The organism is Micromonospora sp. NPDC050417 (assembly GCF_044458865.1).
Taxonomy (GTDB): Bacteria; Actinomycetota; Actinomycetes; order Mycobacteriales; family Micromonosporaceae; genus Micromonospora_G.
Genome location: NZ_JBITIH010000004.1, coordinates 164564 through 279906, shown reverse-complemented (window position 1 = coordinate 279906; position 115343 = coordinate 164564). Strand labels below are relative to the sequence as shown.

Below are 115343 nucleotides of genomic sequence, written 5' to 3'. Positions count from 1 at the left end.
GGGGTGACGATCCGGGGCTGGGGCAGAGTTTCGGGTCGGTGTTCGCCGAGCCCCGCCAGGCCCTGATAAAGGCCATGGAGGAGCTGCCCGAGGTGCTGCGCGACATGGCCGACAAGCTGCGACAGACCAGCCGTACCTTCGTCGACGTCGAGGACGACGCGACCGAGCGGGCGCGGTCCCTGGTGGAACCGTCACCATCGAGCAAGCTGTGATCGACGCGCATCATGTGCCACCGGAACTACAGAACCTGTTGATGATCCTGGTCGGCAACAAGTGGCCGACCGGTGACGAGACCGCTCTGCGTGCCGAGGCGGCGGCCTGGCGCGAGGCAGCCCGAACGGCCCGTTCCTGCGCCGAGAAGGTGGCCACCGTCAAGCATCTGGTGGACGAGGGCCTGGAGGGCGAGACCCGGCAGGCGTTCGACGATTACGTGGTGGGGCTGATCGGTACGGGGCCGGGTGACGAGTCGGCGATCCTGCCGCTCCTCGCCGCCTGCTGCGACTCGGCGGCCGACTCGCTGGAGGAACTCGCCAACGAGATCGAGACACTGCGGATCACGATCATCGGCTGCCTGGTGGTGCTCTTCATACAGCTCGCGCTCGACGCGCTGATGTGGGCGTTCGGCGGCGCGGCGAAAGCCGCGGCGGACATAGCCGCAGGCCGGACCTTCCTCTGGGGCGTACTGCGCCGCGTGATCATCACCGCCGTGACCCGGGTCGCCGAATCGATACTCGCGCAGGTCGGCTTTACCCTGCTGGCTCAGCTGATCGAGCGGGCACAGGGCCACCGCCGCTCGTTGAACGGCAAACAGTTGGCTACGGCCGCGGTCAACGGGGCGGTGGGCGGCACGGTCGGTGTCGGCGCGGGCTTCCTGGGCGGGATACTCCGGTCCGGTGCCGGCAAGATCCTCAAATCGGGTTTCGAGCGCTTGCCCGGCGCTGGGAGGTTGCCCGGCACCGGGAGCGTCCTGCCGGTCGTGGGCAAGGCGGCCGGGAACCTGACCTGGGGTGCCGGGTACGGGGCACTCGCCGGTATGGCCGAAGGAGCCGCTCAGGACGCCGTCTTCGGACTCTCCGGCGACTGGGTCTCCGGAGCCGCCAACGGTGCCTTCAACGGTGCCTGGGGCGTACGCCACACAGCAATGAACCCGGGTAACAAGCTCTCCATCGCCCCGGCCGACCACATCGAAAAGGGCCTCAACCGTTACCTCGACGGGCGGGCCCGCCCGCAATCACCGGCCGCCTCCAACAGCGGCGACGGCGACAACCCGCCGATGAATGATGTCCCGGACCTGTACCGGTCGCCGACGCCGGTCAGCGGCGATGGCGACAACTCGTCGACGAACGACGTGCCGGACCCGTATCAGTGGCCCGCGTCGACCAGCGGCGACGGTCACGAAATGTGGCAGGACGTGCCCTCATCGAACAACCCGACACTCATCCGACCGCCGGCCAACATGCCGCCCCCGCCCGCTGAGCCGAACCCGTGGGCGAGTACGAGCGCGAACACGAACACCGCCGTACCGCACACGCCACCGCACAGTGGTGACCTACCGCCCGAACCCGTGAACGGCCCGTCGACTGACGGAAACACCACCACCCCGGTCAGCCACACGGCAGGCGCACCCTCGGACTGATCGATTCCAGGACGGCAGAAGCAGGTATCGGGACGCCGACACCATGCTTTCCAGCCAGCGATTCGGTCCCGTACCCCGGGCCCCCTCCGGTCGGGCGGGGGCCCGGGTCACCGCATGCCACGCAGCGCGCCGCGTAGGCGTTCCTGAGCCTTGGTACGCCGTTCGTTGCTGGCGCCGAGGACCAGCAGCACGATGCCGACCGGGATCAGCACCAGCCACGGCCCGAAGACGGTCAGCAGGTGCAGGGTGGCGATCACGGTGACGATCGCCCCGATGATCACCGGTGCCTGCTGGCGCCGCCAGGAACCGAAGATCAGCACGGCGACGCCGCCGAGCAGCAGCAGGATCTGGCGCAGGTCGCCGCCGGAGGTGCCGAGCACGATCACCAGGGTGGGCAGGAACGCGGCGACCAACGCGGGGCCGTACGCGACCCAACTGCTCACGTCCGACCGGTGCCGCAGTTCCAGGATGCCGACCAGCAGGGCGAGCGCCGCGAACGGCAGCGTGTACGCCTCAGGGAGGGCCACGTCGGCGACCCCCATCAGCAGCCACCAGGCACTGATTTCGCAGACCACGGCGGCCCAGAAGAGGATTCGCCGGGCCACCACCCGACGTCCCGGCCGGGTCGCCGCCACACCGAGAACGGCGCCCCAGGCGGCGAGCAGGGCGGCAATGTGCCGGGGCGAGTCGAAGGCGAGCGCCCCGGCGATGAGCGCGGCGCCGTACCCGGTCCATTCGACCGTCGCCGCCTCGCGCAGCGACTCGGGTCGGCGCAGCCGGGGCAGGGTCGCGGCGATCAGCAGCAGTGCCGCGCCGACCGCGAGTACGCCGAACGCGGACCAGACCGGGTCGAGGCCGGCGACCAGCCCGGCGGTGAAGACGAAGAGCTGGGCCATGACCGAGGCGAAGAGCCAGCCGAGGATCCGGGCGGGTTGGGTCTGTCCGGCAAACGCGGCGATGCCGCCGACCGCCACCGCGGCGCCGAGCGTGAACAGGGTCAGTTCGCGGGTGGCGAGCGCACCGGCGAGGCCGGCACCGCCGGCGGCCAGGCCGATGGCGAAGACCAGGATCCGGGTCAGCCGCAGTGACCTGGCCCGTTCCGCGTCCGGTGGCGGCGGAGTCAGGGCGAGCCCGAGCATGGCGATGGTGAACACGGCCAGGGCGGCCATCGTGCTGTTCGGCCAGCCGAGCCCGAGCGAGATCGGGGCGATCAGGACCGTGATCGCCGCCCCGGGCAGGATGACCGGGATCGCCCGCGCCGGTCGGCCGCCGACAAAGCCGGTCGCGGCGAGCGCCGCCGCCACGGTCAGCAGCAGCGCCGCGAGCACATGGGTGCCGTCGACCGCGTTGCCGCTCGGGTTCGCGATCGTCTCGGGCGCGCCGTCCCAGATTCCGTAGAGCACCTGGTACGGCTCGACCAGCGCGGCGACCAGGACGGGCGCCAGGGTGGCGACGGCGACCAGGGTCGGCAGCACCGCGGCGGTCATCGCGCCCACGGTCGGGCTGATCGCCCAGCGGCCCCGGGGCTGGTCGGGCAACTGGCGGACGGCGCCGCCGAGCATCACCGACCAGCGGCGGATCGGCTGGGCGCCGCTACCCGGCGGTGGCGTGGCGGCCCGGGCCAGTTCGGCGAGAACACCGAGCAGTGCCGCCGCCGCGGCGTAGACACCGGCGGGCAGACCGGTGGGGATGGACGCGACGGCGGTGATGGTCGCTCCGCCGACCACACCGACGGTCGCGTACGGCAGGTAGCGCGGGACCCGCCGCCGCGCCAGGGCGAGCAGGGCGACACCCAGGCTCGACGCGGCGAGCGCACTGGTCAGCACGATGTCGGCGGTGAAACCGAGGGCGGCGGCCAGGGCGGCGAACGCACCGGGCAGGGCGAGCAGTGCGCCGCCGGCCGCCGCGCCACCGATCTGCCCGAGGTGCGGGGGTAGGTCGTCGATGGGTTCGACCCGGGAGGCCGGCTCGCCGTCCAGGTCGTCCTCCAGGTCGTCGTCGAATGGTTCGTCGTACCCGGGGTCGCCGCTGGTTGTCCGTCCACCGGTGTCGGGGGTGGGGGTGAGGTTGCCGATCGTCCGGGCGAGCACCGCGACGACCAGGCCGACCAGGGCGATGACCCCGAGGGCGGCGGCGGTCGTCCAGGGCCGGACCAGGCTCGCACCGACCGCGTGTAGCGCCACGACGGCCGCGACGGTGGCGCGGGCCAGACCGGCCCGGGGGTCGGCGGCTGCGGCGGAAGCCATTCCGTAGGCGGTCGCGACCGCGCCGCCGACCACGATCGGTGACCACCAGGGCAGGCCGAGGGCGGCCGGGGTGCCGATGGTGGCGAGTCCGACGCAGACCCCGGCGATGTCGTACTTCCACGGACGGGGGAGGGCGGCGGCTGCCGCCGCGGCGAGCAGGATCAGGGCGATCGGGGCCTGCCAGGCGCTGCCGCCGGTGCTCCCCATGGGCCAGGCGTCGAGGTCGGCGGCCCAGATCCGGCCCGGAGTGGCGAGGACCCGCAGGCCGCCGCTGAGCGCCGTGTAGCCGGCGATCAGGGCGATCACCCCGCCACTGAGCGCGATGCCGAGGATCGGGCCCCGCCGCCAGTGCTCCGGCAACGCGCGTACCCCGACCGCCACGACCAGGACCAGCCCGGCACCGACCGCCAGTTCTGCGCCGGGGGCGAGGATCCCGGCGATCCGGGCCAACGCTCCGACGAGTCCGGCGGTCGCGGCGGCGGCGGCGAAGTCCGAGCCGTCGAGCAGCCGGTCCGCCCGCCGTCCGGCGTCTATCGACGGGGCCAGGAAGAGCAGCACCGCGGCGACCATGAGCAGCGCGCCGACCCAGGCGTCGGCGACGGTGGCGCCGGGTGCCCCGAACGCGGCGGCGGTGACGGCGAGCGCGCCGAAGCCGGTACCCAGGGTCAGCGGCAGGCTGATGTGTCGTTGCGAGACCTGGGCCAGGGCCGCGTACAGCAGGGTCGCGCAGACGGCCAGGTAGCTGGCCGCGAGGACCGGTTCGGTCGCGTCCCGCACCGACGTGGCGGTTGGGGTCGGGTCGACGGGTACGGTCGCGGCGACGAACGCGGCGACCGCTCCGGGTAGGGCGAACGCGGCGCCACCGGCGGCCCAGTTGGCCACCAGGTGCGCCGACTCGCCGAGGGTGATGCCGCCGACCTTCGGCGCGAGACTGATCAGCAGGCCGGCCACCGCGAGGGTGAGCAGAACCGCCGCGGTGAGACTGGGGCGGGCGGCGGCGGCCCCGGCTCCGGCGAGTCCGACCAGTGCCGCCGCGACCGCGTGGGTGAGCGCGCCCCGCCGGGTGTCGGCGGTGAGGCCGACGACGCCGATGCCGATCGCCACCAGGACCGGTGGCCAGGGAGCGGCGGCCCACGGGAGCCCGAGCGAGGCGGGGGCGGCGAGCGCGGTCAGCGCGGCCCCGGTGACGGCGAACTCCCGGCGCATCTCCGGTGGCAGGGCAACCACGGCGGCGACGGTGAGCAGGAAGGCGGTCGCCACGAGTTGCCAGGCGGCGGGGCCGACCGTGTTGGCGAGGGCGTCCGGGTAGTCGCCGAGGTCGGCCCGCCAGACCGGCAGGGCGGCCTGGATCGGGGCGAGCGCCGCGCGCAGCGCGCTGCCGGCGACGACCACCCCGATGACCACCAGTGCGACCGCCGAGGCGAGTTGCGGCCCCCGACGCCAGGCTTCCGGCACCACCCGTACGCCGAGACCGGTCAGGGCGACGACGAGCGCGATGAGCAGTAGTGCCCGGCCGGGTAGCGCCACGGCGGCGATCCGTCCGGCGGCACCGATCACCGCGAGCGTGAGTACGCCGGCGGCGAGTGCGGGCAGTGGCGCCCGGCCGGCCGAGAGTGCTCCGGCCAACCCGATCGCGGCGGCGAGGATCAGCACCGCACCGGCCCGGAACGCGCCCGGTACGGTCTCGGTGCCGACCAGAGCGATCACCGCGTAGAGCAGGGCGGCGCCGACGGCGAGCCCGTGCAGCGTCCAGCTCAGCTCGCGCAGCCACGGGGTGGTGGTGGGGGCGGCCATGGTCGACCAGGCGGCTGCCCGGGCGGGTCGGGGCGGTGGGGGGCGTTCCGCTTCCACAGTGGCGCGCCCCGGCCGTTCCTCCCGCCGTCCGGTCGGCACGGTGAGTACGGCGTCCGCCTCCTCCGGGGCGGATTCTGGCCGGTCCAGCCCGGGGTCGCCGTCGTCGGCGGGGCGTCGGCGTGCCCCGTCGGCGAGCGGTTCGTCGTCTGCCGTGGCGCCCCGGGGCGGGCGCGGTTGCCAGCCGGTGGCGGGCGGGGGCGCCTGCAGGCTGTCCTGGGTGAAGGCCCGTGCCAGGGCGAGGTCGATCGCGGCGACCATGGCCAGGACGAGTGCCCAGCCGGTCGCCCCACTGACCCATTCGTACGCGAGCAGGGGCAGCACCGGTTGGCCGGCGACGAGGGTGGCGTACCGCCCGACGTGCAGGCCGGTGGCGCTGCCGTACACCCAGCCGATGGCGGCGGTGAGCAGGCAGGTCAGGCCGGCGAAGACGGGCCCCGGTAGTCCGCTGGTCCAGATGACGTCGATGGCGAAGATCGCGTACCCGTTGAGCGGCACCAGGAGCAGGCCGACGGCGGCGATCGTCTCGGCGGTGGCGGTGAGTCCGCGCCGGGCCACGATCGGCGGCGCGACCAGCATCAGCCCGGTTGCGGTGAGCAGGATCGCGACCCGGCTGAAGTCGTTCTGGGAGCTGATCGCGACGGCGGCGAAGGCGACTGCGGCGACGCCGAGCAGCAGCGCGCCGAGGCCGAGCAGGATGTTCTGCACCTCGCGGTTCGAGGCTTCCGGCTGGTTGCCGGGCGGGGTGTTGCCGGGGCGCCCCCCCGGCCCGCGCCCGCCGGCCATCCCGGTACGCCGGGGCTGCGGCGGTGGGGGTGGTACCGGGGTGGACAGTCGCTCCTGACCGCGGCTGGTGCCGGCGGTGCTGACGTTCTGCCGGGGCACCCGGGGTGGCGGCTGGCCGGTGTCGACGGTCGGTGGCCGCCGGTTGCCGCGTCGGCGTAACACCCGCCGTGGCTTGGTCGTCTGTTTCAGGCGCTCGTCGTTGGCGTGGGTGAGGATGTCCCGTTGGAAGAGCGCGGCCTGCATCTTCGCGGCGAGTTGTTTCTGCTCGCTGGCGATGGCGGCGTCGCGTTGCTTGATCTCGGCGATGGAGCGTTCGATCCGGGCCAGGTCGTCGGCCCACTGCCCCTGCTCGGCCTCGCAGTGCGGGCAGCGGGGCGCGGCTTCGATCTCCCGGCCGCACGAAGAGCACCGGTACGTACTCATGGCACCTCCCGAGCGGCCTGCAAAGTGGACTCACCTGGAAGCATGCCCAAAGCAGGCGAGGGTTGAACAGTCCCTCGCCGGTGGGAGATCGGAAAAGCCGGTCACGGATCCGAGTGGATCCGTGACCGGCCGAGGTGATTCACGTTGATTCATGCCTCCGGAGGGAGGCGTGGGGTCAGGGGCGACCCATGCCCCGGTATTCCCAGCCGGCCTGGGTCCAGAGTGCGGAGTCGAGGCAGTTGCGGCCGTCGACGACCCGGCGGCCGGCGGCGAGTTCGCCCAGGGCGACCGGGTCGGCGTTGCGGAATTCGGCCCACTCGGTGAGGACGCAGACCAGGTCGGCGTCGCGTACGGCGTCGTTCATGCTGGCCTCGTAGGTGAGGTCCGGCTGCGCCCGGCGGGCGTTCTCCGTCCCCTCGGGGTCGAAGATCCGTACGTCCGCGCCGGCCTTCGCGAGCAGCGCGGCGACGGCCAGGGAGGGGGCGTCGCGGACGTCGTCGGAGTTGGGCTTGAAGGTGGCGCCGAGCACGGCGACCCGGGTGCCGGAGAGGTCCGGACCGGCCGGGCCGTAGCGGCGGCCGAGCAGTTCGGCGGCGAGCTGCAGGACCCGGGTACGGCGACGCAGGTTGATCAGGTCGACCTCGTGCAGGAACCGGAGCGCCTCACCGGCGCCGAGTTCCTGGGCCCGGGCCTGGAACGCGCGGATGTCCTTCGGTAGGCAGCCGCCGCCGAAGCCGACGCCGGCCTGGAGGAAGCGGTTGCCGATGCGCGGGTCGTAGCCGATCGCCCGCGCGAGTTGGGTGACGTCGCCGCCGGCGACCTCGCACACCTCGGCCATCGCGTTGATGAACGAGATCTTGGTGGCGAGGAAGGCGTTGGCCGCGACCTTGACCAGTTCGGCGGTGGCGAAGTCGGTGACCACCAGGGGAACCTCGCGGTCCTCGGTGGCGGCGAGGTCGAAGACGCCCTTGTGGGCGGCGTAGAGCATGCCGTTGGCCCACTCGCTCTTGACCCCGACGACGATCCGGTTGGGGCGGAGCACGTCCTCGACGGCGAATCCCTCCTGGAGGAACTCGGGGCTCCAGGCGACCTCGACACCGAGGTCGGCCGGGGCGTGCTTGCCGACCAGCTGTTCGATCCACTCGGCGGTGCCGACCGGGACGGTCGACTTGCCGACGATCAGGGCCTTGCGGGTCAGGTGCTGGGCCAGCCCTGTGACGGACGTCTCGACGTACGACAGGTCGGCGCCCATGCCGTCGGCCCGTTGCGGGGTGCCGACGCAGATGAAGTGGACGTCGCCGAAGTCCGCGACCTCCTGGTAGGAGGTGCTGAAGCGGAGTCGGCCGGCGGCCAGGTTGCGTCGCAGCAGCTCGTCGAGGCCGGGCTCGTGGAAGGGAACCTCGCCGCCCGAGAGCTTGGCGATCTTGTTCGCGTCGACATCGAACCCGATCACGTCGTAGCCGAGTTCAGCGAAACAGATGGCGTACGTCGCACCCAGGTAGCCGGTGCCGAGGAAGGTCAGCCGCGGCCGAGCGGCGCCGGAGGGAGGGCTAACCGCGACGATGGCCGGCTTGGGTTGTGTGCTCGGGTAAGGGATTGTCACGCCTGTTCTCTCCGCTCGCACTGGGCGGCGCTTCCTTGCGTCGCGGTGGGCAGGGCGGCGTCACCACGACGCCAATTGGGACAAATTTATTTGAACTACACATTCCGTGCGCTACTGCGAGGCTGTGGCCGGAGGGCCGACTGCGCAGGCAACGACAGAGGCAGAGCTTACGCGGCGCGGTCAGGGTGCCGTCCGTTCGGTCGGCTTCTTCACAATCGCACCCCGTTCGGAGCCCGGCACGGAACGGGTGCCGACTGCGACCGTTCGCCCGATCCCGGTTCGCCCAAATTGATCTTGCCCTGTCTTTGCAGGACACCTAGGCTCCGAGCACCTGACGCCCGCTTCGCAGAAGGGGACAAAAGTACTACATGAGAAAATCCCTAGCCAGTCGCTTGCCGGCCCGCCGCCGGCTCGCCGCCGGGGCAGTGGTCACCCTGGCCGCATCGCTCCTGCCTCTGCTCAACGTTACCGCTGCTCAGGCGGTTGCCCCCGGGTGCCTCCCCGACCCGACCGCCCACCTGGACTCGGTGCCCAGCCCGGAAGCGTCCCTCGGCTTCCCGCTCGGCACCGGTCAGCAGCGGGTGGTCACCAGTGACGAGATCCGCTCCTATCTGACGGTGGTCGACGCCGCCTCCGACCGGGTGGTCACCGGCACCATGGCGACCAGCGTGCTCGGCCAGGAGTTGCCGTACGCGATCGTCTCCAACCCCAAGCACGTCAAGCCGGCCGAACTGGACGCGATCACCGAGTCGATCAAGGACCTCCGGGACCCGCGGATCACCAGCCCGGCGAAGGCGGCCGGGATCGCCCAGCGCGGCCCGGCGATCGTCTGGGTCACCGGCAACGTGCACGGTGGCGAGAAGAGCGGCGCCGACGCGGCGCTGAAGACCCTCTACGAGTTGGCCGCCGGCCTCTCCTGCGAGGTCGAGAAGCGCAACGACGAACTTGTCACGATCATCGTGCCGACCCAGAACCCGGACGGCCGCGACGCCAGCCGGCGGCAGAACGAGTTCGGTTTCGACCTGAACCGGGACTGGTTCTCCCGGACCCAGCCGGAAACCGACGCGAAGCTGGAGATGCTGCGGGAGTACCCGCCGCAGGTCTACATCGACGCTCACGAGATGGGCGGCCGGGAGTACTTCTTCCCGCCGAACGCCGACCCGATCCACCACGAGATCTCCAACGAGGTCGTCGACTGGATCAACCGGATCGGGGACGCCAACAAGGCCGGCTTCGGCTACAACGGCGCCTGCACCGACACCGTCACCACCGAGTGCTACTTCAACTACGACACCTATGACCTGTTCTTCATGGGGTACGGCGACACCGTCCCGGCGACCGGGTTCGGCGCGGCCGGGATGACGTACGAGAAGGGCAGCTCCTCGGCTGTCCAGGACCGGGTGCAGCAGCAGTTCAACACCCAGTGGGCGACGCTCGGATGGGCCGCGGCGAACAAGCGCGAGGTCCTGAACGGCTACTACAAGATCTGGCAGGACGCCCTCGCCGAAGGGGCCGCCGGCACGCTCCAGCCGAACGAGGTGGTCCAGCCCACCAACGAGGTGCAGTTCCCGGTTCCGGACACCACCATCAAGTCGTACTTCCTCCTGCCCGACCGGCAGCTCGCCGACGTACGGGCCCTGGTCGAGCGGCTGCGCAAGATGGATGTCGAGGTCTACGAACTCAAGGAGCCGGTCACCGTACCGACGGCGAAGATCTTCGGTGGCCGTACCGCGAGCAACGTCGTGGTGCCCGAGGGCGCGTACTGGATCAAGATGAACCAGCCGCAGAAGCACTGGATCCAGGCCACCCTCGGCGAGGACCCGTACACCCCGTTCCCGTACTTCTACGACGTATCGTCGTGGAGCAACCCGCTGCTGATGGGGATCAACACGATCTACACCGGCGACGAGGTGAACCCCCGGGCCAACCGGGTCAAGGAGAACAAGGGCGGCACCAGCTCGATCGTGCCGGACGGCGGTTCGTACAACTGGAAGCTCGACTCGGCCGCGGCGGCGAAGTTCACCTTCGAGCTGCTCGCCAAGGGCATCCCGCTGTTGCGGGACCTGAACACCGGCGTGGTCGGCATGCGGTCCGCCCGGCTCACCCCCAAGCTGGACAAGCTCGCCGCGTCCTACGGGGTGTCCCTGCACCCGAGCAAGCAGCCGCCGGCCGGCACCAAGCTGACCCGGCCCGACGTCGGGCTCTTCGCCGGCACCGGGATCAGCACCACCTCCGGCTCGTACGGCGAGGCCCGGTTCGTCCTCGGTGACCAGTGGGATCTCGACGTCACCACGGTGACCACCGCCGACATCAACGACAACACCTCCCGGTTCCGCGACCGGAGCACCCTGCTGGTGCCGGACGGCAGCAACGCCACCGGTGGGCTGACCGCTGCCGGGCAGGCGAACCTGCGGGCCTGGATCGCGGCCGGCAACACCTACATCGGGCTGCGCAACCAGGGCACCCGGATGGCGCGGGCGGCTGGCCTGACCTCGACCACCGAGGTCACCAAGCCGGCCGGCTACACCATGGTCGGTTCCCACCTGCGGGTGGACGTGGACCACACCAGCCCGGTGGCGCTGGGTCGGCCGGCGGAGGACTTCGAGTTCAACAACGGCGACTCGGTGCTGCGGCCGAGTACGACCGGTGTGAACGTCCTCACCTATCCGTCGGACGACCGGTTCTGGCACAACGGCTACACCGTTGGCGAGGATCTGCTCAAGGGCACGGTGGCGCTGGTCGACGAGCCGACCGGGGCCGGACACGCGGTGCTCTTCGCGTTCAACCCACTGTTCCGGGCGTACAACGAGAGCGGCCTGCACCTGGTCGCGAACGCGCTGCTCGCCCCGGCCGGGACGGCAACCGCCGGTCTGCGCCGGACCGACGCGGTCGAGCCGGCCCGCGCGGCGGCAGCCGCCGCGCCGGCACCGGAGAACCTGGGCGGACAGTGGCGGCCGATCACCATCGAGGTGGCCGTCGCCGACCAGGCCCGGGCCGAGGCCGTGATCGGGAAGTACACCGGTGACGCCCGGGCGTCGGTCGCCAACGGTTCGACCTTCCTGGTCATCCCGAACCCGGACGGACTCCAGTCCGACGAGCACCCGTACCTCGGTGACCTGGTCCGGGAGCTCCGTACCAGTGGTATCCCGGTGCGTTCGCTGATCGGCTGAGAAACGGGTGCATCCCGGTGGGTCGGGGTGCACCCGGGGGTGGGGCTAGTGAACTTTATTACCGTTCAGTAGCCCCACCCCGCCCGCGCGCGGTACAACTGGGTCCACGATGTGTTCCCCAGGGGAGGGCCGCGATGAGCAACGAAGCGTTCGACGTCTACCAGTTGCCCGAGGAGCACGGGGCGATCCGGGAGGCGGTTCGGGCCGTCTGCGACGCCAGGGTCGCGCCGCACGCCGCGGAGGCCGACGAGACCGGCGACTTCCCCAAGGCGTCGTACGAGGCGCTCCGTGCCTCCGACTTCCACGCCCCGCACATCCCCGAGGAGTACGGCGGTGCCGGCGCGGACGCCCTCGCCACCGCGATCGTGATCGAAGAGGTGGCCCGGGCCTGTGCCTCGTCCTCGCTGATCCCAGCGGTGAACAAGCTTGGCACCATGCCGCTGCTGCTCGCAGGGGCCGAGGAACTGAAGCGGCGCTACCTGCCCCCGGTCGCCCGGGGAGAGGCGATGTTCTCGTACTGCCTCTCCGAGCCGGAGGCGGGCAGCGACGCCGCCTCGATGACCACCCGCGCGACGCTCGACGGCGACCACTACGTGCTCGACGGGGTCAAGCGCTGGATCACCAACGCCGGCGTCTCCGAGTACTACACGGTCTTCGCGGTGACCGACCCGACCGCCCGCTCCCGGGGCATTTCGGCCTTCGTCGTGGAGCGGTCCGACCGGGGGGTCAGCTTCGGTGCTCCGGAGAAGAAGCTCGGCATCAAGGGGTCGCCGACCCGCGAGGTCTACTTCGACAGCGTACGGATTCCCGCCGACCGCATGATCGGCGCGCCCGGCACCGGTTTCGCCACCGCGATGCGCACCCTGGACCACACCCGTGTCACCATCGCCGCCCAGGCGCTCGGTATCGCCCAGGGGGCGCTCGACTACGCCCTCGGGTACGTCAAGGAGCGCAAGCAGTTCGGCAAGCCGGTGGCAGACTTCCAGGGCGTCCAGTTCATGCTCGCCGACATGGGCATGAAGCTGGCGGCGGCCCGTGAGCTGACGTACGCGGCGGCGGGCAAGTCGGAGCGGGGCGACGCTGACCTGACCTACTTCGGTGCTGCGGCGAAGTGTTTCGCCTCGGACGCCGCGATGGAGATCACCACCGACGCGGTCCAGTTGCTCGGCGGCTACGGCTACACCCGGGACTACCCGCTGGAGCGGATGATGCGGGACGCCAAGATCACTCAGATCTACGAGGGCACAAATCAAGTGCAGCGGATCGTCATGGCCAGGCAGCTGCTCAACGGCGTCTCTTAGGCTATTTTCCCAGCTCAAGGCCATGTTGATGGACGAGTTGATCTTTCGGTTGACTTCGACTGATCTTGGTGCGTCCCGGATGTCATGCTGGGCGAATGCTGGCCCGTGAGCTGAGACATTCCGAGTGATCGATCCGGGTCGACCTTTGTGGACTTGCCCAAGTGCAGATCCAGAGCCCGTCCCCAATTCTCCGGGGGCGTGCTCTGGATCCTTATTCCGGGGACGGTCCGGGAACAGTGGCTCGGGTGCCGTCGCTCACCCCGTCGCGCCAGGTGGTGATAGGTCGCGGGCTTCGCCCACTGCCGCGTCAGGCGCGCTGCCACTTCTGACGTATCGCGCCGTTGTCGCAGGTTCCGAGCTGGAGTCGGCTTCCGTTCGCGGTTCCCATGATGTTGAGGCACTTGCCGTTGGTCCGGTTCACCAACTGCTGTTCACCGTTGATGACGAACTGTTGTGCCGGGCCGCTGGTGCAGGCGGCAAGCCTGATCGCCGCCCCGTTGGCGGACGAGTTGTCGGCCACCTCCATGCACTTGCCGGCCAACCGCACGGTCCCGTCGGAGGGAAGGGTCCAGCGCTGACTCTTCCTGCGGCTCTCGCTACAGTCCCAGACCTGTAGCCGGACCGGGGTGCTCGAATTCACGTTGCCCGCTTCCAGACAGCGACCGCTCTCCACCGCGATGATCTGGTAGCTCTCCAGGGTCGGCGCGGTGTTGGTCGGCGGCGGCGTGTTCGGCTTATCGGTGGACGTGGTGTCGCCTTCCGTGCTCGGCGCCGGTGCGGGCTGGAATCCCGCGGTGATGCGTCGGAACGCGTCCTCCTCGTTCCCCCAGGCCGCTGCGGGGGCGGCCCAGAGAATCGTGTACCCCTGCTCCGTCGCCGTGGCGAAGCTGCGCTGACGTGCATGCATCAACTGGTCACCGTCGCCGCTGTAGGTCCAGTCCCAGTCGGCCGCGCGCAGGAAGTAGTTCGCCGGGGTGAACCCGATTCGTTGATAGCTCCGGTACTGCCCGTCGGCCGGTCGGGCCTTTTCCTGGGCGGTTAAGTCGGTCAGCAGGTCGGGCTTGGGAGCGTTGGTCGAGGTGACCACGAGTAGTCGACTGCCACCCGGTTCGCGGAACTCGATCCGGCCCTCGTGGCGGGTGAGCGGCCAGCCGTTCGGCACCGGCAGGGAGAACCCGTCGCTGTCGCCGTAGGAGGTCCAGGTGAGCGGTTGCAGCGGCAGGCCGCTTGCTGATCCTTCTCCGGTGGTGGTGCTGGTTGGTGCGGCGGAAACATCGTCGCCGCCGGCCTGCCCCTTGGCCAGTGGTACGACGATCGAGACACCGAGCAGGATGAGCCCGGCGAGGGCGCCGATCAGCGGTGCCTTCCGCCGAGCGTCGATGCTTACAGCCCATTTCAGTACGTCGCCCCGCCGGCTGACCCTCACCCGGTTGGCGGCCGGGACAGCCATTGGCGTGGCGTCGGTGGCAGCGTGTGGGGCCTGCGCGGCCGTTTCGACACGGGCGGGTTGGGAGGCAGGAACGGCCTGCGTGGTTGTTTCGGCACGGGAGGCTTCGGCACGCGCGGTTTGGGGGGCGGCGTGTTCGGTCCAGGCGGCTTCGCCGTGACTGGCGTAGTCGGCGAAGCGACCGGTGGTCGAGGTGTGGACGGACGGCTCGCCCTTCCACCAACGGGTGTCCGAGGAGATCGCCGACTCGCTGGCAGGGGTGACGAGCGACGGCACCGGCATCGGCCGGGATGCGGCTGGCTCATCGTCCGGTCGACCTGCTGCCGGCCGCTCTCCGTCCGTCGAGCCAGGAGCCTGTGGTTGGAGGGCCTGCCGAAGCAGTCGCTCGGCGGTGCCGATGTCGACCCGTTCGGCCGGGTTCTTGCGGAGCAGTCCTTCCAGCGCCGGTGCCAGCGGTCCGGCGTGCTCCGCCACCGGCGGTGGCTCGGTGGCGAGCGCGGCGAGGGTCATCAGGCTGGACCGGCGGGCGTACGGCGCGTGCCCTTCCACCGCGGCGAAGAGGGTGGCGCCGAGCGACCACAGATCTCCCTCCGGGCCGACGGTGTCGGAGATCGCCCGTTCCGGGGAGATGTACGCGGGCGAGTCGATGGTCATGTTGGTGGAGGTCGCTTCGACTTCGTCGACCTGGGTAGCCAGCCCGAAGCCGACGAGCACGATCTGCTCGTCCTCGCTTACCAGCACGTTCGAGGGTTTGACGTCGCGGTGCATGATCCCGGCGAGGTGGGCCGCCCGTAAAGCGTCGAGCACGCTCAGTCCGATCTTGGCGGCGAGCAGCGGAGGCACCGGCCCGTCCGTGGTGATCACCTGTTGCAGGGAGCGCGAGGCGACGTACTCCATCACCATCCACGTGTTGCCGTCGGTGCTCAGCACGTCGTACACCCGGACCGCGTTGGCGTGGCTGAGCCGGGCAATCGCCCGTGCCTCCCGGAGCGAATGATTACCCAACGCCTGTCGTGCCTCATCGGTGAGGCCGGGCGGCGGCACGATCTCCTTGATTGCCACGACCCGCTCGAGGAGCTTGTCCTGGGCCTTCCACACCCGGCCCATTTCGCCCTGGCCGATAAGTTCGACCAGGAGGTACCGGTCAGTAATGAGGCGGGGCGGGGTCTCGGCCATTCTGCAGACGTTACATGCCTTGATGTGACGGTCCGCTGGGCAGGGAATGGCATTCTGCTTGTGCTGCCCTCGTCACGCTTTGCGAAAACGTCCGCATAGGTGCGTATTTTCGACACCAGAAGTGCCTGGGCCACGGGCCACCTTGAAAGATCAGCCGTGAACCTGTCACTCCCGGCTACGCGGCCGGAAGCAACCAGGGACACCTCCTGGTCGCTCAGGGTGAGAACGTGCCCTTCCTTCGAGCGGAAGGTCTCAGCCGGCGACCAGTGTGAGCAACAGCTTGATCTGCTCGGTGCGTGACTGGGCGATTCGGTTCGCCAACTCCTTGGTTTGCGGGTTCGCGCCGCCGCTCATTTCTACCTGAGCCATTTCCACCGCGTTGTGCTGGTGGCCGATCAGCAAGTTGAGAAAAGTCGTCTGGAGTTGGTTCTCGTCCGCCGCACGCAGCGAGGCCATCTCGGCTTCGCGGGTGATCGGCGTACCGTCGTGAGAGGCGTGTGTGCCCAGGTCGTGGTTACCGGTGGTCGGCTTCTCCCAGCCGGTCAGCCAGCTCTGCATCACCTGCAGTTCCGTGGTCTGGGTGGCCTCGATCGCGCCGGCCAGCAGCGCCACATCCTCCCGGAGGTTGCGGGTGCGAGCGAGCTTGATCAGCTCCAGCCCTTGCCCGTGGTGAGCCACCATCGCCTGCAGGAACACCACGTCTGTGTCGTTGTGTCTCGCATCGGCGATCGGCACGGTCGGGTTCAAGCCCACCGGTTCGGGCGAGTCGGAGCCGCAGCCAGCCAGCAGGGTGAGCGCGGCGGTGGCCAGCGCGATCCAGGTCTTTCGCATCGTCGGAGTCCTGTTCGAGGGGAGGGCAGGCAGCGAAACGGACCCGGCGGGCCGTGCCGCAGCACGGCCCGCCGGTGCGGGGATCAGATCGGCAGCCAGAGTGCCAGCGTGTAGTACGACGGCTCCCAGGTCACAATCGACGTGTGCGACTGCCGGCAGCGGTAGCGCACACCCTGGTACGTCACCTCGTCACCGATGGAGTAGGTGGTGCCGGGTGCCCATTCGCGACCGCGTGGCGTGCTCGTCCGAGGGGCGGCCTGGCGGGTGGTCGGGGCTGCCGGAGGGTGCACTACCGGCTGTTCGGACGTCTTGCTGGGGCGGGGCTTCGGCCCGGTCGGGCTCGGCCGAGGAGCGGTCGTGGGGACATGCGCCGGGGGCGCCACGTGACTCGGCTCCGGGTGGGGGCCTACCTCCGGCGCTGTGGTGGGGATCGGCTGCGGTTGCATGGTGGAGCCCGGCTGCGGTGCTGCGGTGGAGCCCGGCTGCGGTTGCATGGTGGAGCCCGGCTGCGGTGCTGCGGTGGGGCTCGGCAGCCCGCTGTTCCCGCCGCCGATCTGCAGGTCGACGCAACTGTAGAAGGCTCTCGGGGTGTCGCCGATGTTCCAGATCGCCAGCAGCGTCTGCCGTCCGGTGAAACTGCCGAGGTTCACCTGATGCGAAACGGTAGCGTCGGGCATCCGGCCGCCATCCTCGAAGAAAGCGAGGCGCTGGTCGCCGATGTAGTACTCCCAACTGCTGGTCGAGTGCCGGGCGGTGAGCACCCAGTTGAAGGTCACCGTGTTGCCGACCGAGGTCGCGGGCCAGTTGCGACTACCGTCGTTCAGCACGGCGAAAAGGTCCAGGCCAGCATTGCAGCTGCGTTGCCCCTTCAGACCCTCGACGCTCTGCGGCTCGTACTGGATCTGACCACAATCCGTGACCCGACCCGACGCGCAGAGCGCCTGACGACTCGGCGGGGAGGAAATGTACCCGTGGGCCTGCGCCGGGGCGGCGATCGCCAGAGACGCGGTCACGAGACCTAGGGCCACCAGTGGATAGGCGACCAGTCTGCGCATGGGGACTCCGTTCGTGCCAGGGTAGGTATAACACGGAAATCATACGAGTTCGTGCACGGTTGGCCCAGGTCGGGAGCAGTTCTTCAACCGATCCTGGAAGCGGTTGGTAGTGCCCCGCGCCGCCGCGGAACGTGTCAAGGATTTGTGGCCAGCGGAAGTTAAGCAACTTGTGGTACGGGCTCTGCTTCCTGGCCCCCGCTTGTTGATCCAGACCTGTCGTCAGGTCGCGGATTTTGGGTAGGACGCGGGTGGTCCTGAACCGTTCGGGATGGTGGCTCGTGCGGCGGTGGGGGTCTGTTCCCGGCCTGCTCGCGTGGTGTGGTGGCGGCAGTAATGGACCTCTTACGCGGTGTGCAGGTCGATTCCGGAATGGCGGTGGGCTTCGTCGTACCGGGTCACGAAGTCGGTCACGAACCTTCGTGCGTCGGGAAGGGACACGAACCGGTCCGGAAAGACCGGGGCGGACTGCAACGTCCTGAATCGCGCGTCGGTGTACGGATTGTCATTGAACACTTTCGGCCGCGGGCCGCGTACCTGTCGCGTCTTCAGGGAACACCCCTCGACGACCTCGGGTTCGTGGCCCTCGACTTCGAGACCACTGGCCTGGAGGCTGCACAGGACCGGATCGTGGAGATCGCGGCCTGTCGGTTCAGGGCTGACGGAACCATCGTTGACGAGTACGCCAGCCGGATAGACCCGGTGACCGCCCACGCCTCGGCGACCAGCCGATTTCACGGCCTGACCGACGAGGATGTCCAGGGCGCGCCGCGGTTTGCGCTGGCCTGGCCGGAACAGCGGCGCTTGTTGTCCGGAGCCGTCGTCGTGGCCCACAACCTGCGCTTCGAAGACGAATTCCTTCGGCGAGAGCTGCAAAGGCTCGACGTCGACCACTCCGGCCAGTTGCCCGGAGTGTGCATGATGGTCACTTCGTGGTCACGCTTCCGCGCGTTCAGTTACAAACAGAAGCTGGTCTTCCGTACCCTCGTCGGCACCTGGCCCCAGGATGCCCACACCGCGTTGGGCGACGTACGGAACCTCTGCGCGATCTTTGCCGCGCTGTACCGCCGGATGCCCGACCTGCGTTATGTAGGTCCGGCACCCGTGTCGCTCGGTCATCGCCAGGAACGAGGGCTGATGCTCGCCCGCCCGATCGTCGAGGCGGCAATCCAGTGGAACGGCCTGCCGATGGCGGTGACAGCCGGCCGTCCTCCTCTGGATTCTTGCGATCGTCCTGACATCGGTCCACGGCAGGGCGCCGGAAAGGGATCTGTAACCGTCACTGCGCCTTGGTCGGTCCGTTCCGGTACTCCACGGCGGGTTGAAATGCGCGCACCCGCCGTATTACGGAACGAAGCGGGCAGGCGACACCCATCCTCGCGGCTGGACAAAAGCCGATGCGAACAACCTCTGAACTGGGCAGACCCTCACGTGACCTTGATCTCCGCAGGTCCCGCCACCCTGACGGTTCTCTCGAACGGGTGTCAGCCTTCGGTTATGCAAATCGAACACCCGCTGGAACCAAACCGCGGGGAAATGCTCCACCAGGGCCAGTTGGTTCTGGAGCGGCTGGCCGACTTCATCGACCGATTGCCGCAACGGCCCGCCGCCGACCTGACAGGCATTTTTGGCTCGACGGAGCTGAAGGAACTGGTGAACGAGTTCCTGGGCCCGCCACCGCAACACGCCGGTGACCTTGCCCAGCTACTCGGACGGCTGGACCGGGCGGTCGACGTCGCACTGGAGACCGCCGGGCCGGGCTACTTCGCCTACATCCCCGGCGGGGGGCTGTACAGTTCCGCGCTCGCCGCGTTCTACACGCAGGTGGTCAATCGGTACGGCAGTATCGCCGCGACCGCGCCGGTGTTCACCGCCCTTGAGGAAAGCGTGCTGGGCTGGATCGCCCGAGACGTGTGCGGGCTTCCCGCTGGCAGCGGCGGATTGCTGACCACTGGCGGGTCCATGGCCAATCTCTCCGCCATCGTGGCCGCCCGACACGACCGCCTCGGCGAGAACATCGCGGACGGCACCCTGTACGTCACGGCGTACGCCCATCACTCCGTGGCCAAGGCGGCCAGGATCGCCGGCATCGCGAGCGAGCGGATCCGGGTTGTTCCCAGCACGCCGGACCTGCGCATGGACGTCGCGTCCGCGGCTGCCATGATCGCGGCCGACCGCAGCGCGGGGCTGCGGCCCTTCCTGGTCGTCGCATCGGCCGGTACCACCGACACCGGGACGATCGATCCACTCCCGCAGATTGCGACTCTGGCGGCTGACGAGAACCTGTGGTTCCACGTCGACGCGGCGTACGGCGGCTTCTTCCGGCTGACCGAGCGGGGCCGTAGCCGGCTCGCCGGCATGGAACTGGCCGACTCGGTGACCCTGGACCCCCACAAGACCCTGTTCCTGCCATTCGGCACGGGCGCCCTGGTGGTGCGGGAACCGGCGCGGCTGGCCGCAGCTCACCAGGGCACCGCGGGCTACCTGCAGGACCAGGACATGGTCTCACTCGAACTGCCCGACTACGCGCACCTTGGGCTTGAACTGAGCCATGAGGTACGTGGCCTGCGCGTCTGGCTGCCGCTGCACCTGCACGGCGTAGACGCGTTCCGTGCGGCGCTCGACGAGAAGCTGGACCTCACCGAGCGGGTCTACGAGGCTCTTCGCCAGGTGCCGAACCTGGAGGTGCTCTGGCGACCCGACCTGAGTACGGTCGCCTTCCGGGTCCGGGCTGCGGATGCTGGTGCGGCCGCAGCCGACGCGGCAGACGCGGCGACCCGAGAATTGCTGACGCGCGTGAACGCGAGCCAGCGGGCGTATCTGTCCAGCACCGTTGTTGATGGACGGCAGACGGTGCGGGTGACGATCGTCGCGCATCGCAGCCATGCTCCCCACGTGGACGAGGTCATCGCCCTGATCACCGAGGCCGCTTCGGCGGTGCACCCGTTGTAGACGGGGTCGCTCGTGGCCGGGCGGCGTTCACGCCACCCGGCCACAGAGTTCAACCGACGGTCGGCCCCCGGTGCCACGGCGGAGCCGGCCGCTACGGCCGTCTTTCGCCCGTTCGATCGTGCGGATGATTCAGCCTGAGCTCGTCACGACGGTTCAGCGGGGTGGGCCGACGGCCGTTCGCTTGGCGCCGGCGCGGCGTTTCGAGGGCAGCAGCAGTGCCGTCGTGGCGGCTAGCAGGGAGGCGGCGAACGCACTGACGAACACGATCTGGAACGCGCGTTCGGTGGGAACGACGGCACCGTGGAAGACGGTCACCCCGGTGGTGAGGATCATCCCGAGTACAGCACCGGACGACGAGGTGCCCAGCGACCTCATCAGGGTGTTGAGGCCGTTGGCGGATGCCGTCTGGGAGGCCGGTACGGCGGTCATGACCAACAGGGCATCGCCGCGTAGGCCAGCCCGACGCCGGTGCCGATGACGCAGCTGGTGACCACCAGCCCCCAGGTCGCGTGCATGAGTAGCAGGCTCAGCGCCCAGCCGAGCGCAACCACCGCGCATCCCGCCGTCAGGGTGATGCGGGCGCCGAGCCTCGCGCAGAGCCGTGCCGACAGCGGGGCGGACAGCAGCATCACGACCCCGGAGGGCGCCAGGCACAGGCAGGCGGCGAGCGTCGACAGGCCCAGTCCATAGTGGGTGCCGGTGGGCAGTTGCAGCAGCTGGCTCATTGAGTACGCCAGCGCGTAGGTGGCGAAACCCACCAGGACCGCGGTCACGTTGGTGACGAGGATTGCCGACGATCTTGTGGCCGGCCTGGACTCTCGAACTGGCTTCTGGGCGACGATCGGCGCGGGTATGCCCGGTCGGGCGATCGGGGCCGATCCTGCCGTGGATGGCGGGTGGGCGTCACGGCCCGAGGTGGGCCCACCCCGATGCTGGCAAGGGCTGGCGCGATCAACAGCCGTCGACGGGGCGGGTCACATGAAGCAGGGCATAGCGCTGTCCTCCCGAGTCCGCCGGGTGGTGTCGATCGTGTGGTGGGTGATGTTGGGCGAGTGGACCTCGACGGCGTTGAGGCGAGTGGCCAACAGCGCGGCACCGACGGGACCCAGCGTCGGTACGCAGGAGGCGTCGTGGGTCAGGTGCTGACCCAGGATCAGGTTGTTCTTGCGGACCTCGAAGCCGTAGCTCGGGAACAGATCGGTGGTGTAGGTGACGTTCAGGTCGGTGCCACCAAACCGCGCGGTGAGGATCGCGTCGATCGGTGGGGTGAGAATCTGGGGGGTCAGCGGATTCTTCGTGGCCAGCGATATCCGCAGTGCGTCGTTGGCGGTGAGCGTGGCGCCGACCGTGGGGACTGCCGTACCGGTCTGGGTACAGGTGATCGCCTTTTCGTCCAGGTCGGTGTACCGGGCGATCCGGTGCGTCGGTGGCGCCTTGACCGCCGGGTCGCCGACGCGGGTCAGCGTCCTGCCGTCCCAGTCGACCACCATGGCGATCTGGCCTCGGACGCTGCCGGCGTAGGACTGGTGATTGTCGCCAGCGAAGCGCGAGGTGAGATAGGCCTGCCGGAACGGCCGATTGGGGCAGTACTGGCGCAGGTTGACCGCCTCCCCGTCGAACTGGTGTTCCGGGTCGACGATCTCGTCCTGAGGAATCCAAGCGCGGACCGTGACCGTGTATCGGTCGACGATGTTGATCGTCGGTCCGCTCCACAGCGTGATGTTGCCGTGGTCATCACGGACCTGCAACGACGGGGCGTAGTGGCCGGGTTTGCGGTAGGTGTGGCCGATCGTGGCGCGGTTGGTGTAGGGCTGCTCGCCGCTCCCCTCCTCGTCGCCGAAGAGCCAACGGAACCACAGCCGGCCGCCCTCGGGGTCGTACGATCCGCTCGCGTCAAAGCCGACCCGCAGGGGTGAGCCACCCTGGAGGGCACCGCTGACAGTGACCGCGGCCACCGGAGGTTCGTTTGGCGCCTGCTCGTGCCCGGGCAGCGGGATGGGCCCGGAAAGGAATCGCGGCCCGGAGTCGTCGGAGCCGTGGACGAACAGCATGACCACCAGACTCTCGGTGCCCTGATCGTCGCCCAGCGTCGTTGTTTCCCCGTCAGGAAGCCCGGTCACGAACGGCAGTTCCATGGGAACGGTGACCTCCCCCTGGCCATCGGTGCCCTCGTTCCACGTGGCGATGGTGGTGTCGCCGCACTCCGGCGATACGCGCGCCGGTGCCGCCTCCCAAACCCGGATCGAATACACCGCACCGGTACTCACGCCGCCGTTGGTCATCAGCACCGTGACGTCGATGCCGCTCGCCGTCTCGGTCACCGTCACCGTGCCGGCGGACACGTCGCTCTGGGGCGTGCCGTCGCAGGACGGAAACGGCTGGTTCCAATCGACCGCGTTCAGGGCGGCGCTGGCCGAGGCCGCCGACGCGGGACTCGGTACGACCACAACAGACGCGACAGCCGTCACGACGGCGAGAACAACGGCCCCGACTCTCATCCCCACGCTCCCCAGCGACAGGCACTCCACACGGCCCGGTAGCCGAAGGATAGGAAGGCCGTGCCACACACGGGTTCGGGCCGTCCAGCTACATCGATGGATCAGTCGTGACGGGCTCGGGCCCTGTGGTCTGCTGTTCTGTTTCCGTATCGACATCTCGATGAGAAGCCGACAGGTGCATTGAGGACCTGTGAGCCCTGCCGCCGAGGCTGACGTCGCGGGTGTGCATGAGAGCCAACGGTTTGGTGGCCTCCCGCCACCTATCGGATGGTGATGGACGTTTCGGCGAGGAGCTGCTCGACGCGGGTACGGATCTCGTCGCGAATCAGGCGTACGGCGTGGATGTCCTGGCCGGCGGGGTCGTCGAGCTGCCAGTCGAGGTAGCGCTTGCCGGGAAAGACGGGGCAGACGTCGCCGCAGCCCATGGTGATGAGGACGTCGGAGGATTCGGCGGTGGTGTAGTCGAGCAGGCGTGGGGTGTTGGCGGTGATGTCGATGCCAACTTCCCGCATGGCCTCAACGGCGACGGGGTTCACCTGGTCGGCTGGCTCACTACCGGCGGAGCGGACCTCGACGGTGTCGCCGGCGAGGTGGCGGAGCCAACCGGCGGCCATCTGGGAGCGGCCGGCGTTGTGTACGCACACGAACAGGACGCTGGGCTTGTTCATGACTGTTGTCTTCCTTTGGTTTCAGGATGTCCGGTTGGCAGTGCCGGTCGCGGGGTTGCTGACCGAGGGGTGCGTGACGAGCACCTCGTCGTCGGTGTGAACAACGTGGGGATACAGGGCGAGGAGCAGCGCGACGCCGAGGAGAAGTCCGCCGAGCTGGGCGAGGACGTACCCGGGCACCGACGTGGGATTGATGCCGGCGAAGGTGTCGGTGAACGCCCGGCCGAGGGTGACGGCTGGGTTGGCGAACGAGGTTGACGAGGTGAACCAGTAGGCGGCGCCGATGTAGGCGCCGACCGCTGCTGGCGCGGCGGTGGAGCGTCCGGAGCGGGCGAGGGCGAACACCAGCAGGACGAGCCCGGCGGTGGCGACCGCCTCGGCGAGCCACAGGTGCCCGGCGGACCGCTCCTTGTTCGACCATTCGACGGGGGGTAGCGCGAACATCAGGTTGGCCAGGATCGTGCCGCCGATGGCGCCCGTGCTCTGGGCGGCGATGTAACCGGCCAGTTCCCTGGTGCTGAGGCCGGTGTGGGTGCGGCGTCCGAGGAACCAGTCGGCGGCGGATACGACGGGGTTGAAGTGCGCACCGGACACCGGGCCGAAGATCAGGATGAGTGCGCCCAGGGCGAGGGCGGTCGCGACGGAGTTCTCCAGCAGCTGCAGGCCGACCTCGTGGGGCGACAGGGTGTTCGCCATGATTCCGGAGCCGACGACGGCGGTGACGAGCAGCGCGGTGCCGACGAATTCGGCGAGGAGTCGCCGCCAGGGTGCTTCGGTCGTCATCAGGGCGGTACTCCGGTTCTGGGAGTCGGTGGGCTGATCTGGCGGACCCGATGGTGGGACCACCGCCATGGGAGGTACCGGGTTCGGAGCCGCCGGACCAGGCGACCGCGCGGTCGCCGGCCAGGTGAGTGAAGAAGCCGAGGGCCATCTGGCTGCGGCCGGCGTTGTGGGTGCACAGGAACAGGACGACCGGCCGGCTGTCGCGGTGAGGTCCTTCTCCCCGGGCCAGGGCGTGCAGGCGTTGGCGGGCGAACCGTTCGGCGACCAGGTCAGCCATCGGAGGCTCCGGGTTCGAGGGCGGGCGCGAGGCGGTCGACACGTCCGGCGAGATCGGCGAAGGCGGCCTCGAACGCGGCGTCAGTGTCGGCGGGTGCGGGCACGGACCAGTGCAGCCGCGGTCGGGCGGTCTCGGTGAGGTCTTCGTGGGCGTTGTCGCAGACCGCGATGACCAGGTCGCCGTCGCGTACGACATCGGCGACGTGCGCGGTCCCGGTCGGGTTGAGCGTCAGGCCGTGTCGGCTCGCGACCTTGATCGCGCGGGGGTGCACGCGTGGGGCCGGTCGGGTGCCGGCGGAGGCGGCCGGGGTGCGGGCGCGCCGTGTCCAGAGGGCGGCGGCGAGCTGGGAGCGCGCGGAGTTGTGGGTGCAGACGAACACGACCCGGGGCACGTCCGTCAGCGGCGGCGGCGTCAACACCGCGAGGGCCTCGGGTTCCAGACGCAGGTAGGTGCGGCGCCGGTCGCCCTCGGAGCGGGTCCGTACGACGAGGCCGGCGTCCTGGAGCACCTTCAGGTGGTGCGCGACGAGATTCGTGGGCAGGTCCAGGCTGCGGGCGATCTCGCCGGGGGAGGTGTCGCCGACGGTGAGCGTGTCCACGATCGCGAGGCGGGCCGGCTCGCCCAGGGCGGCGTGGATGCGAGCCCGCGACTGCAACAAAGAAGACTCAGTGTTCATTGAGTCAATGCTGGCTGATCTACCTTGGTTCGGTCAAGCCGTGGTGGCGATGGGCCGAGGGTTGGTGGCTCCTACGCGGGTGCGGGCGCCTCGGTCGCGAGGAGGCTCGCGAGTTGCCGCATGATGCCGGGCCGCGCCCGGTAGTAGACCCAGGTGCCGCGCCGTTCGGCGTCGACCAGGCCGGTCTCCCGCAGGGTCTTCAGGTGATGCGAGATCGTGGGGCCGGTCAGATCGAAGGCCGGGGTGAGGTCGCACACGCAGATCTCTCCGGAGGGCGCCGAGGCGATCATCGACATCAACTGGAGCCGTACCGGATCGCCTAGGGCCTTGAATGCGGGGGCGAGTGCGGCGGCGGCCTCGGCCGGGATCCGCTGCTCGCTTATGGGTGCGCAGCAGGGGCCGCCGGCGTTGAGGTCGGAGAGGTTGGGGGGCGCCGGCTGTTTCGACATTCCTCTAGGTTGACAGGTATCGAAACAGCATGCAACTCTCTGATTTGAGCAACGTCGAGACAGCAGCCCGCCCGGTAGGGCCAGAGGCCAGTCCGACCTCTTATTTTGAGAAGTGTCGAGACAAGGAGTTCGGAATGAGCAGCAGCAATCCTGAGACCCTGCCGGTTGCGGTGATCGGCGCCGGACCGGTTGGTCTGGCCGCCGCCGCGCACCTCGCCGAACGCGGCCTGGACTTCGTCGTCCTGGAAGCCGGTCGACACGCGGCCGCGTCTGTCGCCCAGTGGCGGCACGTCCGGATGTTCAGCCCATGGCGGTACGACATCGACGCCGCCGCCCGACGGCTTCTCGACGCCGCCGGTTGGACCGCACCCGACCCGGAACTACTGCCGACCGGCGCGGCACTCGTCGACGCATACCTGCGACCGCTGGCGAAGCTGCCGGCGATCGCCCCCCGTCTGCGCTACGGCGCCCGGGTCGTCGCGATCAGCCGGGTCGGCGTCGACCGGGTCCGCTCCCGAGGCCGGGAAGGCGCCCCGTTCGTCATCCGGCTCGCCGATGGGGCGGAGATCCTCGCCCGCGCGGTGATCGACGCCTCCGGCACCTGGACCATGCCGAACGTCCTCGGCGCCAACGGGCTACCGGCGCATGGCGAGACCGACCTTCCCGGTGTGATCGAGCAGGCGCTGCCGGACGTGCTCGGAGCGGACCGCGACCGCTTCGCCGGCACCCGGGTCCTTGTCGTCGGCGCCGGACACTCAGCCGCGAACACCCTGCTGAACCTCGCCGACCTCGCCGCCGCAGAACCGGGCACGACCGTGTACTGGGCGATCCGCGCCGCGAACGCGTCCCGGGCCTACGGCGGCGGCGACAACGACGCGCTGCCCGCCCGGGGAGCCCTCGGCACCCGACTACTCGCGCACGTCGAGGCGGGCCGGATAAGGCTGCTCACCGGGTTCTCCACGCACACCCTCCGTGCCACGGAAGGCGAAGATGGGGTGGAGGTGGTGGCCCTCGACGGTGCTGGGGGTCGACGAGCGGTGACGGTGGACCGGATCGTGTCCGCCACCGGGTTCCGCCCCGACCACACGATCAGCTCCGAGTTGCGCCTGGACCTCGACCCGATCGTGGAGTCACCCCGTACGCTCGCCCCGCTGATCGACCCGAACCAGCACTCCTGCGGCACCGTTCCACCGCACGGTGTCGACGACCTGGCCCATCCCGAGCCCGGCTTCTACATCGTCGGTGTGAAGAGCTACGGCCGCGCACCGACCTTTCTCCTGGCCACCGGCTACGAACAGGTTCGTTCCGTCGTCGCGGCCCTCGCCGGTGACTGGGAGGCCGCCCGGGACGTACGACTGCAACTGCCGGAGACCGGGGTCTGCTCCAGCGACCTGGCCTCCGCCGACGACCCCACCACGGCACGATCGGGTGGCTGCTGTGGACCCGCCCCGGTCGGCGAACCCGCCGGGCGGGGGCTGGTCACCGGGATCACCGGCGGGCTGCTGGCCACCGCGCCGAGAAAGACACTAGGTTCCTAGGAAGCTGTAGCGGGAGGGCATTCGATTGTTCGGCGTTGTACGGGATTGATTGATCGGTGCCGCCACCAGCGGCGATCAACGTCGCTGTTCCGTAGGAATGGACGGCGGGACGGCACTCAACCCACCCCCGTCCCAGAGGAGTGGAAGTCATGATGCTGCGCAGAGCGTTCGGAGCGCTGCTGGCGTTGCTGACCTTCGGCACGGTGCTGGTCGTCACGGCGGCACCGTCGCAGGCGGCGGTCTCCTGCTCCGGCACGGTGACCTACAGCTACGCGTACCCGCCGAGCAACCCGGTCGCCGAGCTGGTCATCTACTACAACAGCACCAATGGTGGCACGAACAGCGCCTGCATGTACCACCGTGGCGCGGCGTACGGCTCCTCGGCGCGGACCTCCGTCCAGATCGCTCGGTGCGCGGAGACCTCCGGCACCGGCTCGTGCACCGCCACCGCGGTGTCGTCCAAGGACAACGACGACTACCTGTACTATGCCGGGCCGCGTGGCGTGACCGGCACGGTGAACAACTGCGTCGACGCGTACGGCGAGATGGACTGGGCCGGCACCACCTACTGGATCCACTCCGGTCGCCAGGGCTGTTGAGTTCGGTGACGCCTGACCGGTGGCCCGGTGGGATCCGTCCCGCCGGGCCACCGGTGGCGGCCGTTCCCGTACCCCTGTCTCAGGGGTAGAGGCAGGCGGTACGGCGGGCCGCGAGCCGCTGGTCGGCGGCGAGCGGCAGGGCCTCGGCGGCGCTGGAGCCGTCGGCGCGGGCCATGCGCACGTCGAGTACGTCGGTCGGCGCGCCGCCGCCGAGACAGGCCACCGCGGCCACCGGGATCTCCGCGGTCGGTCCGGTGTGCACGGGAAGGTGGTCGAGGCTCCAGTTGAGGTCGAACGGTGGGGTGGCCGTGCCGGTCATCCCGATCTGGTGCCAGCGGCGCTCGTCCGGCAGTGCGGGGTCGGCCGCGTAGTAGGCGGCGAAGCCCACGATCTCCAGGTGGGTGCCGGTCGCGCTCAGTCGCCACCGGCCCGGGCCGGTCACATCGGGGGCGATCGCGATGGCGATCGCGGCCGGTCCGGGTCGGTCGCCCGCGCAGCGGGACGGTTCCAGACCGACGGGCGGATTGCCGTGCACCACTCCAGAGGCGATCAGCCCGCCGTCGGCGAGGGTGAACCAACGGATGTCCGGCGTCTGGGAGGTGGAGTCGGTGATCCTCTCACCCAGGCAGTAGCCGGTGAGCCCGATCACGCAACCGGGCGGGATGGTGTACAGGATTCCCATGTCGCGGCGGGGTTCGCTGCGGACGTGCACGCCGCCGCCGTACGTGACGGCGGTGAAGGCGGCGTCCGTGGTGGTCGTCGGGCAGGCCGGCGTGGTCGTCGGGGCGGCGGTCACCGTGGCCCCCCTGGTTGTCCACCTCTGCTGGGTCATCGGCACCACGGCAGCCGTGCCGGCGAGAGCGGCGACCGCCACCGCCGCCAGAGTCACTTGTCGACGGAGTTTCCGGTGCCGCAGGTTGCTGACGGGACGGTCGTGTGTCGTCTCCGCGTCGCCGTCGGTGCCGGTCGGCCCGCCCGGAGTCGGGGTGGGCGAACCCTCGGCAGCCGTCGTGGTGGTTGGCCTCGCGGGGGCGGTGGTTGGCCTCGCGGGGGCGGTGGCTGGCCTCGCGGGGGCGGTGGCAACCGGTTCGGCCAGCGCCGGGTCGGATGTTTCGGCCCGTACCGGCTCGGGTGTTTCGGCCGTCACCGGGTCAGCGGGTGCGCTGGCCGAACTGGCGGGCCGCAGTTCCTCGTCCAGTTCGAGCCAGCGCTGCCGCCACCGGGCGGTGTCCCCGCCGCAGGCCCCGACGTACGCGAGCACCACGTCGAGGCTGGGTTGCCGGATTCCGCTGGCGGCGGCGGAGAGTGTCGAGGCGCTGTAGCCAGCGACCTCGGCCAACCGCCGGTAGGTGGGGCTGCCCGCTTCGACGCGTAACTTCCGTAGCTCGTAGGCAAAGGACGACAACGGTCCAGTCGTCGGATCTACGGGCCGCTCGTGCCGAGCCATGCCGCTCCCTCGTCCCGATGGAGCCCTGGAGCGGAGGGTTGCCGCAGCACAGGGCCTATTTTCCCCGGTTAGTCAGCCAAAGTAGAGAAATTATATTGAATTCCTCGATGGGTGGATGATGGCTACCGGTGTGCGGCGGCTGGCGCGGGACTGACGCAGCGACGATCAGCCGTTGAACGTCGCCGGGTGTGGCCCGGTACGCAGATCCCGCTCCAGCGAACTGATCGCGTCGATCTCGGAGGCAGTCAGCTCGAAGTCGAAGACGCCGATGTTTTCCTTGATCCGGTCCGGGGTGACCGACTTCGGGATGACGATCCGGTCCTGCTGGAGGTGCCAGCGGAGGACGACCTGGGCGCAGGTGCGGCCGTGTGCCGCCGCGACCTCGGTCACCACGGGGTCGGTCAGCACCGCCGCCCGCGCCAGTGGGCTCCACGCCTCGGTGGCGATGCCGAGCCGCTGGTTCGCGGCTTCGATCTCGCGCTGTTGCAGGGCCGGGTGCAGCTCGATCTGGTTGACGGCGGGTACGACACCGCCGAGGTCGATGATCCGGTCGAGGTGTTCGGGGAGGAAGTTCGAGACTCCGATGGCGCGTACCCGCCCGTCACGGTGGAGCGTCTCCATCGCCCGCCAGCTGTCGACGTAGCGGTCGGCGGCAGGGGCGGGCCAGTGGATGAGGTACAGGTCGAGGTAGTCCAGACCCAGCTTGCCCATGCTGGTGTCGAAGGCGGTCAGGGTGCTGTCGTACCCCTGGTCGCTGTTCCAGAGCTTCGTGGTGACGAAGAGTTCGGCGCGCGGGATGCCGGACTCCTCGATCGCCTGGCGTACGCCCTGCTCGTTGCCGTACGCGGCGGCGGTGTCGATGCTGCGGTAGCCGGCCGACAGGGCCGCCGAGACGGCTGCGGCGGTCTCCGCGTTCGGCACCTGGAAGACGCCGAAGCCGAGCTGCGGCATGGTGACGCCGTTGTTGAGGGTGATCGTGGGTTGGTGGGTCGACATGCGTGGGTCCTTCCGATGTGGATGGTGTGGGGTCGGTGGTTCGGGGAGGTGCTTCAGACGGCCGGCGCCGGCACTGGTGGCGGGGCGTCGGCCGGGACCGTGCCGGGTTGCCGGTTCGGGGCGGCGCGACCAGCGACGACCATGACGAACAGGGCGGCGGCGGTGATAGCGGCACCGGCCCAGATGGGGGAGGTGTAGCCGAGGCCGGCGGAGATGGTCAGGCCACCGATCCAGGCGCCGAACGCGTTGCCGAGGTTGAAGGCGGCGATGTTGGCGCTCGACGCGAGTGTCGGCGCGTGCGCGGCGTGGCTCATCACCCGGGTCTGTAGTCCGGGCACGGTGGCGAAGCCGAACGCTCCCATGAGCAGCAGCGAGAGGTAGGTGGCCGGCTGGCTGCGCGCGGTGAGGGCGAAGAGGACCAGGACGACGACCAGGCCGGCCAGGACGGCGATCAGGGTGCGGTCGACGGAGCGGTCGGCGAACCGGCCGCCGACGATGTTGCCGAGGAAGAGGCCACCGCCGAAGAGGATCAGCAGCCAGGGCACCGCCGCGCTGGGGAAGCCGCTGACCCCGGTGAGGGTGTAGGCGATGTAGGTGAACGCGCCGAACATTCCGCCGAAGCCGAGCACGGTGGTCAGAAGTGAGAGCCAGACCTGGCCCGAGCGGAAGGCGCCGAGTTCGTACGCCAGGCTGCCGGGCTGGCTCGCGTCGCGTGGTACGCGTACCAGGGTGGCGATGCCGAGCAGGGCGACCACGCCGACGATGGTGATCGCCCAGAAGGTGGAGCGCCAGCCGAGTTGCTGACCCAGCAGGGTGCCGAGCGGTACGCCGAGCACGTTGGCGGTGGTCAGGCCGGTGAACATGATCGCCACGGCGCCCGCTTTCCGGTGGGGTGCCACCATTCCGGCGGCGACGACCGAGCCGATGCCGAAGAAGGCGCCGTGGCAGAGGGCCGCGACGATCCGTCCGGTGAGCATGAGCCCGTAGTCGGGGGCGATCGCCGACAGCAGGTTGCCGGCGATGAAGAGGACGAGGAGGGCGAGCAGGACGGCCTTGCGGGGCAGTCGGGTGGTGGCGGCGGTGAGCGCGAGTGCCCCGACCACGACGCCGAGTGCGTATCCGGTGATGAGCCAGCCCGCCGCGGCCTCCGAGACACCGAAGGTGGTGGCGACCTCGGGTAGCAGGCCGGCGATCACGAACTCGGTCAGTCCGATGCCGAAGCCGCCGAGGGCGAGGGCGATGAGTCCGAGCGGCATGTATCTCTCTCCGTCTGTGCGTCAGCCGTTACGACGCGTACGCTGGTACTTGCACACGCCAGGTTTCTAGTTGTACACGCCGATAGGAAGCGTACGCAACTATTACCGCCCGGGAGGCGAGATGGGGATCGGCGACGACGCCGTCGAGGTACGCGCACAGGGCTGGCGGACCCTTGCCGCGCTGCACGGGCTCATCGAGACGACGCTCGAACGCGCGCTCATCCGAGCGGTCGAACTCTCGGTGGTCGAGTACACCGTGCTGGATGCCCTGGCCAGGCAGGACGGCTGGCACATGCGTATGCAGCAACTGGCCCGCGCCGCCGCGCTCAGCCCCAGCGCGACCACCCGACTCGTCAACCGGCTGGAGGAGCGCGGACTGCTGACCCGGATCCTCTGCGCGGACGACCGGCGGGGGATCTACACCGAACTCACTCCGGCCGGGCGCGACTTCCTGGAACGCGCGCGGCCGGTACATGACGCCGCACTCGTCGATGCCCTTCGGGACGCGGAGGGCGTACCCGAGTTGCGGGAACTCGCTGGCACGGTGCAGCGCCGGGTGCCCGCTCCCGGTCGCTAGCCGACCGGCCCGACCCGGCGCCGGGCCGGTCCGTGCCCGGCCGGGCCGGAAACCCGGAAAGCGTGGCTCCGACGAGCGGTAGCCACGCTTTCCGTAGGGCGTTCGGGACGGCGGTTACTTCGGAGGAGTTTCGGACTTGGGGGTGCCGCCGCGGGGCGGGGCCGACCAGGGGCTCTCGCTCTCGCTGCGACGCGGTAGCGGGGTCGGCGCGGTGGTGACGGGCGTCAGCGTCGGTGCCGGTGGGTCCGGGTAGCCGAGGGTGGGTGGAGCGGTGTCCCGGTCGACCGGGTCCGGCTGCAGCGCCGACCAGTCGGTGCGGGTGAACGGCTCGGTGTCGGCGCCGTCCGTGGTCTTCGATGCCGTCGCCGTCGCCGCTGCGGTCGGCGATGCCGGCCAGCGCCGCCAGCGTTGCCCGCTGAAGACCGCGATCACCAGCAGGGCACCGACAAAGAAGAGGGTTCCGTTCTCCACCGGCTGGAGCAGTGGCAGTGGATCACCGAAGACCTTCCAGTTCGCCGGCACCGTGTCACGTACCCAGAAGGGGTTCGCGAAGAGTCCGACGTACGGGGTGATCAGTGCCAGTCCGGCGATCAGCGGGCCGAGCGGTGAGAAGCGCAGGGTGCCGAGCAGGCCGAGCAGGATGCCGACGACCGCGAGGTAGACCGAGGGCTCGATCAGGTTCGCTGTGTTGTAGTTGCCGATTTCCAGCCAGCGGGTGACTGTGCGGGTCGACCCGTCCTGACCGAGCGTGATCAGAACCCAGGCCAACGGTGCCGCCACCACTCCGGCGAGGAAGCTCCAGAGATGTCGCATTGGCGCACCGTACCGGTTCCCGTCTTGGCGAGCGGAGTACGCCCGGCTGCCGGGAAAAAGCATTCAAGGTCCGTGATGGCGGGGTCGCGCTACGTGCCCGGATCTGCCCTTGTCTGATGGTGATCTTCCTGGGGTGCCCCGAGATGGGTGCCTCGGCCAAGTTCCGGAACCGACAAGGCATTGACTCCTGTCGTCCCGAGGGTGAAAGTTGGGCCAATAAGAGAGCGCTCTCACATGTTCGACACCCTCGCGTAACCGAGCCGAATCAGGTCTCGGTTACGCCAGTCCAAGGAGGAACGAATGGATGGGGCCGTATCGCTGCCCGACGTCCAGCGCCGCCGGCTGACCCGGTGGCGCCTGATCGTCGTGTTGAGCGCCCTCGTGGCACTACTCAGCGCGTACGTGGCAATCTCCGCAGACCGGGCCGGTGCGGCCGAACCACCGCTGTCCCAGGGGCGCCCGGCGACCGCGTCCTCGGTCGAGTCGGCGGCCATGCCCGCCTCCGCGGCGGTCGACGGCAATGCCGGCACACGCTGGTCCAGTGCCTTCAGTGACGCCCAGTGGTTGCAGGTCGACCTCGGCTCCAGCCAGGCGATCAACCGGGTCGACCTGGTCTGGGAGGGCGCCTACGCCCGCGCCTTCCAGATCCAGGTGTCGGCCAACGGCACCACCTGGACCTCGGTCTACTCGACCACCACCGGGACCGGCGGCACCCAGTCGCTGACCGTTTCCGGCACCGGCCGCTACGTCCGGATGCTCGCCACCGCGCGCGGCACCGGGTACGGCTACTCGCTCTGGGAGTTCCAGGTCTTCGGCCCCACCACCCCCACGGCTTGCGGCACCACCAACGCGGCACTCAACCGCCCGACCACCGCCTCCTCGGCCGAGGCCGTCGGCACCCCGGCGAGCGCGGCGACGGACGGCAGCGCCACCACCCGGTGGGGCAGCGCCTTCAGCGACCCGCAGTGGCTCCAGGTCGACCTCGGTTCCAGTCAGTCGATCTGTGGCGTGACCCTGAACTGGGAGGCCGCCTACGCCACCGCGTACCAGATTCAGGTCTCGGCGACCGGGACCACGCCGTGGACCACGATCTACTCGACCACGACCAGCACCGGCGGGGTGCAGACCCTGACGGTCTCCGGCACCGGCCGCTACATCCGGGTGTACGGCACCGCGCGTGCCACCGCGTACGGCCACTCGCTCTGGGAGTTCCAGGTCCGTACCGGTAGCGGCGGCACCCCGCCGACCACGCCCCCGACCACCCCGCCGACGACTCCGCCTCCGACGACTCCGCCCACGACGCCGCCGCCGACCACCACCCCGCCGCCCGGGGGCGTGCGGTTGCTCTCGTACGGTAAGCCGGCAGTCGCCTCGTCCGACCAGAACGACGTCAACTGCTACGGCTGCACCCCGGGCAAGGCGTTCGACAACGACCCGGCGAGCCGATGGGCGACCAGTTCCACCACCGGCTGGGTCGACCCCGGCTGGATCTACGTCGACCTCGGCGCCACCGCCACCATCTCGCAGGTCGTACTCCAGTGGGACCCGGCCTTCGGTCGGGCGTACCAGATCCAGGTCTCGCCGAACGCGACCACCTGGACCACGATCTACTCCACCACCACCGGCGCGGGCTTCAAGGAGACGATCAACCTCAACGGCACCGGTCGCTACGTCCGGATGTACGGCACCGCCCGGGGCACCGCGTACGGCTACTCGCTCTGGGAGTTCAAGGTCTACGGCACCGGTGGTGCGCCGATCACACCTCCGGCGCAGCCGGCCGACCCGACCTTCCCGGCGACCCGGCTCGTCTGGAGCGACGAGTTCAACGGCGCCGCCGGCACCAAGCCGGACCCCGCCAAGTGGACCATCGACCCGGGCACCGGGCAGAACAACGAGATCCAGTACTACACGAACAACAACAACGCGAACATGGACGGCAACGGCTCACTGGTGATCGAGGCCCGGCGGGAAACCGCCGGCGGACGTGACTACACCTCGCACCGGATGAACACCGGGGGCAAGTTCACCGTCCAGTACGGGCGGATCGAGGCCCGGGTCAAGGTGCCGAAGGGCAACGGGCTCTGGCCGGCGTTCTGGATGATGGGCGCCGACTTCCTCACCGGGCGCCCGTGGCCGTACAACGGCGAAATCGACATCATGGAGGTGCTCGGCCGCAACACCCTGGAGGGCTACTCGACGCTGCACGCGCCGGCCTACAACGGCGGTGGCGGGTACGGGCAGAGGTACACCACCCCCGGCAACGCCGACCTGTCACTGGACTACCACGTCTGGTCGGCCGAATGGGACAGCCGGGGGATCACCTTCAAGTTGGACGGCACCACCGTCTTCTACGCCAGCAAGGAGACCGTGGAGTCGACCCGTGGCCCGTGGGTCTTCGACCACCCGTTCTACATCATCCTGAACCTGGCGGTCGGCGGCGACTTCCCGGGACCGGTGGACGGCACCACCCCGTTCCCGTCCCGGATGCTCGTCGACTACGTCCGGGTCTACCAGTAACGCCCGTCGCCGGTAGCCGATGCTGCCGGTGACGATCCCCCGACGGGTGGACGGCCACGGAGACGTAGGTCATCCACCCGTCGGTCCCGGTGCCGGGCGGGTCGGCGGGACCGTACCGTCTGGGGCATGACCGAGCCGACGACGTCCCCGATGGTGGGCAAGCCGACTTCGTACTCCCGGGTGACGCTGAGCCGGATCATGACCGCGGTGGACGTCAACCTGTACGGCACCGTGCACGGCGGGGTGCTGATGAAGTTCGTGGACGACGTGGCCGGCGCGGCGGGCGCCCGGCACAGCGGCGGTACGGCGGTCACCGCCGCGATCGACGAGATCGTCTTCTCCGAGCCGGTCCGTGTGGGGGACCTGGTGCACGCACACGCACAGGTCAACTGGACGGGGAGCACCTCGATGGAGGTCGGGGTCAAGGTGGTCGCCGAGCGCTGGGACAGCGCCGAGGACCAGCCGCTGCGGGTGGTCACCGCGTACCTCGTCTTTGTCGCCGTCGACGTGTCCGGCAACCCGCGCGAGGTACGTCCGGTGCTGCCGGAGACCGTCGACGACGAGCGTCGGTGGCGGGAGGCGGAGATCCGTCGGGCCCACCGGCTGGCAAAACGGAACGCGATCCAGGCCAACCGCGCCGCCGGCTGAGCGCGGGCAGTGCGTCATGGGGCGCTGCCACGTTGGTGATGAAAAGGGATTATTGGCGTCTAATCCTGGTCGGTATCCGGATCAGCACCGTTCCCGGACATGCCGGTTATGACGTTTCCCGAATGGATGGAATGGATGCTTGGTGGAATGCGCACCGAGCGAGCGGCAACTGTTCGGCGACAGGTACCGATTGGGCGCTGACGGCGCAGCCCTGCTATCCCGATCGGCGTGGTCTCGACTATGGTTTCCCGAGTCTGCTGCGCTCCGCGCCCCATTGGTGACCTCCGGCATCGGTGCCAGTAATGATTTTCCGACCCTCACTGGGAGCTGAACCCGTTGGAAAGCGCGACCCCTGGCCGGGAGCTGGACTCGTTGGAGAGCCCGACCCCCCGGGTCCCACCGCTCGAAGCGCCGTTCGCCCTGGTGGTTGGCGGCCGGCGCGGGTGCACTCGTGCTCCTCGTTCCGGTCGGGCTGCGTCTTCTGCCGGTGGAGCGCAACGGTGCGGAGGCGGTGTCCCAGTGGGAGGGCGCCGCCGTCTCGCCCGTGGCCGGTGCTGCCCTGCCTGAGAGCGGCGGGCCGACGCCGACGCCGACGCCGACGCCGACGCCGACGGTCTCACCGAGTGGCTCCCCGTCCGCGACACCGTCCGCCTCCCCGACGAAGTCGGGCGGGAAGACGCCGAGTGGATCGCCCAGCGCCAAGCCGAGCCAGCCGCTGTCGCCGCTCGGGGTGCGACCGACGACGGTCAAGCTCGACATCCAGGGATGGTGGGGTTGGAGCATCGTCAACCGGCGTACCGGCCAGATCTCCGGGTCCGCCAACATGGGCGAGACGAGCACCACCGCGTCGTTGATCAAGTCGTGGGTAACTGCCGATTATCTGCGTCGTGCGGACGCTGACGGGGTCACTCCAACCGACGCGAAACTTGCCGATCTCACCAAGATCATTCGGGACAGTGACAACGCCAGGACGGAGGCGCTCTACACCGAGATCGGTCGAGTTGAGTCGATCAAGCGTGCCCTCTCGATCTGCAAGCTCACCGACAGCAGTCCGTCGCCCGACGGTGGCTGGAGCCGTACCGCTCTCTCGCCCCGGGACACCGCCCGGCTTGGCGTCTGCATCGCCGACGGGCGGGCCGCCGGTGACACGTGGACGAAGTGGCTGCTCAACGAGATGCGCCTGGTACGCGGATACGGTGACTTCGGCATCAGGAAGGCATTTCCGGCACCGCAGCGCAACACGATCGCGATCAAGAACGGCTGGATCGATCGCCCCGAAGAGGGGGTGTACCACGTCAGTTGTCTGGCGATCTCGGGCGACTGGACGATGGGAGTGATGGTCCGTTATCCGCTCGCGCTGGGCTGGGACTACGGCCCGGAAAGCTGTCAGCGGATCGCCGAACAGCTCCGCGCGCCGGCCTGACCCGTCAGGCCGGCCTGGCGTCGGGACCGGCCGCCCCGCCCGAGGTCTTCCGCCAGGTGCGGAGCGCGTCGGAGACGACGACGCCGAGCAGGGTCCCGCTGCTGACAACCGTGACCAGGACCGGTGGCAGGTTCACCGTGGTCAGTCCGACCAGCGGCAGCAACGGCACCCAGACCAGCCGGGACCACGAGACGGTGCGGAAGACGACCGATTCGAAGACCGTTCGGCCGATCAGGAAGAGCATCGGTCCGCCGAAGATCACATAGATCCAGCCACTCGGGGTCGTGCCCTCGGGATGCGTGATGACCAGGTCGAACCCGGCGGCGCTACAGACGATGCCGAGCACCATGAGCAGGTGGGTGAAGGGCGCACAACGGGTGGCCCGGCCCGGGCTCCGAAGCGCCATCCGGAGAAAGGCGTCGCTCCGGAAGACGTAGATCTGCCAGAGCAGCAGCGTGGTCACCAGGGCCAGCGTGAACGCGCCGACGCGACCGACGGTGAAGTCGCTGTTCCCCATCCGCAGGGTGGGAACCAGCACGAGGTCGCCGAGCGCGAGGATGACGAACTGCTGGTAGCGCTCGCCGAGGTGCACGCTGGCCTTGCGGTACTGCGCCACCGGTACGCGGCCGATCCGCGGGGTGGGGTACCGGAACCCCGCCGACACGTAGTCGATCGTGATCGCCAGTGCCCAGAGGCCGAGGCGGATTCCGTCGTCGGCGAAGATGCCGCCGACCCAGAAGAACCCCGAGACGACGAACCAGAACAGGAAGCGGGCGGCCCGAATCTGGGCCGTGTGCCCTCGCAGGACGGTCATCAACACGATTCCCCGGCCGACGTGCATGGCCACGTACGCGCCCGCGAAGACCGCACCGATCTCGGAGAAGGCATGCGGCACCGCGGCGGCCAGCAGGATGGTGCCGAGCATCTTGCCGGCGATCATCGCCTGGATCGGGAGCCGCTCCGGGTTGTAGAAGTCGGTCAGCAGTGCGGTGATCGACCAGGTCCACCAGATCGCCATGAGGAGCACGAGTAGCTGTAACGCCCCGACCGGGTTGAGGTCCCCGGCGAGCCGTACCGACGACAGGGCGAGCGCGGCGACGTACGCCACGTCGAAGAGCAACTCCAGCAGGGTGGCCCGCTCCGGCGCGTCGGAACTCCGGACCAGCGTGCCCCGACCCTTGTTCGGCATCGGTCAGCCTTCCCTGACCGGGTGCTGTGGCCCACGGAGGACCACACCGGTCAGGGCAACGGAGGAGCGGGCCATACCTGCTCAAGGTATGCAATACGGGCACCGCTCGTGCCCGTACAGGGGAAATTGCCGGCGGGCGGGAAGAGGGTCAGCGCGGAGCGCAGTGGCCGGTCTCGTACACCCAGAGCCGGGCGTTGCCGGCGACGACGTATTCGCGGTAGTCGACCGTACGGACCAGGCGCCAGTTCGGCTCGGACTGCGGCGAGGAGGCGACGGCGAAGCAGGGCGGGTTCTTGGCGAACTTGTTGCTGTACCAGTTGAGCCGGACCGCCCCCTTCGGGGCGTACTCCACCCCGCCGGGCGAGTAGTAGCCGGACCACTCGAATCCGGCATCGATCTCCGCCGCCGGCACGCCCTGCGCCACCAACCGCTCGCCGGCGTGCCACCGGGCCGCGTCGAGCGCCGACCCGTACGCGGTGACGAACAGTGACAAGCCAGCCAGGAACGTACCCGCCACGACCCCGGCCAGCACCCCGGCCCGGCCGAGCGGGAGTCCCCGCCGTACCCGGTCTCCCGCCCCGCTCGACTCGGTCGCACCGGTCGCTTCTTCCCGCCCGGCGAGGACGATCAGCAGCAGGACCGGCACCAGCACGATCAGGTAGCGCCCGAACACCGTCTGCCCCGCTGCCCTGGTTCCCAGCAACCCGGCCACGGTGAAGAGGGCGAACCAGCGCAGCAGCGGGGGCAGGCGCCGGCCCCGTTCCACCACCAGGCCGGCCAGGAGTGCGCCCGACACCATGGCGAGCAGTACGAGCACCCGGAGTACGGAATCGCCGATCATCGAGCGTTCGCCCCTGAACACCGCCGGGTACGGACCCGACGGCAGAAGGTAGTCGCTCATCAGGAAGCCGCCCAGGTGGTAGTCGTGCCAGACCAGCAGGGCGAGCGCGCCGGTGCCGGCGGAGACCAGCAACGCGGCCGGACGCCACCGCCAGGGGCGGGCGACCGCGAGCACGGCCGGTGCCACCGCTATCGCCAGCAGGAAGTACCCCCGGATCCCGACATCCAGGACGTCCGGCAGGACCGGGCCGTCGGGCAGTGGTGCCGGCGGGTCGTCGCCGGTCAGTGACCGCCGCCACCCCTCGAACGCGAGTAGTCCGATGCCGAACGCCGCACCGAGGGCGAGGACCGACCAGCGCCACGACAGCGCGCCCCGCCGGACGGGGGTGGGGGAGATGGTGAGTGCGGCGAGCAGGACCGCGACCGGCGCGGCGAGGACCTGCTCGCGGATGGCCACTCCCCAGAGCCCTACCGCCAGCGCCCCGGCCAACAGCGGCAACGACGAGCCGGTGAGGGCGCGACGCCCCAGGGCGAGGCAGCCGAGCGTGGCGGCCAGTGCCGGCACGTCGCTCATGAACGAGGTGCCCAGCAGGCCGAGTTCCGGCCAGACCGCCAGTACCAGTGCGGCGGCCGAGGCGGGAAGTCGACCGATCGTGGGGGCGAGCAGGTCGTAGCAGGCCAGTATCGCGACGCCGGCCAGCAATGCGACGAAGAGCTGCTGTGCGGTGATCGAGGCCGCCAGCGGTCCGAGTACGACGATCTGGCCGACGAGCGCGGACCGGTTCCAGCCCAGTAGGTGGATCTCTCCGGTTCGGCCGAACTCCTGCGCGATCCGGCTGTACGACCAGGCGTCGTTGTGCGGGATGGAGATGCTGCCGGAGACGACGGCGAGTACGACCGGCGCAATGACAATGATCAACAGTGCGAGGCCGAGGAGAATGCGCGGCGCGTTGATCTCCCAGCGGCTGGGCCGCCGTGTCGGCTCGGGCTGCTCGATCTTGTCGAGTATGACGGTGTCGCCGGTCAACCGTTCCGGACTCGATATCTCCGGGGCCATTGCGCCACTCCACGGTCTCCGGGCCGACAGAAGCTGGTCACGCCAGCTCGCTCACCCGTGCACGGTACGCGTTGTCGACGACGATTCCACCACCGGCTCCCGTACCGATTCCCGGGCGTATTCCACGGGTACGGCCGTGACCCGGGCAGCAGGTCACGGCCGTACCCGTGCGGGGTGGATCGTCAGGGCTGCTGGGTCGGGCGGAACGACTGGGCGGCGGAGCCGTTGCAGGTGTACTGCACCAACTGCACGCTGTTGGCGGTGGAGGCGCCCGGCACGTCCAGGCACTTGCCGCTGAGCCGGTTGACCAGCCGGTAGTAGCCACCGGTCTCGGGGACCGCCTGCCACTGCTGGTTGTTGCCGCCGCCGTACGTCCAGAGCTGGATCGGCGCGTTGTCGGCGGTGGAGACGTTGGTGACGTCGAGCGACCGGGCGCTGTTGCCGCGGTTGTTGACCCGGGCGAAGCCACCACTGGTCGGCTGGAACTGGAACTGCTGGGCGTTGCTGTTGTTGCAGGTGTACTGCTGGATCACGGTGCCGTTCGTGGTGCCGGCGGCGCGGCTGTCGACACACTTGCCGTTGCCCCGGTTCACCAGCGTGTACCAGGCGGTCGGCGAGATCGGGCTCGTCGGAGGTTGCGGCGTGCCACCGCCCCCGCCGAGCCAGAGCAGTCCGTCGACGAGGAAGCGGTTCTGGATCTCGCTGGCGAAGGTGGACGACAGCGGGGTGTTGGTGTCGTAGTTCATGGCGTTGTGACCGAAGTTCGCGTACAGCATCTTGTAGTTCTTGTTCGTCCAGATGATCGGGTAGTAACCGCTGTACCAGGTCTGGTTCGGGTCGGTGCCGAGCGGGAAGCTGCTCGGGTCGACCGAGGCGAGAATGTCGATGTTCGGATTGTTGCGCAGGTCGTTGTTCCAGCTGTACCACTCGCTCACCGACGACGTGAAGGTCGACGGCAGACGTACGGTCGACGGGTGCGTCTGGTTCTGCACGCGCAGGACGGCGGTGGTCGGTCCCCAGGTGTTGTTCCGGAACGCTCCGCTGCCGAGGAACTGGTTGTGGTACCAGTCCCAGCCGCCCGGATTGTCGGTGTACGCGGAGACGTGGAAGCCGAGCCACGCGCCACCGTTCTGCATGTACTGCTGGAACGCCGGGCGCTGCGCCGCCGGCGGCAGGTCGTCCAGGAAGAGCACCACCTGATACTGGGCCAGGTTTCCGGTGTTGAGCTGGCTCCAGTCGTTGGTCGAGGTGTAGGAGAAGTTGTTCTGCGCGGCGATCTGCGGGAACCACTGGTTCGCTTCCCGGACGAAGCTGATGTGTGCCGGGTCCCAGTTGCCGTTGTAGAAGGCGATGACCTTGAAGGCGGGGGCCGCCGCGGCGGCCTTCGTACTGCCGATCGCGGGACTGGACGAGACGCAGATCAGCGCCAGCAGGAGTGCGAGGAGTCGGACCGTTCTTCTGGTCGCGGGGGTACGCGTGTCGACATTCATGACGGGGGTCCTTTCGGATCGCCCGGCTGGTCGGGGGTGACCAGGGCGGTGCCGAGCGATCGATCACACGCTATGGCTGCCGTGGATCGGGTGTCAACGTGCGACGTACGGGCGGGAATCGGTCATCCGATATGCGGACAAATCCCCTGTCCTGAGCGCCGGAGAAAGTGGTCCGTGGGTGTCCCACATCAGTGGGGCCAAAACATGTGGTCGGGCCACGCGTCGGTGGGGGTGGGCGGTGCGCAGAATGGGCGCCTGGCGTACGGCAGGATGGCGGCTGGGTCACACCACGGCGTTGTGGCAGGCCCGGGGAGGGGAGGACCATGGTTGACGTGCTCTGGACGCCGCCGGCAGATGTCCGCGAGACCACACGGATCGGCGACTACCTGCACTGGTTGCGGGAACGGCGCGGCCTCGACTTCGCCGACTACTCCGCGCTCTGGGAGTGGTCGGTCACCGACCTCGACGGTTTCTGGCGCTCCATCTGGGACTACTTCGAGGTCATCGCGCACACCCCACCCACCACCACGCTGCACGGCGACCAGATGCCGGGGGTCGCCTGGTTCCCCGGCGCCACCCTCAACTACGCCGAGCACGTGCTGCGGATGCCGGGCCTCGCCGACGACGCCCCGGTGGTGCTCGCGCGCAGCCAGACCCGTCCGCCGGTCACCCTCACCGCCGCCGAGCTGCGCGACCAGGTACGCCGGGTCCGGTCAGGACTGCGCCGGCTCGGGGTGACCCGGGGCGACCGGGTGGCCGCGTACGCGCCGAACATCCCCGAGACGTTCGTGCTGATGCTCGCCACCACCAGCCTCGGTGCGATCTTCTCCTCCTGCGCGCCCGAATTCGGCACCCGCAGCGTCACCGACCGCTGGCAGCAGATCGAGCCGAAGGTCCTGGTGGCGGTCGACGGTTACCGGTACGGCGACAAGCCGGTCGACCGGCGGGCCGAGGTGGCCGCGATCCGGGCCGCGCTGCCGTCGCTCGTCCACACCGTGGTCCTGGACTACCTGCACCCGCAGGGTGCTGCGGCGGAGGCCGCCGCCGGAGTGCTCAACTGGACGGACCTGGCGGCCGAGACCGACGAGCCGCTCGCCTTCGACCCGGTGCCGTTCGACCACCCGCTCTACGTGCTCTACTCCTCCGGCACCACCGGCCTGCCCAAACCGATCGTGCACGGGCACGGCGGCATCCTGCTCGAACACCTCAAGATGCTCGCCCTGCACCACGACCTCGGCCCGGCGGACCGGTTCTTCTGGTTCACCACCACCGGCTGGATGATGTGGAACTTCCTCGTCTCCGGGCCGGCGGTCGGTGCCGCGATCGTGCTCTACGACGGCAACCCTGCGGTACGGGCCGAACCGGGTGGTCCCGCCGAGCCCGACCTCGGTGCCCTCTGGCGGATGGCGGAGGAGACCGGCACCACCTACTTCGGCACCTCCGCGCCGTTCCTACTGGCGAATCGGAAGGCGGGTGTACGACCCGGCCGGATCGCCGACCTGCGCCGGTTGCGTGGCCTCGGCTCGACCGGTGCCCCGCTTCCCGTCGAGGGATTCACCTGGGTGTACGAGGAGGTCGGCACCGACCTTCAACTCCAGTCGCTCTCCGGTGGCACCGACGTCTGCACCGGCTTCGTCGGCGGTGTCCCGCTGCTGCCGGTGTACGCCGGTGAGATCGCCTGCCGGGCGCTGGGGGCCAGGGTGGAGGCGCGGTCGGCCGACGGCGAACCGGTCCGGGGCGAACTCGGCGAACTGGTGATCACCGCCCCGATGCCGAGCATGCCGGTCGGCTTCTGGAACGACCCCGACGGTCACCGCTACCGGGAGGCGTACTTCGACCACTACCCGGGGGTGTGGCGGCACGGCGACTGGATCACCATCAACGAGCGTGGCGGGTGTGTGATCACCGGCCGCTCCGACGCCACGCTGAACCGGGGCGGCGTACGTCTCGGCACCGCCGAGTTCTACTCCGTGGTCGAGGGGTTGGACGAGGTCACCGATTCGGTCGTGGTGCACCTGGAGGACAACGAGGGTGGCGCTGGCGAGCTGCTGCTCTTCGTCGTCCTCGCCGACGGTCTCGAACTCGACCAGGCGTTGCACGCGAAGATCGCCCGTGAGCTGCGTACCGCCCTGTCGCCCCGGCACGTACCGGACGAGATCCACCAGGTCCGGGCGGTGCCCCGTACCCTCTCCGCGAAGAAGCTTGAGGTGCCGGTCAAGAAGATCCTCACCGGTACGCCGGTGGCGTCGGCCGCGGCGACCGGGGCGCTGGCCAATCCCGAGTCCCTGCTCGCGTTCGAACTCTTCGCCAAGGGGCGGGCGGACGGCTGACCGGCAGGCCGGCCACCCGACCCGGGTGGCCGGCGCAGTCGGTCCGTACGACCGACAACGTGAACCCGGGGCGAGTGCGTCTCATTATCCGTGGGCACCTACCTACGGCTGACCATCACCGACACCACCGACCCGGCCACCGGCGGTGAGGCACTCGACCCGTTCACCCGGGTGGTCCGTACCGCCTGGTGCCACCTGCCGGCCGACTGGGTGGTGGACGGGACGCTGCCGTCCGGGCGGCGGGCCGCGCTCGTCGACGGTGTGGTCGGCGCCGCGTGGAGCCCCTACCGGGCGCGGGTCGTCGTCCTGCGGGTCCAGGCGACCGTCCTCACCCCGGCGCAGGCGCGCGGCCGACCGTGGCTCGACGACATCGCCGGGTTCTACCGGTGCGGCCCCGACGGTGTGCTGCGCGAGGTGGTGCCCGCCGAACTGTGAGCGGTGCGGGGTCGTGCCCGCCGAACTGTGAGCGGTGCGGGGTCGGCGGCACTCAGGAGAGGTCGAGGGTGACCCGTTCCGCCGTCACCCGGTCGGCCAGCCGGGACCGGTCCAGCGCGCCGCAGAGCACCACGGTGGCGCCGGCGGACAACGGGGCGAGCAGCCAGTCCACCGGGTCCGGGTGGGTGGCGGCGTTGACCAGCACCCGGGCACCGGCGGTGAGCCCGAGCGCCGAGGCGCGCTTGGCGGCGAGCGCGGTCAGCCCGGCGTCCTGCGGCCCACCCGCCGGAGCGGGCGTGTGGTGGTCACCGTGGCCGCGTACCTCCACCACGTAGTCGGCGAAGCCCGGCGGGACCGTACGCAGTGGCATGGCCATCGGCGCGAGCGACAGCGCGTACCGTTCGTCGGCCGGCCAGGCAGACGAGGACTCCAGTTGGGCAGCCGCGACGAAGAGCACGTCGACCGGGCGGGGCGGCTCGACACCTCCCGCCGGGTCGCCGGACGGTCCCGCGCCGGGTACGGCGAGCCCGGCACCGTACACCGCCAACCCGGCCGACCAGCACCCGAGCAGTACGGCGGCGGACTGCCAGTGCGGCGGCAGCAGGACCGCCGCGCGGTCGCCCGGCGCCAGTCCGGCCGAGTCGACGAGCAGGTTGCCGGTCTTCGCCACCCAGTTGGCAAGCGTCGCACCGGACAGCTCGGTGCGGTCGCCGGTCGAGTCGTCGTACCAGGTCAGCAACGGTCTGGTCGGGTCGGCGGCGACCGCCGACGCGAACATCCGCGCGATCGTGTCGGCCGTGGTTTTGTCCGTCATCGCCACTGAGGATAGCGTTCCGGGTCGGCGCGGGGACCGGCCGCCGACGTGACTGAGTCGCCGGAAAGACAGCCGGCTGTCGGGTCGCAGTCGACGGCGGGTCAGTGGGGCGGCGTAGGCTTGGCAAGAGTGTTGTTCCCCACAACCCCGCAGTTTGAGGAGTCGCCAAGTGACCCCCGGTCGACCGCCCCGCGTACTCATCGACGCCACCAGCGTCCCCGCCGACCGGGGCGGCGTCGGTCGATACGTTGACGGACTACTCGGCGCCCTCGGCAAGCTCTGTGCATCCGGCGGTGTCGATCTGGCTGTGGTCGGACTGCGCACCGACACCGAGCGCTACGCCCGGATGTTGCCGGCCGCCGAAGTGATCTCCGCGCCGGCCGCGGTGGCCCACCGCCCGGCCCGGCTGGCCTGGGAGCAGACCGGGCTGCCGCTGCTTGCCCAGCAGGTCAACGCGCAGGTGCTGCACTCGCCGTTCTACACCTGCCCGCTGCGGGCCGGTTGTCCGGTGACGGTGACCGTGCACGACGCGACCTTCTTCACCGAGCCGGAGCACTACGACAAGTCCCGGCGGACGTTCTTCCGGAGCGCGATCAAGACCTCGCTCCGCCGGGCCGACCGGGTGATCGTGCCGAGCAAGGCGACCCGGGACGAGCTGATCAGGCTCCTCGACGCCGACCCCACCCGGATCGACGTGGCCTACCACGGCGTCGACCAGGGTGCCTTCCACGCCCCGACCGAGGAGGAGAAGGCCCGGGTACGGGCCCGCCTCGGACTCGGTGGGCACAGCTACGTGGCGTTCCTCGGCTCGAAGGAGCCGCGCAAGAACGTGCCGAACCTGATCCGCGGCTGGGTGGCCGCGGTCCAGCACCGGCCCGACCCGCCGGCCCTCGTCATCGCCGGAGGTCAGGGACACGACGACGAGATCGACCAGGCGGTCGCGGACGTGCCCGCGCACCTGCGGCTGCTCCGCCCCGGTTATCTGCGCTACGCCGACCTGCCCGGGTTCCTGGGCGGTGCGCTGGTCGCGGCCTACCCGTCCTACGGCGAGGGCTTCGGCCTGCCGATCCTGGAGGCGATGGCCTGCGCCGCCCCGGTGCTCACCACCCCGCGGTTGTCACTGCCCGAGGTCGGCGGGGACGCGGTCGCGTACACCAGTGAGGATCCGCAGCAGATCGCCACCGATCTCGCCGCGCTGCTCGACGACGAGTCGCGCCGGCTCACCCTCGCGAAGGCGGGACTCGACCGGGCGAAGGAGTTCACCTGGGAGTCGAGCGCCGAGGTGCACGTCGCGGCCTGGAGTCGGGTCCGTGGCTGAGCGGCGCGCGGCCAGGGGCGCGGCAACCCTTCGTCCGGCGGTACCGACATCCGGCATGATGTGTTGATGTTTTTCGCCGTCATTCCGGCCGGTGGTAGCGGCACCCGCCTGTGGCCCCTGTCCCGCGCCGGACACCCCAAGTTCCTCCACCCGCTCACCGGCACCGACGCGTCACTGCTCCAGGCGACGGTCGAGCGGGTCGCCCCGTTGGCTTCCGCTGACCGGACGATGGTGGTGACCGGGGTGGCGCACGTGACCGCGGTCGCCCGCCAGTTGGCCGGACTCCCCGAGGAGAACATCCTCGTCGAGCCCTCGCCGAGGGACTCCTGCGCGGCGATCGCCCTGGCCGCGGCGGTGATCGCGGTACGCGAGCCGGACGCGGTGATGGGATCGTTCGCGGCCGACCACCTGATCGTCGACCCGGACCGTTGGGTGGAGACGGTCCGACAGGCGATCGTCGGCGCGGAGCAGGGCCTGCTGATGACGGTCGGCATCACCCCGACCCGCGCCGAGACTGGCTACGGCTACCTCCAGTGCGGCCCGCTGATCGACGGTGGCCCGCTGCGTCGGGTGGAGGAGTTCAAGGAGAAGCCGGCGGCCGACATCGCGGAGGCGTACGTCCGCTCCGGCCGCTACCTCTGGAACGCCAGCATGTTCGTCTGGCGGGTGGACGTCTTCATGGCCGAGTTGGCCCGTCAGCAGCCGGAACTGCACGCCGGCGTGACCGCGATCGCGGCGGCGTGGCACACCCCGGAGCGGGAGGACGTGCTCGGCACGGTCTGGCCCACCCTCACCAAGATCTCGGTCGACTACGCGGTGATGGAGGGGGCGGCCGAGGCGGGGCGGGTGGCGACCGTACCGGGCGACTTCGGCTGGAACGACATCGGCGACTTCCACACCCTGGGTGAGGTGCTGCCGGCCGACTCCTCGGGCAACGTGGTGCTCGGTGGCGAGGGCACGGAGAAGCCCGGGGCCCTGCTCTGGGACACGGCCAACCTGGTGGTGGTGCCGTACTCGAACCGGCTCGTCGCCGCGCTCGGCGTACGGGACCTGATCGTGGTCGACACGCCCGACGCGTTGATGATCTGCCCCCGGGACCGGGCCCAGGACGTGAAGAAACTCGTCGACGAGCTGAAGTCGCGGGGCGAAGAGGGCTACGTCTGAGTCGGCCGGGGGCGGGACAGCGGTCCGTACCCTGATCGACATGACCGCAGCGGTACCAACCGTGGACCTTGTCGTCGCCGGCAACGAGGCCAGTGACCTGCTCGCCGTACGCGCGCCCGAGGTGCTCGCCGCGTACGGCGCGCGGCGCGCCTTCTGGACGGTGCTCGACGAGGCCCCGATCGACCGCGCTCTGGCCCTGCTGGTCCAGGAGGAGAAGAGCGGCCGGTGGGCGGCGTACCCGGTCGCCGCCGACGCCGGGGTCGAGCAGGGCCGGACCGAGGACGGCGAGGCGCTGGCCCGGTTCGGCGAGTGGATTTACGTGTTCGGCTCCCACTTCGGTTCCAAGGCCGGACCGCTGCGTCCCCGTCGGGCGTTCGTCGCCCGGTTCCGGGAGGCGGACGCCGCCGTCGGACTGCTCCGGTTGCAGGTGGTACGCAACCAGTTCCGGCTGCACCGGGCGGTCAACGACGTCCTGGCCGGGGCGGAGATCACCACGCTCGTCCCGGGCGATCGGGTCCGGCACCGGTTCATCGCCGAGACGGTCGCCCGGGGCACCGCCAGGGCGAAGACCTGGGTGAGTCGGCTCGCCCCGGACGACCTGCCGCTCAACGTGGAAGGAGCGGCGTTCACCCCGGACGGCAACCTGCTGCTCGGGCTCCGGTTTCCGGTCACCGACCGGGGCGAGCCGATCCTGATCGAGCTGTCCGGGCTGGTCGGGATGTTCGAGTCGGGCGGGTGGCCGCACGCCGTCCGGGCGTACGCGCTGACCGGAGTGACCCCGGCCGGCGCGTTGACCGGGTTCCGCGCATTGTCGGCGCAGACCGACGGGTCGTACGCGGCGGTGATCGGTTCCATCGACGCCCTCGGCAAGGGTTCGGTGCTGCTCGACGACCATCCGGCCGGCGGGGACGTCACATCCCGGCACGTACGTTTCCAGCTACCGGCGGAGCCGGACACGACGACGGTGCCGGCCGAACTGGTGGCCGACCTCGCCCCACTGCACAACGTGGAGGGACTGGCCGAGGTGGACGAAGGTCATCTCTACGTGACCGACGAGGACCAGCGGATCGCGCTCTGGTCGGGACTGTCGTCGGGTCGGGACGTCCGGGCGGCACCTCCGCGGATCAATGGCCGCGAAACCTCGTGGTGACCTGCCCGGACGTCCTTACCTCCCCGTGCCCCCGGTAAGACTCGCGTCGCACTGGGCAATGACGAGCATGCCGGGCGGTCACCGCGAGCGTCGAGCTGTTTCAGTTCAGGCTGAAAGACGCAGGTGGATTGAGGCGGGTACAGTGCGACGGGTGCCGGAACGCCCCTTGGCCGCCACCATCGGGAGCACCCTGGATGCTGAGAATCTTCTTCTCCAGTGAGGACATCGCGCGCACCCGGGTCGCCTCCGCGGCCGACCCCGTCTGGGAACTGATCCTGAGCCTGCACCTGTTGCAGGGCCGCACCCACGACCCGGTCATGTCTGGTTGGCGGCGGGACGTCTACCGGGGGCTACGTCGGGAGAACGTCGCCAGCCAGCAGCGGCTTCTGTTCGCGCTCAACCCGCCGCGCGGCTACTTCCCCGACTTTCTCACCCCGACGCAGAGCGCGCAGGGCTTCGACGCCGGGCTCGAAGCCATCCGGTCGACCCCGCCCCGGCTGCTACACCGCGACCTGACCGTGCTCGCCACCGAGAGTGCCCTGCCCAGTTCGGCGTCGGCGTTGGCCCGGGGCGAGTCGGTGGTGCTGGAGCACCTGACCGACTCGATGCGGCAATACCGGTCGGTGGCGCTCGGACCGTACTGGGACCGGGTCGAGGCCGCGGTCGAGGCGGACCGGATTCGCCGCGCCAGGGCGTTGCTCGACGGAGGCGCCGAAGGACTGTTGGCCAGTCTCCGTCCGGCGGTGCGCTGGTCGGCCGGGGTGCTGGAGGTGCTCGACTACCCGGACACGCGGGAACTGCACCTCGGCGACCGGGGGCTGCTGCTGATCCCGTCGTTCTTCTGCTCCCGGACACCGGTGGCGTTGTTCGACCCGGAGTTGCCGCCGGTGCTGGTCTACCCGGTCGACCGGCTCGGTGGACTGGTCCCGGCCCCCGGCGAGGGGACCGGGCCGACTCCGGCGGGCGGCGGCCGGGAGGCGCTCGCCGCGCTGCTCGGCCGTACCCGGGCGCACGTGCTGGAGGTGGTGGACGAGGGTTGCTCCACCGGCGAGGTGGCCCGCCGGCTGCGTATCTCGCCCGCCGCCGCGAGTCAGCACGCCACCGTGCTGCGCAACGCCGGGCTGCTGGTCAGCCAGCGGGACCGGAACAACGTACGGCACACGCTCACGCCACTGGGGCGGGCGATGCTGCACCAGTGACGGGCTGCGGTGGGGCTCAGAGGGCGAGGGTGGCGGTGGTGGTGTCGGTGGCTGCGGACGTCACCGACGAGGGCAGTCCTTCGGCGGCCAGAGCGGCGCGGAGCCGGTGCAGGTCGGCACCGAAGCGGACCAGCGTGGCCGGTGCACCGGTCGCCTCGGGTGGAGCGCAGAGGATCATCGTGGTGGCGTACGCCGGCCACTCCGGGATGCGGGCCGCCAGCTCGGCGCGTACCCCCTGGTCGGTGACGGGGGAGAAGACCGTGCCGGGCGCGACCACGCCGGCCACGGCGGCGATCGCCCGCGCCACCGCGGCCGGATCCGCCACCGGAGCCGGGTCCTGCGTGGTGACCGGGGTCGACTCGGGCAGGGTGGCCGCCGCGCGTAGCCCGCTGGCCCGCGCCTCGGCGGTCCCGAGCGAGAAGAGGTCCAACTCGGCGTCGCGGACCATGGTGGTCGCGCCGGGTCCGTCGTCCGGGCCGACCTCGGTCAGATAACCGCGTACGACCGCCACGGGCACCTGGTCGCACTTGCCCTTGACCAGTTCGCCCGCACCGGCCAGTTCGTCGACCACGGCCATCTGGGTGATGCTGAGTTGGTTGCCGTACGGGTCCACCTCGCCCCGGTGGTCCCGGATCGCGTCCATGCCGGCGACGCCGAGTGCCACGTCGGTGAGTCCGTTGCGCCACGGCCGACCCATGGTGTCGGAGACGATCACCGCCACGTCCACCCCGTGCCGTTCCCGCAGGGCGGCCCGCAACCCGCGCGCGGAGGCGTCCGGATCCTTCGGCAGCAGTACCAGCCGGGCGGCGTCCACGTTGGAGGCGTCGATGCCGGCCGAGGCCATCACGAAGCCGTGGTGGGTCTGCACGATCCGGGTCGGGCCGCGCCGGGCCACCGGTCGGGCCGTCTCGGCGGCGAGGACCTCCTCCCGTGCCGCGTCCCGCTCCGGCCCCTCCGTCGGCGGTACGTCGACCAGCCGTCCCTCCGCCTTCGACACGATCTTGCTGGTGACGACGAGTACGTCGCCGTCGCGCAGCCACGGTGCCGCGGTCGCGATCAGCGCCGCCAGGTCGTCGCCTTCGGTGACGTCGCCGATGCCGAGCACCGGCATGATCTCCAGCTTCATGCCAACTCCAGAGCGGCCCGGACCATCGCCACGGTCGCGGCCTCGTCGGTCATCCAGAGCGGTGCGGCCCGTACGGTCAGGTCCGGCACCGTTGTCCGCGCGTCCGTCGTATCCACCAACCAGCCGTCGAGGATGCCACCGGTGGATCGGGCGCCGTACAGGCCGCCGACCCCGGCGGCGGTGCAGGGCACGTCGAGCACCGCGAGGCAACGGTCGGCCATGCCGCGTACCGGGGCGTCGCCGATGATCGGCGAGACCCCGATCACCGGTGCCCGGCCGGTGGTCAGCGCCTCCCGCAGCCCCGGCACCGCGAGGATCGGGGCGATACTCACCACCGGGTTGCTCGGCGCCACCAGCACCACGTCGGCGCTGGCGAGCGCGTCGAGCACGCCGGCCGCGGGTTTCGCCGCCTCGGCGCCGACGAACACGAACCGATGGGTCGGCACGTCGCCCCGGTACCGCACCCACCACTCCTGGAAGTGGATCGCCCGCTGCCCACCGTCGTCGTCACCCGCCGCCGGCACGTCGACCACCACGTGGGTCTCCAGCCGGTCGTCGGTCGCCGGCAGCAGCCGTACGCCGGGCTGCCAGCGGGCGCAGAGTGCCTCGGTCACCGCCGAGAGCGGGTAACCGGCGTTGAGCATCGTGGTCCGGACCAGGTGGGTGGCGATGTCCTTGTCGCCCAGGCCGAACCAGCTCGGTTCCGCGCCGTACGCGGCGAGTTCGTTCTTGACCGTCCAGGTCTCGCCGACCCGGCCCCAGCCGCGCTCCGGGTCGGCGCCGCCGCCCAGGGTGTACATCACGCTGTCCAGGTCCGGGCAGATCCGTAACCCGTGCATGATCACGTCGTCGCCGACGTTGACCACGGCGGTCACCTCGTCGCCGGTCTCGCGGGCGTACGCCCGTACCCCCGCGAGGAAGCGGGCTCCGCCGATGCCGCCGGTCAGTACCACGATGTGCATGACCTCCATCCTCGCTCACCCCGCGTGCCGAGCCGTCGCGCGGGTTGCCGACTAGGCTCACCTGCGGCAGCCGTCCGCCCAACCGCCCCAGGGGGAGCCTTGACCAGTCAGCCTGGTCCCGCGCCGATCGACTCGGCACGGGTCCGACAGATAACGCAGCCGCTGCGGGAGCCGGCGGCACTGGCGCTGGTCGGCGCCAACGCGCTGCTGCTCTTCGTCGCGGTGATCAACCTGTTCGTGCCACGAGGCGAGGGGGACGAGTTCACCAGCCGGGCCGGCGACAGCTTCGGGGACTTCGTCGGGCTCACCACGATCCTTTTGCCGCTGCTCGCGGTGCTGCTCGCCACGCACGTCCAGCCGGTGGTCGGCCAGGCGAAGCTGATCACCCAGGTCGCACTGGTGGAGTACGCCGTCTCCGCGTTCTTCTGGGTCGTCACCATGCTCGCCTGGCTGGTCGGGACCCTGGCCAGTGCGGAGATCCGGCTGGCGTTCACCGGGCTCCTCGCCCAGATCGCCCTGCTCTCGGTCTTCGCGGTCGCGGCGTACGTGGTCTTCGCGCTCTGGCGGCAGCTCTACTACGTACCCAAGCCGAAACCGCAGCCGGGTTACTACGGTCAGCCCACCTACCCGCAGCAGGGCTACCCGCAGGGCTACCCGGCACAGGGTTACCCGCAGCAGGGGTATCCGCAGGGTTACCCGGTGCCCGGACAGCCGCAGCAGGGGTATCCGCAGGGTTACCCGCAGCAGTCGTACCCGCCGCCGGTTTTCGCCGCACCGGGATACGGCCAGCCGGGCGAGGGGCAGGGCATCCCCGCCCCGGCCTCCGCCCCGCCGGTGTCGGCCCCGCCGGCTGCGGCTCCGGTGTCGGCCCCGCCGGCCGCCACGCCGCAGTCGAACGTGACGCCAACCGTCCCACCGCCGGTCGCTCCGCCGGTTTCCGCCCCGCCGGTCGCTCCGCCGGTTTCCGCCCCGCCGGTCGCCCCGCCGGTCGCCCCGCCGGTCGCCCCGCCGGTCGCCCCGCCGGTCGCCCCGCCGGTCGCCCCGCCGGCTGCCGAGCCGGCCGCTGGCGAGGAGCAGACCCAGGTGATTCGGCAGACCACCGATGAGGGTGCCGACGAGCAGACCCAGTTGATCAACCCGGCCAGTCAGCAGCCGAGCGCCGGTGGGCAGCCCCCGGCGACCCGGATCGCCGACGAGCCGACCCAGCCGTACCAGCGGTGACCGGCGACCGGAGCGGGTGGCCCCGGGGTCGGCCCGCTCCGGTGGCCGTGTCGGCGCGGCGAGCGGGTAAGGCCGCGTCTTAACAAGACCGTGCCCTGCTACGCCGGGCCCAGCCAACCGACCGGACGCGCTGTCGGTTGGCTGGGATACCACACCGGTTCGGGCCAACCTCCGCCTTGCCGGACGACGCCTGGACACCGGCTCGCGACGGGCGAGCCGTGTGAAACGCGGCCCAGGCCCGCTCATTGTGACCGGCACCATGCGATCTTGTCCTGGGCACGGCCTAGGCTGCACAGGTGGCTGATCGCACCGACTCCGGACCGACCGAGGCGAGCCTGCGCCGGGCATTGCGGCGTGCCGCCGACGGCCGGGCCGTGGACACCGACGAGGCGGTCGCGTTGCTCAGCGCCCGCGGCGGGCTACTCGACGAGTTGCTGGCGGTCGCCGGGGCGATCCGGGACGCCGGGCTGCGGGAGGCTGGCCGCCCGGGGGTGGTCACCTTCTCGAAGAAGGTTTTCATCCCGTTGACCCGGCTCTGCCGGGACCGCTGCCACTACTGCACCTTCGCCACCGTGCCGCATCGGCTTCCGGCCGCCTACCTGGACCGTGACGAGGTGTTGGCGATCGCCCGCGAGGGTGCGTCCCAGGGCTGCAAGGAAGCGCTGTTCACGCTCGGCGATCGTCCCGAGGAGCGGTGGCCGGCGGCCCGTCAGTGGTTGGACGAGCGGGGATTCGACTCCACACTCGACTACGTACGCGCGTGCGCGGTGGCGGTGCTGGAGGAGACCGGTCTGTTGCCGCACCTGAACCCCGGGGTGCTCTCCTGGGCCGAGTTGCAGCGACTCAAGCCGGTGGCACCGAGCATGGGCATGATGCTGGAGACGACCGCTACCCGCCTCTGGTCGGAGCCGGGCGGGCCGCACTTCGGCTCGCCCGACAAGGAGCCGGCGGTACGGCTGCGGGTGCTCGACGACGCCGGCCGGGTGGGGGTGCCGTTCACCACCGGCATCCTGATCGGCATCGGGGAGACCCCGGCCGAGCGGGTCGACGCGCTCTTCGCGATCCGGCGCAGCGACCGCGAGTACGGGCACATCCAGGAAGTCATCGTGCAGAACTTCCGCGCCAAGCCGGACACGGCGATGCGCGGCATGCCCGACGCCGAGCTGCACGACCTGGCGGCGACGGTGGCGGTGGCCCGGGTGCTGCTCGGTCCCAGCGCCCGCATCCAGGCGCCGCCGAACCTGATCGCCGGCGAGTTCGAACTGCTGCTGCGAGCGGGCATCGACGACTGGGGCGGGGTGTCGCCGGTGACCCCCGACCACGTCAATCCGGAGCGCCCCTGGCCGCAGATCGACGAGCTGGCCAAGCACTCCGCCGACGCCGGCTTCACCCTGCGTGAGCGGCTCACCATCTACCCCGAGTACGTCCGCCGCGGCGACCCGTGGCTCGATCCCCGGCTCGACCCGCACGTGCGGGCGCTCGCCGAACCGGCGACCGGGCTCGCGGTCGAGTCGGCGGTCCCGGTGGGTCGGCCGTGGCAGGAGCCGGAGGACGCGTTCGTCCCAGGCGGTCGGGTGGACCTGCACGCCACCATCGACACCACCGGCCGGACCGGCGACCGTCGGGGCGACTTCGACAGCGTGTACGGCGACTGGGCGCAGCTCGCCGAGCAGGTCAGCGCGGGCGCGGCAGCATTGGCGCAGGACGGTGCGCCGGTGCCGGCAGCGGGCGCGGCGGAGGGTTCGGCGACCGACGGGAGGGCCGCGACGCCCGTCGGGACCGGGGCGGGTGCCCGGACCCCGGCGGATCTGCTGGCCGGGCTGCGGCTGGCGGCGGACGATCCGGCGGCCCTGTTGGAGCCGCGGCACACCGACGCGGCGATGGCGCTCTTCGCGGCCGATGGTGCGGCGCTGGACGAGTTGTGCCGTCTGGCCGACGACGCCCGCCGCTCGGCCGTCGGCGACGACATCACCTACGTGGTCAACCGCAACATCAACTTCAGCAACGTCTGTTATGTCGGCTGCCGGTTCTGCGCCTTCGCGCAGCGGGAGCGGGACGCGGACGCGTTCCGGCTCTCGGTGGAGCAGGTCGCCGACCGGGCCGAGGAGGCGTGGCGGGCCGGCGCTACCGAGGTCTGCATGCAGGGCGGCATCGACCCGAAGCTGCCGGTCACCGTGTACGCGGACATCGTCCGGGCGGTCAAGGCGCGGGTTCCCGGTATGCACGTGCACGCGTACTCGCCGATGGAGATCGTGACGGCCGCGGCGAAGGCGGGCGTGTCGGTGCGGGAGTGGCTCACCGAGCTGCGCGACGCGGGGCTGGACACCATCCCGGGAACCGCGGCGGAGATCCTCGACGACGACGTGCGCTGGGTGCTCACCAAGGGCAAACTGCCGGCCGCGACCTGGGTCGAGGTGGTGAGCACCGCGCACGAGCTGGGGATCCGGTCGAGCTCCACGATGATGTACGGCCACGTCGACCACCCGGGGCAGTGGCTCGGGCACTTCCGGGTGCTCGCCGGGGTGCAGGACCGTACCGGTGGGTTCACCGAGTTCGTGGCGTTGCCGTTCGTGCACACCAACGCCCCGATCTACCTGGCCGGTATCGCCCGCCCCGGTCCGACCTGGCGGGAGAACCGGGTCGTGCACGCGATGGCCCGGCTGCTGCTGCACGGGCGGATCGACAACATCCAGTGCTCCTGGGTCAAGCTCGGCGACGAGGGCACGGTGGAGATGCTCCGGGGCGGTTGCAACGACCTCGGCGGCACCCTGATGGAGGAGACGATCTCCCGGATGGCCGGCTCCGACAACGGCTCGGCCCGTACGGTGGCGCAGTTGGAGGCGATCGCGTCGGCGGCAGGTCGTCCGGCGCGGCGACGTACCACCGCCTACGGGCACGCCGGCTGATTCGACCGGACGTGCCAGCGGCGCCGTCGGCGGGATCCCCGCCGGTGGCCGTGGCGACGGCTGAACCAGGGGGCTGGGAGCGGGCCGGTCGGCGTACCAGATTCAGGGTTGGATATCCGACAGTTCGCCGGACACGCCGGTCGCCTTGCTGGCGTGTCCGGTCGCGCCACGCCGGATTTCGATAGCAACTCGCCGATGAGGCGTTACTCCTGGCTGGTCTCAATCGGTAGGGCAGGCGGCGACACCGGACGGCTCCGAGAGCCGTCAAGGACGTACCGGGAGGGTGACCCCATTTATCAGGTTCGGCTTGACGACGCACGCATTACACCCGTGTAATTTCGGTGGGGTCGTTCGAACGGAGCGCATCAAACTGCCACCGTACGGACAAAAACACGCCTTCCGCGTGGGGGGTTGCGTCGGCACTGTTGCCGGCGCGCGATCAAGGAGGCATCTGATGGACGGCCGACTCGAGGTGGCCGACCTGCTCGGGAATGCGCCGGAGTGGCAGGAGCGAGCGCTCTGCTCGCAGACTGACCCGGAGGCGTTTTTTCCCGAGAAGGGCGGCTCGACCCGTGAGGCAAAGCGGATCTGCTCGCGCTGCGAGGTCAAGGCCGAATGCCTGGAATACGCGCTCGGGCACGACGAACGGTTCGGCATCTGGGGCGGACTCTCGGAACGGGAGCGCCGCAAGCTCAAGCGCAGGGTTGCCTGACGCACGCCGGCCGGGCGGTGGGGGCCGCCCGGCTCAGGCCAGTTCGTCGGGATCGACCCCGAGCAGGTTCGCCACCTGTTCGATGATCACGTCATGGACCAGGTCGGCCAGGTCCTCCCGGTCCATTGCCCGGAACTCCAGCGGCCGGCGGTAGAGCACGATCCGGGGTGGCACCTCCTGCCGGCCCGGTCGGCCCGGCAGCAGTCGGGCCAGCGGCACCTCGCCGTCCTCCAGCACGTCGGTGTCGTAGACGTTCAGATCCGGCGGCACGTCCTCGACGGCGAACTCCACGCCCGCCAGTTCCTTCGCGAAACGGCGTTCGAGGGTCTCCACGGTGTCGAGCACAAGATCGTCGAAGATCTCGGCCTTGGTACGCGCCAGCGGTACCGTCGCCGGCACCAGCCGACCGCGCAGGCCCCGGCCGTGGCGGTCCCGGCGGGTACGGTGTCCGGGTCCCGGCCGGCGATGGTCCGGACTGGTCATGTGCACAGGGTAGACCCCGGTTGGCCGGATCCCGGAGCGCGGATGGGCCCGTGTCGGCGGGGGCGCCGGGGCGCCGATGGGCTGTTGCCCGAATTGTGGCCAGGACGATCGGCGTGTCGTACCGGCAAGCGGTGTGTTGAAGGCGGTAAGAGAGATACCGTGCCGCCGTGAGGTCACCACGGCGTTGCTCGCGTAACGGCTGCCCCCGTCAGGCCGTCGCCACGCTGACCTATGTCTACAACGAGTCGACTGCCGTGGTTGGTCCGCTGGCCGCCTTCGCCGAGCCGCACACCTACGACCTCTGTGAGCCGCACGCCCGCAGTCTGACCGCCCCTCGGGGCTGGGACGTGGTCCGGCACGAGGGTGAGTTCGAACCGCCGCCGCCCACCACCGACGACCTGGTCGCGCTCGCCGAGGCCGTACGCGAGGCGGCCCGTCCGGTGCAACGGCAGGACGAGATCGACATCGATCTGCCGCCGGGGCAGCAGACCGGTCGTCGCGGTCATCTTCGGGTCATTCCACCCGCTAAATAGACCAACCGGGCATCGCGTCAGGGTGGGCAACACCGTCGGACGCGCTTTACCGCGGTGAAGGGGACATCCCCGGTCGGCTGTCGCGTCGCTCGCCTCCACCGGGACCACGGCGTTTGCCTCCACAGGGGATAGTGCGGGGAGCCGCTGCGCATCGTCATCCGTGGAGTCGACATGGTTGCTGCCTCTGACACGTACTCCGAACTGCTGGACGCCCTCGTCGACGGTGACGCCCGGCCGTTACGCCAATGGCTCGGTGAGCACCTCGTTCCCGCGCCCGGCGAGGGAGTCGAGGCCGACCTGCGACTCCTTGACGGCCTGGCGTTCTGGAACGCCGAGGAGCACGACGGTGACGCGGGGCAGCGGGTGCTCGACGGCGTCGAACGGACCCTCTCCGCCGCGGCGTCGGTGCCGGACGCGACGCCGCTCCTGCTCTTCTACCTCAAGTACCAGTGTGACCAGGCATGGGAAGCCGCCTGGGACGTCGATCTGATCCTGGTCGTGCTCCAGCACGCCCGTCGTCACGGCACGGACCTGGTCGCGGCCGGCCAGATCACGGACCCGGAACCGACCCGGCTCGCCCTGGACCAGCTCGCCGTGCTCGTCAGCGAGATGGGCACGTTCAACGCCGCGTCCTGCGCCAGTCTGGCGGAGTGGGCACGGCTGGCCGCCGAGACAGCCGCGCTCGCCGGTCGGGTCGCCGACGCGGCCGAGGTTGCCGACGCGTCGGCGAGCGCGGCGCACGTCGCGGTCGAGGCCCGCGAGGACGAGAGCTACTACCTCGCGGTGAGCCGGGCCGCGCTCGCGGTGCACGACCATTTCACGTACGGGCGCAGCGATCTCGACGGAGCCGTACGGACACTTCGCCTCGCCGAGGAGAGCCTCCCGGACGACTGCGCACGCAGCGAGCTCCGTGCCCACCGCTACAACCTGGAGGTGCTCGTCGAGGCCGCCGAGCAACCCTGGATCCGGCTCGAACACGCGAAGGTCGTCTACCTGTACCCCTTCGGCCTGTACGAGGAGTCCCGTGCGGGTCGGACCGACCCCGGACCGGACGTCGCGACGCGGGGCGGGGTGACCTTCGCCGAGCGTCTCGTCGCGGTCGCCCGCCGTACGGCGCAGCAGTGGACGGTGGCGGGGTGGTCGGTCGCCGAACACCCGCAGGCCATGGTCGAGCAGGACCTCCTGCTGGACGACATCTGGAAGGGAGACGACCCGCTCGGACGCCAGTACCGTGGAATGGCGGTACGCCTGCCGGACCTGGAGTTCTCCGACGTCGACCGGGTCGACGCCGAGCCGGTGCTGCTCCAGGTCGAGCTGCGCCTCTCCGAGCTGGGCAACCATTACCTGCGGGTGGAGTGCCAGCTCTCGGGCGCCACCCCGCCGCAGGTCTACGCGGCGATGACCCGGGCCGCGCCGGAGTTCGGCGACCTTGTCCAGCTCGGTACGCCGCTGCACCCCGCCGTCGACGCGCGGCCGACGCAGCTCTGGGCCCGGCTGAGCGACTTCGCCGTCGACGTGGTCCGGGACGTCACCGGCCAGCTCGCCGAGCATTCGGGGTTGGCGGTACGCCGCAGTGGCCGGCCGGGGATGTACCACGTGATGCTCTCGGTGGAGCGGGGATCGCTGGTCTCGCCGGTCGGTGCGGAGCCGGTGCCGGTCGCGATCGCGTTGGACGCGGCGACGGCGGTCGGCGCGCAGACCCTCGTGCACCCGGTCCGCAACGGCATCAGTTCGCTTGCCGAGTGGCTGCGGTATCCGGTCGAGGTTGGCGAGCTGCCAAAGGTGGACGCCCCGGGCTTCATCGGGGATCTGCTGCTGCGGACCTGCAACACCACTCTGATGGTCCTGCCCGGCACCCCCGACTACGGGGTGAACGCGGTGCTGGAGTCGGCCGAGTTCGTCGCCACGCTGGAGGGCATGTTCGCGGGTTGGCAGGACCAGATCGCGGACCACTACGACCAGGTGATGGTGCAGCTCGGGGAGATGATCGAGAGGTTGGAGCGGCACGACGCCGCTCCTGATCCGACCGGGGTCGACCCGGCCGAGTACGAGCGCGTCACCCGGGAGCTGGGCGAGATGCAGGCCCGGCTGGAGGCCCAGCAACTGCGGCTGCACCAGTTCGTCATGGCGAGTCGACTCAGCCTGATGTTCGTGACCGCGCCGTCGCTGGTGATGTCACCGGTGGCGCGGTCCACCATCGACCAGCTCCTGGTCGCGGCAAAGTTCGACAGCCTGCGCAGCGACTTCGAGGGCATGATCGACAACGTGCTCGGTGACCGGATCGGCGCGCTGGTCGACGCCTCCGTCCGGCGTCAGCGCGAACGCAACGACGCACGGGCCCGCGCGCAGCAGGAGCGGGATGCCGCTGCCGCGCAAGCCGAGCGGGAGCGGCAGGGGCGACGGGAACGGGCGACCCGACACTGGCAGGACGTGCTGTCGATTGCGACGGCCACGGTCGGTATCTCCGGCCTCATGCAGATCATCCAGGCTGGTTACCAGGTCCAGCGGCTGAGCGCGGCCGGGCTGGTCGCGGTGGTGGTCGTGCTCGCCGTACTGGTGGGTTGGGGGCTGCACCACTTCCAACGGGATACCGTGTCCGGATCACGTCGGCGCCGGACGGGGACCACGGATTCGGTCGGAGGGACACGGAAATGAAGCTGGTAGACCTGACCGCCGGGCCCATGTTGGAGGCGCTGCACCGGGAGGTTCTGGCGACCTCGTTCCCGCCGGACCAGCTCGTCTCCCTGGCAGACCTCCGCAAGCAGATCGAAACCGGACTGGTGGTCGTCACGGCCGCCGTCGACGGCGACGGCCGGGTGCTCGGCGGGGTCGTGGGGGAGTGGTCCCCGACGAGCCGGGTGATGCTGCTCAGTTACCTGGCGGTCGCCGCCGACGCGCGGGGCGGCGGGGTCGGCCGGTTCCTCTACACCGGTGCCGTCGAGAGCTGGCCGGCACGGCACCACCCGTGTCTCGTCCTGGCCGAGGTGGAGAGCCCGGCCGGACACTCCGGCAGCGAGGCGTACGGCGACCCGCTCGCCCGGCTGAGGTTCTACGGCCGGCACGGGGCACGTCTGCTGGAGCTGCCCTACTTCCAGCCGGCGCTCGCCCCGGGGCTGTCGCGGGTGCCCGACCTCCTGCTGTTGGTCCTGCACCTGGACACAGAGTTCCACGGTGCCGGTGGCGCCGACACGGTGGCGGGCGAGCCACTGCGCCAGTTCATGGTCGAGTACTTCGAGTCGACCGAGGGCGCGGTTCCGGACGACCCGACCGCTTCGGCGCTGCTGCACGCCATGGCGGCGCCCGGCGGGGTGCCGCTGCGCCCGGTCGAGCGGCACCGCGAGGTGGAGATGTCGGTACGCGGCTGAGTGGCGGCGGCCGGACGAGCCCGACCGGCCGGTGACACACCGCCTGTCACCAGGTGCCGTCGTCGCGTACCCGGGGCGCCGGCCGGCCCAGCAGCAGGTTGGTCAGGGCGACGTCGATCTCCGTACCGAGGAACCACTCGCCGGCCTCGTCGAGTGCGAAGACCCGACCCTGCTCGTCCACGGCGAGGATGCTGTCGCCGCCCTCGGTGCCGATCGGGAAGAGCCGCACGCCGATCAGGGCGCCGAAGTCGGCCAGGCTGTCCGCGCTGTGCGCGGCCCCGCTCGGGTTGATTTCGAACCGTCGGATCCACACGTTCTCCCCGGGACCGCGACGGCCGCACACCAGGCCGGGGAAGGCGGTCAACGCCCGCTCGGCCGCCTCGAAGCTCTGGTGCCGGTGCTGTCGTCCGGGCACGGCGCAGACCTTGCCGATCGCCTCACCGGCCAGCAGCCGATCCCCGAAAGCGGGCCGCCAGCCCCCGTCGACCAGCGCGTACGCGACCTCGGGCGGGAACCGTTCCGGGTCCGGGACGGGCTGCGTCGGGGGACGCCACTCCTCGGCGAAGGCCAGGTGCGCCCAGGGCAGTAGTCCGAAGTGGACGAGGATCCGTACGCACGAGTCGCAGGGACGTTCGGCGGCGCCGCCGGCGGGATCACCCGGCTCCCGTACCCGGAACAGCTCCAGTTGGGCGCTGCCGAAGAGATCCCGGGCCGTCTCCTGGGTGAGCGGCGGCTGGCCGAGCGCGGCGCGCCTGCGGTCGTACTCGTGCAGCACGTCCGAGACGGCCACCAGTTCGGCGTGCCGGTCACCGCCGCGTACCAGGTGCCCGGTCGGCAGGCTGGCGAGATGGTCCCGGACCAGCGGGTGGTGCCGCAGTTCGAGGTCGCCCTTTGCCGCATGCCCGATGTGCAGGTCGTGCTGCACGGTCAGGTGTGCGGTGGCGCCGGGTGTCGGCTGCCGTCGGGTGGCCCGGCGCAGCTCGACCGCCGGGTCCACGGTCCTGGGGCGTCGGGTACGCCCCAACCGGTCGGTGCGGTACATCTCGCGTACCACGTCGGGCGGGAGTCCTGGCCAGTTCGAGATCTCGCCGGTCTCCTTGTCGATAATCGTCGTCGGGCTGGTGCCGTCCACGGTGGAATCCCGCGTTGGTGGGCTGGTCCAGATCACGTAGCCGAGATCGAATTCGTCGAGCATCGGGGTGCATTGGTAACCGAGCCGCAGCGTCTCCCGCCGGGCCCAGGTATCGGCGATTCCCTCTGCTTCCTGGCGGCTGATCATGTGCAAGTCTCCCCGTTCCTGCTCAGCCGGACGTCGTTCGCGAAACTACCGGACCATGCGGCTGCGCGTCAGCCGGTACGGTCGGCCATACCGACGGTTAGCTTCTGTTGTGGTGACGGGGTGCCGGTCCATTCGGGTTACCCGACGGATGCTCGATCGTTACTGCTGATATGCCCTGTCCGGATCACTCGTGTGGCAAGTGCCGGGTGGACCGGCGTCGCCAGTTCCGGACCAGCCCCCCGCCGTACCGGTCGTGACCACGCCCTTCGTGACCGGCCGACTTGGCGACAGCAGGAGTACGGAGCGCGTCACCGTCCTGGAGCTCCTCTTCGACGTGGTGTTCGTCTTCGCGATCACCCGGGTCGCCCAGCGGTTGACCGACGACCTCACCATCAACCGCCGGGTGCTGCTCTCCGAGGCCGGTCAGACCCTGTTGCTGCTGCTCGCCCTCTGGATGGTCTGGTACCTGAACGCCTGGCTGACCAGCCGGTTCGACCCGCAGCGGCCGGACATCCAACTCGTCGTCATCCTCACCATGGCCGGCAGTCTCCTGATCGCGGTCTGCCTGCCCCAGGCGTTCGGCGACCGAGGACTCATCTTCGTCTGCACCTATGTGGTGATCCAGGTCGGTCGCCCGCTGTACGTGTTCTGGGCACTGCGCGGCCATCCGCGGCAGCGCGCCACCGCGCGGATCCTGTTCTGGTCGGTCCCCGCCGCCATGCTCTGGCTCGCCGGCGGGTTCAACGAGGACCAGGTGCGCGGCGGGTTCTGGACCGCGGCCGTCCTGTTGGAGCTGCTCGGCCCGGTGCTGCGCTGGCCGACGCCGGTCCTCGGCCGGCCGAGGGACGCCGAATGGACCCTGGCCGAGGGACACCTGGCCGAACGGTACAGCCAGTTCCTGCTCATCGCGCTCGGCGAATCCGTCATCGCCACCGGAATCGAGGTCAGCGTACGTCCGTTCACCGTCTCCTCCATGACGGTCTTGGCGGCGTCGTTCCTGACCACACTCCTGTTCTGGCGGACCTTCTTCTATCACGCCGGTCTCTCGTTGGCCCCGGCGCTGAAGCGTGCCCGCAGCGCCATCGAGTTGAGCCAGTCGGCGAGCTACACCCTGCTGGTGATGGTGGCCGGCATCATCACCGCGGGGGTCGGCTACCGAATCGTCATCGACCACCCGGTGGCGCCGCTCGACCCGGCCTGGATCGCGGTCATCTTCGGCGGTCCGGCGCTGTTCCTCGCCGGCCGGGTGCGCTTCGAGTACCAGTTGTTCGGCAGTGTCTGCCCGGCGCTCTGGATCGGGTTGATACTCATGGTCGTCGTCGCGCCGGGCATGGTTTTCCTGCCGCCGATCGTGGCGCCCCTGGTCAGTACCCTGTTGCTGGCGGGTGTGGCGGTCTTCGAGACCCTGTCCAGACGCCACCGGGCCGCGACCAACCCGACACTGTGACGCGTGGCGGCGCGGGACGGTCGCGCCGGGACACGAGGGTGCTTCGGGAGTGGGGACGATTGATGACGAAGGCGGCTCCGATGACGGATGCGGCGTGGCCGGGCACGGTCGCCGAGGCGGAGGCCGTACAGGATCGGTTGCGTCCCCTCGCCGACCTGGTGGGGCCGGGGCCGGCGGAACCACGCATGATCGCCGGCCTCGACGTGGCGTACGCCGAGGACGGTGACCGGCTGGCGGCGGCGGTGACCGTGCTGGACGCCCGGACCCTCGCTGTGTTGGAGACGGCGGTGAGCATCGGTCGGACCGCCTTCCCGTACGTTCCCGGCCTGTTCGCCTTCCGCGAGCTGCCCGCGCTGCTGGACGCCCTCGGACGCCTGACCACCACGCCGGAACTGCTCGTCTGTGACGGGCACGGGCTGGCCCACCCGCGTCGGTTCGGGTTGGCGTGCCACCTGGGCGTGCTCACCGGGTTGCCGGCGATCGGGGTGGGCAAGACCCCGCTGGTCGGACGCTGGGATCCGCCGGCCGAACGGCGGGGGGCCTGGACCGCGCTCAGGGACGGCTCGGAGACGGTCGGTCGGGTGCTGCGGACCCGGGACGGAACCAAGCCGGTGTTTGTGTCGGTGGGGCACCGGATGGGTCTGGACAACGCCTGCGCCCAGGTACTGGCACTCACACCGCGTTACCGGCTGCCGGAGACCACCCGCCAGGCGGATCGGTTGTGCCGGCTGGCTCTGGGCCGGACGCGCTCCTCGGAGCTGGAGTGATGCGGGAGGCAACATCGACCTGCGGCTGACCCGGGTCGGGCCGGCGGTGCGACGACGTACGGTGATGGGCGCCGATTCTAGAGGAAAGGCAACGATCTGTTGCTGACAAAGCACGTGCCGTGCGGGAGACTGCCTCGGGGAATCGGACAGGGAGGCACCGAATGGTTGTCGGATCACCACCCACCGTGCGACGCCGGCAACTCGGTCGCGAACTGCGCAAGCTGCGCGAGGCCGCGGGTTTCAAGGCGGAGCAGGTCGCCCTGGAGGTGCGTTGCTCGCCGTCGCGGGTGAGCCGGATCGAGACCGCCCGGGTACGGATCACACCCGGCACCGTGCACGAGCTGCTCGACGTCTACCGGGTCGAGGGCGCGGAGCGGCAGCGTCTGGTCGCGCTCGCCCGCCAGGCGCAGGAGGCGGGCTGGTGGCAGGCACACAGTGACAGCCTGACCTGGGAATATTCGACTCTGATCGCGCTGGAACACGACGCGACCGAGTTGCGTACGTTCGAGTCGTCGGTGCTGCCGGGGTTGCTCCAGACCGAGGAGTACGCCCGTACCGTGCTGCGCAAGACGTTGCTGGAGCAGACTCCCGACTCCACGGAGGAGAAACTCGTCGTACGACTTGCCCGACAGCGGATCCTCAGCCGCCCGCAGGACCCGGTCCGGCTCTGGGCGATTCTGGACGAGGCGGTGTTGCGCCGGCAGGTGGGTGGGCCGGACGTGATGGGCCCGCAGTTGCGGCACCTGGTGGAGATGGCCGGTCGCCCCAACATCCAGCTCCAGGTGCTGCCCTTCTCCCGAGGCGCGTACGCCTGCAACACCGGCCCGTTCCTGCTGCTGAGCTTTGCCGAGGGGCCGGAGGGGGAGGGGCCGGTGGGCGAGCCGGTGGACGGGGACGTGGTCTACGTCGAGAACGAGGCGGGTGACATCTACGTGGAGAAGGAGCCCGGGGTGGCCCGCTACCGGATGGTCTTCGACAACCTCCGCGCCGATGCGCTGACCTGCGAGGAGTCGAGGGGTTGGCTGGCCGATCTGGCCTCGGAACTGCCCTGATGGAGGCGGGCCGGGGCCGGTGACGGCGTGCGCGGGAGGAGCGCCGGTGCCTATACGCGGTAGCCTGTCCGCCGTACCCCAACCGGAAGCGGCGAGGTGATCATGTTGGTACGGCGTGGCGCGGCGCGGCTGGCGACAGTTTGCGCGCTCCTGGCCGGCCTGGTCGTGGCCGGCGCGGCACCGGCACTCGCCGACGACGAGGACTCGGTCCGGATCAGTACGTCCAGCAGCTTCACCGCCGGGGGTTCGCCGGGCTCGGTCACCGTGACCGTGTCGAAGCGGTCCAAGGGTTGTGTGTCGGTCCGGACCTCGGTCGCGCTCCAGATGGCGGGGCTCTCCGCCAGCGACGTGGGCCTGGTGGTCGCGCAGGGCGGGGACTGGCAGCCGGTCTCGGTCTCCGGGGAGGGCACGCTGCACAGCGGCCGGACCGCGCCGGAGAGGCCGGAACTCTGTGAGCGGAAGAGCGTGACGGTCCGCTACCGGTTGGTCCTGGCTGCCGCAGTGCCGGCAGGTCGGGTGACGATCGTCGGTGAGGCGTATACCGCCGGTGGCGATTTGATCAAGCAGGATGCCGAGACGCGCAAGGTGAACGGCGCCAAGGGCACGCCGACGCCAACGCCGACCAGGACCCGGTCGGCCTCGCCGAGCCCGACGCCGGAGGAGACCACGGAGGCGGCCGAGCCGGAGCCGACCGAGACCGATGTCGTCGTATCGCCGACCGAGTTCGGGCTGGGTGGCGGCGCCGGGAGCGGCGGTGGCGGGATCGGCGGCATGGTGATGGTGGTCGGGGTCGGCATGGTGGCGATCGGGATCGCCCTGCTGGTGCTGCTGCTGCGGCGGGCCCGAGGTGGTCGGGAGGAGCCGGGCGGCGGTGGCGGTGGGCTGGGCGTGACGCCGCGTCCGCCGTACCCGCCGCGGGGTGGCCCGGGCGCTGATCCGACCATGGTCATCCCTGGTCGGGCCGATCCGACCATGGTCATCCCTGGTCGGGCCGATCCGACCATGGTCATCCCTGGTCGGGCCGATCCGACCGTGGTCATGCCCACGGGCGGCGACTCGACCGTGATCATGCCTCGGATTCGCCCCTGAAGTGGCGACGGCCTACTGGTCGCGGCCTCGGCGAGGGCGGACCCGTCGCCGTCCGGCCGGAGGTTGACCTGATCTTGGCTGCTTCTCGCAGCCTGTTGGACTCTGCCTGGCAACCCGCCTTACCCACGGCTGGGGTGTCGGCTCCGATACGCTCAGGCCGTTGACTGGCGCATGACCGAGGAGCGAGACCGTTGTCTGATTTATCCCAAATCGTCAAGGCGTACGATGTCCGCGGTACCGTCCCCGAACAGTGGAACGAGCGGGTCGCCGAGGCGTTGGGTGCGGCCTTCGCGCAATTGCTTCGCGCGGGTACGAGCGTCGGCTCGACGGACCGGGACGGCGGTTCGACCGGCGATCCGAACACGGTGGTGATCGCCCACGACATGCGGGACAGCTCGCCCGGCCTGGCGGCAGCCTTCTCCGCTGGTGTCCGCTCGGAGGGGATGGCGGTCATCGACGCCGGCCTCGGCTCCACCGACCTGCTCTACTACGCCTCGGGCAGTCTCGACCTGCCCGGCGCCATGTTCACCGCCAGCCACAATCCGGCGCGCTACAACGGGATCAAGATGTGCCGGGCGGGTGCCCGTCCGATCGGCCAGGACAGCGGCCTCGCCGAGATCCGCGAGCGGGCTCAGGCGATCCTGGACAAGGGCGAGCCGCTGGCGGGCGCGCCGGAGCAGCCCGTACGCCAGCTCGACCTGCTCGGTGAGTACGCGGCCCACCTGCGTGGTCTGGTCGACCTGAGCGGCATCCGCCCGCTCAGGGTGGTCGTCGACGCGGGTAACGGGATGGGTGGTTACACCGTCCCGGTGGTGCTCGGCGACGCCGTACTGCCGCCGCTGCCGTTGACCATCGTTCCGCTCTATTTCGAACTCGACGGCAACTTCCCGAACCACGAAGCGAACCCGCTCGACCCGGCGAACCTGGTGGACCTGCAGGCGGCGGTCCTGGAACACGGTGCCGATCTGGGACTCGCCTTCGACGGCGACGCGGACCGCTGCTTCGTGGTCGACGAGCGGGGCGAGCCGGTCTCGCCGTCGGCGATCACCGCCCTGGTGGCCGTACGGGAACTCGCCAAGCACCCCGGCTCCACGGTCATCCACAACCTGATCACCTCCAGTGCCGTACCGGAGATCATCCGAGAGAACGGCGGGGAGCCGCTCTGCAGCCGGGTCGGACACTCCTTCATCAAGGCCGACATGGCTCGTACCAACGCGGTCTTCGGCGGGGAGCACTCGGCGCACTACTACTTCCGTGACTTCTGGTTCGCCGACACCGGCATGCTCGCCGCGATGCACCTGCTCGCCGCCCTTGGTGAACAGGAGCGTCCGCTTTCCGAGTTGGCCGAGAAGTACGAGCGGTACGTCTGCTCCGGCGAGATCAACTCGACCGTCGCCGACCAGGCGGCGAAGCTGGCCGAGGTCAAGCAGGTCTACCAGGGTGCCGAGACCGACGAGCTGGACGGGCTGACGGTCCGATTCCCCGACGGGGCCTGGATCAACCTGCGACCCTCCAACACGGAACCGCTGCTACGGCTCAACGTGGAGGGGCCGACCAAGGACCGGATGATCGCGCTCCGCGACGAGGTGCTCGACCTGGTACGCCGATAAGATCCCGTGCGCCGGCCGGAACGCCGATTCGGCCGCCGGATGACGTGGAAGGAGCCGCATCGTGGCCCTTGACCCGCAGTTACTCGAGATTCTCGCCTGCCCGGACACACACCACGCCCCGCTCGACTACGACCTGGTGGAGCAGACCCTGACCTGCACCGAGTGTCGGCGGGTCTTCGAGGTCCGCGACGACGTACCGGTGCTCCTGCTCGACGAGGCTCGCGGCGGCGCCGCACAGGAGGAGAAGTGATGGACGCCCACGCCGGCGTGAGCGGGCGACGGGTCCCCGACGAGGGGCTGCTCGACGACGCGGCGGCGCTGCACGAGGCCGACCCGGGCGGCATGCTGCGGTTCACCGCCTCGGCCGGCGCGCAGGTACGCGAGTCCGCGGCGCTCGCCGCGGAGGCGAACCTGGGTGTGCTGGCCGACGAGGGGCGGCCCCGGGCGGTGGTGATCGCGGGCATCGGCACGGCTGGACGCACCGGCGACATCCTCGCCACGGTCGCCGGGCCGCGTTGCCCGGTGCCGGTCATCGCGCACCGCAGCGCCGGCGTGCCGGGCTGGGTGGGTGCCGCCGACGTGGTGATCGCGGTGAGCGCTTCGGGTCGTAGTCCGGAGGCGCTCGGCGCGGCCGAGGCGGCGGCCCGGCGGGGCGCCCGGCTGGTCGCGGTCGGCGCGCCGGACTCGCAGCTCCAGTCGGTGGCGGAGGGGGTCCGGGCACCGTTCATCCCGGTGCCCCGGCGGGCACCCGCGCGGGCCAGCCTCTGGGGCCTGACCGTGCCGGTGCTGCTCGCCGCGCGGACGCTCGGGCTGGTGAAGGTCAACGAGGCCGATCTGGCGGAGACGGCGGCGCGGCTCGACGCCGACGCGGACCGGAGTCGCCCCACCGCCGAGTCGTTCGTCAATCCGGCCAAGGCACTGGCGCTCGGGTTGGCGAACTCGGTGCCGGTGGTCTGGGGCTCGTCCCCGCTGGCGACGGTCGCCGCCCGGCGGTTCGGCGACACCCTGTCGGCGAACGCCCGCTACCCGGTGATCGCGGGTGCGCTCGGCGAGGCCGGGCGAGGCCGGGTGGGGCTGCTCGACGGGGTCTTCGGCGGGTTGGCGGAGTCGACCCGGGACATCTTCGCCGACCCGGAGGAGGAGTCCGACTGGACCCGGCTGCGGGTGGTGCTGTTGCGTGACGGCGGTCTGAACGCCGACGACGACAGCGACGAGCCGCTGGCCGTGGAGGAGCGGCGCGCTGACGCGTTGCAGACTCTCGCCGAGCGGCGCGGGGTCCGCTGTGACGTCGTCACCGCCGAGGGCGGTTCGGCGCTGGAGCGGCTCGCCTCGCTGATCGCCGTACCCGATTTCGCGTCTGTTTATCTCGCCCTGGCCCACGGGCTCGACCCGATGGCCGTGGCGGCGGTTACCGAAATGAAGGAGCTGTCCAACCCGTGAACGGGCAGAGCGACCAGCAGGGAACGCGGACATGAGCGCCGGCGGTGGAACGCGGGCGATCATCGCCGCGCTGCTGGCCAACCTCGGCATCGCGATCACGAAGTTCGTGGCGTGGCTGCTGAGCGGTTCGTCGTCGATGCTGGCCGAGGCGGTCCACTCGGTCGCCGACTCCGGCAACCAGGCGTTGCTGCTGGTCGGCGGCCGTCGGTCGCAGCGGGGCGCGACCCCGCAACACCCCTTCGGGTACGGGCGCGAGCGTTACATCTACGCCTTCATCGTCTCGATCGTGCTGTTCAGCGTCGGTGGCCTCTTCGCTCTCTACGAGGGTTACCACAAGTGGCAGCACCCGCACGCCTTCGACAGTTGGCAGTGGCTGCCGCCGACAGTGCTGATCATCGCGGTCATCCTGGAGTCGTTCTCGTTCCGCACCGCGATCAAGGAGTCCAACCACATCCGTGGCAGGGCGACCTGGGTGCAGTTCGTCCGTCGGGCCAAGGCACCCGAGCTGCCGGTGGTGCTGCTGGAGGACCTCGGCGCCCTGCTCGGTCTGGTCTTCGCCCTGGTCGGGGTCTCGATGACCCTGGTCACCGGCAACGGCCGGTGGGACGCGGCCGGCACCCTGGCGATCGGTCTGTTGCTGGTGACCATCGCGGTCGTGCTGGCGATCGAAACCAAGAGCCTGCTGCTCGGTGAGGGGGCCACTCCGGAGGACGTGGCCCGGATCGAGCGGGCGGTGAACGAGGGCTCCGAGGTCGAGCGGATCATCCACATGCGTACGCTGTATCTCGGCCCCGAGGAGCTGCTGGTCGCGGTGAAGATCGCGGTCCGGCCGGCCTCGTCGGCCCAGGACGTGGCCCGGGACATCGACACGGTCGAGTCCCGGATCCGGTCGGCGGTGCCGATCGCACGGGTGATCTATCTGGAGCCGGACATCTACAGTGCGCAGCGGGCTGCTTCGACGGAGAACGGGCAAGCGGAGACCGCTCGCGACACGGGCGGGAAGAGCTGACGGTGGAACCACTGCACGGACCCATTCGTGACTACGCATGGGGATCACGTACGGTAATTGCTGGTTTGCAGGGTCGGCCGGTGCCGAGCCCCGGGCCGGAGGCGGAACTCTGGCTGGGCGCACATCCCGGTTCACCTGCGATGGTGCGCCAGGGAGAGGCTCGGATCAGCCTGGTCGAGTTGCTCGCCGCCGAACCGGGGCGCTGGCTGGGCGACGAGGTGCTGACCCGCTTCGACGGACGGTTGCCGTTCCTGATGAAGCTGCTGGCACCCGAGGCGCCGCTGTCGTTGCAGGCCCACCCGGACTCGGCGCAGGCCCGGCAGGGGTACGCCGCGGACCAGGCACTGCCGCCGACCGCACACCGCAACTATGTGGATCCGTACCACAAGCCGGAGATGCTGGTGGCAGTCGCGCCGTTCGAGGCGCTCTGCGGTTTCCGGGACCCACGGGTCTCCGCGGCGGTCCTGGAGGCGTTCGACATCCCGGCGCTCAAGCCGGTGGTGGCGGCACTGCGTACCGGGGTGGAGGGCCTGCGGGATGCCGTGCAGCGGTTGCTGAGCTGGCCGGAGGTGGACCGGGTCGCGCTGGTGGAACTGGTCCGGACCACTGACCTCGGCCCCGGATACGTTGCCGAGCAGGAGTTGGTCAGGGGATTGGCCGGCTGGTATCCGGGCGATCCCGGTGTGCTGGTCGCGCTGCTGCTCAACCACGTCCGGCTGGAGCCGGGAATGGCGATCTGGATGCCGGCCGGCAATCTCCACGCGTACCTGCGGGGCGCCGGGGTGGAGATCATGGCTGCCAGTGACAACGTGCTGCGGGGCGGGCTGACTCCCAAGCACGTGGACGTGCCCGAGTTGCTGCGGGTGCTCCGGTTCGAGGTGTTGGACGATCCGCTGCTCGAATCGGTGCCGGTGGCGCCCGGGGTGGTCGGCTGGCGGGTTCCGGTCGAGGACTTCTCACTCCACCGGGTGCGGCTGGACGAGGACTCGCCGCAGGCCCGGCTGACGCTGACCGGTCCACGGGTGGTGCTCGGTGCCTCCGGCGCGGTGGCGGTACGGGACGCGGCGGGTGAGGTCATGGTCGAGCCGGGCAGGGCGGCGATCAGCGCGGCGGACGGTGGGGAACTCCTCTTCTCCGGCCGAGGCGAGGTCTTCGTCGGTGCAGCCGGCATATAGGTTTGCTTCTGACCTTCTTCGCGAGTCGGACATTTCCGAGTTTGACTTGACATGGACCTTGCGGAGTGTGACTCTTTAACTACGCAGTGTCAGTACCACGAGTGCTGACGTCCTGCGAGGTACCAAACCGGGGGGATGCGCGGGGCGGAGGGATGCTGGGCGGGAAACCGTCCACGCCCCACCGCCCCGCGCGCTGTCCGTACCCTTTCCTCGGCGCGTCGGGCACGTACCCGTCCTTCGGGCCCTCCCCGGCGGCCGGCCGGTGACGTCGGATCCCGGCGTCGGTACGCGCAGGTCAGACCCGGGGAGATGCCCAGGTCGGACCCCTCGCTCATCGAAGACGCCGCCCGTCGGACGGGCCGGGGAACCAGGTGTTGGATAGTCTCCCGGGTGGCCGTCGCGCGGCGGGCCATGCGTCGCGGATTGTCGTGGTTGTCCCGGAGTGGACGGCACCGCCTGTGTCCGCACGAATGCAGCCGGGCGTAATGTGGAGGGTCGCGCAGCAGCAGACCCGTACGACAGGAGCTTTCATGACCAGTACTCTCCCGGCGCCTTCCGGTGGTGCGTCGACCCAAAGCCGGCCGACGACTCTCGCTGACGGCGACTTCAAGGTGGCGGATCTGTCGCTCGCCGAGTTCGGTCGTAAGGAGATCGAGCTGGCGGAGCACGAAATGCCGGGTCTGATGTCGTTGCGTCGTGAGTACGCGGCGGCGCAGCCGCTCGCAGGTGCGCGGATCACGGGTTCGTTGCACATGACGATTCAGACCGCCGTGCTGATCGAGACCCTCACCTCGTTGGGTGCGCAGGTCCGCTGGGCGTCGTGCAACATCTTCTCCACCCAGGACCACGCCGCCGCCGCGATCGTGGTGGGGCCGGAGGGCACGGTCGACGCCCCCGCCGGTGTTCCGGTCTACGCCTGGAAGGGCGAGAGCCTGGAGGAGTACTGGTGGTGCACCGAGCAGGTGCTGCTCTGGCCGGACGGTCAGGGCCCGAACATGATCCTCGACGACGGTGGTGACGCGACGCTGCTGGTGCACCGGGGTGCGCAGTTCGAGGCGGCGGGTGCGGTTCCGCCGGTCGAGTCGGCTGACTCGGAGGAGTACGCGGTCATCCTGGGTGTGCTGCACCGCTCCCTCGCCGAGGACAACCAGCGGTGGACCCGGGTCGCGGCCGGGATCAAGGGTGTGACCGAGGAGACCACGACCGGTGTGCACCGCTTGTACGAGATGCAGCAGGCCGGAACCCTGCTCTTCCCGGCGATCAACGTGAACGACTCGGTGACGAAGAGCAAGTTCGACAACAAGTACGGCTGCCGGCACTCGCTGATCGACGGGATCAACCGGGCCACCGACGTGCTGATCGGTGGCAAGGTCGCGGTCGTGCTCGGTTACGGCGACGTGGGCAAGGGTTGCGCGGAGTCGCTGCGCGGCCAGGGTGCCCGGGTCATCATCACCGAGGTCGACCCGATCTGCGCGTTGCAGGCGGCGATGGACGGTTACCAGGTCGCGACCCTGGAAGACGTGGTCGAGACCGCGGACATCTTCGTCACCGCCACCGGCTGCTTCGACGTCATCACGAACGAGCACATGGCGCGGATGAAGCACCAGGCGATCGTGGGCAACATCGGCCACTTCGACAACGAGATCGACATGGCCGGTCTGGCGAAGCGTTCGGACGTACGGCGGGTGAACATCAAGCCGCAGGTCGACGTCTGGAAGTTCGACGACGGGCACTCGATCATCGTGCTTTCCGAGGGTCGGCTGCTGAACCTGGGCAACGCGACCGGTCACCCGAGTTTCGTCATGTCGAACTCGTTCGCCAACCAGACCATCGCGCAGGTCGAGTTGTTCACCAAGACCGACGAGTACCCGGTCGGGGTGTACGTGCTGCCGAAGCACCTGGACGAGAAGGTCGCCCGGCTGCACCTCGGCGCGCTCGGCGCGAAGCTGACCGAGCTGACCAAGGAACAGGCCGCTTACCTGGGCATTTCGGTCGAGGGGCCGTACAAGCCGGAGCACTACCGCTACTGAGGTCCGCCGTACCGGCCGGGCTGGCTGACGAACGCGTCAGCCGGCCCGGCCGTCGTCGTGTCGGGCACGGGTGGGACGCACCCAGCTCCAGACGCAGTACGCGAGCCAACCGATCGCCACGGCGGTGGCGAATGGACGCAGTCGCAGCGCGTTCAGCGCGATGATGATCGCGAGCACGGTGAGCCACGGTACGAAGGCCTTCACCTGGTCATTGGATCAGAGAAGGGGTGGGCGGCGCCACGTTGACACCGGGCTCTACCAGGGCGCAAGGTAGGCTGGCCTAAGTTAGGCATGCCTAATTGATGAACCCGGAGCCCTCATGTTCGCCACCTACCTGATCGGTCTACGTGAGGGCCTGGAAGCCACCCTGGTGGTCAGCATTCTGATCGCGTTCCTGGTCAAGTCCGACCGTCGGGACCGGTTGCCGCAGGTGTGGGGCGGGGTGGCCCTCGCCGTCGTACTCTCCGTCTTCTTCGGCTGGCTACTCGAATACACCAGCACCACGCTGCTGGCGAAGTCCGAGGACCGGGAACTGTTCGAGGCGGTCACCTCGGTGGCAGCGGTCACCTTCGTCACCGCGATGATCTTCTGGATGCGTGGCGCGGCCCGCTCGCTCGGCGGCGAACTCCGAGGCAAGCTCTCGGACGCGCTCGCCGTCGGCTCGCTCGCGGTCGCCCTGATGGCCTTCCTCGCCGTGGTTCGCGAAGGACTCGAGACGGCACTGATCTTCTATTCGGCGGCGCAGACCGCCCAGGTCGACGGTGGTCCGCTCTACGCACTCATCGGCGGCGTCGTCACCGCGATCGCGATCGGCTACCTGCTCTACGCGAGCGCAGTCCGGATCAACCTCACCCGCTTCTTCACCTGGACCGGCGCGCTGTTGATCCTGGTCGCCGCCGGCATCTTCAAGTACGGCACCCATGACTTCCAGGAGGCCGGCGTCCTGCCCGGCATCAAGACCATGGCGTACGACATCTCCGGTGTGCTCGACCCGTCCACCTGGTACGGCACCCTGCTCGGCGGCATGTTCAACGTCACCGCGGAGTCGACCGTGCTGGAGGTCGTCGCCTGGGGCGCGTACCTGATCCCGGTTCTGCTCCTCTTCCTCCTCCCGGGGCGTCGCGCCTCCGGGACCACCGGTTCCGCCTCCGGGACCACCGGCTCCGCCAGCGGAGCCGCGCCCACGGCCCAGCCCGCCGTCTGATCCGAGTTCAAGGAGAAACAATGCGTACCACCCGTTTCGTGGCGCTCGCCGCCGCTGGCGCGCTCGCCGGTGTCGGCCTCGCCGGCTGCGGCGCGAAGGACGACGGCGGCAAGGACACCGCTGGTGGGGCGGTCGCGGTCAAGGCCACCGACACCGCCTGTGAGGTCGGCAGCACCACTGTCGGCGCCGGTACGGTGGTGTTCAACGTGACCAACTCCGGTGCCAAGGTCACCGAGTTCTACGTCTACGCCGCGGGTGACCGGGTGATGGGCGAGGTCGAGAACGTGGTTCCTGGGATCAGCCGTGAGTTGCGCGTCGAACTGCCCGCCGGGACGTACGAGACAGCCTGCAAGCCGGGCATGATCGGCAAGGGCATCCGGGGCGCGCTGACCGTCAGCGGTTCGTCCGCGCCGCTCACCGACGACGCGGCACTCGCCGCCGCGACCGACAGCTACCAGCGGTACGTGCAGAGCCAGACCGGCGCGCTGTTGGACAAGACCACCGAGTTCGTGACCGCGGTCAAGGCTGGCGACGTGGCGGGAGCCAAGGCACTCTTCCCGGTCGCCCGCACCTACTGGGAGCGGATCGAGCCGGTGGCCGAGATCTTCGGTGACCTCGACCCGAAGATCGACGGCCGCGAGGAGGTACTTGAGGAGGGGATGGAGTTCACCGGCTTCCACCGCCTGGAGAAGGACCTCTGGACCACCGGCGACATCAGCAAGGACGGCCCGATCGCGGACCGGCTGCTCACCGACGTCAAGGAGATTGTGGCGAAGGCGAACGCCGAGCGGCTCTCCCCGCTCAACCTCGCCAACGGCGCCAAGGAACTCCTCGACGAGGTGGCGACCGGCAAGATCACCGGCGAGGAGGACCGCTACTCGCACACCGACCTGTGGGACTTCAACGCCAACGTCGAGGGCTCCAAGGCGGCCGTCGCCGCGCTCCGGCCGGTCCTCGCCGAGCGCGCACCCGACCTGGTCACCTCCCTCGACAGCGGCTTTGCCACGGTCGACACGACGCTGGGCAAGCATCGGGCCGGCGACGGCTGGAAGCTGCACACCGAGCTGAGCCAGGCCGACCTGAAGGACCTGTCGGACGCGATCAACGCGCTGGCCGAGCCGATCAGTAAGGTCGCGGCGGTCGTCGCCAAGTAGCACGTCGGGCCGGCGGGTCGACCGTCGCGCCGGGAGCACCGGTGGGTGGGGGTGGGATGTGACTGAGAAACGGCTTTCGCGTCGGCGGGCGATCGGGATCGCCGGTGCCGGTGTCGCGGGTGCGGGCATCGCCGGGATGACCGGCGCCACGCTCCGGGGTGCCTTCGACCCGCCGCTGCCGGCGGGCGCGTCTCCCTCCGCCGCCGTGGATTTCCACGGCGAGCATCAGGCCGGCATCACCACCGAGGTTCCCGACCGGCTGCACTTCGTCGCCTTCGACGTGGTGACCAAGGACCGGGCCCGCCTGGTCGAACTCCTGAAGGACTGGACCGCCGCCGCGGCCCGGATGACCGCCGGTCAGGACGCCGGGGTGATCGGCGCGGTCAACGGGTCGCCGGAGGCGCCGCCGGACGACACCGGTGAGGCGCTGAGCCTGCCGCCCTCCGGCCTGACCCTGACCGTGGGGTTCGGTCCGTCGCTGTTCCGCGACGCCGACGGCCGGGACCGCTTCGGTCTCGCCGACCGCCGCCCGGCCGCCCTGGCCGACCTGCCGCGCTTTCCGGGGGAAGCGCTGCGACCGGAGATCTCCGGTGGCGACCTCTGCGTACAGGCCTGCGCCAACGACCCGCAGGTGGCGGTGCACGCGATCCGGAACCTGGCCCGGATCGGCATGGGTGTGGTCAGCGTGCGCTGGTCGCAGCTCGGGTTCGGGCGTACCTCGTCGACCTCGCGGGACCAGGCCACGCCGCGTAACCTCTTCGGCTTCAAGGACGGTACGGCCAACCTCAAGATCGAGGACACCGCGCTACTGCGCGAACAGCTCTGGGCCCAGCCCGGGGACGGCCCGGAGTGGATGACCGGCGGCGCGTACCTGGTCACCCGGAAGATCCGAATGATCATCGAGACCTGGGACCGGACCTCCCTCGGTGAGCAGGAGGAACTGGTCGGTCGGACCAAGGGGAGCGGTGCGCCCTTGGGTCAGCACGACGAGTTCGACCCGATCGATTTCAAGGCGACCGGGCCGGACGGTCGACCGAGGATCACCGAGACCGCGCACGTACGGCTGGCCCACCCGGACCAGAACAACGGTGCCCGGCTGCTGCGCCGCGGTTACAACTACGTCGACGGCTCGGACGGGCTGGGTCGGCTCGACGCCGGGCTGTTCTTCATCGCGTACCAGCGGGATCCGCGCCGACAGTTCGTGCCGATCCAGACTGAGCTGGCTCGACACGATGGGTTGAACGAGTATCTACGCCACGTGTCCAGTGGGCTCTTTGCCTGTCCGCCTGGCGTACGCGAACCGGGCGATTTCTGGGGTCGTGCACTCTTTGACTGATCGGCGGGGTGGTGCCGGTCCCACGAACGTGAACGGAGATGGAATATTGGTGCCATGAGAGCCCGGGTACTGGTGGTCGACGACGACCCCGCGCTGGCCGAGATGCTCGGCATCGTGCTGCGCAGCGAGGGATTCCTACCCTCCTTTGTCGCCGACGGCGAACGGGCGCTGGCGGCGTTCCGCGACAGCCGACCCGACATCGTCCTGCTCGACCTGATGCTGCCGGGAATGAGTGGTATCGACGTGGCCCGGTCGATCCGGGCCGAGTCCGGCGTGCCGATCGTCATGCTGACCGCGAAGAGCGACACCGTGGACGTCGTCCTCGGCCTGGAGTCGGGCGCGGACGACTACGTGGTCAAGCCCTTCAAGCCCAAGGAACTGGTGGCGCGGATGCGGGCCCGGCTCCGCCGGGGCGAAGACGCCGCGCCGGAGATGCTGACCATCGGTCCGCCCGGCAACCAGATCAACATCGACGTCCCGGCGCACACGGTCAGCCGGGACGGCGAAGAGGTCAAGCTGACCCCGCTGGAGTTCGACCTGCTGGTGGCGCTGGCCCGGAAGCCGCGTCAGGTCTTCACCCGCGAGGTCCTGCTTGAGCAGGTCTGGGGTTACCGGCACGCGGCCGACACCCGGCTGGTCAACGTGCACGTGCAGCGGCTCCGGGCCAAGATCGAACCGGATCCCGAGCGGCCGGAAATCATCCTGACCGTTCGGGGCGTGGGTTACAAGGCGGGCACCGGATAGCCTGGTGCCACTGTGGCTCACCCTTCCGATTCCTCCGTCCTCGCCCGCGCCCGAGCCGTCGCGCTCGGGCTCTCGCGTGCGTCGTTGCGCCGTGTGCGAGCACTGGTCGCCGGTCTGCACCAGACCTGGCGCCGCTCGCTCCAGTTGCGCGTCGTCAGCATCACCCTGATCGCGTCGAGCCTGCTGGTCGGTGGATTCGCGGTGCTTGTCGCCGAGCGGATCACCAACATCCTGCTCGACAACGCCACCGCCGACGTGAAGGAGCGGCTCGAAAACGGGCGGAACTACGCCGAAGACCAGATCAGCGTCTACACGGTGTCGTACGCGTCGAAGCTGGGCACCACCTTCGAGAACACCGCCCGCTACCTGGCCGGCAACGATCCCGAACAGGTGGCCGGTGTCGTGGTGGCGCTCGAGGCGGAGCGCTATCCGAGCATCCCGGCGGCCACCTCGCCGATCGGGGTGGACGTCCGCCCGATGATCAGCAACGAGCTGCGTGAGCGGGTGGTCGGCGGTGAGGTGGCGCACCAGATCCAAACCGGCTACCTCGACGGTGGGACCGCCACCTACCTGGTGTACGGCTCGCCGGTGCCGACCAAGTTCGGTCAGGTCGAGCTCTACTACTTCGTACCGCTGACCCGGTGGGACAAGATTGCCTCAGAGGCGCGGTCGACGGTGGTGGCCACCGGGATCACCCTCGTACTGCTGCTCGGACTCCTCTCCGCGCTGGTCACCCGACTCGTGGTCAACCCCGTACGGGTCGCCTCCCGGACCGCCCAACGGCTCTCCGCAGGGCTGCTCGACCAGCGGATGGTGGTCAACGGCGAGGACGACCTGGCGCTGCTCGCCGCCTCGTTCAACCAGATGGCGACCAATCTCCAGCGCCAGATCGTCCGGCTGGAGGAGATGTCCCGGCTTCAACGGCGGTTCACCTCCGACGTCTCGCACGAACTGCGTACGCCGCTCACGACCGTACGGATGGCGGCCGACCTGATCTTCGCCGAGCGGGAAGAGTTCGACCCGGCGGTCGCCCGTAGCGCCGAACTGCTCCAGGCCGAACTCGACCGGTTCGAAGGGCTGCTGACCGACCTGCTGGAGATCAGCCGGTTCGACGCCGGATTCGCCATGCTCGACGCCGAGCCGACCGACCTGGTTCCGGTCGTGCACCGGGTGGTGGAGCGGCTCGACGGCCTCGCCGCCCGGCTCGGCGTACCACTGCGGATGACCACCCCCGACCTGCCGGTGATCGCCGAGGTCGACCCTCGGCGGGTCGAACGGATCCTGCGGAACCTGGTCGGCAACGCCGTCGAGCACGGCGAGGGACGCCCGGTGGAGGTGGTACTCGGCGTGGACGAGCAGGCCGTGGCGATCACCGTTCGGGACCACGGGGTGGGACTCAAGCCGGGCGAGGAGAAGCTCGTCTTCAACCGGTTCTGGCGGGCGGACCCGTCCCGTGCCCGGCAGACCGGCGGCACCGGCCTGGGACTGTCGATCAGCCTTGAGGACGCCCGGCTGCACGGCGGCTGGCTGGAGGCTTGGGGCGCGCCCGGCCAGGGCGCCCAGTTCCGACTCACCCTGCCGGTCCGGTCCGGCGACCGGCTGACCTCCGCGCCGCTGCGCCTGGTCCCCGCCGACGCCGCCGTCGGGCCCATGGTCCCGGTGCCGAGCGGGCCACGCCTGGCGATCGGGCCGGGCACCACACCCGAGGGCCCGGCAACCGGGGCCAACGGTTCTGAGGACGACGCCGTGCCGGGGGCGGGCGTCACGCGTACGGAGGTGACCACGTGAGGCGGCCGAACCTGCCTGCCGCGACGGTGGCCGTGCTGCTCTGTGTCGGACTGGCCGGCTGTGGCATCCCGACCGAGACCGAGGTGCGGGTCGACGGTCGGGGGCCCCAGTCCGGGCAGGGCTTCGGCGACGGACCGACCCCGAGTCTGCCGGTACGGTCGGACAGCGATCTCCCGGAACAGTTCACGACGAACTACCTGACGGCCGCCGCCGCGGGGGGCGAGACCAGCGAGATCTACGACCGGGTGAACAGCTACATCGCGGACGACCGGGCCAAGCTCAAGCAGAAGCCCGGTGGTGAACCGGCGATCAACGTGATCCGGTTGCTCGGCGGGCCCCGGGCCCGCCGCGATCCTGACAAACCCGGCGGCTTCCTGGTCACCATCCAGGTTCAGCAGATCGGCGTGCTGCGGGGAGACGGCGCGGTGGGCGAGCCGGAGCTCACCGATCGCAGCTACGAGTTCAAAGTCGCTCCGATCTCCAACACCGTCGGCACCACGACCCAGCCTGTGGACGGCCTGTGGATGATCAATCCGCCGCAGGTGCTGCTGCTCAGTACGGACGCGCTGACCGACTACTACACCCCACGGACGATCTACTTCTGGAACGCGGGTCGCACCACACTCGTGCCGGACGTGCGGTACCTGTCGAATTCGGTGCCGAGGGCGTCACAGGCCACCGAGATTCTCGGTTGGCTCATCGGCGGTCCCGTGCCCTGGCTGCTCCCGGCCGCCGTACCGCTGCCGGAGGGGACCAGCCGGATCGGCAACGCCCCCAACCAGGGCGACCGGCTGGAGGTCAACCTCGCCGTGCCGGCCAGCGAGGTCAACGACGAGGTCGAGCTGGATCGCATCTTCACCCAACTCGCCTGGTCGCTGGTGCCGCCGGACCCCGAGGCCGGCTCGGGTGACGAGGGCCAGATGGAGCTGAAGATCCAGAGCCAGCAACGCAAGGTGGCCGACATCGTCGACTACCGTCGCGCCCACCCGCCCTACCAGATCACCGGAAACCCCAAGCGGTACTGCGTCGTCGACGGGGTGGTCTATCCGCTCCGGATCGGCAACGAGTCGTTGATGGCCGTTCCGGTCCAGCAGGAGCAGAACCACGACGTCCGGTACGCCGCCTTCACCGGCGAGGGAGACCAGACCGCGGCGGCACTGGTCACCGAGAAGGGAAGCGGGTTCGAACTCCGGGTCGCCAACGGGGCGGAACCACTGCGTACGTTCGGCGTGAGCCGTACCTTCGACGTGATCGACCGGCCGGTCTGGCTCAGGGGAGCCGACTCCCACCTGCCCATCGGGCTGGTGGTGGCCGACGGCGCTCTCTACCGGTTCGACGGCAACGGCCAGTTCGACGGCAAGGGTCAGCCCGCGAAGGTCGAGGTGCCGGGGGTCAGCGGCCAGATCACCGGCGTGGGCGCATCGCCGGACGGGCACCGCATCGCGCTCATCGCCGACAACGTCCTGTACGTCGCGGCGCTGAGCACCGACGGCGGTGCGGTGACCGTCGGCCGGGCCCGGCAGTTGGCGACCTCGCTGACGACGGTGACCGCGGTCGACTGGATCGGCGAGAGCCTGCTGGCGGTGGCCGGGGCGCAGCCGGACAAGCGCTCGATCATCGAAAACGTCAGCGTGGACGGAGTGTCGGAGGTCTCGGTGGTCGACGACACCCGGGGCGACGTTCTCTACCTGGCCGCGTATCCGCGCAATCCGCTCAGCGGCACCGATCTCGGGGTGATGTACGAGGCCGAGGGGCTCGCCTCCCTGGCCCAGGTGCCGATCGAGCGGGGGCAGGTCGACATGCCCGCCCCGGCGCCGAACTCGTCGGTCAAGCCCAGCGCCCCGTTCTTCCGGTACTGAGCCCGTACGGGGGGACGGGGTCGGATGACCGGCGTCTGGGCCGATCTGGCCGATCTGGTGCTGCCGGCCGAGTGTGCCGGTTGCCGGGTCGGCCGGACCGCCCTGCGGCACGGGGTCTGTGTCCGCTGCGTCACCGCGCTCCAACTGCTCCGTCCCACCCCCGTACGGCCGACCCCGGCGCCACCGGGGTTGCCCGACTGTGTGGCGCTCGGTGGGTACCAGGGTGAGCTGCGGGAAGCGCTGCTGTCGTACAAGGAACGGGGCCGGCACTCGTTGGCCCGGCCGCTGGGGCGGTTGCTCGCCGAGGTGGTCGCCGAGGCCGCGGGTGTCATCGACCCGGTTCCGCCCGCCCCACCCGGCGGACCCCGGCCGGTGCTGCTGATCCCGGTCCCAAGCACCGCGACGGCGATCCGGGCGCGGCACGGTGACCATCTGCGCCGGCTGGCGCGGCACACGGCGCACCGGTTGCGGGCCTCCGGGTGGCCGGTCACGACGGCGTCGCCGCTGCGTGCGCTGCCCCGGCCCGACTCCGCCACCTTGGACAGCGCCGGCCGGGCGGCGGCGGCAGGGGCGGCGTTCACCCTCCGGGAGCGCCGGTTGCTGGCACTGCGCCGGGCCGCGACGGGCCGGGTCGTGATCGTGCTGGACGACATCGTCACCACCGGGGTGACGATCGCCGCGGTGACCGGTGTGCTGCGTTCCGCCGGCGTACGGGTGAACGCGGCGGCGGTGCTCGCGGCAACGATTCGCCGGGCTCAGTGGTAACGGTCCGTACGGTCGATTTCACACGATCGTGCCACAAGTGACTGTTTCAAAAGGTTCTTGGTAGCGAGGGGTGACTATAGACAAGACAGGAGTTAGCGTTTTGTTCACCAGGGGTATGAGGGGGACTCCACCCGTCCCTGGGGCATATGGAAGGAGGAGGCGTCATTCTCGACCGGTCATCGCCGAAGGAAAGTTCCTGGGGGCAGGCTGACCGGGTTTTTTGGTTTCTGGACCGTCCGAACACAGGAGGTCACGCATGGACGTCGTGGTCAAGGGTCGTAACGTCGAAGTTCCCGAGCACTACCGGGCGCACGTAGCAGACAAGCTCGCGAAGATCGAGCGCTACGACCACAAGCTCATTCGAGTCGATGTCGAGCTGTCCCACGAACGCAATCCGCGACAGGTCGACAACTGTCAGCGAGTAGAAATCACCTGCGTCTCCCGCGGGCCGGTGGTGCGGGCGGAGGCGTGCGCGAAGGATTTCTACAGCGCACTGGACATCGCGATCGCCAAGCTGGACACCCGGCTCCGCCGGGCCGCGGACCGACGCCGGGTGCACCGCGGGCGGCACGCTCCGATCTCGGTCGCCGCCGCGACGGCCGGCCTGCCAGTAGCCGACCTCGGCGAATCGGCACTGGCCACCCTGACCCGTGAGTCAGACCATGACTCGTCGGCTCCCGACGGCTTTTCCGACGAGTACGAGGTACACGAGCCGGGCCACATCGCCCGCGCCAAGCTTCACCCAGCCGAACCGATGACCGTCGACGACGCGCTCTTCCAGATGGAACTCGTCGGGCACGACTTCTATCTGTTCCTGGACAAGGAATCCGGCCGGTCAAGCGTGGTCTACCGCCGTAAGGGCTACGACTACGGCATCATCGCGCTCGCCGAGTAGGACACCGCCGAGCAGGCGACAGCCCCAGCGCACCCGGGACGGGTCACGGCCCGGCCGTGCGGGATCAGCGGCAGTTTCGTCCCGTACGGCCGGACCGGACTCAGCGCGAATCCAGGTCCAGATCCTGTGGCAGCAACCCGTAGCGCAGAGCGTCGACCCGGCGCCCGGTCGATCCGACCAGTCGACCGCGTTCACGTCCCTCACGTTGGAAGCCGGATTTCTCCAGCGCACGCTGGGAGCGGAGGTTCGTCGGCGCTGTTCCAGCGGTCAGCCGTTGGATGCCGGTGTGGTCAAAGACCCAACGGGCCAGCAGACGGGTGGCGCGGCCCGGATAACCGTAGCCCCGCCACTGCGGCGCGACGGCGTACCCGATCATGGCCTCGCCGGGCTGTGACTCCTGAAGGTAGAGCGCGATCTCACCCGCCGGGTCACCGCTCGCGGCGTCCAGGATGAGCAGGTCGGCGCGCTCGCCGGCGAGCCACCGGGCCGGGGCGAGCAGACACCGCCGTGCGACGTCGGCACGGGTGGGGGCGACCGTCGACATGCTGGCCGCGATCACGTCGGGCAGGCAGTGCAAGTCGTACACGAAGTCGCCGTCGGCGGCGGTCAGCGGGCGGAGCGTGACCACCCCGTCGGTGAGGGCCCCACCGGGTAGGTCGGCCAGGATCCGGGCCTGCGGAGTGTCCGCGTCGGTGGCGAGCCGGCTCCATGCCAGCAGGTCGTGCCGACTGCCGTCCGGTCGCGTCCCGGCGTCCCGCCGAGTCCCCTCCCGACGGAAGCCACTGGCCAGCGCCACCCGCTGGCTGGCCACGTTCTCCTGCTCGGTGAGGAGTTCCAACCGGGCGAAACCCTGAGACAGCGCCCGATCGGCGAGCGCCCTGGTGGCGGCGGTGGCGACGCCCCGGCCCCGAGCCCAGGGGGCGACCCAGTAGCCGACCTCACCCTGGCACCGGGCCAACACCACGTGGTCGACACCGATTCCGCCGATCAGACGGTCGGTGACCGGATCGGCGATCGCGTACGCGGCGCCACCCCGGGCCCAGACTCCCGTCGTACCCTCACTGATCCACCAGTGGGCGTCGGCCTCGGTGTACGGAGCGGACAGGTGCGGGAGAAACCGCCGGGTCAGCGAGTCGTTGCAGCCTGCCATCAGGTTGTCGATGTCCGAGTCACGGAACAGCCGTAGCCGTACCCGATCGGTCCCGATCGTCTCCCGGTCCATCGGTCAGCCGGCTTCGCGGTACGCGTTGTCGTCGCTGGACAGCAGTGCCCCGACCCAGACGTCAACCCGGGTACCCCGGTGCGGGATGCCCTGCCGGGCGACGCCCTCCATCGTGAAGCCGGCCTTCTCGGCTGCTCGGCGGGAGGCGTCGTTGCCGAGGTGGGCGCGCCATTCGATCCGCCAGAGGCCGAGGCTGGCGAAGGCCCAGGCGCTGGCCGCCGCCAGAGCCCGCGAGCAGTAGCCCCGGCCCCGGGCGTGCGGGGCGACAAGGTAACCGACGTCGGCCATTCCAGGGTCGCCTGCGGAGAGTCGGAGTTCGAGGGTGCCGGCGAAGTTGTCGTCCGGGTCGGCGATGACGAAGACGGCCCCTTGGCCGCGTGTCCAGCGGCCGGTGGCGTGCTCGTGTGCGTAGAACTCCGCGTCCGAGCGCTGGTACGGGTCGGGCACCGTTGTCCAGCGCACTGTCTCCGGGTCCCGGCAGGCGGTGACGATGGCGTCGAGGTCCCGCGCCTCCGGCCTGCGTAGCCGGATCTCGCCGTCTCCCGCGTTGGCGAAGAGCACGGGTTGCGTACGACCGAAGACCGCGGCCCGCCGTGCCGCCAGCGAACCGGGCGCGGCGGGTCCGTCCGTGCCCTCAGGAGCACCTCCGCCGTTGCCGTCCCCGTCGGCGTCAGACAGCTCGGACAGGCCGGCCAGGTCGGAGGGGAGCAGGGAGCCGATCCAACCGTCGGCGGTGCCCCGGGGGTGTGGCTGGGCGAGCCGGAGTTCTCCGTCGACCCGGAAGCCGGCCCGGAGCGCGACCAGCCGGGAGGCGTGGTTGCCGACCTCGGCCTGCCAGATCAGTCGGCGCAGGCCATGTTCACGGAAGGCCCAGCGGGCCACCGCCCGGGTGGCGACGACCGCCACCGCGCGACCGCGTGCCCAGGGCGCGGTCCAGTAGCCGACCTCACCCGTACGCAGGGTCTGGTTGATCGAGACCAGGCCGCAGGAACCGAGCACCTCTCCGGTGCTGGCGTCGCAGACCGCGAACGGGGCACCGGTGCCGTTCGCCCAGGCAGCCGGCGCTACCTCGGTGACGAAGCCCTCCGCGTGCTCGGGGAGGTACGGCGAGGGAACGGTGGTCCAGCGCTGGATGTCCGGGTCCTGGCAGGCCCGGTGGACCGCGTCCGCGTCCGTCGGTTCCCAGGGGCGGAGCAGCAGGCCGCCTTCGGTGATCTTCGCTGGTTTCACGCGGCCATCATTCCGGAGAGTTCGCCGTGGGCGTAACCGGATTTGGCGTGTCTCCTCAGATCTATAGGGTGAATTGTCCGTTTCGTTGACCTCGGTCGCCGGCACGGCTGCCGAACGCCCGGACCGAGCGCCTACGATGGTTCGGCAGACCGTCTAGGGGAGCGTTGATCCGTGTCGATACTCGAAAAGTTCCTCCGCGCCGGCGAAGGCCGCATGGTGCGGCGGCTGAAGGCCGTCGCCAATGCCATCAACTCGATCGAGGACGACTATGTCGATCTCACCGACGAGGAGCTCCGGGGCCTGACCGAGCAGTACCGGCAGCGGATCGCCGATGGCGAGTCCCTGGACGACCTGCTGCCGGAGGCGTTCGCCACCGCGCGCGAGGCCGCGGCTCGGGTGCTCGGCCAGCGTCACTACGACGTCCAGATCATGGGCGGTGCCGCCCTGCACTTCGGCAACATCGCCGAGATGAAGACCGGTGAGGGCAAGACCCTCACCTCGGTGCTCCCGGCATACCTGAACGCCCTCTCGGGCAAGGGTGTGCACATCGTCACCGTCAACGACTACCTCGCCGAACGTGACGCGGCCTGGATGGGTCGGGTGCACGAGTTCCTCGGCCTGACCGTGGGCGTGATCCTGCCGAACCGTCCGGCCAGCGAGCACCGAGCCGCCTACGCGGCCGACATCACGTACGGCACCAACAACGAGTTCGGCTTCGACTACCTGCGGGACAACATGTCCTGGTCGCAGGAGGAACTGGTCCAGCGCGGGCACAACTTCGCGATCGTCGACGAGGTCGACTCGATCCTGATCGACGAGGCCCGTACCCCGTTGATCATCTCTGGCCCGGCCGAGCACTCGGCCCGCTGGTACGGCGAGTTCGCCGGCGTGGTCGCCCGACTCCAGCCCGGCAAGGACGGCGAGGGCGACTACGAGGTCGACTACGCCAAGCGGACCATCGCGGTCACCGAGCGGGGCGTGGCGAAGGTCGAGGACCGACTCGGCATCGACAACCTGTACGAGTCGGTGAACACCCCGCTGGTCGGCTACCTGAACAACGCGATCAAGGCCAAGGAACTCTTCAAGCGGGACAAGGACTACATCGTCAGCGACGGTGAGGTCCTGATCGTCGACGAGTTCACCGGCCGCATCCTGCACGGTCGCCGCTACAACGAGGGCATGCACCAGGCCATCGAGGCGAAGGAGGGCGTGGAGATCAAGCAGGAGAACCAGACTCTTGCCACGGTCACCCTGCAGAACTACTTCCGCCTCTACAGCAAGCTCTCCGGCATGACCGGTACCGCCCAGACCGAGGCCGGCGAGTTCCAGAAGGTCTACAACGTCGGCGTCGTGTCGATCCCGACCCACCGCGCGATGGTCCGGATGGACAAGCCGGACGTCATCTACAAGACCGAAAAGGCCAAGTTCAACGCTGTCGTCGAGGACATCGCCGAGCGGCACGCGATCGGTCAGCCGGTGCTGGTCGGCACGGTCTCGGTGGAGAACTCGGAGATCCTGTCCCAGTTGCTGCGCCGCCGTGGCATCCCGCACGCCGTGCTCAACGCCAAGTTCCACGCCCGGGAAGCCGAGATCGTGGCCCAGGCGGGGCGCAAGGGCGGGGTCACCGTCGCGACGAACATGGCCGGTCGTGGCACGGACATCCTGCTCGGCGGAAACGCCGAGTACCTCGCCGCGAACGAGCTGCGTCAGCGCGGCCTGGACCCGGTCGAGCACGAGGAGGAGTACGCCAAGGCGCTGGAGGAGATCCTGCCGCGCTGGAAGCAGGCTTGTGACGAGGAGGCCGAAGAGGTCTCCGCCGCAGGCGGCCTCTACGTGCTCGGTACCGAGCGGCACGAGTCGCGCCGGATCGACAACCAGCTACGCGGCCGGTCGGGCCGGCAGGGCGACCCGGGCGAGTCGCGGTTCTACCTCTCCCTCCAGGACGAGCTGATGCGGCGCTTCCGGGCCGGTGCGGTCGAGGCGGTGATGGAGCGCTTCAACATCCCGGAGGACGTGCCGATCGAGTCGAAGATGGTGACCCGGCAGATCAAGAGCGCGCAGGCCCAGATCGAGGGCCAGAACGCCGAGGTCCGCAAGGACGTCCTGAAGTACGACGACGTGATGAACAAGCAGCGTCAGGTGGTCTACGCCGAGCGACTGCGGGTGCTCAACGGTGAGGACCTGAGCGATCAGGTGCAGAACATGATCGACGACACCGTCACCGCGTACGTGACCGGGGCGACGGCGGACGGCTACGCCGAGGACTGGGACCTGGACCAGCTCTGGTCCAGCCTCAAGCAGCTCTACCCGGTCGGCGTCACCGTCGACGACCTGGTGGAGGAGGCCGGCGGTGAGCTGAACAGCCTCGACGCCGACTTCCTGCTCTCCCGGATCCGGGACGACGCGCACGCCGCGTACGTCCGGCGGGAGGAGGAACTGGGCAGCGAGGCGATGCGCCAGCTTGAGCGGATGGTGCTGCTCCAGGTCATCGACCGGAAGTGGCGTGAGCACCTCTACGAGATGGACTACCTCCGGGAGGGCATCAACCTTCGGGCGTACGCCCAGCGCGACCCGGTGGTCGAATACCAGCGCGAGGGCTTCGACATGTTCGCCACCATGATGGACGGCATCAAGGAGGAGACGGTCGGCTTCCTGTTCAACCTGGAGGTCCAGGTCGAACAGGAGAGCGCCCCGGCGGCTGAGGCGGCTCCGGAGGTCGTGCTCGACCAGGCGCCGGTGGAGATCCGGGCCAAGGGTCTGGCCCGTGCACCCCGGCGGCAGGGTCTGCAGTATTCGGCGCCGACGATCGACGGCGAGGCGGGTGCCGGTGGTGTGGTCCTGGAGCGTCAGGAGCCGCAGGCGCCGGCCCTCGGTGTCGGACGCCAGTCGCCGCAGCCCACGTCGGCTGCGGCACGGCGTGCCCCGGCCCCGGGGCAGTCGGTCGGCGGTGAGGGGCCGTCCCGCAACGCGCCCTGCCCGTGCGGCTCCGGCCGCAAGTACAAGCGCTGCCACGGGGCGCCGAACGCGGACGCCTGATATCCGTTGGTGCCGTCGCCCTCTACCGGCGGCGGCGCGGACCAGGGGAGCTGATCCGGGTCCGGTCCGACCACCGCGAGGTGGCCGGGACCGGGCCCGGTCCCGTTTCCAGACCCGCAGGTTCAGCGGTCGCGCGGGCAGGCTCAGAGCACCCGGGTCACGGTGGCGAGCCAGTTGCCCCGCTGGCGCTCCAGCCGGAATGCCATCGCCCAACAACGACCGTCGGCAGCGAGTACGGCGGCGGCCTCGGCGATCCCGGCGCGTGGCTCGCAGACCCGAAGCCGTCGTACCCGCACCAGGTTTTCCGACGCCGCCAGGTCCCGAGGCCGCCTGATGGCGCGCCCCGGGCGTTGGGCGTTCAGGCGGCGGGTCGCCGTCACGAGTTGTTCGGTGACGGCCACCGCCTCGGCTCCCGCCGAGAGGGACCGGACCTGAGTGGCGGGCCGGTAGCCGTTGAAGATCTCCAGGCAGAAGCTCAGGAAGCGGTGGGCGGCCTGCCGTGCCTCGTCCGAGGCGGTGACCAGCGATTCCGGGGGGAGTGGGAGGGCAGGGGAGTGGGGCGGTCGCGACGGCCCCTGCTGACCCGGCCGGCCGGGGCCGGTCGTCCGGGCGATGGGGACGCGCGTCGGAGCGGGGAGTGGGAGTGCGAGCTGGCCGTCGAGCCCGGTCGGCCAGAGCGGTCCCGGTAGCTCGTCGTCGAATGGCGGGTCCAGCGGCGGGACGGCCCGTAGCCGGACTGCGGGGCGGGAGGGGGGCCGGGTCCGTACGCCGGGCATCATGGTCCTTTCTTGATCTTGCGTTTGCTTTCGTTTGCCTCCGACGGATTACATTAGTAGTCAACGATGGATGCGTCGTCAAGCCTCTTCGGGCAGGCGCGAGCCGGGCGCCACGAGACGACGCCCGGCGATTCCCCTTGTCGTTACTCGGGATCGCGGTCGTTACTCGGGATCGCGCTCGATCAGCGGATTGCTTCGCACCCAGTCGGCCGTCTCGGCGTACTTCTGCTGGATGTACTGCTCGAGCTGGGCCCGTTCGACCCGCCACTGACCCCGGCCACCGATCTTGATCGCGGGCAGTTCGCCGCTGCGCACCATGTGGTAGACCTGCGAGTCCGAGACGTTCAGCTCGGCGGCGACGTCGGACAAGAGCAGGAACCTGGGCTCCACGAGAAACTCCCGGTGGTGGTCGTGTTCGCTTTAGTTTGCCACCGATTGCCGACAGCGCTCGATCGTGCCGGTCGGGTGCGGCACCCGGCATCCTCCGGCAGCCGGGCGACCGTCTCCGAACCGGGTTGCTGATCGGACACAGCCGGGTGGGGCGCGCTTCCGGACCGGGGCGTCGGGGTGTATGACAGGGACGGCGCCGGACCGGGTCGGCGTCGCGGGGCCAGTGACACGCTGGCACGCCTCAAGTGGGGGAGACGATGACGGTGCGCGGAGAACTGGTCCGGGTGTACCTGCCGGCGACCGTGCCGATGCTGGCGACGCTGCGCAAGCAGGGCACGCTGGCCGGCGGCGAGGCGCACGCGGTGACGCCGATGCTGCGCGAGTGGTACGCCGAGGGCGACGAGGAGGAACTGGAGTACGTCGCCTTCACCCGCGCGGCCCAGGACGCGCTTCGGCTGCTCCGGGAGGATCCGGAGGCGCCCCGCAAGCGGGTGGTGGTCTCCGCGGACCTGCCGGCCGGCGTGGTTACGCGCCCCGGTGGCGAACTGGGATCCAGCGCCGTACGGGTGGACGGGCCGGTGGCGGTCGCCGCCGTGGCCGCGATCCACCTGGACGACGACGACGCGGTAGCGGACGTCGACGCGGCCGTGGCCGTGGTGACCGAGGCGCTGGCCGGTGACGAGGACGCGCAGTTCACCGTCGACAGCGTCGAGGATCACGAACTGGCCTGGTACGACGCCTCCGAACTGGACGAACTTGGCTGATCCCGTCCGCGAGGCTGATCCGGTCCGCCCCGCGACTCGGTCCCGACCGGGAGAGTCGGTGCGGACCGGGAGTTGGAGCGGACCGGGAGAGTCGGTGCGGACCGGTGGCGGTCAGGGGCGGGCCGCGTCGGGCTCGGCGCGTCGCCCGATCCGCCGGTCGGTCCCCTGCTCGTCCTCCCATTCGATCTCTTCGTCTTCGTCCTCGTCGCCGTCGTCGTCCGGCTCGGTACGCCCGGCGGTGACCTCGTCGGCGGGTCCGTCCCCGTGTTCGTCGTCCCGGGTCCGGGTCCGTTCCGTGGGCGTCTGTTCCGTCAGTCCGGCCCCGGCCTCCTCGACACGCTCGGCGGTCGACGGCTTGAGGGTGCGGCCGAAGGCGATCAGCGCGGTCATCGCGCCCACGAAGAGCACCCAGAGCGCCTGGTCGAACCGGAACTCACTGAGCGAGTCCTGTAGCCCCTGGTCGACCTCGCTGAGTGAACCGGCCGCGGCGAGCAGTCGGGCGCCGGCGGTGTGGGTGAGCAACTCCGCCGCGAGCAGGAGCAGACCGGGGCCGGCGCCCGCGATCAGGTAGGCCGGCCAGCGGGGCAGGACGGCCTCGGGGTTCAGCGCGAGGGTGCGGCGGCGGGCCAGGCCGAGGTACGCGAAGACCAGCAGGCCGGCGGCGAGCCCGCCCCCGATCGACCCGGTACGCGAGAACCATTCCAGGGCGCTGGTCTGCGACTGGTCGGTGTCGCCGTAGCCGTAGAGGTTGAGCAGGGGGTCCTTGAAGATGTTCAGTGCAGTGTTGATCATGAAGACGGCCAACCCGGCGGTGACCACCGCACCGACCACCGGCACCGCCCGTACGCCACCGGCGATCCCACCGACGGTGGCCGCCGCGGCCACGGTGCCCGCCAGCACGGTGATCGAATCGGCGTCACCGTAGCTGAGGGTCACCGTAAGTGCGGCCAGCAGCCCGACGAGCAGCCCGCTGCCGACCGCGGCGGCGAACCGGGGGGTGCTGCGGTGCACGCCGCGCCGGGTCAGCAGGTTGGCCACCACGACCGCGGCGCCGGCACCGCCGACCATGCTGGCGGAGATCAATCCGGGCAGGGCGAGCGCCGCCATGGCGATGACGATCGAGTTGATGTCGGAGGAGGTGATCTCGGCCTGGCCGATCCAGAGCATCGCGGCCAGCCAGCCCAGCGCCAGTACGGCGAGGCTGAGCGCGGTGGGCGCGAACGCGGGCGCGGCGGTGCCGCTGCCCGGAACCGGTGCGGCCGAGGCGACGGCCGACTGGTCGGGGGGCGAGACCGCGGTGCTGCCGGACTGTGTGCTCATCGTCTCCCCTTCGACGGGTACCCGGCCGCCGCGCCGGTGGGACGGCGGGATTCCGGGCGCGGCGCGATTGGGCCGCCGGGCTTCTCAGCGTACGTGGCCCGCCGACCGTCCCCCCGCGCCCACCTGCGTGGAGTGGCTCCGTCCGGGCGTACGGGGGTCGTGCCGTGATCGGCTCGGCCCGGGGTACGTGGGAGGATTGGCCCAGGTCCCACCCCCGAACAACCGGCACCTCCGGCGAACGGGCCACGGCGACCGGTCAACCGGCCGGCAGTGGTGGGTCCGGTTTCGCCGACGCTGTCGAGATCGTTCAGGAGCATGTGATGGACGCCGTTTTTTCCGTACCCGAGCCGCGTAACGAGCCGGTCCGTGACTACGCCCCGGGGAGTGCCGAGCGGACCAGCCTGCAACGACGCCTCGGTGAGCTGGCCGCGACGCAGCTGGAGCTGCCGATGACCATCGGTGGTCGGCAGCGGATGGCAGCGGGTGCCGCGATCGACGTCGTTCAGCCGCACAAGCACCAGCACGTGCTGGGGGTGACCCACAACGCGACCAACGCGGATGCACAGGCGGCGGTGACGGCCGCCAAGGAAGCTGCCCCGATGTGGCGTAGTTTGTCCTTCGCTGACCGGGCTGCGGTCTTCCTTCGTGCGGCCGAACTGCTCGCCGGTCCCTGGCGGGACACGCTCAACGCGGCCACCATGCTCGGACAGTCGAAGACCGCCATCCAGGCCGAAATCGACGCGGCCTGTGAGCTGATCGACTTCCTCCGGTTCAACGTGCACTTCGCCCGCAAGCTCCTGGCCGAGCAGCCGAACTCGTCGGCCGGGGTGTGGAACCAGTTCGACCACCGGCCGCTGGAGGGCTTCGTCTACGCGGTCACCCCGTTCAACTTCACCGCGATCGCGGCGAACCTGCCGGCCGCGCCGGCGCTGCTCGGCAACACCGTGGTCTGGAAGCCGGCGCCGACCCAGCAGTTCGCGGCGCACTTCACGATGCGTCTGTTCGAGGAGGCGGGCCTTCCGCCGGGCGTGATCAACATGGTCACCGGGCACGGCGTCGAGGTCTCCGAGGTGGTACTCGCCGACCCGGATCTCGCCGGCATCCACTTCACCGGTTCGACCAAGGTCTTCCAGCAGCTCTGGCGGACGGTGGGGGAGAACCTCGCCGGCTACCGGGGTTACCCGCGGCTGGTCGGTGAGACCGGTGGCAAGGACTTCGTGATCGCCCACAGCAGCGCGGATGTCGACGCCCTGCACACCGCCCTGGTTCGCGGCGCCTACGAGTACCAGGGACAGAAGTGCTCGGCCGCCTCCCGGGCGTACGTCCCTCGGTCGCTCTGGGACGGGGGGCTGCGGGACCGGCTCGCGGCCACGGTCGAGTCGCTCGCGTACGGGGACGTCACCGACTTCGCGAACTTCGGCGGAGCGGTGATCGACGCGAAGGCGTTCGCGCGGCACGCCACCGCACTGGACATGATCAACAGCGCGGACAGCTGCCGGGTACTGGCCGGCGGGACCGCCGACGACTCGGTCGGCTACTTCGTGCGGCCGACCCTGCTGGAGTGCGACGACCCGACGCACGAGGTATTCACCACCGAGTACTTCGGTCCGATCCTCGGGGTGCACGTCTTCGATGACGCCCGTTTCGAGGACGTGGTGGCGCAGGCCGAGTCGGTCGCCCCGTACGCGCTGACGGGTTCGATCTTCGCCACCGACCGGCGGGTGCTGGACTGGGCCAGCGAGGCGCTCCGGTACGCGGCCGGCAACTTCTATCTGAACGACAAGCCGACCGGCGCGGTGGTGGGGCAGCAGCCGTTCGGTGGCGCGCGGGCCAGCGGTACCAACGACAAGGCCGGTTCGTGGCACAACCTGGCCCGTTGGATCTCCCCCCGCACGATCAAGGAGACCTTCGTCCCCGCCACCGACCACCGTTACCCCCACATGGGCTGAACCCCCAGCGACTCGACGATCCAGGGCAGGTCCGCCTTGATGAAGATCAAGAAGTGCGGATCTGCCCTGGGTCGCGCAGAAATGGCCGGGAGGGGTGTGGGCGGGGCTGGTCGGGGCGGGAGTGGGGCGGTCCGGGTGGGTGTGGGCTGCCGGACGGGTGGATCTTTGCTCTAGTTCCCTCATTGTTGTGCGATATGCCGGAATTGTGGCGTACTCTACCCGGCAGCACAGGTGTGTGGAGAAGTCACCGCTGTCCCCTCGCGGACTGTTGTCCTCCATAGGGGTGCCGTCATTGCCGTCGAATGGCCGGCGGCATCGACCATCCTCACTGGACAGTCTGCCACGGACAGTGCATTGTGGAGTACAACCTCCCGCAGATCATGCCAAATCCTAGACGCGAAGGCGCCAAAGTGGCAGCGTAAGGGGCATGGCGGATTCAGGAATCAACCCAACGGCGGCAGCCCTGCTCGGGCTGCTCCACGAAGGACCAATGACCGGCGGCCAGTTGATGGCCGCCGCCGAACGGCGGCTCATGCCGTACTGGTCGATGACCCGGAGTCAGGTTTACCGGGAACTCCCGGTCCTTGCCGACCAGGGACTCGTCCGGCTCGGCAAGCCCGGCCCGCGCTCCAGCCAGCCGTACGCGATCACGGCGGCCGGAAAGCGGACATTTACTCGTTGGCTGACCGAGCTCCCCGGACGCGACACCATCCGTAACCCGACCGCGCTCCGGGTCGCCTTCGGCGAGCAGCACTCGGCAACCCAACTGCGCAACCTCTACAGCGGGGCGAACGAGTACCACACGGAGGCCCTGGCGATGGCCCGGGAGCAGGCCAAGGACGCGAAGAAGGCCGGCGACTCGTACGGCGCGGCGGCCCTGGAGTTCGCGGTCCAGTACCACAAGGCCGCACTCTCCTGGCTGAAGACGGCGCCGGCGAGTTGATCTCGTACGGGTGCCGGCTGCCGTGGCGGTGGGCTGGTTGCGCTGACGGTCGCTATTGTTGACGGTTGTGACCGCTGCCGATTACGCCGACCAGCTCAAAGACCTCGATGCCACGCTCCGCAGCATCGAGGCTGTCCTCGATGTCGACCGGCTGCGCCAGGAGAAGGTCAAGCTCGAAGAGGCGGCCTCCGCACCCGACCTGTGGGACGACCAGGCCCGGGCCCAGGAGGTCACCTCTCAGCTCTCCTACGTCAACGGGGAGATCGAGAAGCTGTCGACCCTGCGCAGTCGTCTCGACGACGCCCACGTGCTGCTCGAACTCGCCGAGGCCGAGGCCGACCCCGGCGTCCTCGGCGAGGTCGAGACCGAGATCGGCGGGCTCGGCAAGGCCATCCAGGAGATGGAGGTGCGCACCCTCCTCTCCGGTGAGTACGACTCGCGTCAGGCGCTGGTCGCGATCCGGGCGGGTGCGGGTGGCGTGGACGCCGCCGACTTCGCCGAGATGCTGCTCCGGATGTACCTGCGCTGGGCGGAGCGGCACGGCTACCCGACCGAGGTTTACGAGACGTCGTACGCCGAGGAGGCGGGGCTGAAGTCGGCCACCTTCGCGGTCAAGGTCCCGTACGCGTACGGCACTCTCAGTGTTGAGTCGGGCACCCACCGTTTGGTTCGGATCAGCCCGTTCGACAACCAGGGGCGGCGGCAGACCAGCTTCGCCGGGGTCGAGGTGCTGCCGGTGACCGAGCAGACCGACCACATCGACATCGCTGAGAACGAGATCCGGGTGGACGTCTACCGCTCGTCCGGGCCAGGTGGACAGAGCGTTAACACGACCGACTCTGCGGTGCGGATCACACACATCCCCACCGGCATCGTGGTCACCTGTCAGAACGAGAAGTCCCAACTCCAGAACAAGGCCTCCGCGATGCGGGTGTTGCAGGCCCGTCTGCTGGAGCGTAAGCGTCAGGAGGAGCAGGCCCGGCTCGCCGGCCTGAAGACCGACGCGGCCGGTTCGTGGGGTGATCAGATGCGCTCCTACGTGCTGCATCCTTATCAGATGGTGAAGGATTTGCGAACTGAGCAGGAGACCGGCAATCCGGCCGCGATCTTCGACGGTGAGCTGGACACCTTCATCGAAGCCGGGATCCGTTGGCGCAAGCAGCGTCAACTGGCGGGCGAGGCGGCGTGATCGACGGCCCGCCGAGGTGTCGACGGCACCGAAGGCGGGCCACTCCTTTCCGACATTGCGGGTCAGTTGGGGGCCCGTAGGGGTTGGACTTTTCGTTACACCGCGTAGACTCACCACCCGTGATTCAGCTTGAGCAAGTGACGAAGACGTACCCGAAGGCGTCCCGGCCATCGCTCGATGAGGTGTCGGTCTCGATCGAGAAGGGTGAGTTCGTCTTCTTCATCGGTCCCTCAGGATCCGGCAAGTCGACGATCATCAAGCTGCTGCTGCACGAGGTGACTCCCAGTAAGGGCAAGGTCGTGGTCAACGGCCGCGACGTCACCGGAATGCGCTCCTGGAAGATCCCGAACTTCCGACGCTCGATCGGCTGCGTCTTCCAGGACTTCCGGCTGCTGCCCAACCGCACCGCGTACGAGAACGTGGCCTTCGCCCTTGAGGTGATCGGCAAGACCAAGGCGGTCGCCCGCCGGGTCGTACCCGAGGTGCTGGAACTGGTCGGCCTCGGCGGCAAGGAGCACCGCTACCCGCACGAGCTTTCCGGTGGTGAGCAGCAGCGCGTCGCGGTGGCCCGGGCATTCGTGAACCGGCCACTGATCCTGCTCGCGGACGAGCCCACCGGAAACCTGGACCCGGACACGTCGATCGAGATCATGCGGCTGTTGGACCGGATCAACCGCACCGGTACCACGGTCGTGATGGTCACCCACGACTCCAACATCGTCAACCAGATGCGCCGACGCGTCATCGAGATCGAGAGTGGTCGCATCGTGCGCGACCAGGCCCGTGGCGTCTACGGCTGAGCCGCGACGCTCGGACGGCCGACCCGGCCCTGACCTGACGACGAACGACCCTCTGCGGAGATCCGGAAGGAACCCCCGATGCGCGTGAAATACGTCCTGTCCGAGGTGTTGGTCGGACTGTGGCGCAACGTGACGATGACCATCGCGATGATCATTACGATGGCCGTGTCGTTGACCATGCTGGGTGCCAGCGGCCTGATGTACCTCCAGGTCGACACGATGAAGAAGTTCTACTACGACAAGATCGAAGTCGCGATCTTCCTGAAGGTCGACGTACCGGACGAGCAGCGGGTCGGAATCGAGGAGCAGCTCAACGGCGATCCTCTCGTCGACGGCGTGATCTTCGAATCCGGCGAGGACGCGTACAACAAGTTCAAGCAGATGTTCGCGGACGCGCCCGACCTGGTGAACGCGGTGAAGCCGGAACAGCTTCCCGAGTCGTTCCGGGTCAAGCTGAAGAACCCCGAGGAATACCAGGCGGTCTACGAGAAGTACAAGGACACCGAGGGGGTCGACGAGATCGTCGACCAGCGGCGACTCCTGGACAAGATCTTCAACATCCTCAGCGCGGTGCAGAAGATGGGCCTGGTGGCCGCCTCGATCATGGCCATCGCCGCACTGCTCCTGGTCGGCAACACGATCCAGGTCGCCGCGTACAGCAAGCGGCGTGAGGTCGCGGTCATGAAACTGGTCGGCGCCTCCAACTGGTTCATCCAGGCACCATTCGTGCTCGAGGCGGTGGTGGCCGGTCTCATCGGTTCTCTCATCGGCTTCGGTGCGCTGGTGCTGGGCAAGGTCTTCCTGCTGGACGGGTCGCTACACGACCTGACCGACCTGCTCACCCCGATCGAGTGGAGCCGGGTGCTGCTCATGCTCCCGCTGATGGCCGGCGTCGGCAGCCTGGTCAGCGCGATCACTGCCTGGGTCACCCTCCGCTTCTACCTGCGGGTCTAGCTTCCGGTACGGGGATGGGCCCGACATAACGGATATCCGCTACACAAGGGCTCCTGGTTGTGCGAAAAGCGCTAACCGGGGGCCCTTTGTGGCGAGGTAGCATTGCGCGGCCGTCAACGCCGAACGGGCGGTCGTCGACAGGAACGGAAAGGGGTGGCGCGGATGCCACGGGAGAAGGGGCGCAAGGTTGTCGCCTCCAACCGGAAGGCGCGCCACGACTACGCCATCCTCGACACGTACGAGGCGGGCATGGCACTGACCGGCACGGAGGTCAAGTCGTTGCGCGCCGGCCGAGCCTCGCTGGTCGACGCCTTCGCCCAGGAGCGCAGTGGCGAGCTGTACCTGCACGGCATGCACATTCCGGAGTACGCCCAGGGCACCTGGACCAACCACGAGCCGCGCCGTACCCGCAAGCTGCTGCTGAACCGGATCGAGATCAACCGGCTGCTCGGCAAGCTCAAGGAGAGCGGCCTGACCCTGGTGCCGCTCTCGGTCTACTTCTCCGACGGCTGGGCCAAGGTGGAGATCGGCCTCGCCCGGGGCAAGAAGTCCTACGACAAGCGCCAGGACCTTGCCAAGCGCGACGCCGACCGGGAGATCCAGCGGGCCGCCGGCCGGCGCGGCAAGGGCATGGACTGAGCCCGTACGGCGTTGACCAGGCAGGACGCGCCGGACCGGTATCCGGAATGAACTCGGTGGCGCGAGGCGTTAAGGTTGGGGTGGTCGCCATACTGGCGGCTCTGTCCAGGGGGTGACTGGTTTCGACTTCGTACGCTGCGTCAGGGGAAGCGAGCCGAGGAAGCCGACGTCGTCTCGAGAATCGGTCGTCGGAAACCAATAAGCGCCAAGCAAAATCGCGCTGACTTCGCTCTCGCCGCCTGAGGCGAGTAGCAAGTCTGTCGGCCTGGGAGTGCCTTCGTCCCAGTCTGCCGGCATCAGCTAGAAGGCTGGCCAATCGAACCCGGTCGCGGGGTTCGTGCGGCGAGATTAATCAGCGACTGGGCCCGTCACACCAACTCGCTCGCGTGATCGGTGGGGCCGAGTAGAGGCATAGCGAGCTGCGCTCGGAGAAGTCCTGACAATCCGACGAAGGACCCGGGTTCGATTCCCGGCACCTCCACTCAAGGGCCCGCGCCCCGGTCTCCGGACCGGGGCGCGGCGCCGTTTCCGGCCAGGGAGCGGCGCTGTTTCCGAGCCAGAACAGCCCTCTGCGGGTGCCGAGGAAGAGCGCGCTCCCGCCACCACCGGACCGGACGAGACAAATCAGCCCGCTCCGGGGCTGGACAGGGGTGGGGCGCTGGACTCACCATCAGCTCACAGGCGGTAGGCGCTCAAGGAGGTGCGTCATGGTGACCGGCCCGATCCATCACCCGGTGGCGATGTCCCCGATCGAGGAGCCGGCCGTCCTGCGGGCGGCCCGGCGACACCGGATCCGGCTGCTACGAGAGATCCACTCCTTCGAACAGGCACTGGCCAGCCCGGCCGGCGACCCCGAGTGGCGGCCACGGGTCACGCTCCGGTTGAGTGGGCTCCGCGGCGAGTTCGCGGAGCACATGCGACTGACCGAGGGACGCGACGGGCTCTACACCGAGTTGCTCGACCAGGCACCCCGGCTGGCCCGTACCGTGCACGTGCTGCTGCGGGAGCATGCCGCGGTGGCCGCCGTGCTCTCCGCGTTGCAGCGCCGGGCCGAACTGCCGGAGGCGACCACCGAGGAACTGCGCAGCTGGGCCAGTGACCTGCTGCGTGAACTCTCCCGCCACCGGCAACGCGGTGCCGACCTGATCTACCGGGCGTACGGCACCGACATCGGTCGCCCGGCCTGACGTCGCGAGTCACCGCGATCCGGGCAGTAGACCGGAAGGTGTAGGGAACCCGACACCGGCGCGGAACGTCTGATCGGCATGCGACGTTCTCCCGCCCTGCTGGGCCTAGCGATGTTGATGATCCTCGCCGCCTGCGCGCAGCCCGACGGGACAACCGGGCCGGCCGCCGGACCGGACTCTCGCGAGGAGTCGTTCCAGCAGCGGGCGACCTCGGTCGCACAGGCGTGGCAGACCGCCTCCGGACCCGACTGGCGCACCGGCTACATCCCCTTGCAGGACCCGACCGTCGTGCCCGCCGGCGCGACCTTCAGCGACGACACCAAGCAGGCGTTCCTCGCCGGCTGGTACCGCGAGCAGGCGCCGATGCCGCCCGCCGCCCCGTCCCACGGCACGATCACCTTCCCGGACGGCACCCTCACCGTCCCGCTGGTGAGCGCGGGCGACGCGTACCGCCAACTCGACCAGGGCGACCCGCCGCCGTGCCCCGGCCGACCGGCGCAACCGCCGCCGAGCCCGACCGGAACCGGGCCGGACGGCTCGGTCAGCGGACCCGGCATGACCGCCTGCACCCCGCTCACCGTCACCGGGATCGAATTGGGCACCACCACGATCCGTACCAGCCGGGGCGAGGCGACCGTGCCGGCGTGGCTGTTCCGCATCGACGAACTGGGCACCCAGGTCGCCCGGGTCGCCGTCGCGGCCAGCGCCACCGGAACCCCACCCGAGCCACCGGCACCGGGTGGCGCCCTGGCCGAAGGGCTGGTCGGCGCGCAGGACCTGGTCGCGGTTGACGGGGCGCGGCTCACCTACCGTCTCGGCGTCGGCGCCTGCGACACCAAGGTCACCCCACTCGTACGCGAGCAGGACGACCTCGTCGTGGTCGGTGGCACGGCCGTACGTAGTGACGGCATCTGCACCGACCAACTGCTCCTGCAACCGGTGACGGTGACCCTGGACGGGCCGCTCGGCGCCCGTACCGTGCTCGACGCCGCCTCCGGTCGGCCCCTGATCCTGACCGCGGCCCGCTGATCGGCGGCGGCGTGCCGGACAGCCGCGCCCCGCGTGGCGGACCCTGATCCGCCGGTGGTCTCCCTGCCACCGGCGGATCAGGGTCGTCCGTCCGGTGCCGTAGCTCGACGTCGGACGGACGACTCAGGGCAGTGTGATCGGAAGGGTGATCCCGTCGAGGCTCCGCCGGCACGGGCAGGAACGTTCGCGGGGGAGCGCGGCGACCGCGTCGAGCAGCAGTTCGCGTAGCCGGACGATGTTCTCGCCGAAGACCCGGAACACCTCCTCCTGGGTCACCCCGGCGGTGCCCTCCACCCCGGCATCCAGATCCGTGACCAGGGCGATCGAGGTGTAGCAGAGGGCCAGCTCGCGGGCGAGGACCGCCTCCGGATGCCCAGTCATGTTGATCACCGAACCGCCGATGCCGGCGAACCACCGCGACTCCGCGCGGGTGGAGAAACGCGGCCCCTCGACCACGACCATCGTGCCGCCGTCGTACGCCTCGACGCCCCGCCGGGTCGCCGAGGCGAGCACCGCCCGCCGACCGTCCGGACAGTACGGGTCGGCGAACGAGACGTGCACCGCACCGGTGTCGTAGTAGGTCTGCGCCCGTCCACTGGTCCGGTCGATGAGCTGATCCGGCACCAGGAACGCACCCGGTCCCAGCTCCGGCCGCAGCCCACCGACCGCGCACGGGGCGAGGATCTGCCGCACGCCGAGAGCGCGCAGCGCCCACAGGTTCGCCCGGTACGGAATCCGGTGCGGCGGGTGACGGTGGTCACGCCCGTGCCGGGGCAGGAAGGCGACCGTCCGGCCGGCGACCTCGGCGATCGTGATCGGGTCGGACGGGTCCCCGTACGGGGTCCGGACAGTGTGCTCGGTGCTGCCGGCCAGCAGCGCGTACAGGCCGGAGCCTCCGATGACGGCGAACTCTGCGTACGGAGCCACGGGCACCACCCTGCCACCCGCGGACAGGCTGTGCGACAACGCAGCGCCGGAGTCTGGCCCGTGATCCGGTTCACGCAGGCAACCCCGCCGGATGCCCAGTCGTCACTGGCCGTCCAGACCTTAGCCAGCGACAGTCATGCAAGCTATGGTGCGAGGCATGGCGTTGACTGCGCGCATGGTCGCGTTTGATGGTGTGGATCCGGTATGGCCTGCCCTGGGCGGCCTCTCCCGTGACTGCGTTCCCGAGTAGCAGATGTCCGGCGTACAAGGTGAGGGCCAGGCGATCGGGGGACGGGCCATGGCGTCGATGACCGGGCAACTGCTGGTCGCGACCCCGTCCCTGAAAGACCCCAATTTCGACCGTACGGTGGTGCTGCTGGTCGCGCACGAGCCCGGCGGTGCCCTCGGTGTGGTGCTCAACCGGGCGACCGAGGTGCCGGTTGCCGACGTGCTCGGCGCCTGGGGCAGCCTGGCCGGCGAACCGGCGGTGCTCTTCGAGGGAGGGCCGGTGCAGCCCGAGTCGGCGATCTGCCTGGCCCGGATGCGGACCCCGGTACGCCGGGTGAAGGGATTTCACCAGGTCTCCGGGGCGGTCGGCACCGTTGACCTCTCGGTCGACCCGGAGCGGCTCGGTGAGGCGATCTCCGGGATCAGAGTCTTCGCCGGTTACTCCGGCTGGTCGCCGGGGCAGTTGGAGGCGGAGATCGAGAGCGGTTCGTGGTTCGTTCTCGACGCGTTGCCCGGTGACGCCTTCGTCGACCGTCCGGACGACCTGTGGCCGATGGTGCTGCGGCGCCAGGGCGGCATGATGGCGGCGGTGGCGCACTTCCCGCCGGACGTGGCGCTGAACTAGCCGGCGGGGCCGGGTGTTGCCGACCCGCCCCCTCCGAGATGACCAACCGACCGGGGATGTGTACTATTCACGAGTGCCCGGGCGACCGGGACGAAAGCAAGGGGCCGTGGCGCAGCTGGTAGCGCACCACACTGGCAGTGTGGGGGTCAGGGGTTCGAGTCCCCTCGGCTCCACCCTTGGACCGCAGGCCAGCGGTTTGGTTAATGGTTGTTAACCAAACCGCTGGCCTGCGGCATATCGCAGCTTCTCGCAGAGTGTGCCGGGTCGAGTGATCGATGCCGATCGCGGGTCTTGAAGTATTCGCTCGAGGACGGCTGTTCGGAGTCATCAGGTCAAGGCCTCCCTCTCGCGCCGAGCCCCGTGCCGTGCTCAAGGTTGCCAGGCCAGCTCGGTTAGCCTTCGGTGCGGTGATTGGTGCGCAGCAGGGAGGCGGCGACCGTGGCGAGGCTGGAACTGGGCATCGAAGAGGCGGCGCTGTTCAACGCCATTGGTTCCAGGGCGTTCATTCGTGCCAGAGACCAGGTCGAGCGCGGCGAATTGGTCGGTGTGCGGTGGGATCCGGCCGTGGGTCAGGCGCATGGGCGGCTGCGGGGCCGGCAGGCTTGCGCGGTGTCGGCATCGGTTACCACCGATGCCGATGGTTCGATTGTCGCGGTCGACGGTTCGTGCGCGTGCGGTCACGGAGCGTCGTGCGGCCATCCTGCGGCCCTTATGCTTCTCAGCATCCTGGACGCGGAGACGCCTACGCGGTCCCGGAGGGCGTCAACCACGAAGAGGGCGAGCTGGGAGAAGAGTCTTACCGCCCTTGTCGCCGATGTCGCCGCGCCCGTCACCCCGACGGCACCTGACCCCGCCCGGGTGGGCCTGCAGTTCGAGATCGTGAAGTCCCCGACCGGCAAGGAGTCTCGCCCTCGGATTGGCCTGCGCCCGGTCGTGCCCGGGCGCAGCGGTTGGGTTCGTACCGGTATCACCTGGTCCACGGTGACCTATGCGAACATCGGTCGGTCGCGGGAGGCCCGGCGACACCGCCGACTACTCGGCGAGATCGTGACCTTGTCGAAGTCGACCGCTGACCGCTACCACTACTACGACGGGGGTCCCCAGCAGACGCTCTACCTGGACGGGTTCGAGAGTCGGCGGATCTGGGACCTGTTGGCGGAGGCTGAGGAGGCCGGGCTGCCGTTGGTCCAGGCAGGAAAGCACGCCGGGCCGGTCATCGTCGGCCGGCGTCCGGTCCGGCTGTCGCTGCGGGTCGACCGGACCGATGACGAGCTGGTCGTGGAGCCGACTCTGCTGGCCGAAGCCGTACCCCTTCCCCCGGAGCATTCGGTCCTCGTCGGTGACCCGGTTCACGGCGTCGCGTGGTGGGGGGAGAGAGGCGCTGCGGAGCCTCGGCCCGGCGAGCGGGTGCTGCGGTTGGCGCCCTTGGCGGGGGTGGTGACGCCGGGGGCGGTGAAGGCATTGACTCGATCCCCGATCCGGATCCCCGCAGCGGACGAGACGCGATTCTTCGAGCGGTTCTATCCGGACCTGCTCCGGCAGGTGGACGTTGTCGCGGCCGGCCCATCGGTGCGCCTCCCGGAAGTCGGGCCACCGACGCTGACACTGACAATGGCGCCGGCGCCGGGAGAGGAGCTGTCGATCCGCTGGGAGTGGGTCCGAGCCGTGGGGCGCGATAGTCAGGTCGAATCGCTGTGGGCCTCAGCACCAGCGGGTCAGACGGATCACCGTGAGCAGGTCGTCCGGAGCGTTGTCGAGGTGGCCGCGAAGGCGGTGCCGGAGATGGTCGAGCCCTTCATGGACGGTTCGCGGCTCGCCGCTTCGGTCACCCTCGCCGGTGACGCCATGATCCGGTTCCTGGCAGAGGTCGTGCCGCAGTTCGACGAACTTGATGGCGTCGAGGTGACCGCGTCGGAGGCGAGGCCGGTCCCGGAGTACCGGGAGACCTACGAGACGCCGGTTATCACCTTCGCGGGAGCAGACGGTGTCGGAGAGCAGGACTGGTTCGACCTCTCGGTCCAGGTCACTATCGATGGTGAGCAGGTCGACTTCGACGAGTTGTTCGTCGCGCTCGCGCAGGACCGGCAATATCTCATCCTGGCCGGCGGCACCTATTTCCACCTCGACCGCCCCGAGTTCCAGCAGTTGCGAGAGCTGATCGACGAGTCGCGGGCGCTTGAGGACACACCGTCCGGGGTGCTGCGTGTGGGCCGGTTCCAGGCCGGCCTGTGGGAGGAACTGGCCGAGTTGGGTGAGGTCACCGGGCAGGCAGCGACCTGGCAGCGGTCGGTGCGGGCGCTGACCGAGGCTGACGTCACCGTGGACCATCCGGTACCGCAGGAGGTACGGGCGGAGCTGCGCCCTTACCAGCAGGAAGGGTTCCGGTGGCTCGCCACCCTGCACGGTCACGGCCTCGGCGGCATCCTTGCTGACGACATGGGCCTCGGCAAGACCTTACAGACGCTGGCGTTGATCGCCCACGCCCGTGCGCAGAGCCCGTTTCTCGTGGTCGTTCCCGCTAGCGTCGTTCACAACTGGGTGACCGAGGCAACCCGCTTCACGCCGGATCTCGAGGTCCGGGCGATCACCCAGACCGTGGCGCGTCGCGGCGTGGACCTGGCCGAGGCGGTGGCGGGGGCGGACATCGTGGTCACGTCGTACACGCTGTTCCGACTTGAGTACGACGACTATCAGGCACTCGACTGGGCCGGGCTGATTCTCGACGAGGCGCAGTTCGTGAAGAATCCGCAGTCCCAGGGTTACCGTTGTGCGAAGCTGCTCCCGGCGCCGTTCAAGCTGGCGATCACTGGCACCCCGATGGAGAACAACCTGGCCGAGCTCTGGTCGCTCTGCTCCATCACGGCACCCGGGCTGTTCCCACGATTGGACCGGTTCACCGACTATTACCGCGCCCCGATCGAGAAGGAGCGCGACGCCGAGCGGCTTGCCCAACTGCGGCGCCGGATCCGGCCCCTGATGCTGCGTCGCCGCAAGTCCGACGTAGCCGCCGACCTGCCGGAAAAGCAGGAGCAGGTCATCGAACTGGACCTTGACCGCAAGCACCGCAGGGTCTACCAGACATATCTGCAACGCGAGCGGCAAAAGGTTCTTGGCCTCCTTGGCGACCTGGAGAGGAACCGATTCGAAATCTTCCGATCCCTGACGCTGCTCCGACAGGCGAGTCTCGACGTCGCGCTGGTCGACCCGCAACACCAGGGCGTACCGTCGACGAAGTTGGACGTACTGACCGAGCAGGTCGGGAACCTGGTTGCCGAAGGTCACCGAATTCTGGTGTTCAGCCAGTTCACCCGGTTTCTCGGCGCCGCACGCGAGCGGCTGGAAGCGGCGGGCGTCCGGTGCGCCTACCTTGATGGGGCCACCCGCGACCGCTCTGCGGTGCTCGCCGAGTTCAAGAGCGGTACCGCTGGAGTGTTCCTGATCAGTCTCAAGGCCGGCGGATTCGGCCTCAATCTGACGGAGGCCGACTACTGCATCCTGCTCGACCCGTGGTGGAACCCGGCAACCGAGGCCCAAGCCGTTGACCGGGTGCACCGGATCGGTCAGACCCGTAACGTCATGGTGTACCGGATGGTCGCCAGGAACACCATCGAGGAAAAGGTCATGGCGTTGAAGGCGCGCAAGGCGGAGCTGTTCAGTAGTGTCCTGGACGGGGGCGAGTTCGCCTCCGCGCAACTGTCCGCTGCTGACATTCGGGACCTCCTCGACTGAAACCGACCCCCCGGGAAGCGCCATCACGCCACTTCGAGTGGGCCCGCGGCGGCACGCCGGTGCGCCGACCAGTGCCCGAAGGTGGTCCGGTCGTGTGCAGCGCGGTGCAACGAGGCGGCTGGGTGGACCTCCGCAGCGCTGCGCAGGGCGTCGACCAGCAGCGTTCGATCGAGATGGTGGTTGCCCCGCTCTCACGAGGTTTCGATGGCGGATGAATGAGGCCGGCGCCTGCGGTGGAGCGCGCGACGCGGCGGCACCGACAGGAATCCTGGCGTCCGGTGAGGAAGAATCAGTTCATGAGCACCGACCTCGCCCTGCTCCTGGGCACCCAGGAGACCGCCACCCTGGAGTTCAAACGGGAGGCGACGGACCGTAACGCCATCCGGAAGGCGATTTGTGCGCTAGCAAACGATTTGCCGGGGGCGGGCGGCGGGCATCTGATCATCGGAGTGGACGACAAGGGTGTGCCGGTCGGCAACACGGACGTATCCGACGCGGCCCTCTTGAAAATCACCGAATATCGCGACCAAGGGTTGATTCTCGACCGGCCATCCATGGTGGTCACCGCCGAGAAGTTTCATGGCGTGGACGTCCTTCTTGTCACGGTCAACGCCTCGCATACGCCGCCGGTGCGATTCGAGAACGTCGTCTACGTACGGCCTGGGCCTACTACCAGGCGGGCAGGGCGGGACGATGAGCGCGTCCTATCCGAGCGGCGCCGCTCCTTCGAGACGCCGTTTGACGTCCGAGTGGTGCCGGGAGGCGCACTGGACGACCTGGACCTCGAACTCTTCCGGTCGGAGTACCTGAGGCAGGCGGTCGATCAGTCAGTGCTCGATGAGAATCACCGGTCGATCGAGCAGCAACTTGCCTCACTTCGCCTCGCCGATGTCGACCGCACGCCGACCGTACTCGGGCTTCTCCTCGTCGGGCTGAACCCGACCGTACGCCTGCCGGGTGCATACGTGCAGTTTGTGCGCTACGAAGGGATCGACGTCGGTGGTGCGATCCTCGACGAGCAGGACATTCGCTCGAATGTCATTGGCGCGGCGGAGCGGTTGGAAGTCGTCCTCAAGGGGCATCTGCACACCCGCCTGGTGGAGGTCAGTGGATTCCGTGAGGAGCAGCGGCCCGACTACCCGTTCGACGCTCTACGCGAGGTGTGCATGAATGCGATCATGCACCGGAACTACGAGTCGTCGAACGCGCCGCTGCGTATCGCGTGGTTCGACGACCGAATCGAGGTCACCAACCCTGGGGGGCCCTTCGGGCAGGTGCGGGCGGACAATTTCGACAGAGTCAACGACTACCGGAATCCGTCGCTCGCGGCGGCGATGAAGTCACTGGGATACGTGAACCAGTTTGGCCGAGGCATCGGCCGTATCAAGAGCTCCCTGAGCCGGAACGGGAACCCGGAGCCCGTTTTCGTCGTCGATGACTCCTCCTGGACGGTGACGATGAGGGGCGCAAAGTGATCTCCGTTGCCATGTTCAACAACAAGGGTGGCGTCGGTAAGACCACCCTCACCTACCACCTGGCGCACATGCTTGAACGACTCGGGCACAGGGTGCTCGCGGTTGATCTCGATCCGCAGTCCAACCTGACTGCGGCCTTCCTCGACGAGGATGCGCTCGGCCTGCTCTGGAACGAGACCGCCACACCGGCATGGGGTGGCCCACACCAGGCGCGTCTATGGGAGCCGGTGGATCGAGGGTCGGGCACCGTGGTGACAGCCCTGAAGCCGATCATGGACGGTATCGGTGATATCGAGAACGTGCTGCCGGTGACCATCACGCAGGATCTCTGGCTGCTCCCCGGGGACCTAGACCTGAGCAGGTTCGAGGACCGCCTTTCGGACGCCTGGCCTCGTGGTTTCACTGGCAACGATCACGCGGCGCTCCGGGTGACGACGGCATTCCACAGGATCATCCAGCAGGCCGCCGAAGAGGTCGACGCGCAGATCGTCCTTATCGACGTGGGCCCGAACCTGGGTGCGATCAATCGGGCTGCCCTGCTCGCGGCAGACGCGGTGTTGATGCCCTTGGCGGCTGACCTCTTCTCTCTCCGGGGCTTGAAGAACCTGGGACCGACCCTACGGGAGTGGCGTTCGATCTGGCGGGACACCGTGTTGCCCAGGGTCCCGTCGACGATTGGTGCGCCCAGGGGAACGATGGCACCCCTGGGGTACGTCATCATGCAACCGACCATGCGACTCGACCGGCCGGTACGTGCGTACCAGCGGTGGTTGGAGAGAATCCCTACCGTTTTTGCCACCGCTGTCCTTGACCAGGCCGATTTCGACATCGGCCAGCAGTACGAAATCGCCACGCTGAGGAACTATCAGAGCCTCATGCCGTTGGCACACGATGCGCGCAAGCCGATGTTCGACCTGCGGTCGGCAGATGGCGCATTGGGTAGTACCCAGACACTTGTCCAACGGTGCCATCAGGATTTCAGGGCGCTGAGCGATGAGCTGTTGCGCCGACTGGACATACCGCGAGGCGACGCTCGCTGAGCGCGTGGATGCAGGCTCAGTCCGTTTCACCACCGCCAAGACTCTTGTTGCGTAGCGGTCACCTGGTGTGCGGGTCGTCGAGGTGTGGGAGGAGGAGCCGAACTTTGTCTGCGCCGGGGTCTCCGAGCGGGTCGAGGATGCGGAGTGCTTCTTGCCAGTAGCGTCGGGCTTCGTCTGGCTGGCCGGTGGCTGCGAGGGCGATCTGGATCGGGTTGTCGTCGGGGTCGGCGGGTCCACGTGATCAGCAGACGGCCGAGCTACGGGTGTGGCGATGCCAGCGCAGGTGCTCCGTTCGCGATGAGGTCGCCGCACGCTGCGGTGGTGTCGTTCGTCCGCTGTGGGAACGCGGCTCGGATTGCGCCACATCCGGTCCGCTCGACTCAGGCCCACGAGCACATGTCGCCGACGGTGACCCGGCCCGGCCGCTCGACCGTGGCGAGAACGCCGAAGGTCAGTTCGTGGTACTCGGCGAGGATCTTGAGCAGGTCGTTCCGCTCGCCCGCGTGATCCTGTGCCATGTCGATCATCACACACCGGGTGAGCGGCCTGACCGCTCGCAGAACCAGCTCCGGGCCGACCCGCAGCCGGTGTCCCGGCCAGTTGTCCTCGGCGAAGCCCGTGCCGGGCACATCGATCAGGAGGTTGGCCCGGAACCGCAGCGGATCGACGCCCGTACCTTCGGGCTCGCCGCCACAGAGCTCGGTCAGACGGCGCAGCCCGGCGGTGGTGATGAGGCTGACCGGCCCTTCGTCGTGGTGAGGGACAGCGTCCTCCGGGGCAAGCGTCACCGTCCGGCCGAGCACCTCACTGACCGCCCGGTGCCCGTCTGGATCGTCGGCCGCGAAACGTCGACCGTCGTGCAGTTCGATGATCGGAGCCGGCGTCGCCGCGTACGCCTGGAGCCCGAACAGGCCCGGCATCCGCCGGAACCGGCGGGTGTTCTTCCCGCTGCCGAGCTTGCCGTCCGGGTCGCGTACCGCCCACAGTCGATCGCCGCCGAGGCCGCGCTCGCCCACCTCGGCGGCCGGCAGCATCTCGCCCAACATCGACTTGATCGGATAACGACGGACCTCGGCCACCTGCACGGATCGAGAGTAGGAGATCCGGGAATCCGGCACCGTGCCGCACCCACCGTGACCACCAGGGTCGGCCCGGCACCCGTGGCCCGCACCTCGTGACCGAACGACACGTCGTCCGCTCGATGCTCGGCTACGGCCCGCTGGCTGCGGCGGGTGACCAAGGATACGGTCGAACACTTCCTCGACCCCGTCCTGCGTGGGCTGTGACCCTGCTGTCCGGGGTCGCTCTAGTCTCTTTGGGGGCGCGGGCGGGGCCGCGCGGTTGAGTTCCGGGACGTGGCGGCAGCCGCGGTGGGCAATAAAGGAGTACGGGTGGCGGATCACGGGCAAGGCTTGCGGGAACTGCTGGAGCAGCGGATTCTCGTTCTCGACGGTGCCTGGGGCACGATGCTCCAGGGCGCGGGGCTGACGGCGGCCGACTACCGTGGCGAACGGTTCCGTGATCACGGGCACGACCTGACCGGCGACCCGGACCTGCTGAACCTGACCCGGCCCGACCTCATCCTTGACGTGCACCGGCAGTATCTGGCGGCGGGCGCCGACATCACCACCACCAACACGTTCACCGCGACCAGCATCGGACAGGCCGACTACGGCCTGGAGGCCGAGGTACGCGAGATGAACCTCGCCGCCGCCCGGCTCGCCCGTCAGGCCGCCGACGAGGCCGGTGGGCGCTTTGTCGCCGGCTCGGTCGGCCCGCTGAACGTCACCCTCTCGCTCTCCGCCCGAGTCGATGACCCGGCGCACCGGTCGGTGACGTTCGACCAGGTCAAGGCCGCGTACGCGGAGCAGTTGCTGGCCCTGGCCGACGGCGGCGTGGACCTCTTCCTGATCGAGACGATCTTCGACACGCTCAACGCGAAGGCGGCGCTCGCGGCGGCCCGTGAGGTGGCACCCCAGGTGCCGATCTGGCTCTCGGTCACGATCGTCGACTTGAGTGGCCGTACCCTCTCCGGGCAGACGGTAGAGGCGTTCTGGTCCTCGGTCGAGTACGCGAAACCGCTGGTCGTCGGGGTGAACTGTTCGCTCGGTGCGCAGGAGATGCGCCCACACGTCGCCGAGCTGGCCCGGCTGGCGGAGCAGACGTACGTCAGCAGCCACCCGAACGCGGGGCTGCCGAACGCGTTCGGTGGTTACGACGAACTGCCGCACGACACGTCCCGGCAGTTGCGCGAGTTCGCTGAGGCGGGGCTGCTGAACATCGCCGGTGGTTGCTGTGGCACCACGCCGGCGCACATCGCGCAGATCGCCGCCGAGGTCGCCGGGGTGGCGCCGCGTCCGGTGCCGGAACGCCGGCCGAGGACCCGGTTCAGTGGGCTGGAGCCGTTCGAGATCGGTGCCGACACCGGTTTCGTGATGATCGGTGAGCGCACCAACGTCACCGGTTCGGCGCGGTTCCGGCGGCTGATCGAGGCGAAGGACTACCAGGGCGCGGTGGACGTCGCGCTGGAGCAGGTCCGGGGTGGGGCGAACCTGCTCGACGTGAACATGGACGCCGATCTGCTCGACGGCGAGCAGGCGATGATCACGTTCCTCAACCTGATCGCGACGGAGCCGGAGGTCGCCCGGATCCCGATCATGATCGACAGCTCGCGCTGGAGCGTGCTGAAGGCGGGACTCGCCTGCGTGCAGGGCAAGGGCGTGGTGAACTCGATCAGCCTGAAGGAGGGCGAGGAGTCCTTCCTGGCCCAGGCCCGGCACGTACGCACCGCCGGTGCGGGCGTGGTCGTGATGGCCTTCGACGAGCAGGGGCAGGCCGACACCACGCAGCGGAAGGTGGAGATCTGCGGTCGGGCGTACGACCTGCTCACCCGGGAGGCGGGCTTCGCCCCCGAGGACATCATCTTCGACCCGAACGTGCTCGCCGTCGCCACCGGGATCGAGGAGCACAACGGGTACGCGAAGGCGTTCATCGACGCGTTGCCGCTGATCCACGAGCGCTGCCCCGGTGTGCGTACCAGCGGCGGCATCTCCAACCTGTCGTTCGCCTTCCGGGGCAACGACGTGGTCCGCGAGGCGATGCACTCGGCGTTCCTCTTCCACGCGATCCGAGCCGGCCTGGACATGGGCATCGTCAACGCGGGTCAGCTCGTCGTCTACGAGAACATTCCGGCCGACCTGCTCGAACTCGTCGAGGACGTGATCTTCGACCGGCGGGCGGACGCCACCGACCGGCTGGTGGCGTTCGCGGGCACGGTCACCGGGGCGGCGACGAAGCGCGAGCGCGACCTCTCCTGGCGGGAGGCGCCGGTGCACCAGCGGCTCGGCCACGCGCTCGTACACGGCATCGTCGACTTCATCGAGGAGGACACCGAGGAGGCGCGGCTGCAGGCCGACCGGCCGCTCGACGTTATCCAGGGGCCACTGATGGACGGCATGAAGATCGTCGGTGACCTCTTCGGCGCCGGCAAGATGTTCCTGCCGCAGGTGGTGAAGAGCGCGCGGGCGATGAAGCGGTCGGTCGCCTACCTGGAGCCGTTCATGGAGGAGGAGAAGGAACAGGCGCTGCGGGAGGGGCGTACCGACGGCGGCCGGGTGCAGGGCAAGGTCGTACTCGCCACGGTCAAGGGCGACGTGCACGACATCGGCAAGAACATCGTCGGCGTGGTGCTCGGTTGCAACAACTACGAGGTGATCGACCTCGGGGTGATGGTGCCGGCGGCGAAGATCCTGGACACCGCCGTCGCCGAGGGGGCGAACGCGATCGGGCTCTCCGGCCTGATCACCCCCTCCCTGGACGAGATGATCAATGTGGCCCGGGAGATGGAGCGGCGCGGGCTCAAGCTGCCGCTGCTGATCGGTGGCGCGACCACGTCGAAGCAGCACACGGCGGTGCGGATCGCCCCCGCGTACGCCCAGCCGACCGTGCACGTGCTCGACGCGTCCCGGGTGGTGGGCGTCGTCTCCGACCTGCTCGACCCGGTACTGGCCGAGGAGTTCGACCAGCGAAACCGGCTGGAGCAGGAGCGACTGCGGGAGCAGCACGCGGCGAAGGAACAGCGGACCCTGCTCCCGTTGGGTGTGGCGCGGTCCCGGGCCGAGCGGCTCGCCTTCGACGACCTGCCGACGCCCGCCTTCACCGGCACCCGGGTCGTCAACCCCGACCTGAACGTGCTGCGCGGGTACATCGACTGGCAGTTCTACTTCTCGGCATGGGAGCTGAAGGGCAAGTTCCCCGGCATTCTCGACCAGCCGGCCGCTCGGGAACTCTACGACGAGGCGAACACGCTGCTCGACGAGATCATCGCGGGCGGGCTGTTCCAGGCGCGCGGGGTGTACGGATTCTGGCCAGCGCGGCGCGACGGCGACGACGTGGTGGTCAGCGACGGACCCCGCTTCCCGATGCTGCGCCAGCAGGCCGCGTGGGGCGACAACCGGCCGAACCGGTGCCTCGCCGACTATGTCGCCGCCGAGGGCGACCACCTCGGCGCCTTCGCCGTCTCGATCCACGGGGCCGAGGAACTGGCCGCCCGCTACGAGACCGAGCAGGACGACTACCGGGCCATCTCGGTGAAGGCCCTGGCTGACCGGCTCGCCGAGGCGTGCGCCGAGTACGTCCACCTCGAAGCGCGTCGCGCCTGGTACGAGCCGGACGCCGAACCGCTGCTGGAGGACCTGCACGCGGAGCGGTTCCGGGGCATCCGCCCGGCCTTCGGTTACCCGGCCAGCCCCGACCACTCGGAGAAGTCGAAGCTCTTCGACCTGCTCGACGCCGAGTCACTCGGCATGGCGCTCACCGAGTCGTACGCGATGACCCCGCCGGCCAGCGTCAGTGGCCTGCTCTTCTCCCACCCCGGGTCGCGCTACTTCGCGGTTGGTCGGATCGGCCGGGACCAGGTCGAGGACTATGCCGCCCGCAAGGGTGTCGAGACGTCCGAGATCGAGCGCTGGCTCCGCCCCAACCTCGGCTACGAGCCGACGGAGTGATCCGGTCGACCGTGCCGGCTCAGGCGGTTCGCCTGGGTCGGCACGGTCACCGCGGCGGGCAGCACGGCACAGTGACGGCATCGGGCCTCGTACGTGTAGGTGCCGTCGTCGGGCAGGGCGGTGGAGGGCGGCAGCACCCGGATCATCGGCTCGCCGTGTTCGAGAACCTGGGTGTAGACGGCGGTGAAGTCGCGGCAGATGTCGCAGACCGCGCGCCGGTAGGTGACCGTCGCGGGGCCGAGTTCGAGCAGGGCGCGTACCGGCGCGAACATCTCGCCCCGGTGGTCGAGGTCGATGCCGGCCGCGACC

At 69.7% G+C, this 115343-nt stretch carries 87 protein-coding genes, 1 tRNA gene, 1 other RNA gene and 3 pseudogenes (2 of these 92 running past the window's edge); 59 read left to right on the top strand and 33 right to left on the bottom strand.

Annotated elements, in window-relative coordinates; genetic code table 11:
• On the top strand, positions 1-212 hold the final stretch of the coding sequence (locus ACIBF5_RS08110; RefSeq protein WP_396809307.1) for a type VII secretion target. The gene continues 256 nt to the left of window position 1, outside the view; 212 of the gene's 468 nt are visible here — the last part of the coding sequence; its start codon lies beyond the left edge, outside the window; it ends in the stop codon at positions 210-212.
• Positions 209-1636 (top strand): hypothetical protein, encoded by a 1428-nt coding sequence (locus ACIBF5_RS08105; protein ID WP_396809305.1) that lies wholly within the window; start codon positions 209-211, stop codon positions 1634-1636. Before ACIBF5_RS08110 ends, ACIBF5_RS08105 begins: the two co-directional genes overlap by 4 nt.
• A 107-nt stretch (positions 1637-1743) precedes the next feature.
• Here ACIBF5_RS08105 and ACIBF5_RS08100 read toward each other — a convergent pair whose 3' ends face one another.
• Both ACIBF5_RS08100 and ACIBF5_RS08095 read right to left on the bottom strand, forming a co-directional pair.
• A complete protein-coding gene (locus ACIBF5_RS08100) occupies positions 1744-6942 on the bottom strand; it encodes an SCO7613 C-terminal domain-containing membrane protein (protein ID WP_396809303.1) in 5199 nt (1732 codons plus the stop codon).
• A 175-nt stretch (positions 6943-7117) separates the two neighbouring features.
• Positions 7118-8545 carry a UDP-glucose dehydrogenase family protein gene (locus ACIBF5_RS08095; RefSeq protein WP_396809301.1) on the bottom strand — a complete coding sequence of 476 codons (1428 nt, stop codon included), beginning with the start codon at positions 8543-8545 and terminating at the stop codon, positions 7118-7120.
• A 368-nt stretch (positions 8546-8913) separates the two neighbouring features.
• Between ACIBF5_RS08095 and ACIBF5_RS08090 the strand changes: the two genes are divergently transcribed.
• Both ACIBF5_RS08090 and ACIBF5_RS08085 read left to right on the top strand, forming a co-directional pair.
• A complete protein-coding gene (locus ACIBF5_RS08090; protein WP_396809299.1) occupies positions 8914-11715 on the top strand; it encodes a M14 family zinc carboxypeptidase in 2802 nt (933 codons plus the stop codon).
• Positions 11716-11849: 134 nt separating this feature from the next.
• On the top strand, positions 11850-13016 hold the full coding sequence (locus tag ACIBF5_RS08085) for an acyl-CoA dehydrogenase family protein (protein WP_396809298.1): 1167 nt from the start codon (positions 11850-11852) through the stop codon (positions 13014-13016).
• A gap of 307 nt (positions 13017-13323) precedes the next feature.
• Here ACIBF5_RS08085 and ACIBF5_RS08080 read toward each other — a convergent pair whose 3' ends face one another.
• From ACIBF5_RS08080 to ACIBF5_RS08070, 3 genes are all read right to left on the bottom strand, one after another.
• Positions 13324-15639: a ricin-type beta-trefoil lectin domain protein gene (locus ACIBF5_RS08080; RefSeq protein ID WP_396809296.1), complete on the bottom strand. Its 2316-nt coding sequence runs from the start codon at positions 15637-15639 to the stop codon at positions 13324-13326.
• A gap of 252 nt (positions 15640-15891) precedes the next feature.
• On the bottom strand, positions 15892-16470 hold the full coding sequence (locus ACIBF5_RS08075; RefSeq protein WP_396809294.1) for a DUF305 domain-containing protein: 579 nt from the start codon (positions 16468-16470) through the stop codon (positions 15892-15894).
• A gap of 83 nt (positions 16471-16553) precedes the next feature.
• A complete protein-coding gene (locus tag ACIBF5_RS08070) occupies positions 16554-17525 on the bottom strand; it encodes a lytic polysaccharide monooxygenase (protein WP_396809292.1) in 972 nt (323 codons plus the stop codon).
• A 333-nt stretch (positions 17526-17858) separates the two neighbouring features.
• Between ACIBF5_RS08070 and ACIBF5_RS08065 the strand changes: the two genes are divergently transcribed.
• Positions 17859-20474, top strand: coding sequence for an aminotransferase class V-fold PLP-dependent enzyme (locus ACIBF5_RS08065; protein WP_396809290.1), 2616 nt, complete (start codon positions 17859-17861; stop codon positions 20472-20474).
• A 153-nt stretch (positions 20475-20627) separates the two neighbouring features.
• Here the strand turns inward: ACIBF5_RS08065 and ACIBF5_RS08060 are convergent, their stop codons facing one another.
• The 7 genes from ACIBF5_RS08060 to ACIBF5_RS08030 all read right to left on the bottom strand — a co-directional run bounded on the left by ACIBF5_RS08060 (position 20628) and on the right by ACIBF5_RS08030 (position 25825).
• Positions 20628-20903, bottom strand: coding sequence for a hypothetical protein (locus ACIBF5_RS08060; protein WP_396809288.1), 276 nt, complete (start codon positions 20901-20903; stop codon positions 20628-20630).
• Positions 20900-21328: an MFS transporter gene (locus ACIBF5_RS08055; RefSeq protein WP_396809420.1), complete on the bottom strand. Its 429-nt coding sequence runs from the start codon at positions 21326-21328 to the stop codon at positions 20900-20902. Before ACIBF5_RS08055 ends, ACIBF5_RS08060 begins: the two co-directional genes overlap by 4 nt.
• Positions 21329-21448: 120 nt before the next feature.
• The gene (locus ACIBF5_RS08050; protein WP_396809286.1) at positions 21449-22972 is read right to left on the bottom strand and encodes a PKD domain-containing protein; all 1524 of its coding nucleotides are present in this window, start codon (positions 22970-22972) and stop codon (positions 21449-21451) included.
• A gap of 260 nt (positions 22973-23232) precedes the next feature.
• Positions 23233-23640, bottom strand: coding sequence for an arsenate reductase ArsC (locus ACIBF5_RS08045; RefSeq protein ID WP_396809284.1), 408 nt, complete (start codon positions 23638-23640; stop codon positions 23233-23235).
• A 21-nt stretch (positions 23641-23661) separates the two neighbouring features.
• The gene (locus ACIBF5_RS08040; RefSeq protein WP_396809282.1) at positions 23662-24423 is read right to left on the bottom strand and encodes an MIP/aquaporin family protein; all 762 of its coding nucleotides are present in this window, start codon (positions 24421-24423) and stop codon (positions 23662-23664) included.
• Positions 24424-24692: 269 nt separating this feature from the next.
• A complete protein-coding gene (locus ACIBF5_RS08035; RefSeq protein WP_396809281.1) occupies positions 24693-25376 on the bottom strand; it encodes a helix-turn-helix domain-containing protein in 684 nt (227 codons plus the stop codon).
• A gap of 71 nt (positions 25377-25447) precedes the next feature.
• Positions 25448-25825 carry an ArsR/SmtB family transcription factor gene (locus ACIBF5_RS08030; protein WP_396809279.1) on the bottom strand — a complete coding sequence of 126 codons (378 nt, stop codon included), beginning with the start codon at positions 25823-25825 and terminating at the stop codon, positions 25448-25450.
• Positions 25826-25959: 134 nt separating this feature from the next.
• Here ACIBF5_RS08030 and ACIBF5_RS08025 point away from each other — a divergent pair, with 134 nt between their 5' ends.
• A complete protein-coding gene (locus tag ACIBF5_RS08025) occupies positions 25960-27363 on the top strand; it encodes an FAD-dependent oxidoreductase (protein ID WP_396809277.1) in 1404 nt (467 codons plus the stop codon).
• A gap of 149 nt (positions 27364-27512) precedes the next feature.
• Positions 27513-27962 carry a hypothetical protein gene (locus ACIBF5_RS08020; RefSeq protein ID WP_396809275.1) on the top strand — a complete coding sequence of 150 codons (450 nt, stop codon included), beginning with the start codon at positions 27513-27515 and terminating at the stop codon, positions 27960-27962.
• A 79-nt stretch (positions 27963-28041) separates the two neighbouring features.
• Here the strand turns inward: ACIBF5_RS08020 and ACIBF5_RS08015 are convergent, their stop codons facing one another.
• From ACIBF5_RS08015 to ACIBF5_RS08005, 3 genes are all read right to left on the bottom strand, one after another.
• Positions 28042-29367, bottom strand: coding sequence for a helix-turn-helix domain-containing protein (locus ACIBF5_RS08015; protein ID WP_396809273.1), 1326 nt, complete (start codon positions 29365-29367; stop codon positions 28042-28044).
• Positions 29368-29574: 207 nt separating this feature from the next.
• On the bottom strand, positions 29575-30405 hold the full coding sequence (locus ACIBF5_RS08010) for an aldo/keto reductase (protein ID WP_396809271.1): 831 nt from the start codon (positions 30403-30405) through the stop codon (positions 29575-29577).
• A 53-nt stretch (positions 30406-30458) separates the two neighbouring features.
• Positions 30459-31661 carry an MFS transporter gene (locus ACIBF5_RS08005; RefSeq protein WP_396809269.1) on the bottom strand — a complete coding sequence of 401 codons (1203 nt, stop codon included), beginning with the start codon at positions 31659-31661 and terminating at the stop codon, positions 30459-30461.
• A gap of 121 nt (positions 31662-31782) precedes the next feature.
• On the opposite strand from ACIBF5_RS08005, the gene ACIBF5_RS08000 reads away from it, so the two are divergent.
• On the top strand, positions 31783-32238 hold the full coding sequence (locus ACIBF5_RS08000) for a MarR family winged helix-turn-helix transcriptional regulator (protein WP_396809267.1): 456 nt from the start codon (positions 31783-31785) through the stop codon (positions 32236-32238).
• Between the two features lie 114 nt (positions 32239-32352).
• On the opposite strand, the gene ACIBF5_RS07995 is transcribed toward ACIBF5_RS08000, so the two are convergent.
• Positions 32353-33051 (bottom strand): hypothetical protein, encoded by a 699-nt coding sequence (locus tag ACIBF5_RS07995; protein ID WP_396809265.1) that lies wholly within the window; start codon positions 33049-33051, stop codon positions 32353-32355.
• Positions 33052-33351: 300 nt separating this feature from the next.
• On the opposite strand from ACIBF5_RS07995, the gene ACIBF5_RS07990 reads away from it, so the two are divergent.
• From ACIBF5_RS07990 to ACIBF5_RS07980, 3 genes are all read left to right on the top strand, one after another.
• Positions 33352-35568: a discoidin domain-containing protein gene (locus ACIBF5_RS07990; protein ID WP_396809263.1), complete on the top strand. Its 2217-nt coding sequence runs from the start codon at positions 33352-33354 to the stop codon at positions 35566-35568.
• A gap of 126 nt (positions 35569-35694) precedes the next feature.
• On the top strand, positions 35695-36216 hold the full coding sequence (locus ACIBF5_RS07985) for an acyl-CoA thioesterase (RefSeq protein WP_396809261.1): 522 nt from the start codon (positions 35695-35697) through the stop codon (positions 36214-36216).
• 352 nt (positions 36217-36568) lie between these two features.
• Positions 36569-37639: a hypothetical protein gene (locus tag ACIBF5_RS07980; protein ID WP_396809418.1), complete on the top strand. Its 1071-nt coding sequence runs from the start codon at positions 36569-36571 to the stop codon at positions 37637-37639.
• 4 nt (positions 37640-37643) lie between these two features.
• On the opposite strand, the gene ACIBF5_RS07975 is transcribed toward ACIBF5_RS07980, so the two are convergent.
• From ACIBF5_RS07975 to ACIBF5_RS07965, 3 genes are all read right to left on the bottom strand, one after another.
• Positions 37644-38828: a low temperature requirement protein A gene (locus tag ACIBF5_RS07975; protein WP_396809259.1), complete on the bottom strand. Its 1185-nt coding sequence runs from the start codon at positions 38826-38828 to the stop codon at positions 37644-37646.
• Between the two features lie 148 nt (positions 38829-38976).
• Positions 38977-40725: a hypothetical protein gene (locus ACIBF5_RS07970; RefSeq protein ID WP_396809257.1), complete on the bottom strand. Its 1749-nt coding sequence runs from the start codon at positions 40723-40725 to the stop codon at positions 38977-38979.
• Between the two features lie 182 nt (positions 40726-40907).
• Positions 40908-42215: an RICIN domain-containing protein gene (locus ACIBF5_RS07965; RefSeq protein ID WP_396809255.1), complete on the bottom strand. Its 1308-nt coding sequence runs from the start codon at positions 42213-42215 to the stop codon at positions 40908-40910.
• 323 nt (positions 42216-42538) lie between these two features.
• Here ACIBF5_RS07965 and ACIBF5_RS07960 point away from each other — a divergent pair, with 323 nt between their 5' ends.
• Positions 42539-44545, top strand: a complete 2007-nt coding sequence (locus ACIBF5_RS07960; RefSeq protein ID WP_396809253.1) for an acetoacetate--CoA ligase — start codon at positions 42539-42541, stop codon at positions 44543-44545.
• A gap of 90 nt (positions 44546-44635) precedes the next feature.
• Entirely contained in the window at positions 44636-44980 is a 345-nt protein-coding gene (locus ACIBF5_RS07955) for a hypothetical protein (RefSeq protein WP_396809251.1), read from the top strand.
• 52 nt (positions 44981-45032) lie between these two features.
• Here the strand turns inward: ACIBF5_RS07955 and ACIBF5_RS07950 are convergent, their stop codons facing one another.
• Complete coding sequence (locus ACIBF5_RS07950) at positions 45033-45794, bottom strand: TIGR03089 family protein (RefSeq protein WP_396809249.1); 762 nt, start codon at positions 45792-45794, stop codon at positions 45033-45035.
• Between the two features lie 169 nt (positions 45795-45963).
• Between ACIBF5_RS07950 and ACIBF5_RS07945 the strand changes: the two genes are divergently transcribed.
• The 4 genes and pseudogenes from ACIBF5_RS07945 to ACIBF5_RS07930 all read left to right on the top strand — a co-directional run bounded on the left by ACIBF5_RS07945 (position 45964) and on the right by ACIBF5_RS07930 (position 50625).
• The gene (locus tag ACIBF5_RS07945) at positions 45964-47112 is read left to right on the top strand and encodes a glycosyltransferase family 4 protein (protein WP_396809247.1); all 1149 of its coding nucleotides are present in this window, start codon (positions 45964-45966) and stop codon (positions 47110-47112) included.
• 66 nt (positions 47113-47178) lie between these two features.
• Positions 47179-48276: a mannose-1-phosphate guanylyltransferase gene (locus ACIBF5_RS07940; protein WP_396809245.1), complete on the top strand. Its 1098-nt coding sequence runs from the start codon at positions 47179-47181 to the stop codon at positions 48274-48276.
• A 40-nt stretch (positions 48277-48316) separates the two neighbouring features.
• Positions 48317-49360: pseudogene (locus ACIBF5_RS07935) on the top strand (hypothetical protein); the annotation flags it as partial.
• Between the two features lie 260 nt (positions 49361-49620).
• Positions 49621-50625, top strand: coding sequence for a transcriptional regulator (locus ACIBF5_RS07930; RefSeq protein WP_396809243.1), 1005 nt, complete (start codon positions 49621-49623; stop codon positions 50623-50625).
• A 16-nt stretch (positions 50626-50641) separates the two neighbouring features.
• On the opposite strand, the gene ACIBF5_RS07925 is transcribed toward ACIBF5_RS07930, so the two are convergent.
• Positions 50642-51751 (bottom strand): coenzyme F420-0:L-glutamate ligase, encoded by a 1110-nt coding sequence (locus tag ACIBF5_RS07925; protein ID WP_396809241.1) that lies wholly within the window; start codon positions 51749-51751, stop codon positions 50642-50644.
• The gene (gene cofD / locus ACIBF5_RS07920) at positions 51748-52713 is read right to left on the bottom strand and encodes a 2-phospho-L-lactate transferase (RefSeq protein ID WP_396809239.1); all 966 of its coding nucleotides are present in this window, start codon (positions 52711-52713) and stop codon (positions 51748-51750) included. Before cofD ends, ACIBF5_RS07925 begins: the two co-directional genes overlap by 4 nt.
• A 99-nt stretch (positions 52714-52812) precedes the next feature.
• Here cofD and ACIBF5_RS07915 point away from each other — a divergent pair, with 99 nt between their 5' ends.
• The 3 genes from ACIBF5_RS07915 (at position 52813) to ACIBF5_RS07905 (ending at position 57552) form a co-directional block, all read left to right on the top strand.
• A complete protein-coding gene (locus ACIBF5_RS07915) occupies positions 52813-53934 on the top strand; it encodes a hypothetical protein (protein ID WP_396809237.1) in 1122 nt (373 codons plus the stop codon).
• Between the two features lie 296 nt (positions 53935-54230).
• Entirely contained in the window at positions 54231-56840 is a 2610-nt protein-coding gene (locus ACIBF5_RS07910; RefSeq protein WP_396809235.1) for a bifunctional FO biosynthesis protein CofGH, read from the top strand.
• Between the two features lie 454 nt (positions 56841-57294).
• A complete protein-coding gene (locus ACIBF5_RS07905; RefSeq protein WP_101367926.1) occupies positions 57295-57552 on the top strand; it encodes a WhiB family transcriptional regulator in 258 nt (85 codons plus the stop codon).
• A 33-nt stretch (positions 57553-57585) separates the two neighbouring features.
• Here ACIBF5_RS07905 and ACIBF5_RS07900 read toward each other — a convergent pair whose 3' ends face one another.
• A complete protein-coding gene (locus tag ACIBF5_RS07900) occupies positions 57586-58035 on the bottom strand; it encodes a metallopeptidase family protein (RefSeq protein WP_121158613.1) in 450 nt (149 codons plus the stop codon).
• 167 nt (positions 58036-58202) lie between these two features.
• Here ACIBF5_RS07900 and ACIBF5_RS07895 point away from each other — a divergent pair, with 167 nt between their 5' ends.
• The 3 genes from ACIBF5_RS07895 to ACIBF5_RS07885 all read left to right on the top strand — a co-directional run bounded on the left by ACIBF5_RS07895 (position 58203) and on the right by ACIBF5_RS07885 (position 61933).
• Positions 58203-58568, top strand: a complete 366-nt coding sequence (locus tag ACIBF5_RS07895; protein WP_121158614.1) for a DUF3499 domain-containing protein — start codon at positions 58203-58205, stop codon at positions 58566-58568.
• Positions 58569-58739: 171 nt separating this feature from the next.
• Positions 58740-61223 carry a hypothetical protein gene (locus tag ACIBF5_RS07890; RefSeq protein WP_396809233.1) on the top strand — a complete coding sequence of 828 codons (2484 nt, stop codon included), beginning with the start codon at positions 58740-58742 and terminating at the stop codon, positions 61221-61223.
• Positions 61220-61933 carry a hypothetical protein gene (locus ACIBF5_RS07885; protein WP_396809231.1) on the top strand — a complete coding sequence of 238 codons (714 nt, stop codon included), beginning with the start codon at positions 61220-61222 and terminating at the stop codon, positions 61931-61933. The genes ACIBF5_RS07890 and ACIBF5_RS07885 overlap by 4 nt, the downstream gene beginning before the upstream one ends.
• A 46-nt stretch (positions 61934-61979) precedes the next feature.
• On the opposite strand, the gene ACIBF5_RS07880 is transcribed toward ACIBF5_RS07885, so the two are convergent.
• Positions 61980-63212: an SUKH-3 domain-containing protein gene (locus ACIBF5_RS07880; RefSeq protein ID WP_396809229.1), complete on the bottom strand. Its 1233-nt coding sequence runs from the start codon at positions 63210-63212 to the stop codon at positions 61980-61982.
• A 253-nt stretch (positions 63213-63465) separates the two neighbouring features.
• On the opposite strand from ACIBF5_RS07880, the gene ACIBF5_RS07875 reads away from it, so the two are divergent.
• The 10 genes from ACIBF5_RS07875 to ahcY all read left to right on the top strand — a co-directional run bounded on the left by ACIBF5_RS07875 (position 63466) and on the right by ahcY (position 74831).
• Positions 63466-64659 (top strand): low temperature requirement protein A, encoded by a 1194-nt coding sequence (locus ACIBF5_RS07875; RefSeq protein ID WP_396809227.1) that lies wholly within the window; start codon positions 63466-63468, stop codon positions 64657-64659.
• Positions 64660-64739: 80 nt separating this feature from the next.
• Positions 64740-65426, top strand: a complete 687-nt coding sequence (gene nfi, locus ACIBF5_RS07870) for a deoxyribonuclease V (protein ID WP_396809225.1) — start codon at positions 64740-64742, stop codon at positions 65424-65426.
• 161 nt (positions 65427-65587) lie between these two features.
• Complete coding sequence (locus ACIBF5_RS07865) at positions 65588-66478, top strand: helix-turn-helix domain-containing protein (protein ID WP_396809223.1); 891 nt, start codon at positions 65588-65590, stop codon at positions 66476-66478.
• A 102-nt stretch (positions 66479-66580) separates the two neighbouring features.
• Entirely contained in the window at positions 66581-67567 is a 987-nt protein-coding gene (locus ACIBF5_RS07860) for a hypothetical protein (protein ID WP_396809221.1), read from the top strand.
• A 191-nt stretch (positions 67568-67758) separates the two neighbouring features.
• Complete coding sequence (locus ACIBF5_RS07855) at positions 67759-69177, top strand: phosphomannomutase/phosphoglucomutase (RefSeq protein ID WP_396809219.1); 1419 nt, start codon at positions 67759-67761, stop codon at positions 69175-69177.
• Between the two features lie 61 nt (positions 69178-69238).
• Positions 69239-69427: a Trm112 family protein gene (locus ACIBF5_RS07850; protein WP_396809218.1), complete on the top strand. Its 189-nt coding sequence runs from the start codon at positions 69239-69241 to the stop codon at positions 69425-69427.
• Positions 69424-70617, top strand: coding sequence for an SIS domain-containing protein (locus tag ACIBF5_RS07845; RefSeq protein WP_396809216.1), 1194 nt, complete (start codon positions 69424-69426; stop codon positions 70615-70617). Before ACIBF5_RS07850 ends, ACIBF5_RS07845 begins: the two co-directional genes overlap by 4 nt.
• Positions 70618-70648: 31 nt before the next feature.
• Entirely contained in the window at positions 70649-71626 is a 978-nt protein-coding gene (locus ACIBF5_RS07840) for a cation diffusion facilitator family transporter (protein WP_396809214.1), read from the top strand.
• A 2-nt stretch (positions 71627-71628) separates the two neighbouring features.
• Positions 71629-72801 carry a mannose-6-phosphate isomerase, class I gene (gene manA / locus ACIBF5_RS07835; RefSeq protein ID WP_396809212.1) on the top strand — a complete coding sequence of 391 codons (1173 nt, stop codon included), beginning with the start codon at positions 71629-71631 and terminating at the stop codon, positions 72799-72801.
• Positions 72802-73331: 530 nt separating this feature from the next.
• Positions 73332-74831 (top strand): adenosylhomocysteinase, encoded by a 1500-nt coding sequence (ahcY, locus tag ACIBF5_RS07830; protein ID WP_396809210.1) that lies wholly within the window; start codon positions 73332-73334, stop codon positions 74829-74831.
• Between the two features lie 36 nt (positions 74832-74867).
• On the opposite strand, the gene ACIBF5_RS07825 is transcribed toward ahcY, so the two are convergent.
• Positions 74868-75035: a hypothetical protein gene (locus ACIBF5_RS07825; protein ID WP_396809209.1), complete on the bottom strand. Its 168-nt coding sequence runs from the start codon at positions 75033-75035 to the stop codon at positions 74868-74870.
• A 115-nt stretch (positions 75036-75150) separates the two neighbouring features.
• On the opposite strand from ACIBF5_RS07825, the gene efeU reads away from it, so the two are divergent.
• The 9 genes and pseudogenes from efeU to ACIBF5_RS07780 form a co-directional block, all read left to right on the top strand.
• A complete protein-coding gene (gene efeU / locus ACIBF5_RS07820; protein ID WP_396809207.1) occupies positions 75151-76035 on the top strand; it encodes an iron uptake transporter permease EfeU in 885 nt (294 codons plus the stop codon).
• Between the two features lie 20 nt (positions 76036-76055).
• The gene (efeO, locus tag ACIBF5_RS07815) at positions 76056-77189 is read left to right on the top strand and encodes an iron uptake system protein EfeO (RefSeq protein ID WP_396809205.1); all 1134 of its coding nucleotides are present in this window, start codon (positions 76056-76058) and stop codon (positions 77187-77189) included.
• 58 nt (positions 77190-77247) lie between these two features.
• On the top strand, positions 77248-78525 hold the full coding sequence (efeB, locus tag ACIBF5_RS07810) for an iron uptake transporter deferrochelatase/peroxidase subunit (RefSeq protein ID WP_396809203.1): 1278 nt from the start codon (positions 77248-77250) through the stop codon (positions 78523-78525).
• Positions 78526-78579: 54 nt separating this feature from the next.
• Positions 78580-79269, top strand: a complete 690-nt coding sequence (mtrA, locus tag ACIBF5_RS07805) for an MtrAB system response regulator MtrA (RefSeq protein WP_326560851.1) — start codon at positions 78580-78582, stop codon at positions 79267-79269.
• 93 nt (positions 79270-79362) lie between these two features.
• Entirely contained in the window at positions 79363-81057 is a 1695-nt protein-coding gene (gene mtrB, locus ACIBF5_RS07800; protein WP_396809416.1) for an MtrAB system histidine kinase MtrB, read from the top strand.
• The gene (locus ACIBF5_RS07795) at positions 81054-82916 is read left to right on the top strand and encodes an LpqB family beta-propeller domain-containing protein (protein WP_396809200.1); all 1863 of its coding nucleotides are present in this window, start codon (positions 81054-81056) and stop codon (positions 82914-82916) included. Before mtrB ends, ACIBF5_RS07795 begins: the two co-directional genes overlap by 4 nt.
• A 24-nt stretch (positions 82917-82940) precedes the next feature.
• The gene (locus tag ACIBF5_RS07790) at positions 82941-83681 is read left to right on the top strand and encodes a ComF family protein (protein WP_396809199.1); all 741 of its coding nucleotides are present in this window, start codon (positions 82941-82943) and stop codon (positions 83679-83681) included.
• A gap of 256 nt (positions 83682-83937) precedes the next feature.
• Positions 83938-84303, top strand: a pseudogene (hpf, locus tag ACIBF5_RS07785) (ribosome hibernation-promoting factor, HPF/YfiA family); the annotation flags it as partial.
• Positions 84304-84393: 90 nt separating this feature from the next.
• A pseudogene (locus ACIBF5_RS07780) lies at positions 84394-84576 on the top strand (sigma 54 modulation/S30EA ribosomal C-terminal domain-containing protein); the annotation flags it as partial.
• A gap of 100 nt (positions 84577-84676) precedes the next feature.
• On the opposite strand, the gene ACIBF5_RS07775 reads toward ACIBF5_RS07780, so the two are convergent.
• Positions 84677-85798: a GNAT family N-acetyltransferase gene (locus tag ACIBF5_RS07775; protein WP_396809197.1), complete on the bottom strand. Its 1122-nt coding sequence runs from the start codon at positions 85796-85798 to the stop codon at positions 84677-84679.
• 3 nt (positions 85799-85801) lie between these two features.
• On the bottom strand, positions 85802-87028 hold the full coding sequence (locus ACIBF5_RS07770) for a GNAT family N-acetyltransferase (protein WP_396809194.1): 1227 nt from the start codon (positions 87026-87028) through the stop codon (positions 85802-85804).
• 171 nt (positions 87029-87199) lie between these two features.
• Between ACIBF5_RS07770 and secA the strand changes: the two genes are divergently transcribed.
• Complete coding sequence (gene secA / locus ACIBF5_RS07765; protein ID WP_396809192.1) at positions 87200-90064, top strand: preprotein translocase subunit SecA; 2865 nt, start codon at positions 87200-87202, stop codon at positions 90062-90064.
• A gap of 143 nt (positions 90065-90207) precedes the next feature.
• Here the strand turns inward: secA and ACIBF5_RS07760 are convergent, their stop codons facing one another.
• Positions 90208-90840: an Rv3235 family protein gene (locus ACIBF5_RS07760; protein WP_396809190.1), complete on the bottom strand. Its 633-nt coding sequence runs from the start codon at positions 90838-90840 to the stop codon at positions 90208-90210.
• 162 nt (positions 90841-91002) lie between these two features.
• Positions 91003-91230, bottom strand: a complete 228-nt coding sequence (locus ACIBF5_RS07755; RefSeq protein ID WP_121158637.1) for an AlpA family transcriptional regulator — start codon at positions 91228-91230, stop codon at positions 91003-91005.
• Positions 91231-91487: 257 nt separating this feature from the next.
• Between ACIBF5_RS07755 and ACIBF5_RS07750 the strand changes: the two genes are divergently transcribed.
• Positions 91488-91994, top strand: a complete 507-nt coding sequence (locus tag ACIBF5_RS07750) for a DUF6912 family protein (protein WP_396809188.1) — start codon at positions 91488-91490, stop codon at positions 91992-91994.
• 111 nt (positions 91995-92105) lie between these two features.
• On the opposite strand, the gene ACIBF5_RS07745 is transcribed toward ACIBF5_RS07750, so the two are convergent.
• The gene (locus ACIBF5_RS07745) at positions 92106-93314 is read right to left on the bottom strand and encodes a hypothetical protein (protein ID WP_396809186.1); all 1209 of its coding nucleotides are present in this window, start codon (positions 93312-93314) and stop codon (positions 92106-92108) included.
• Positions 93315-93634: 320 nt separating this feature from the next.
• Between ACIBF5_RS07745 and pruA the strand changes: the two genes are divergently transcribed.
• The 9 genes from pruA to ACIBF5_RS07700 all read left to right on the top strand — a co-directional run bounded on the left by pruA (position 93635) and on the right by ACIBF5_RS07700 (position 102004).
• Positions 93635-95263: an L-glutamate gamma-semialdehyde dehydrogenase gene (gene pruA / locus ACIBF5_RS07740; protein WP_396809184.1), complete on the top strand. Its 1629-nt coding sequence runs from the start codon at positions 93635-93637 to the stop codon at positions 95261-95263.
• Positions 95264-95690: 427 nt separating this feature from the next.
• Complete coding sequence (locus ACIBF5_RS07735; protein WP_396809182.1) at positions 95691-96206, top strand: PadR family transcriptional regulator; 516 nt, start codon at positions 95691-95693, stop codon at positions 96204-96206.
• A gap of 67 nt (positions 96207-96273) precedes the next feature.
• Positions 96274-97395, top strand: coding sequence for a peptide chain release factor 2 (prfB, locus tag ACIBF5_RS07730; protein ID WP_396809180.1), 1122 nt, complete (start codon positions 96274-96276; stop codon positions 97393-97395).
• A gap of 119 nt (positions 97396-97514) precedes the next feature.
• On the top strand, positions 97515-98195 hold the full coding sequence (ftsE, locus tag ACIBF5_RS07725; protein WP_121158640.1) for a cell division ATP-binding protein FtsE: 681 nt from the start codon (positions 97515-97517) through the stop codon (positions 98193-98195).
• Positions 98196-98273: 78 nt separating this feature from the next.
• Positions 98274-99149: a permease-like cell division protein FtsX gene (ftsX, locus tag ACIBF5_RS07720; RefSeq protein WP_396809178.1), complete on the top strand. Its 876-nt coding sequence runs from the start codon at positions 98274-98276 to the stop codon at positions 99147-99149.
• A gap of 162 nt (positions 99150-99311) precedes the next feature.
• Entirely contained in the window at positions 99312-99788 is a 477-nt protein-coding gene (gene smpB / locus ACIBF5_RS07715) for an SsrA-binding protein SmpB (RefSeq protein WP_396809176.1), read from the top strand.
• 108 nt (positions 99789-99896) lie between these two features.
• Positions 99897-100272: a transfer-messenger RNA gene (ssrA, locus tag ACIBF5_RS07710) on the top strand.
• 223 nt (positions 100273-100495) lie between these two features.
• Entirely contained in the window at positions 100496-100975 is a 480-nt protein-coding gene (locus ACIBF5_RS07705; protein WP_396809174.1) for a hypothetical protein, read from the top strand.
• A gap of 78 nt (positions 100976-101053) precedes the next feature.
• The gene (locus ACIBF5_RS07700; protein ID WP_396809172.1) at positions 101054-102004 is read left to right on the top strand and encodes a hypothetical protein; all 951 of its coding nucleotides are present in this window, start codon (positions 101054-101056) and stop codon (positions 102002-102004) included.
• A 123-nt stretch (positions 102005-102127) separates the two neighbouring features.
• On the opposite strand, the gene ACIBF5_RS07695 is transcribed toward ACIBF5_RS07700, so the two are convergent.
• Positions 102128-102931 carry an S-methyl-5'-thioadenosine phosphorylase gene (locus tag ACIBF5_RS07695; protein WP_396809170.1) on the bottom strand — a complete coding sequence of 268 codons (804 nt, stop codon included), beginning with the start codon at positions 102929-102931 and terminating at the stop codon, positions 102128-102130.
• Positions 102932-103184: 253 nt separating this feature from the next.
• On the opposite strand from ACIBF5_RS07695, the gene ACIBF5_RS07690 reads away from it, so the two are divergent.
• The 5 genes from ACIBF5_RS07690 to ACIBF5_RS07670 all read left to right on the top strand — a co-directional run bounded on the left by ACIBF5_RS07690 (position 103185) and on the right by ACIBF5_RS07670 (position 110028).
• Positions 103185-103784, top strand: coding sequence for a YqgE/AlgH family protein (locus ACIBF5_RS07690; RefSeq protein ID WP_396809168.1), 600 nt, complete (start codon positions 103185-103187; stop codon positions 103782-103784).
• A gap of 100 nt (positions 103785-103884) precedes the next feature.
• Positions 103885-103957: transfer RNA gene (locus tag ACIBF5_RS07685), tRNA-Ala, on the top strand.
• A gap of 685 nt (positions 103958-104642) precedes the next feature.
• Entirely contained in the window at positions 104643-107513 is a 2871-nt protein-coding gene (locus ACIBF5_RS07680; RefSeq protein WP_396809166.1) for a DEAD/DEAH box helicase, read from the top strand.
• Between the two features lie 296 nt (positions 107514-107809).
• Entirely contained in the window at positions 107810-108988 is a 1179-nt protein-coding gene (locus tag ACIBF5_RS07675) for an ATP-binding protein (protein ID WP_396809164.1), read from the top strand.
• On the top strand, positions 108985-110028 hold the full coding sequence (locus ACIBF5_RS07670; RefSeq protein ID WP_396809162.1) for a ParA family protein: 1044 nt from the start codon (positions 108985-108987) through the stop codon (positions 110026-110028). Before ACIBF5_RS07675 ends, ACIBF5_RS07670 begins: the two co-directional genes overlap by 4 nt.
• A 380-nt stretch (positions 110029-110408) precedes the next feature.
• Here the strand turns inward: ACIBF5_RS07670 and ACIBF5_RS07665 are convergent, their stop codons facing one another.
• Positions 110409-111113: an MOSC domain-containing protein gene (locus ACIBF5_RS07665; protein ID WP_396809160.1), complete on the bottom strand. Its 705-nt coding sequence runs from the start codon at positions 111111-111113 to the stop codon at positions 110409-110411.
• 339 nt (positions 111114-111452) lie between these two features.
• On the opposite strand from ACIBF5_RS07665, the gene metH reads away from it, so the two are divergent.
• Positions 111453-115034: a methionine synthase gene (metH, locus tag ACIBF5_RS07660; protein ID WP_396809414.1), complete on the top strand. Its 3582-nt coding sequence runs from the start codon at positions 111453-111455 to the stop codon at positions 115032-115034.
• On the opposite strand, the gene ACIBF5_RS07655 is transcribed toward metH, so the two are convergent.
• Positions 115016-115343, bottom strand: partial view of a thymidine kinase gene (locus ACIBF5_RS07655; RefSeq protein WP_396809158.1) — the 3' portion only. The gene runs 296 nt beyond the window's last position; the window shows 328 of its 624 coding nt (coding positions 297-624); its start codon lies beyond the right edge, outside the window; the stop codon is at positions 115016-115018. The two genes, metH and ACIBF5_RS07655, sit on opposite strands and share 19 nt — an antisense overlap.

Coding starts and splice junctions, on each gene's coding strand:
- ACIBF5_RS07750 (WP_396809188.1), top strand. CDS start 91,488: ATGACGGTGCGCGGAGAACTGGTCCGGGTGTACCTGCCGGCGACCGTG.
- ACIBF5_RS07840 (WP_396809214.1), top strand. CDS start 70,649: ATGAGCGCCGGCGGTGGAACGCGGGCGATCATCGCCGCGCTGCTGGCC.
- ACIBF5_RS07940 (WP_396809245.1), top strand. CDS start 47,179: ATGTTTTTCGCCGTCATTCCGGCCGGTGGTAGCGGCACCCGCCTGTGG.
- ACIBF5_RS08065 (WP_396809290.1), top strand. CDS start 17,859: ATGGACCTCTTACGCGGTGTGCAGGTCGATTCCGGAATGGCGGTGGGC.
- ACIBF5_RS08010 (WP_396809271.1), bottom strand. CDS start 30,405: ATGTCGACCCACCAACCCACGATCACCCTCAACAACGGCGTCACCATG.
- ACIBF5_RS07745 (WP_396809186.1), bottom strand. CDS start 93,314: ATGAGCACACAGTCCGGCAGCACCGCGGTCTCGCCCCCCGACCAGTCG.
- pruA (WP_396809184.1), top strand. CDS start 93,635: ATGGACGCCGTTTTTTCCGTACCCGAGCCGCGTAACGAGCCGGTCCGT.
- ACIBF5_RS08005 (WP_396809269.1), bottom strand. CDS start 31,661: ATGCCGCTCGGACTCATCGCCCTCGCCCTCGGCGGCTTCGGCATCGGA.
- ACIBF5_RS08025 (WP_396809277.1), top strand. CDS start 25,960: ATGAGCAGCAGCAATCCTGAGACCCTGCCGGTTGCGGTGATCGGCGCC.
- ACIBF5_RS07995 (WP_396809265.1), bottom strand. CDS start 33,051: ATGCGACATCTCTGGAGCTTCCTCGCCGGAGTGGTGGCGGCACCGTTG.
- cofD (WP_396809239.1), bottom strand. CDS start 52,713: ATGCACATCGTGGTACTGACCGGCGGCATCGGCGGAGCCCGCTTCCTC.
- ftsX (WP_396809178.1), top strand. CDS start 98,274: ATGCGCGTGAAATACGTCCTGTCCGAGGTGTTGGTCGGACTGTGGCGC.
- ACIBF5_RS07930 (WP_396809243.1), top strand. CDS start 49,621: ATGCTGAGAATCTTCTTCTCCAGTGAGGACATCGCGCGCACCCGGGTC.
- ACIBF5_RS07975 (WP_396809259.1), bottom strand. CDS start 38,828: ATGCCGAACAAGGGTCGGGGCACGCTGGTCCGGAGTTCCGACGCGCCG.
- ACIBF5_RS08045 (WP_396809284.1), bottom strand. CDS start 23,640: ATGAACAAGCCCAGCGTCCTGTTCGTGTGCGTACACAACGCCGGCCGC.
- ACIBF5_RS07860 (WP_396809221.1), top strand. CDS start 66,581: ATGTTGGTACGGCGTGGCGCGGCGCGGCTGGCGACAGTTTGCGCGCTC.
- efeO (WP_396809205.1), top strand. CDS start 76,056: ATGCGTACCACCCGTTTCGTGGCGCTCGCCGCCGCTGGCGCGCTCGCC.
- ACIBF5_RS07965 (WP_396809255.1), bottom strand. CDS start 42,215: ATGAATGTCGACACGCGTACCCCCGCGACCAGAAGAACGGTCCGACTC.
- ACIBF5_RS08080 (WP_396809296.1), bottom strand. CDS start 15,639: ATGGCCGAGACCCCGCCCCGCCTCATTACTGACCGGTACCTCCTGGTC.
- ACIBF5_RS08035 (WP_396809281.1), bottom strand. CDS start 25,376: ATGAACACTGAGTCTTCTTTGTTGCAGTCGCGGGCTCGCATCCACGCC.
- efeU (WP_396809207.1), top strand. CDS start 75,151: ATGTTCGCCACCTACCTGATCGGTCTACGTGAGGGCCTGGAAGCCACC.
- ACIBF5_RS07880 (WP_396809229.1), bottom strand. CDS start 63,212: ATGATCAGCCGCCAGGAAGCAGAGGGAATCGCCGATACCTGGGCCCGG.
- ACIBF5_RS07760 (WP_396809190.1), bottom strand. CDS start 90,840: ATGCCCGGCGTACGGACCCGGCCCCCCTCCCGCCCCGCAGTCCGGCTA.
- ACIBF5_RS07885 (WP_396809231.1), top strand. CDS start 61,220: ATGAAGCTGGTAGACCTGACCGCCGGGCCCATGTTGGAGGCGCTGCAC.
- ACIBF5_RS07970 (WP_396809257.1), bottom strand. CDS start 40,725: ATGGCCCCGGAGATATCGAGTCCGGAACGGTTGACCGGCGACACCGTC.
- ACIBF5_RS07790 (WP_396809199.1), top strand. CDS start 82,941: ATGACCGGCGTCTGGGCCGATCTGGCCGATCTGGTGCTGCCGGCCGAG.
- ACIBF5_RS08100 (WP_396809303.1), bottom strand. CDS start 6,942: ATGAGTACGTACCGGTGCTCTTCGTGCGGCCGGGAGATCGAAGCCGCG.
- smpB (WP_396809176.1), top strand. CDS start 99,312: ATGCCACGGGAGAAGGGGCGCAAGGTTGTCGCCTCCAACCGGAAGGCG.
- ACIBF5_RS07905 (WP_101367926.1), top strand. CDS start 57,295: ATGGACGGCCGACTCGAGGTGGCCGACCTGCTCGGGAATGCGCCGGAG.
- ACIBF5_RS07990 (WP_396809263.1), top strand. CDS start 33,352: ATGGATGGGGCCGTATCGCTGCCCGACGTCCAGCGCCGCCGGCTGACC.
- ACIBF5_RS07690 (WP_396809168.1), top strand. CDS start 103,185: ATGTCCGGCGTACAAGGTGAGGGCCAGGCGATCGGGGGACGGGCCATG.
- ACIBF5_RS07985 (WP_396809261.1), top strand. CDS start 35,695: ATGACCGAGCCGACGACGTCCCCGATGGTGGGCAAGCCGACTTCGTAC.
- ACIBF5_RS07925 (WP_396809241.1), bottom strand. CDS start 51,751: ATGAAGCTGGAGATCATGCCGGTGCTCGGCATCGGCGACGTCACCGAA.
- ACIBF5_RS07700 (WP_396809172.1), top strand. CDS start 101,054: ATGCGACGTTCTCCCGCCCTGCTGGGCCTAGCGATGTTGATGATCCTC.
- ACIBF5_RS07735 (WP_396809182.1), top strand. CDS start 95,691: ATGGCGGATTCAGGAATCAACCCAACGGCGGCAGCCCTGCTCGGGCTG.
- nfi (WP_396809225.1), top strand. CDS start 64,740: ATGACGGATGCGGCGTGGCCGGGCACGGTCGCCGAGGCGGAGGCCGTA.
- ACIBF5_RS07675 (WP_396809164.1), top strand. CDS start 107,810: ATGAGCACCGACCTCGCCCTGCTCCTGGGCACCCAGGAGACCGCCACC.
- ACIBF5_RS07950 (WP_396809249.1), bottom strand. CDS start 45,794: ATGACGGACAAAACCACGGCCGACACGATCGCGCGGATGTTCGCGTCG.
- mtrA (WP_326560851.1), top strand. CDS start 78,580: ATGAGAGCCCGGGTACTGGTGGTCGACGACGACCCCGCGCTGGCCGAG.
- ACIBF5_RS08020 (WP_396809275.1), top strand. CDS start 27,513: ATGATGCTGCGCAGAGCGTTCGGAGCGCTGCTGGCGTTGCTGACCTTC.
- ahcY (WP_396809210.1), top strand. CDS start 73,332: ATGACCAGTACTCTCCCGGCGCCTTCCGGTGGTGCGTCGACCCAAAGC.
- ACIBF5_RS08070 (WP_396809292.1), bottom strand. CDS start 17,525: ATGCGCAGACTGGTCGCCTATCCACTGGTGGCCCTAGGTCTCGTGACC.
- ACIBF5_RS08050 (WP_396809286.1), bottom strand. CDS start 22,972: ATGAGAGTCGGGGCCGTTGTTCTCGCCGTCGTGACGGCTGTCGCGTCT.
- ACIBF5_RS07775 (WP_396809197.1), bottom strand. CDS start 85,798: ATGGACCGGGAGACGATCGGGACCGATCGGGTACGGCTACGGCTGTTC.
- ACIBF5_RS08030 (WP_396809279.1), bottom strand. CDS start 25,825: ATGTCGAAACAGCCGGCGCCCCCCAACCTCTCCGACCTCAACGCCGGC.
- ACIBF5_RS08090 (WP_396809299.1), top strand. CDS start 8,914: ATGAGAAAATCCCTAGCCAGTCGCTTGCCGGCCCGCCGCCGGCTCGCC.
- ACIBF5_RS07890 (WP_396809233.1), top strand. CDS start 58,740: ATGGTTGCTGCCTCTGACACGTACTCCGAACTGCTGGACGCCCTCGTC.
- ACIBF5_RS08075 (WP_396809294.1), bottom strand. CDS start 16,470: ATGCGAAAGACCTGGATCGCGCTGGCCACCGCCGCGCTCACCCTGCTG.
- ACIBF5_RS08040 (WP_396809282.1), bottom strand. CDS start 24,423: ATGACGACCGAAGCACCCTGGCGGCGACTCCTCGCCGAATTCGTCGGC.
- ACIBF5_RS08085 (WP_396809298.1), top strand. CDS start 11,850: ATGAGCAACGAAGCGTTCGACGTCTACCAGTTGCCCGAGGAGCACGGG.
- ACIBF5_RS07865 (WP_396809223.1), top strand. CDS start 65,588: ATGGTTGTCGGATCACCACCCACCGTGCGACGCCGGCAACTCGGTCGC.
- ACIBF5_RS07960 (WP_396809253.1), top strand. CDS start 42,539: ATGGTTGACGTGCTCTGGACGCCGCCGGCAGATGTCCGCGAGACCACA.
- ACIBF5_RS08000 (WP_396809267.1), top strand. CDS start 31,783: ATGGGGATCGGCGACGACGCCGTCGAGGTACGCGCACAGGGCTGGCGG.
- ACIBF5_RS07900 (WP_121158613.1), bottom strand. CDS start 58,035: ATGACCAGTCCGGACCATCGCCGGCCGGGACCCGGACACCGTACCCGC.
- ACIBF5_RS07705 (WP_396809174.1), top strand. CDS start 100,496: ATGGTGACCGGCCCGATCCATCACCCGGTGGCGATGTCCCCGATCGAG.
- ACIBF5_RS08060 (WP_396809288.1), bottom strand. CDS start 20,903: ATGACCGCCGTACCGGCCTCCCAGACGGCATCCGCCAACGGCCTCAAC.